The following is a 111,623-nucleotide window of genomic DNA, read 5'->3' on the forward strand; positions in this document are numbered from 1 at the left end:
CTGGTAGGACGCCGGTCCCTGGATGGCCCGGTCGCTGATTCCGCGCGGTTGGAAATTCATGTCCGTGATCCCTTCGATGACGACAAACTGGCATCCATTTGACGCGCGAGGGTGCCGATCACTAGCCATTCCCGGGAAAACTTGTCACACTTTACAGAAATCTGGTGTATAGCTGTAAGAATATTACAGACAGGGAAGACCCCGATGACGACCTCCACCGGCCGCTCCGTCTTCATGGGACCGCGACTGCGGCGGCTTCGGCGCGACCTGGGGCTGACCCAGGCGGACATGGCGGCCGATCTCGAGATTTCCGCCCCCTACGTCGCGCTTCTGGAGCGCAATCAGCGGCCGGTGACGGCGGATATGTTGCTGCGCCTCGCCCGCACCTACAAGATCGACCTGGCCGATGTCGCCGGCGACGGCGGCGCCGACCACACGGCGCGGATGCAGTCGGTGCTGAAGGATCCGATGTTTTCCGACATCGATATCCCGACGCTCGAGATCAACGACCTCGCCGTCAGCTATCCCGGAATGACCGAGGCGTTCCTTCGCCTCTACACCGCCTATCGCGAAGAACAGCTGGCGCTGGCGGAGCGCAGAGACCCAGCGATGGCGGGCGCCGCCTCATCGTCGGGTCCTGACAATTTCGATGCCAACGATCCCGTCGCAGACGTCAGGCGGTTTCTTGCCGCCCGCCGCAACAATTTTGCCAATCTCGACGACGCCGCCGAGCGCATCGCGCAGGACTCGTCCGGGACGGCCGGTTTCATCGAACGGCTTCGGACACGCCACAACCTTCAGGTCCGTTATCTGCCGCCCAATGTCATGCTCGGGTCGGTCAGGCGCCTCGACCTGCATCGCAGGCAACTTCTGCTCGAAGACTCGCTCGATACCGCAAGTCTCCATTTCGAGTTGGCCAAGCAACTCGCCTATCTCGAATTGGAAGGTGAGATCGCGGCAGCCCTCGAAGCCGGCAAGTTCACGTCCGAGAGCGCCCAGCTTTTGGCACGCCGCGCGCTCGGAGCGTATGCCGCCGCAGCGCTCATCATGCCGTACTCTGCGTTTGCCAAAGCCGTCGATGCGCGCCGCTACGATCTGGAGGCGCTGGCGCGACAGTTCGGCACCAGCTTTGAACAGACCGCCCATCGCGTCACGACCTTGCAGCGACCGGGTCTCGAGAAGATCCCGTTCTTCCTGATCCGCGTCGATCCCGCAGGCAATATTTCAAAACTGCTCGACGGCGCCGGATTCCCGTTCGCCAAGCACGGCGGCGCCTGTCCGCTGTGGTCGGTCCACGGCATCTTCAAGACGCCGCGCCAGATCGTCACGCAATGGCTGGAGCTACCTGACGGCAAGCGGTTCTTCTCGATCGCCCGCACCGTCACCGCCGGCGGCGGCTCCTTCGGCGCAATCCGCGTGGAGCGCGCCATCGCGATCGGCTGCGCCGCCGAACATGCGGGGCAGTTGATCTACACGCGCAATCAGAAGGAGCCCGATGCCGACGCGATCACGCCGATCGGCGTCGCTTGCCGCGTCTGCCATCGTCCCCGATGCACCGCACGCTCCGCGCCGCCGATCGGACGCGAGTTGCTTCCCGACGATTTCAGGACGCTGAGCGTGCCGTTCGGGTTCTCGGCGGATTGAGCGCGATCAACGATTTTCAGACTGACTTGAATACCATCAAATAGAATATCCCAATCATCGCTACCGTCGAAGGGAGGCCCAGGAAAGTCCAATTCTTGAATTGCGCATCATACTCCGCGGACAATTCCGAGTTCGTCTCAATAGCCTTCTTGGAAAGATCGACCATGCGGTGCTGCAACCAGACACCGAGGATCCAGCAAACAGCAGCTGTACAAAGCAGGATCAAGGCCCACCCAAGCCATCCGGTCAAAACCGGAAATCCCAAAAGCGATGCCAACCACAATCCAGTGATGATTTGAATGAGCGCGGACAATGTCGTCAGGTAAAACTCGACCCTGACAATATGAGGCCCGACTTCCGCGATTAGCCTTACCTTCTTGGAGCCAAAGACAATTGTGCCTAGCAAGGCAGCAAAAATGCCTCCACCAAATAGAATTGTAGCGCTCAGAACGTGGATCAATTTTAGGACTGGGTAAATCACTGTAAGTGTCTCAAAAGAATCTCATCAGGCCTTTAACTATACCGCTTTGAAAATATCGCTCTGGAGATTCTTTTGTGGCGTGTTCGAACACTTTGACCGCGGCTCAGTCTCGTCGCACATAGCGCCAGAGCGCATCGGCGATCTCGGCCCGCCGCTGCGCTTTCGCTCTTGGCGACGACATGTCCCAGGCAAATTGCGCCTCAAAAGTGTGACGGTTGGCGACCGAGAAGAAGCTCAGCGCGTTCAGCGTCATGTGCAACTCGATCGGATCGATGCCGGGCCGGATCACACCGCCGGCGACGCCGCGCTCCAGCAGCTTCGCGATCTGGCTGATGCTCGGCTGCGTCATCTCCTTGAGCCTCTGGCTGCTGCCGATATGCCGCCCGCGATGGATGTTCTCGATCGAGACGAGGCGGACGAATTCCGGATGGGCCTGGTGGAAATCGAAGGTGAATTCGGCAAGCCTGCGGATCGCGGCCTCGGGCACCAGCGCCTCGAGATGCAGGTCCTCCTCGGCGGCGCGCATCTTGGCATAGGCCATCTCGAGCACCGCGGTGAACAGCTCTTCCTTCGAGTTGAAATAGTAGAAGATCAGCCGCTTGGTGATGTTGGCGCGGGCGGCGATGGCGTCGGTATTGCCGCCGGACAGACCGTTCTCGGCGAATTCCTCGAAAGCGATGTCGAGAATCTCCTGCCGCGTTCGCTCGCGATCGCGCCGCTTGATCGGGACAGGCTTCGCCGCCCGCGCCGGCTGCTTCTTCACGCTTGGCATCTGGCAGTTCGATCCTTCGCATCGGCCGCCGAGCGGCTCGCCGCCCATCCATAGCTCATTCGGACGCTCTTGACATCAACTATCCCGTGGATTAATTAGCAATTAACCTATGGATTAATTAGGCAGGAGGAGACCGATGCATCCGACGCAGGCGAACTGCCTCACCTCGCTTCTCCTGACGTTGCCGGGCTCATGATCGAGCTCGGCCTTGCCCATCTCACCGCCTTGCAGCTTGCGCCAGCGGCGCTGATTGCCGAGGCTGCGCGGGCCGGGTTTGCCGCCGTCGGGCTGCGCTTCATCCCGGCAAGCAGCGATGGCCCCGCCTATCCGACACGGGTCGGCACCGAGGCCCATCGCGCGCTCAAGCGCGTGCTGATTGGCGAGGGCGTGCGGGTCAGCGATATCGAGCTGGTTCAGCTCAAGCCCACCATCGACCTGTCCTTGCTTGAGAGCTGTCTCGAAGCTGGCGCCGATCTCGGCGCGACGGCGGTCATCGCGTCGGGCGACGATCCGGATCTGGGCCGGCTCACCGCGCACTTCGCCGAACTCTGTCAGCTCGCCGCGTCCTTCGGCTTGCGCGTCGACCTCGAATTCATGCGCTGGCGCGTGATCGGCAGCCTGTCGCAGGCGACGGCAATCGTCCGTGACGCCGGCCAAGCGAACGGCGCCATTCTGGTCGACGCCTTGCACCTGACGCGCTCGGGCGGTGAGGCCGACGATCTGATCTCGCTTCCCGACCAGTGGCTGCGCGCCGCCCAACTCTGTGATGCCAGCGCAAAACCGCCGGCAACTGAAACCGCGGTCATTGCCGAGGCGCGCGAGGGTCGGCTGCCGCCAGGAGGCGGCGCCCTGCCGCTCGGCGCGCTCCTGGATGCGCTCCCCGCCGACACCAGCCTCAGCGTCGAAATGCCGATGCCGGCGCTTGATCCAAAGGAGCGGATCGCAACGGCATTCAACGCAACGAGGCACCTGCTCGAAGGCCGGCCGCGCGGCACCAGGCGCCGCGACTGTCGCGGCTGGGCCTGACCAACGGAATGGATGACATGACGAAAATCAGAATTGGTGTGATCGGTGCAGGGTTGATCGGGCGCAAGCATCTGCGCAAGCTCGCCGAACACAGCGACTACGAGCTCGTCGGCATCGCCGACGTCAATGCCGAGCAGGTCGCAGCCGAGCAACCCGGCGCGCGCGTCTTCGCGGATTGCCGAAAGCTGCTCGACGAGGCGCGGCCCGAAGCCGTGATCATCGCATCGCCCAATCAGCTCCACGCCGAGAACGGTATCGCCTGCGCGCGGGCCGGCATCCATATACTGATCGAAAAACCGGTCACAGATTCGCTGCAGAGCGCCGCCGACCTGATCGCGGAGATCCGCAAGGCGAGCATACGGACACTGGTCGGGCATCACCGCCGCCATCATACGCAAGTGAAGACATTGAAGGCGCTGCTCGCACAGGGGCGCATTGGCGATGTCGTCGGCGCCTCGGCGATCTGGGCGACGCACAAGCCGGCGGCGTATTTCGCGACCGCACCTTGGCGGTCGCAGGCCGGTGGCGGACCGATCTTGATCAACCTAATCCACGAGATCGATTTTCTGCGCTTTACTGTCGGCGAGATCGTCGCCGTGGAGGCCATCGCAACCAACCGCCAGCGCGGCTTTGCGGTCGAGGATACCGCCGTCGCGCTGCTGGAGTTCGAGAGCGGTGCGCTCGGCACGTTCTTTCTCAGCGACTGCGCGGTGACGCCCTGGACGATGGAGCAAGGGCTCGGCGAGGCGCCGGAGTTTCCGTTCAGCGGAGAGAGCAGCTATCGCATCATGGGCCGCCGCGGTGCGATCGAGTTTCCGAGCCTCGATCAATGGACGCAGGCAGGCGACGCGCAGGACTGGAACAGGCCGATCCAGGCTCAGGCCAACCATGCTGCGTCGATCGACCCCTATGTCGCTCAACTCGATCATTTCTGCGATGTCATCCGCGGCGTGGCGCCGTCGCTGCAACCGGTCGAGGACGGCGCACGGAGTCTGCTGGTGACGCTCGCGATCGCCGAAGCCGCCACTTCGGGACGGCGTATCGATCTGCGCGAGCGCTACGCGGCGCTCGCGCGCGGACAGGTCGAGCAGAGGACGACGTAGAAAAAGCTTTCGCCGTCGTCGGACGGACGGGACCGAGCCAAGCCCCGCCAAGAGGGTCGCCCGGAGGGAGGAACGAAGTGAACTACCAGTTCGATTTCGGACCCGTGCTCGAGGGTCTACCGGAGCTGCTCTGGGGCTGTGTCGGCACGCTTGGCCTCGCGCTGTCGGGCATGGCGCTGGCACTCATCATCGGCATCGGCGGCGTGCTGCTGCGCGATTCCCGCTCGGCCGCGCTGCGCTGGCTCGTCATTTCCTTTGTCGAGGCGATCCGCAACACGCCATTCCTCGGCCAGATCTACTTCATCTTCTTTGCGCTGCCCATGGTGGGCATCCGCCTCGATCCGACGCTGACTGCGATCATCGCCCTCGGCGTCAACGGAGGCGCCTATGCGATCGAGATCATCCGCGGCGGAGTGCAGTCGATCAACAAGGGACAGGTCGAAGCGGGGCTGGCGCTCGGTCTGAGCCGCCCCCTGATCTTCCGGCTGATCATCCTGAAGCCGGCGCTGCGCGCGATCTACCCCTCGCTGACCAGCCAGTTCATCATGCTGACGCTGACGACGAGCATCGCCTCGGCGATCTCGGCCTATGAGCTGACCTCGGTCGGGCAGGCGATCGAGACCAACACGTTCCGCAGCTTCGAGGTCTATGGCGTCGTCACGCTGCTCTATCTCGCGATGTCCTGGATGCTGATGCAGATGTTCGCGCGGATCAACGCGCGCTTCCTCAGCTATCCCCTGAAGTGAGGCGGCCATGGACAAGAACCAGATCCTGTTCCTGCTCGCCGGCCTCAAATGGACGGTCGCGCTGTCCGCGATCGGCTTTGCGGTCGGCTCGGTGGCCGGCCTCGGCGTCGCGCTGGCGCGCACGTCGGGTTGGCGCTGGCTCGAACGCGCCACGGCCGGCTGCATCGCGCTGTTCCAGGGCACCCCGCTCCTGATGCAGCTGTTCGTCGTCTATTACGGGCTCGCGCTCGCCGGACTGAAGCTCGATCCCTGGGTCTCCGTTTCGATCGGATTCACCCTGCATGCCGGCGCCTTCCTCGGCGAAATCTGGCGCGGCTCGATCGAGGCGGTGCCGCGCGGCCAGGTCGAGGCGGCCAAGGCGCTCAGCCTCAATTACTTCGACCGGATGAAAGATGTCGTCCTGCCACAGGCGATCCGCATCTCGCTGCCGGCGACGGTCGGATTCCTGGTGCAGTTGATCAAGGGCACCTCGCTTGCCGCGATCATCGGTTTCACCGAGCTGATGCGCGCCGGCACGATCGTCTCCAACCAGAACTTCAAGCCGCTGCTCGTGCTCGGCCTGGTCTGCGCGCTCTATTTCGCGCTGTGCTGGCCGCTTTCACTCTACGGCGCGTGGCTGGAGCGGCGGCTCGTCACCGCAGCACGTTGAGGAATTCAATACACCTGAGGAGGGAAACATGACCAAGAGCAGGACAACTGGGTTCAATCGCCGCCACATGCTGGCACTCGGAGCCGGCGCACTCGCCGCGCCATTCGTGCTGTCGCGGACCGCCTATGCGGTGACGCCGGCGGAGATCAAGGCGCGCGGCAAGGTGCTGATCGGAATCCAGGGCGACAATCCGCCCTGGGGCTTCGTCAATTCGTCGGGCAAGCAGGAGGGGCTCGATGCCGACCTCTCCGAGCTGTTCGCGAAGGAACTCGGCGTGCCCGCGGAGTTCACGCCCTTGGCCGTCGCCAATCGCATTCCGGCGCTGACCTCCGGGCGCGTCGACATCCTGTTCGCGACCATGGCGATGCTGCCGGAGCGCGCCAAGGCGGTGCAATTCTCAAAACCCTATGGCGCCAACATCATCACCTTCATCGCGCCGAAGGAGATCGAGATCAAGTCGCCGGCGGATATGGGCAAATATGTCATCGGTGTCGCGCGCGGCAGCGTGCAGGACACCGACGTGACCAAGGCGGCGCCTGCCGGCACCACCATCCGCCGCTTCGACGGCGATGCGCCGACCATGCAGGCGCTGCTCTCCGGTCAGGTCCAGGCGGTCGGCGGCAACATCTTCTACGTGCCGCGCCTCAACGAATCCAAACCCGGCACTTACGAGAACAAGCTCGAGTTCACAAAGCTCTACAACGGCGCCTGCACGCGGCTCGGCGAGAAGGAGATCAACGCCTTCGTCAATGGCTTCATCGACAGGATCATCGCCAGCGGCGAATGGGGAAAAATCTATCCGAAGTGGATGAACAACCCGCTGCCGGCTTTCCCCGACAGCATCCCCGGCATCCCCTTCACCGTCAGCTAACGGAGAGCGCCATGTCGGTCGCAGCCACCGCGGACCCGATGATCGCAATGCGCGGCGTCAACAAATGGTACGGCACGTACCAGGTGCTCACCGACGTCAATCTGGCGGTCCGTGCCAGCGAGAAGATCGTTCTCTGCGGGCCGTCCGGATCGGGCAAATCCACCCTGATCCGCTGCATCAATGCGCTGGAGACCTGTCAGGAGGGCGAGATCGTCGTCGATGGCGTCCATCTCGGCGGGCAAGGCAAGGCGATCGACGCGGTGCGCCGCGAGGTCGGCATGGTGTTCCAGCAGTTCAACCTGTTTCCGCACATGACGGTGCTGGAGAACTGCACGCTGGCGCCGATCCGATCCCGCGGAATACCACGCGCGGAGGCCGAGGAGACCGCGCGGCGGCTCCTCGACCGTGTGAAAATCCTCAATCAGGCGGACAAATATCCGGCGCAATTGTCGGGCGGCCAGCAGCAGCGCGCGGCGATCGCGCGTGCGCTCTGCATGGAGCCGAAGGTGATGCTGTTCGACGAGCCGACCTCGGCCCTCGACCCGGAAATGGTCAAGGAGGTGCTCGACACCATGATCGGTCTCGCAACCGACGGCATGACCATGGTCTGCGTCACCCACGAAATGGGATTCGCGCGACAGGTCGCCGACCGTGTGATCTTCATGGCGGACGGCCGGATTGTCGAGGAAGCGGAGCCGGAGACCTTTTTCAGGGCCCCGCAGCATGAGCGCACGAAAAAGTTCTTGGGCGAGATCCTGTCGCAGCACTGAGGCTGTTGTGGACGCAGCGGGGTACGTTCCGTCGGCCAAGGCGCCTACGGTCTCCTGCCATGCAGGGACTATCGAACCGGTGACATTTCACACACCTTGCGGCGACAGGCTACCGAATACTGTCTCGCAATCTCAAGCCCCTCTGGATCGTCCGGATCGTGGTGTACCTTCGCCTCGGGATCGAGATCGCCCCGCAGGACGCTTCTCGGCAGGTATCAGGTGCCCAAGCGGCAACTGCGAAGTTTGCTTCAGGCGGTCGAGAACAATAGACGAGCGCACATGCGCGACGCTGTCATGCGGCAGGAATACATCGTTGAGAAGCCGCGAGAGCGCCTTCAGGTCGGTGATCGACACCTTGATGAGGTAATCTGCTTCGCCGGTGAGCGCGTACGCCTCCTGCACCTCCTCCAGGCTCTCGATCAACTTGAAGAACCGCCTCGAATTATCCGGCGAGTGCGTTGCGAGCGTCACCTGCACGAAGCCCATGATGCCGAGTCCCAGCGCCTCCCCGTCGAGCTGAGCATGGTAGCTCGCGATCGTACCGGCGTCTTCGAGCGCCGCACGACGACGCGAACATTGAGATGCCGACAAACCAACGACATCGGCCAATTCAAAATTCGACAAGCGTCCATTGGATTGGAGCGCTTGCAGCAATTTTACGTCAAACTGGTCCATGCGTGATCCTTGCGCGAAAATGGCACCAGATGCATGTTTCACGCATAGCCAAGCTTTGTCGAGCAGATTTTGCAGAGATCGTGCAGCGGACTCGCAGTATTTTGATCTAAATCAAATACCCTTCCAGGAGCGCGACATTGGGTCCCTTCCCGCACGATGCCCCACCCGCCACGATTTCGGCAGCCAATCCGGCCGGCACCGACGGCTTCGAGTTTGTCGAGTTCGCCCATCCGGAGCCTCAGAAGCTCGCCAAGCTCTTCGAGCAAATGGGCTACACGGAGGTCGCCCGGCACAAGACCAAGGACATCTCCATTTGGCGTCAGGGAAAAATCAACTACGTCCTGAACCGGGATCCGAATTCCCATGCCGCCCGCTTCGTCGCCGAACACGGACCTTGCGCTCCGGCCATGGCCTGGCGCGTCGTCGATGCCAAACATGCCTTGAAGCGCATCCTCGATCTCGGCGGAACGGAATATACCGGCAACGACAAGTCACTCGACGTGCCGGCCGTTGTCGGGATCGGAGGATCTCTCCTGTACCTGGTCGAGACCTATGGCGCGAAGGGCTCACCCTATTCAGCCGAGTATGACTGGATCGGCGAAGTCGATCCGACACCGAAAGGTGTGGGGTTCTATTATCTCGATCACCTGACGCACAACGTCATGCGCGGCAACATGGACACCTGGTACAAGTTCTACAGCCAGACGTTCAATTTCCGCGAGATCCGCTACTTCGACATTTCCGGCAAGCTGACCGGCCTGACCTCGCGCGCACTCACGTCACCCTGCGGCAAGATTCGGATCCCCATCAACGAAAGCGCCGACGACAAGAGCCAGATCGAGGAATATCTGCGCCAGTACAAGGGTGAAGGCATCCAGCACATTGCCGTCGGCACCGACGATATCTATTTGGCAACCGATGCCATCGCCGCTCGCGGGCTCGAATTCATGCCGGGACCACCCTCGATCTACTACGACAAGTCGTGTGATCGCGTGAAGGGCCACAGCGAGCCACTCGACCGCATGGGCAAGCACGGAATCCTCATTGACGGCGAGGGTGTCGTCAATGGCGGAATGACCCGCATCCTGTTGCAGATATTTTCCAAGACCGTGATCGGCCCGATCTTCTTCGAATTCATTCAGAGGAAGGGAGATGACGGCTTCGGCGAGGGCAACTTCAAGGCTCTGTTCGAGAGCATCGAGGCCGATCAGATTCAGCGCGGCGTGCTCAAGGCATCTTGAGCCGCGCGCCGCAAGTCGGGATTGGACAACGGTTTCGAGAGCGAGGCGCTTGGCGGAGCGTTACCCGGTCGGCCGCAACAGCCCGCAGAAGTGTCCAGCAATTCCCCAGCCAGGCCGGTTTCGTGCGTGATTTCAGGCTGAGCGGGAGATCTGGCTGGGGCGGGAGGGTACTCAGCCACGCCTCCGCCAGAACTACGTACCTGAAATGCCTCGGAAAATCCGCACGACACCGGGTGATGTGTAGCAGCCCGGTGACGCAGTGACAATGATCGCGGTCGCTCCGGCACGACGGCCAGATCGAGCGCTGCTCGCGGTGCCGGGCCGGCCCCGTCAATGCACGACCTCGGTCACAGGCCGGTTGGATACGTAGCCGCGACGCCGCCTATCGGTCTCTAACGGGCCGTGCGGCAGAAGCCCGACAGACGCGGCCAACATGTGCGCGCTCGTCCCGCCGACGTCTACGTCCGCCCCACTCTCCTCAGTCTTGCTCTCGTTAGCTTTAGCCTTCTCGTCGGCGTAGAGGCGCACACTAGCGGGACCCCGCGCGCAACCCACCTCCTCGCCCCTGAAAAGCGTCTTCCGTTGGACGATGATCTCGGCGTCGGCGCACCAACACTGCCAGAACCGGGGTCGCAGGTTCGATCTGCAAAGGTTTTCCCCAGCTCCGTTGGGCGGGTCTCAGCGACCGGCGGACGGCCGCTGAGCTCAATAACGACGGGCCTTCATCGCGGGTCGGCCGGCCTGAAAGCGAGCGATGGGCGGCTCGTGCGGCGACGATCGGGAATTGACGAGCGCAGCGATCGTCAAGCAATTCATAGATGTCAGAGGTGAAACGCAGAACTTCTCGAAAACAGCAGTTGGACATCTGGTGATGCAATCCGCCGACAAGAAGCTCATCGACCGCCTTTCGCAGGACAAACGGAACGAGATGATCGCGATCGGCCGCGAGGCTCTGCGGCGCTTCGGCTACTCCTATCAGCATGTCTTCGACTTGCATCTTCCGCTCTTCGAGTTCCTCGCTGATGAGGGCGCCACCGCGACCATGATCGGCAAGATGCTGTCCGAGGTCGGCATCACGCGTGAGGACGGCAGCGCGTTGCCGCAGGGAACGGTTTCGAGCGCCATGTCCCGCGCCAGGGAGCGCCGCGCGGCGCAGCAGTCGAGGGACCCACGGCTCGCGCCTGCACAGGCCGGCACGGACATGCAGGTCGCCGCGGTTGGCGGCAACGCCCTGCACGCCCCTGCAGATCGCGGCACGGCGACGGGTGTGATCAAGGCCGATGTGGCGCCGCCGCCGTCCGCACCATCGCGCTCGGTCCCGCAGCTTTCCCAAATTCGGCCATCGCCGAAACCGTCGGCGCAGCTTCCGACGGCCACCAGCCGCGCCGCGGCACTTCTGGAACAGTTGAGGAGCGACCCTGATGAGCGAGAACACGATGATTAAGAAAGAGATGACGAAGGACACGCGCAGGCTTGCCGATGTCGTCGAGGTGGTCGCCGACGCCACGTCGGTCGGCAAGACCACGACCGCCCACCGGGTTTGCCACATTTACCGCGACGCCGGGCGGCCGGTGACCCTCGTTCAGATCGAAAGCGGCCGCCGCCGCGCGGCCGAGACCGGCGCCGCCGATCAAACGATTTTCATCGAGACCGAGGAGTTCGCCACGGCGGCGACGCGCACCGGCGGATTGAGCGGCGTGCTGACGCAGCTCTGGGACGTGCTCGTCAAACTCCCCGAGACCGGCGGCGCGGTCGTCGTCGACTGGGCGGGCGGCACCGCGTCGCACCGGCTCGACGTGGTCGCCGCTACCGCCTACGACACCACGCTCGCCTCACTCGGCATTTCTGGAACGTCCCTGGTTCTCGCGACGTGCGCGGCGGAGTCCATGCACCAGGCCAGCCGCTATCTGAAGACCCTAGCCCAGGTGGCGCCCGTGCTGCGCCGCTCACTCGTGCTCTCCGGGCGCGCGGGTGGCTTTGACTTCGCGAGCGGCTCCGAACAGGCAGAGGGCCTCGCCCGGCTGAAGGCCGTGGCGGGCAAGATCCCCGTGATCACGATCCCGCACGTCGCCGGGAGGGCGCTCGAGATCTGCGCCGATGCCGGTCTCGACGTGGCCACGGCCATGATGACCGACATTCAGCCGCTCGGCCGCCGGCTCGGGATCGACATCTTCCGCGCCGCCTCCTGCGCCTCGGAATTGGCGCTGTGGTGGAAGCGCTCTGGCGTCGCGCTGATCAAGGCGTTGGAGGTGCCGGATGACGGCAATCCCGCCGCGTAGGCTCGCACGGCGGGTCGCCGCCTTGCTACGCCAGCGCCGGCACCTTCGCGCACAGGCCCCCGCCTACGTTCTTCAATATTATCGCGACCACCGGCGGCTCCCGCCAGCATACGTCACGGTGCTGCTTCCCGCCTCGATCGTGCGCCGCATCCACCTGCGCGCCGAGATCGAGCATATCTTTGGAATCGCGCAGCTTTTGGCGCGGCTACGGAGAAATTCTTCATAGCTCGTTTTGAATCATGCATCAGACCAGTTTTGCATGATCTTGACTCCACGATGCTCCTTGACTAACATCAGTTATGCATAAGATGCATCCATGCTCGACCGCGACACCGGCATGGATCTTCAGTTCCTCCCGACCATCGAGGACGCGGTCGCTTTGGGCATGAGCCAGAACTCCGTGCGCAAGGCGCTGCGCGAGTTCACCCGTCGCTGCCGCAAGCACGGCGACGTGTTGCAGCCGTCGCTCTTCTAGGAGTTTCGATGCCGACCCGTGACCCCAAGACTGAACAGGACTACCGCGAGCGCACCCGGCGCATCGCCGAGACGGAGAATAAGAAAGCCGGCCGTAAGCTGACGCCGGTCGAACTCGTCAAGGCCGTGATGCAGCGCGATCTGCAGCCCACGAGCATCCGGCAAATCCGCGCGGCGATGATCTTCACCATGACCGAGGCGGCAGAGCGTCAGCCCGAGAACGCCGCAGACCTGAACGCCGCCATCGCCCTGCTCCGCACCTGGGTCTCGCAGAATGACACGCAGGGCGAGCCGCGGACCTCTCAGTGCAAGCAGAAAGTTGGCGTCGAGAACGATCTTTCACGCGTCTGCCACGCCGCGCTCGCCACGACGAGCGAGTACGCCAGGCCGCTGGTGGCGGCGCTCAATTCGGGCACGCTGACGGGCGTCCGTTTCGCCGAATGGCCGACCGCCGAATTCGGCCCCAGCGCCGCGCCGGGCTACGCCTGGGAACTGATCGTCGTTAACGGCAAGCACTCCAATGGCCGGGCGCACGGCGAGACGCGGGCGCTGCGGTGGGAGTTCCTTCCCCCTCACCTCGTTTCGCAGATGAAATTCTGGATCGCGGTCGCCAAGGCCGCGAAGGCGCAGGGACGCTACGACACGCTCAATGACACCTTGGAGTCGCTCATGCGCCGGGTGACGCAGGAACTGTTTCCACGCCGGCTCGTGCATCCGACCCTGTCGTCGGTGCGCCATGCCGCGACGGCGCGGTTCAAAGCAGCCTACGTGGCGACCGCCACCACCGAGGAGGAAAAGCAGCACGGGCTCGCCATGGTGGCGGCGCTGCTCGGCCACGCCTCGGATGCCACCGCAACGACTCACTATGCGCGTGCCGACGACCGCAAGAGCCGCTTCCCGGTGCCCGTCCCCGACCCGGCCGAAGTCGCTCGCATCCTCCAGCGCTTTGCCGCGCCCAAGCACCGCGATGACCCGGGCCCCGACGCCGACGGCGCGGACCAGGCGGGATAGTGACGTCGATGAAGTTCGTGGCGCATTCGCAACGTCAAACCTGTCGGCCGACCCTCGGTCCTCATTCGGGCTGCGTCGCGCTCGCCTCGACGTCGCCCGCGAGCACGCCAGCGGCCGGCTGCAACATGATGGAGCTCTTCGCGTGAAGGAACACCACGTCAATTTGCGCATGCCCTACCACCAGGTCTTCAAACGGCCAAGGTGCAGGAAGGAGCAGACCGTCGTCCTCACCGAAGCCGTGCCGATCCTCATTCGCGAGATCGACCCGAGCGAGGCGCCGATCGCATATCGCATCCACACCCAGGATGAGTATGTGAGCGAACGCTTGCACGAAGTGCGCTCGTACGAAAGCACGTTCTTGTGGCCTCTCATGGCACCCGATGGGCCGGTCAGCGTCACGAGTTTTGTCGAGCTTGCAGCCGAAGGCAGGCTCGGCTCGTTCATCGCGTTCTGCAGGTCGGAAAAATTCGGCCGGAAGGACGGCCGTACCTTCGTCGAGTTCGTTAACGAATTTCCCACGTACAAATACGGCGATTCTAACAAAGACGACCAGATCTTGAAGACCTTGAGGGGTTCAGCGAGGCTCGCGTTCTGCGACGGTTACGTCTTTGTGAGCGCTGGCGCGCCGATCTGGTACGTCGCCGAAAAGCCCACCCTCAACAGGGTTGATGTTTTGATCGGCCACGAAGCCCTCGATCGCAAGAAAACCTACGTCTGGACCGCCGGGCCCGATTGGCACATGCAGCACTATTGCTGTACGTACGGACACGCCTACGGACTGACCGAGATCGAGTCCGAGATTGAGCGCGTGGCGGGGCGCCACACGGAGGTCCGCTTCCGATCCCGTATCGAAATCCTTATGGATCTGCACCTCCCCGAAGGAGCGGCTCGCCTGTGCGCGCGTAGCCTCGTCGAAACGGTCTGGAGCTACGCCCAAAATGAGGCATTGCGCGCAGCCGTGCCACTCCTTGCCGGCGCTGTTTCCGTCAAGGACGTACCGAATGATCTCGACTCGTTCAGCCTGCTTACGCAGTATTCGCGCTTCGAAGACCGAACCTTGACCCGCAGCTATTTCAGCACGATCGCCGCCGCGCGCCAGATCGTCCGCCGGCTCGAGGCCTTCGGCTGCACCCCGCTCGCTCCGGAAGACGACGACGCGCTCGGGGCTCTCGGATCCTGAGCAGCGGTGAACATTTCCTCAACTTCCTAGAAATGGTGTCATGACCCGCCATCGCGAGATTGACGTTCGGCACCCACGCCTTGATGCAGCAGCAAGAGATCCACGGGGATGGTCTCGGGCTGCCGACCGGCCACCATAGCTCACGCTGACCAGTTGGCCGTCGCCGCCTGCTGCAATCTCGGTCACAGCGGAGACCACCTGAACCTTCGCCTTCACCTCGCGCACCATGGCGAGGCCTTTTGCGAAATAAGGCGAGGCGAGGAACGCGAAGGCGGGAGGCAGCGCGGCGAAGTAATTGCGGCGCTCCATGGTATCAAGGATGCGGTCGATGCGGCCACCGAGGCGCAGGATCTGCGCGGCCAGAAGCCAGAGCAGTGGCCCCTGCCCCGCAATCACGGTGCGGCCATCAGGCACCAGCGCCGACGATTTCGTCAAGGCCGGTCTGGTCCGCTCGATCTCCGAGGAATAGCCGGCCCGACGCTGGGAAACAAACCAAAAACGTGGTGAACCACGCCGACGCTCGGTCGGTCATCGCCGGCGAATAGACGTCGCCGCCGGCGATGGGGGCCCATGATGACGGAGATCTGCGGGATCACGCCCGAAGCGAGCACGTTGCGGCGGACACGCAGGATTAGCCGGCGAGCGCTGCGACGCCCTCCTGGATGCGCGCGCCACCCGCATCATAGAGGCCGATGATGGGCGCCCCGGTTCTTTCGTCGATATGCTCGAATCGACTGACCATCTATTCGAGGATCGGGAGAACGATACTCTTCAAGACCAAAATTTAGGTGTGGAGAAGTTCGCCGGTGGGAAGCTAACTCTCCTTAGCTTCCCGATCGCGTTTGAGGTGCGCAATATCGACACATATCGTCGAGGCCTAGTCCTCAGCGCCCCGTGCGCAGCCGGACGTAATGTACAACACGAAGCAGGAGAGATCAAATGTTGACCCGAGCGCTGGTCCAGACGGACATCAAGGAGTTTCTCGGACGTTTGTCCGATGCGATCGAACAGGATCAGATCTACGTCGATTCGTTGCCGCGAGATCGGTTTCCGAGCGTGTACGACGACGGCTTGTGGCGCAATTGGCGTCGCGGCCATCGCGCGTTCATTGACAAGTTGGTCGCGTCCACGGATGCCATGAGTCCTGCTCTCCTGCAGCGTTTGACCAAGGTCGCCTCGGGCTTCGAACCCTCGGTTGTCGGACACATCATGCTGGAGACTTTCGCGGAGATCGTGGGTGACTGTTCTGCGGCAAACTGCGAAACGGCGCAGCATTTTTTCGAGTGGGTGGCTGGCGAGGTCGTGCGGCAGGGCCGCGGTAAGTGCCTCAACCGGACCGCCCGGAAGGCGATGTTGAAGTGGTTTCCCGCGACCGATCCGCTTACCATCGCGCAAGATCCCGAGTGCGGTTATACGGTCCCTGGCCCGCGTGTTCGTTCTCGTCGGGGCACCCGCCGGCCGGCGGTCTAGGTGCCGGTCGGCGGTGCCGCCGCAAAGCCAAGTGTGTCGACGTCGTCGAGACGAAGGCTAGAGCTGCGTCACAGCCGTGGTCGGCGGGCCGCTGATGATCGTCGCCGGTTAGGTGTTCAAGGTGGTCCCCTGGTGGGAGTTACGGGCCTAGCAGCTCTAGTCAGGTTACCAGAAGGGCTGGCCATCGGGTCTCGGCGCCGTTGTGGTCGAGGTCGCGCGGCTGTCAATAACGGCATCGCGTCGCCTGCAGCTTGCGACCGAGATCGATGGCTTCCCGCTTTCGCGTAAGCACATTGGATCCCGCCCGGCCGTAAATATCGTCTTGTTACGGTGTTCGGCGGAGCAGGTTTCTCGGCCGCCGCGTGGTTCGACACCTTCTCCACGCGACCGGGCGGCTTACTGCTCTTGCGATTGAGGCCAAGTGATCGGGACGGACATCTTAAGAAGCTGCTCGGACCTTTGGAGCAGTTCAAATGACCGCTCCATCATTTCCTTCTCGCGCTCGGTATTGGCTTGAAATCGAGCCAGCCTTGCATTGATATCCTACACGCGCCATTCGACATCATCGAACATGAACGCCTCCGGAACGCTCCGGGGATATAACTCATGTTCTAGTTTCCGGTTCCAGACCTGGACCTCGATCCGAATTCTCTCGAGAGACGAGCCGAGGACGAGGAGGGCCGGCCTAGGAAGAGCTGAAGGATAAGCTCGCTACGCGGCGGGCATTATCAGAACGGTCTGCGAGAACTCCCTGGCCCTTTCCGGAGCGCTGCGGCCCAAGGCCGCCGCAACCGCATCGGTACCCCGCCGCCCGGAGGAGGGTCGTCGTCCTCGCCATCGAGCTTACGCACGCGGCCAGGATATCAGCGAGCCGCATGGTGTGGCCCATGCCGGGAATGTCGCGCAGCGCGGGGCAGGATTCGACGGCGAACAAGTCGGACGCCCATGACCAGAGGATGATCCTCTTTTCAGGCGCGGAAAGTTCGTTGTCGTTCAAAAAGTTCGTTGTCGTTCAAGTCGTCTTCCGGAGACGCATAGTAGGCAGCCGGGTGGAAGATAAGGTGAAGATTGCCCGTGTTCGTCTTGGCATTGGTCATCGATTGCCTCCCTTTACGCTCCTTTCCTCGGGACGGTTTTCCGTGGAGTCGGGCGGCGGAGACCGCCGCCCGTGATGGTCTTTACTGCGTGTTGATTGCGATACGCTTGACGCCCGCTCGCGGGTTCATGACTTCGGGAGCGAGATCGACAGGACGCCGTTTTTGAATGAGGCCAGAGCATTCAAGCGACGGCAATTCGTTGCACGTCATTCGAGCTGGCGGTTTGTTGTGGCTGCGCCAGCGATCCGGCCGTGCCTTCCTTAAGATGCTCCAGCACAGCTGCACTTGCCATGTGCTCCCAGTACTCTGCCTCGGCGAGCAGCTTCCAGCCTCTGTCAGGATGATACGCAGCACTCTGTCGGCAGAGCGAAGCCATTGCGCGCATGCGGCATACGGTTTCCATTCCAGCCTCCCGCATTTGTTTGTCGCTCGCACCGGGATGTTGCGTGCGCACAGGCGTTATGCTGCCGAACCTCCCCGCAAGAAGCGCGCGAAGAAGGCCAAGATCGCCAGATGAACAGGTCAAAGCTGCAACCGCGCCCGTGGCAGCGCAAGCGCTTGCACCACGTGGGGCGCGGAGGTTGATGCTCGCTTTCTCTGGCCACTAGGAGCTGGCACTGTCGGCACCGGCACTATCGGCTCTGGTCCTACGGGCTTTTGTGGTGCGAGAGGCCGTCTCGATCAACCCGCCCTTGATGTAGACCCGTGCAGGCGCTCGACCCAACTCACGACTGGGTGAGATTGGGGTTAGGATGACGCTGTGTAAGGCAGCCTCGTGACGCTTGACCCAACTCAAAGGTTGCCGCGCCTTCGCAAGAAGACAGTCGGCCTCGGACGAGCATCATCTGGCAGGGTCAAAATGTTGAATGAGGCAATCGATCATGCGTTGCGCGAGGTGCAGGCCGCGCGCCGAGCCCCTGTCCTAGCGTTGTCTTAGTTTGACTTTTTGGGCTCAAAGCGAGCAACCCGGCGCGGCCCGTCCCATAGTTCCACCGGGCTTGTCTCAACTAGTCGCTCCGCAAGTGCCAGGGCATTCTCCTCGCTGGCGCACACCAGATCGACCGACTGAATGACGTTCCCCTCAAAGGTCAGAATGTATGCCCGATAGGTTTTCATCGGGCGGCCTTACCAGTTTTTCCCGCCTCCGTCCCTTATTCCAGGTTATTGCCGTTCAGTCCGCAGGATGGGTATTATGTTCTGTCCTAGAAAGGACGGGCCTCGATGGAAGCACTCAGGCATTCAATCGAGCAACTAAGCGCTCCGATTTGCTCCCATTGCAACGTCGCGATGGCTTGGTCGCGGTCGGCTCTTCTCAAAGAAGAGAGGGCAATTGTGCACGAGTTTTTCTGCCCGCGCTGTAACGCGACCGCCGAAACAAAGACGCCAATTAGGGTCTCCAAAGAGTAAGGCCGCCCCCGTCAGCCTTTTTCGGTTGATCTATCGCAACGGCCGCGCCTTGCCCCCAGCCACGCTGGGCCATGATCGAGCCCGATAAACAGCGGGAAGTACAGGAGCCCAAGCCCTCCCGGCTGGAGGAGGCGCGCCGGCTCATTGAGGAATATGTGAAAGACCTGCGGGAGATCCTCAAGAAGATGCGCCGCAAGATGAACTAGGCCCACCGCCGTGAACCGGCGGGCCAATCAGCCGCCCTTGCCGGACCGCCCGACGCAGATCCAGAGGCCGTCGGGGCGGAGCGCTGAAATGGCGGAGCGAGGCAAGTTAGGAACTCTTTCATGGAACCGGCCGTTGATTTTGGCCGGCTCACCGCCGATTGCCGGTGGAGCGGCCTCGGCCTCAACTGCCCCCCATCCCGGGTCGGGGCCGGCTTCCCGGCGCGAGACCGTGGCCGTCTCGCGCGATCCCTCAGCCGAGCGCGACAAGATCATTGACTCAGCTCTTTGAGAAGGGACCACTTCGCTAGATCTCAAGGCACGGAATAGCGAAGTTTTCGCAGATCGAGGCAAAGACCCTTTTCGCCTCAGCATTCTCGAAGCAAAAGCGCGCTCCCTTCTCGCCCCGCTCGATCCACCAGTCCACTTTGTGGCTTCGTGAAATGCGGGATGCCTCATCGCGCAGTTGGTCCAATTGACGGCCATAGGCGCGGACGATTACGCAATCTGCCATCGAGACTCTCTACTCAGAAGGACCGCTTGTCTTGCGCGGACTGCTCAAGTTTCGCATTACGTGTTCGGCTTGCTCCATCGTGAGATTGGCCGCCAAATTGGTTCCGATTTGCGCCGGTCCCTTGCGTTCTCGATCATAAACCATCCAACCCTTGCCTCCCTTCCGAATAAAAAATCTTGCCTGCAAAGGCGTATTATCACTCAAATGATCGGCTCCCCTGAATGCCTGCCGCGGTTTCGCTATGTAGCGGGATCAACAATATGGCCGAGTGCATTCGCCTATGTGAATCTTGAGTCGCCTTTAACGCGGCTCAGTTCTGCGATCCGAGGCAAGTGGAAGGAAGCGTCGCGCGAGATCGATTTTTCCGAATCAAGCGAGGTAAGGAACAAGCGGCAATTGCCGGCATTATTTGTTCGCTCCGATGGGAGAACGCGACTACCGACGACGTATATTAGTATGGGGGCCCCATGCATGATCGCGAGCGGTTGCACGAGCGCATATCCTTTTTGCATCAACTTCTTGAGGAACTCGCTTCACGAGTTTCAGAACTGAAAACGCTCCAAGACAGAGTAGCGCGGCCGAAGGCAAAGTGTTCGGTGAGGTACGCAAAGCCAGGAAGGCGGTTTGTGAGGCAACGGGGAATGGCTGGCCAGCCACGCCCGGACCCTGAATCGGCGTAAGACCTGAGGATTTGAGTGCTTCCCGCCCCAATGGGGGGCAGGACTGTGAACGATTACCGAGAGCAATTTGAAAAAATGTCCATTGATGAGATGTGGGCTCTCCACACGGAAGTCGGCCAAATTCTCGCTGCAAGGCTGGTTGCCAAAAAGCAAAAATTGGAAAAGCGACTTCAACAGCTCGGCCAGCCAACGCGGTCGCGCGATTCCACAGAAGATTGAATGAAGTCCCATCACCGGCGGTGTCCGCACCGGCAAATTCCAGCGTGCGAAAAAGACAGATCAGGCAGAATTTCCTAAAGGCCTCGCGCGGGGCTGGCCGAGCTCCGCCACCGGCAGAAGACTGCTCCTCGACTAACGTCTGAGCTTCCGGTTCACAAATGTTGTGGTGTTGTGGCGGGAACACTCGGCACCGGGAAGGCTCGGCAATCCGGGGAGTGCCTACTTGTTCGAAAGCTTCGAAACCCCGGAAAGGGCCGCTGATCTCCAGGTCGCGGCCCTCTTGCGCATTCGGGTCGGCGTCGACATAGCTTTCAACGCGGGGCAGTTGGAGTTTTGCGTATGGCTTCGCCCTCGATCACGCCGTCCGATCGCCTCGATCGCGACATCTACCTTGTGCTGGAGGATTTCGGTGCCCAGGGCTCCGACCACCCGAGTGCCACGCCGGGTTTCAACGTAGGAACGAGCGTTGGTTCCGCGGGTTTATGCTGCAGGACGCAAATGCGTCCCGGACATGCCGCATGCAGCGCAATCGCCGAAAACAGACGAAGTCCCTGGAAGAGCGTCTCGCAGACGCCAAAATCGGTATTTGACCCATGCATGAGTGGAGCACTTCGGAGGCTCACATGGCAACGCTCTTTGGAGATACCAGCGGCACTCTTTTTGACAAGGAAAAAGGCGCAGCCCAAATCCTCGTAGGCACGAATGACCAAGACAACCTTCTTTATGGCGACGCGGGGGTGTCGCTCATTGACTCCGCCCGGGGTGGCGGCGACAAGCTGATCGGCGGCGATAACAGCGGCAGCGGCATTGTTTCCAACATCCTTTTTGGCGATGCGCAAGAAATGTTCAATTTCGCTCGGGGCGGCAACGACGAGCTGATCGGCGGCGATAACAGCGGCAGCCCGGAATTGTTTGTCAACTCGCTTATCGGCGACGCGGGAACGATGTTCGATTCCGCTCGAGGCGGCGACGACAAGCTGACGGGCGGCGACAACAACGGCAGCTTGGGCCTTTTTTTTAACGAACTTGTCGGCGATGCGTACGAAATGACCGGGTCCGCTCAGGGCGGCAACGACACCCTGACCGCCGGCGACAACAACAGCGGCAACTTCATTTCTGGAAACAGCCTTTACGGCGATGCCGCCTTTATGACCGGGTCCGCTCAGGGCGGCAACGACATCCTGTCTGGCGGCGACAACAGCGGCCACGGCGTTTTTGCAGATTCCCTTTACGGCGATGCCTACGAAATGACCGACTCCGCTCAGGGCGGCAACGACACCCTGACCGGCGGCGACAACAGCGGCAGCGGCGGCACTATCAGTGTGTACCTTTCCGGCGATGCCCAGGAAATGTCCGGGTCCGCTCAGGGCGGCAACGACACCCTGATCGGCGGCAACGACAGCGGCAGCGTCTTTGCGTTTGCAAACATTCTTTTGGGCGATGCCTCCGAAATGACCGGGTCCGCTCAGGGCGGCAACGACACCCTCACCGGCGGCGACATCAGCGGCAACGGCGGCAGTAACTCCCTTTTCGGCGATGCCTTCGAAATGAGCGAGTCCGCTCAGGGAGGCAACGACACCCTCACCGGCGGCACCAACAGCGGCAGCGGCTTTGTTGAAAACACCCTTCTCGGCGATGCCCGGGTAATGACTGGGTCCGCTCAGGGTGGCAATGACCGACTTATCAGTGGCATCAACACCACCGATCAGATGTGGGGTGATGCGGAATTCCTGTTGGACTCTGCCACCGGCGGCCACGATACCTTTGTGTTCGTGGGTGCGTTCGGGGACGATTTTGTGAACGACTTCCACCAGGGCGAGGACACATTAGAGTTCCGGGTGGCCGGCGTCGCGGACTTCGGCGACCTCGACATAGACGTCATTGGTTCCGACACCGTCATCAGCACCACGGTTTCCGCAACCGACACGGTCACCCTCGTCGGCTTCACCGGCACGCTAACGGATAGCGACTTTCTATTTTCTTGAGCCAGTTGGCTGTGGAAGCCATCCCGCAATGAAGGCGGCTAAGAGAATTTGCGGCGAAGGGCCCAACTTTGGTGGGGCCGCCGGCGGAGGTTTAAGAGCCGACGGCCCCGCGCCAGCCACTTCCAATTGCCCTGCCTCAACAGAAACGATGGCCGACGCGAACCAAGCCCCGCATGTCCGGGGCGGTTCCGTCCCGAGGCATGTGGTGGCTGCTGGGGCGCCCGGCGAAATTCGCAATTTCTGCGATAGCTGCCTATGTTCTGCGCATGCGCATGCCATACGAACTTTGCCTGGCGATTGCCGGCAAGCAGGTCCCATCAGGACCAGACTGGCTCCATGAAGTGAAGCACGACGGCTACCGGATGCTGGTCATCCGGCAGGACAAGCGCGTGTGCCTGCTTTCGCGCAATGGCAGCGATTGGACGAAGCGTTATCCGTGGATCGCCGAGGCTGCGCTGAAGAACCGGCAGAAGCATTCGTCATCGACGGTGAAGCCGTGATCCTCGGGGTCGACGGCGTGTCCGACTTCACGCCCTGCACTCGCGCAAACTCGATCACGAGGTGCAGCTCTATGCCTTCGACTGCCTAGCGCTCGACGGCGACGATGTGCGGCCGCTGCCGCTCGAAATGCGCAAAACCAATCTCGAGCGCCTGTTGCGCGGCCGAACGGACGGCATCTTCGTGGCGCCGTTCGAGCTGGGGAGATCGGCCCGGATCTGTCCGCGCCGCCTGCAAGATGGGGCTCGAGGGCATCGTCTCCAAGCGGCGCGACCGCGCCTATCGCGGCGGCCGGCAGCCGCACTGGGTCAAAGTGAAGAACAGAACGCACCCGGCAATTGCACGCGTCGTGGACAGCTTTAGTTGACCTCGACCGCGCGATTGACAATGACAAGAGATCACGCGGCGGGTCGATCCATGAACTCCGACACGTCTTGCCGGAGGACGATTGATCGCCCGATTCCTAGTTGGATAACGATGATTTCACCGGCAGCAATGTGCGCCTACCAAGGTGCATCGTGGACTCACGTTAGTCCCGACCTGGTCCGGCTTTCAACTTTACGACCTTGTCCAGATCGAACGAACCTGAGCGCCCGCTCCTCCGGTTCACCACTTGCTCGAGCTCAAGCGCCTCTATTGCGAGCTCGTCCGCCAGCCGTCCGAACAGTGCCCGCTTTTCTGCGTCTGCAGCTTGCCTGCTCATGAGAGCCAAATCTGAAGCGTCGGCTCGCAGCTTGTCCAATTTTGCCCTGAGGTCCTTCACGCTGTTCAGGTCCTTCGCGTCCTTACCGACTGGACAGTCAACGACGGGAACATGCTAGTCGTCCGTTCCTTAACCATTAGTTAGTGACGCGCCGGAGCAAGCCGAGTTCCGCACTCAGGACGTTTGTAACAAAGCGGAAACGCCGCTTGTTCTCCCAACGTCCTTAAAGATCGGGAACAAGTGGCAAGCCGTGTGGGTTAGCTATCCAAATCATTGAGCGGAGAAGGAGAGTTCGATGAACAATCTCATTTACTTGGTTGGATTGATTGTTGTGATTGCCGCCGTCCTTTCCTTCTTCGGCCTACGTTAAGCAGGCACAGCTTGCCTCGCGCACTTCAACGAGCTGGAGAAATGCAAAGGGACGCGCTTTTCGATGAATTGAGGCGAATCGAACGCGCGGTCGTGGACGGAGAACGGCAGCTCGCGCAGCAAGAGGCGCAGATTGTCGAACTGAAGCGGCAGCAGCTTGATCTGAATAAAGCTCAGGCCGAGCTTGAGAGGCTTCGCGCCAACCAGCGTCAACTCGAGCAGGACCGGCAACGTCTCCTTTCAATGCTCCAGCCATAGACCCCCTAACCTCGATCGACCCTGGCAAGTGGCCATAGAAAGCAATAGTAAGGCCGGAACACAACCCAAGACTTCGAGCCACAGTGCTAGCGCGCCATTACTTTCATGTGCGCTGTCCTTCGCAACACATACAAGTTCCAGCCATACAAGCTTTCGAACAACGGCTTGGTGTGTCTGTCTAGGAAGTCCATTGCCCGAGCCTGCGGCCCCTTCTCGACTATACGCTCAGCCAACCCCAGCGCATCGTTCTTGATGCCGACCTTTCGGGCCACCCGTCCGCCGCTTACTAAGGGAAGTTGCACGAGCGCCGCGGCCGTGTTGGCAAAAAAGCCGATCTGCATGTCGTGGTCGACAATCGAAAGCCCTGATCGTTCGATCAGTCGTTTCCATTGCCCCGGGCGAGTGCCACTGCAAATGCGGCTCGCCCGGCGGCAATTTTCGGCCGGCGGCACGTGCGATCATCAACTCAGTCCTGAAAGCGAGCTCGAAAAGCGTCCAGCCGTTGGGAACGGTCACGAACATCAAACCGCCGTCCTGCAGGTGTTTGGCGAGTTCCTGCAGCGCGGCCACGGGGTCCGCGAGATGCTCGAGCACGTCGAAAGCCGTAATCAGGGCATATTGGCTTTCGAGTTCGCTGAGAGCGGCGAAGAGATCGAGGTTTGCGACCAGCCGGTGCTTGCCATTGGCCGGCCAATCGTATTTGCGCTTGTATTCGTTCAGCGTCTCGGCGCTCACGTCGACTGACGTGACGCTAAAGCCTTTTTGGACTAGGTCAAAGCTTTCCCGAAGTGAACCAGCCCCAAAGTCCAACACTTCAGCACCGGCCGGCACGACGGCAAGATGTGTCGCGAAGATGTTCCAGCGATAGACGATCCCACGCGTGTCGCAGCCTTCCGGCTTGGATATGTCATCGGAACGATCGAAGGTGAGAGCGAGACTAGACATCGATTCCGCCTAATGCCTTGTAAAGCGGAATTGCTGCGTCCCGTGCTCGCGCGGATCGGCAGCGCGCTCGGTCACGCGATACCCCTCATGAGCTGCAACGAACGCGTTTCCGGAAATCCAATGTCTCGCATACCTGACAAGCTTGTCCTTACCTGCGGCCTCCAGGCCGGGCCCGTTATCACTGAGAAAGGACGTTTGGACTTCCGGTTCTACGATGCCGTCGGTGATCGGTACTCGATGCCATACCATCGTTGCAGGCCGCGCTGCGCAAAGCGCTTTGATCGTGTCTATCGCGACAGGAACGTATTGAATCGCTCCGTTCGAGTGCATTAACTCGATCTCACCCAACCAATCCGCCGCCTTCGCGATCTCATCGAAGAACATCAGCCGGTTGGTCGCCAATTCCCGCGCTCGCCGCACCATGGCGGACGTTTCCACCACAGCCCAGCGAATGTCCGGTGATTGCTTCCGGGCAATCTTGTAGTGGATGCCAGCGCCGCCTCCGAAGTCGAGCACCGTCTTGACGCCTGCGACGAGTGGCCACTCGCCTACGGGCACGTAACTCGCGGTCTTCCGAAAAATCGTCTCAACGAGTTCGGGGTTTTCGTAGCCTTCAATTACCTCGGTGGGCGGAAACAGCTTACGCCTTACCTTCTGTATGAAGTTCACTGACGGCTCCGCCGCTACTCTTTTTGCTTGTGCAACTCCCCTAACACAATCAGAAACATTTAGAAACAATTCCTTAGGCTTACGGCATTTCGTCTTGCCCATCGACCGACGGCGGCGTTTGATCCCTCCGGCGGCAGCCCCGGGGCTTGATCGATGGTCAACGCGCTCGTTGTTCACAAGGCTCAGTTGCCAAGAGCGCAGCTCGCGTCACGCGCTGCCCAATACGTCCGCATGTCGACCGAGCGGCAGCAGTACTCGATTGAAAATCAGGCCACTGTCATTGCGGCCTTTGCCCACGCCCACAACCTGACGATTGTCCGGACCTACCGCGACGAGGGCGAGAGCGGTCTTCATCTCAAGAACCGCGACGGATTGAAGCGGTTGCTCGAGCACGTCCAGAGCGGCGATACCGACTTCGGCCATATCCTGGTCTACGACGTAAGCCGCTGGGGCCGCTTCCAGGATATCGACGAAAGCGCACACCACGAGTTCGTTTGCAAGCAAGCCGGCATCAAGGTCGCCTACTGCGCCGAACAGTTTGAGAATGATGGCAGCATGCTGTCGAGCATCGTCAAGAACCTTAAGAGAGTAATGGCGGCCGAGTTTAGTCGCGAGCTATCGGCCAAAGTCCATGCCGGCGTTTGCAGGTTGGTTCGCAACGGCTATGCGCCCGGTGGCCGAAAAGGCTTCGGAATCGAACGCGAATTGGTTGACGAGAAATCTCAGTCTCGGGGCGTTTTAAAACCAGGCGAGCGCAAATTCATCGCCACCGATCATATAAGGCTAAGACCTGGCGACAGGGATGAAGTGGCAATAGTAAGGTGGATGTTCACTCGGTTCTTGGAAGTGAAGTCAGAAACTGTCATTGCCGACGAGCTAAACCGCAAGGCCATTCTAACCTCAGCGAGGAGGCGCTGGACTCGATACTCTGTCACTCGGGTTCTCAAGAATGAGAACTACATTGGGAATCTAGTTTACAATCGTCACTCAAAGAAGCTGAATAGCCGCTTAGTACCCAACCCACCAGAGCTGTGGGTTCGAACCAAAGGCTGCATCGAACCGATCATTGAACGCGAAACTTTCGTTGAGGCAAACAAGATCATCAGTGAGCGTCGAGTAGACCTCTTGACGGAGGACGAAATGTTGTCTCGGTTGCGTAAGACGCTGATGGAGGAAGGACGTCTCAGTCCAAGGATCATTGATCGAGCCGTAGGTCTTCCCTCTTACCCCACATACAGGGCACATTTCGGCAATCTGCGAAATGCCTACAGGTTGATTGGCTACACCTCAAATCGGAACACTGAATATCTTGATCACCGGCAAATGTGGGCTGAGGAAAAAGCCAAGCTCGCGGCCCAAGTCGCCGAGAAGCTCAAGGCGGCTGGGGTGCGCCTCCGATGCTCGACTGACTGCATCGAGTTGAAGAGAGGCTTGAGCATTTCTTTTCGAACTGCCCGATGGCGGGCCGGGGCAAAGGCGAACCATGCTTGCTATTGGATCATCCAACGCGGAGGAATGCCTGACGGATGGATCGCTGCCATCCGATTGACCGAGCAGAGCAGATCCGTGTTTGACTACGTGTTGTTGTCAACAGACGGGACGAGCGGTCGAACGGTCAAATTCTCGGAGAGAGCCCGCATACGGCGCCGGATGAGCCGCTACGAAACGCCTCAGGCGCTGGCTCGTGCAGTTATCCGACGTGTAACCATGCCAAGCCGTACTTCCCTACCCAAGCCAGCGCGGCCGAACAAGCGAACGAAACTAGACCGGCCCAAAGCCAAGAACGGCCACGCACGGCGCTGATTGAACGCAAATAAAGGAACGCGCCGAGGAACATTCCATAGTTTCTTCTGAAATCGCCGTTGAGCTTGGCGATCTTGGCGAGATCACAGGACTGTTCGACTTGTTCGGGCATGAGAGCTGGTTCCCCTTCGGTGAGTTGGACCAGCCCCTCATCTACACCCGATTTGCCCGGCGGCACAAGCGCAATTTCTGATTTTCAGCATAATGTGAAGGCGCGCCGGCGTGAACCGGCGGGGCCCAGGTCTTCACCGCATGCGTCGCGAACGGTTCCCAGCGAACGAGTGGAAATATACCCAACTACTCGCACGCTCGAATACCAGGAACGTCAACGTCCTGTGGCCTACGACAGATTCTCTATCGGGAAAAATTGGCATCGAACGCTTGGAAGTCTAGAATCCTTTTCAAATTCCTTATTCCCAATGAGTCGGGGTACTCACCCGTGGGTATTTACCTACTGTCTCTGGTAGCGTGCGTTGTTGGGATTTTGCTCTTCGTGGCATTCTGCCGATAGGTCCGACAACGAGCGCAACAGTTGCATTGAATCCTCAGCCGATGGCCGAAATTACGCGTTTCGGCTGCTTGTTTTTGACTGTGCACGGACCGGCGCGTTGAACTCCCAGACGGGAGGCGAAGACGTGACGTGGCTGCTTGTCGTGCTCATCGCTGCCAGCGCGGCGGTCTTGATCGCCCACGCGATCGACGCAATGCGCTCACGCTAGTTCGGCTCTTCTGCGCGAGCTCGGACTACCGTTGCGGCCGTTCCATAGCCGTCGGCGCAGATTGCCTGACGAATTAAGGCTTAGCGGCAGTTCGTTTGCTCGGCCTGCGGCAAGCGTGGTGCCGACGTGCGGCCGGACGTCCACTGGAATAAGCCGCCGGAGCCGGCAATGGGGTTTCGAAACACGCAATGATCGAAAGCGGCCGATGCGACGCTTAATCAGCGTACATGCGGTCCTCGACCAGTTCGAGGCGGAGGTTGCCCAAACCTCACGCGCGGGTTCACATCACAATAGGCATTCCAGCGACCGGACGCCGAAGCCAAGCATTGCTCCCTTGTTTGATAGGAGCAGTCGCCGGAGGCGCCGAACTGTTCGCCAAATACGCACCAAGGATAATCCCGCTCTGCGTGTGCGGCGTGCAGGCTCCCGAGGATGATCAATAAAGTTGCCAAACTCGTTCGCATCTCGGTGCTCCAAAAAGCGACCGCGGATGAATGAACCTGCGGCCGGAGTGCGCTTCGAGCTGAGACTCGGAACAGGGCTCGAAGCCTTAATCAATTTGCTTGAGATCGTGCTCGTTCCTAGGTCCGCTTAGATCACCCAGACTGTCGTTCTACTTTGAAGCCACCTCATAAACGTCCCCTGGCTTAAGGTTGAGCCGCCTGAACAGTTGACGATGCTCGTCGGTGATCGAACCCGCGTAGACTTCTGCGCTCGCTCCCTCCGGTGCCTGGGCAAGCACCAACGTACGGGCTTGCTTTGGCTTGGCCAACGCAATCCAGAGTTCTGCCGCAGAGCCATCGCCTGCGGTCACTTCGACGATTGTGTAATCTCCGCCGAATGACTCCGCCATCTGTGACAATCCGTCTGCCGCTCTGTGGTTTCACCGGAGGCAGGATGCTCGGGCGTCCGCAGATGGAATGGCAAAGGCTCGCGCGGGCGGCAGACATTTCGAGCCGTTTGCGACGGAAGGGCCACAGCCGGAAACTCGGCTGGGGGCGTACTTCCTAGACCAACGTCTTAGGTTCGGGACTTACAAATGTTGTGGCCGGAACGCGCCCCCGCCAGGAAAACTAGGCAACACGGGGAGGGCTAGACTTTTGATGTCCAAAGTTTTGAGAACCCCGGAGGCCGCTGACCATGACCTCCTATCAGCGGCCCTACCGAACCAATCTCACCGCCGACAGGCTCGAGGGTGCGCCGAAGTACGGCAATGACAACGATTGGAATTGGAACGACCCGGGACGGGCGCGAGCTGTGAACGACTACTATTCTGGGTTCTAACCGATGCCGGCGACCTAGGTCGCAGCGCACTCACATGCTGTTGCGGTTGCGGGGACCCGGAGTCCTAGGCGCTTCGGGTCCCGCTTCTAGGCTGCTCAGCGACCGGGCGGCCTCAGTGAGCTTTCCGTCCATCTCCGCACCGCGGGATCTTGGAGCGGATCGATCCCGTCGCCGTATGCGCAGAGGTACCGGTCGCGCCGCTGCCCGGCCTCGTCGGCAAGCCCAGATCGCCTCGATCGGCGCTCGCTCGGGGCGCCGGCATCGGTCCGGCGTCGCGCCGGCGACCTGCCGGCTCGCCAGACGACGACCTCCTGCTGAAGCTTCCGCGCCCATCTCTTCTCGAATGTCTCGACCACATGCCGCGGCAGGTTGAACTCCTCCATGGCGTCCTCCTATGCCGCAGCGCGGCGCTCGGTCGAGCGCAGCCGCATCGGCTTGCCGCCCGGCGGATTGCCCGGACCGCCGTCCAGAGCACAGAGCGCCTCGAGGATTTCGTCGATGGTCACTGGCGCCTTTAGGCCGTCGTGGGCCCGCAGCGCCGGACAGGACGCGATCGCCGAGGCGTCGGAAGCCCACGAGGCGAGAATGGCCCGCTTTTCCGAGATGGTGAGACCGGGATCCGAGACGACCTCCTGAGGATGATCGAAGACAGTGCCCGGGTGAAGCAATGCGTTGAAATCGAAAACGTTGTCAGTCGCGGTCGTCGGCCGCATGGTCAGCCTCCAATTTTTCGACGAGTTCGAGGTACGCCGCCGCGCCCGAACGGCGCGGCGGCCAAGCGATCATTGATTGCGCAGCGTTCAGGCCGCTTTCGCCTCGATCTGGTTCGCTGCAGCGCCGTTGATGGCGATGCGCCGCGGCTTCATGGCTTCCGGGATCTCGCGCATTAGGTCGACGATCAGAAGGCCATTTTCGAAGCGGGCGCCCTTCACTTCGACGTGGTCGGCGAGCGTGAACTGCCGCTTGAATGACCTGGCCGAAATCCCGCGATGCAAGAAGTGCCTGTCGTCCTTCTCGGCCCTGCGGCCTTCCAGCGCCAGCACGTTTTGCTCGACGGTCAGCGTCACATCGTCTGGAGCGAAGCCCGCCAGAGCCACCGAAATCTGGAACTGGTTCTCGCCGGTCCGCTCGATGTTGTAGGGGGGATAGGTCTCTTCGCTGGTCCGCTGGACCTCGTCGAGAACATCGAAAAGGCGGTCGAAACCGATGGTCGACCTCCAGAGGGGAGTCCAATCATACCTCATAGCCAAATCCTCCAAAGAGCAAGATGGGTACGAGCCGGCACCGGACATCTGACCGGCACCCGTCTCAATTCTCGGAGCCCGATAGGCGCTCCGGCCGCGCTTGGCGACGCCAAAAAAATCTAGAAGGCCGCCCGAAGTTTCAAGAGGTCGCGACAAAATTTTTTGGCTGCCGCCAAGGTCTCTCCGCTAACCATCGAGCCCCGCGCTGCTCTAGTCCCTCGCCCGCCGCAGGACCACTCCGAGCTTTTCCTTCTGCTTCTCCCAACGGGCATCCTCGGCCTGCGACCGTCGCTCCAGCGCCTCGCGTTCGGCCTCGATGGCGGCTACCCTCTGGTCGTGCTCCCGCCTGGCTTCATCGAACGCCTCTTTCGCCTTCGCGACCGCCTTCTGCCACCGCTCGCGCTCCTTCTCTCGAGCAGCCTCTTCCTCTCGGCGCTTGCTTTCTCCGCACCGATCGCGTCTTCCGCCGCACGTACCAGGCCATTACCGAGAGGACCAGCCAGGCAAACGAGGCGCCCATGAACGCAACTGCGATGCTGGCTTCCGCCGTCAACGAAAAGACGATCGCAAAGGCAAGCATGCCGAGCGCGCCGAGCGCGGCGCCGGCGGAGTCGACCGCGGCCGCCAGTTGTCCGCGGCGCTCGCCGCCGAGGCCCGCTTCCCGCTTGCGGCGGATCTCATGCTTCTCAATCAATGTGGCGCTGGCGCAGAAAATCGCCGGAAGGGCGAGGAAGAGCCCACCAACGAAGGCGCCATGGCGGCTGCTGATGAGACCCGTGAAAACGGTCGCGGCGCCGCCGAGTGCGAAGCGAATTGCGTATTCGTACCAGCGGCCTTCCTTGAGCGATGACGGCGAAAAACGGATCGGCGTCATGTCTGCCCCCCGGCAAGCGTCAGGGCGCCAAAGGCCACGATCAGCCAGACGACAAGAGATAGCACAGTGGCGGGCAATGCTCGCATCCTCGCGCGAACTAGGATCTGGCAGACAACGACGCTATAAACGGCGAGCGCGATCGCTCCGGCAATCATCGCCTGAGTTTGCAAAGTCGCGTAGTGGGCGCCGTGCTGGTACACCGCGATTCCGAGCGTGGCGAGCGCGACGGAGGGGGCGGCCGCGAACAGGCCGGCGAAGCTCTTAGGACGTAGAAGATCTCCCAGCATCGCGAAGGCCGACACGACGGCACCCCCGGCGAGGAAGCGGATGACATACTCGGTCATTTCACTTTCCTCCAAATTTTCGAGAGCGGCCCGCCGGTCCCGTAGACCGGATCCTTGCGCGGTACAGGCACCTTCGGGATGGTTTTAAGCGCGCGCGGACGATCCTCAACCGTCTTGCATTCGTCGTACGTCCCTGTCGGCGGGTAGGCGCCGATGACGAGGAAGTCGTCGTCTGCTCCCAGACATTGGTGCCCCGTGCCGGCGGGCAGAATGGCGAAGTCGCCAGCCTTCAACGTGAAGATCCTGCCCTTCTTACCGCCGAAACGAACGCGCCCCTTTCCGCGCGCAATGCCGAGCACCTCATGGATTTGGGAATGATAGTGAACGTAGTCGTAGATGCCGTTGCGCCAAGTATCACCCCACCCATTCGCCTCAAACAGGTCCTCGATTTCGGCCGCGGGGTCGTAGCGTTCATCGAGATTGACTGCCCGGCGATAAATGACCAGGGACCATCGCGGATGATTGGGGATGAGGCCGTCATCCTTAAAGCGTACAGTTTGCGGCTTTCGCGCTTGCGCGAAGTCCGTAGCTTTCCGTTTGCCGGGGCGCCGCAAACCGGTGGCGCGTTCCGCATATCCCTTTAGATCCTCAAGGGTCGGCATGATCGTTCTCCGTTGAAGCGTCGAGCGGGTAGCCGGTGCCCAGCCGCACGAACCGTTCAAGAATCGCTCCCAGCGCGAAACCTGCGACGACATCGCTCGCCCAGTGCGCCAAGATGACTATGCGCGTCAGCGAGATGCCGACCGCTACGGTGCGGATCGCCCGACGCGTGCCGGCCGGCAACGCGCCGGCCGCCGATGCCAAGCCGCCCATGTGCAGCGCGTGACCGGAGGGAAAGGCGTCCTCACGTTTCCCGGAAAATGGGACACCATGGAGGTGCCCGATCACCGTTCTGCGGTCCGGTCGGGTCTGATCGAACAGACGTTTCAAACCATGGGGCAGCAGCGACGCCGCGACCGTGACCAGCAGAGCATGGTTGCCGGCGCGCCGCAGCGGCTCGCCCTGCCCGCGCGACGCAAGCCAACCTGCCGCCGCCAGAACTAGAAGAACCTTCTCGTCGGCGCCCCAAGTCAGGGCGCGGGCTACCATCTCCGGAGCCGGCGCAGTGTTGCGGGCGATGAAGCGTGCGACCACGACATCCGCTTTGGTCGGCCGAACGGTGACCGGAAGGCTTGGCCCTCTAAGGCGACTTGCTGAAACTCTAGCTCGATTGAACATGACTCAAAGGATCGCAAAGGTAGAGCACCTTTTCCAACGCGCGACCGGTCATCGAGGTCCGTCGCGCGGCCGGCATCGCGCTCAGTGCTGATCTGATCAAACCAATGGCAGGGCTACTTGTGCGTGGCGAATGCACTCTGGGGTGCGCCATTTGTTCGGGCCCAACCGTCTCCGCCTCAACGATCGTTCCGGCGAATCCTTCGCCGCTTAGGAACTAACGCAGAAGGCTATCGTTCGGGACTGATATCCTCTCTCACTCCCGAGGCCCTCCATGTATCACCACGTCAAGAAGCTGATGTTCACCGTCCGCGTCGACGAACCAGACCCACGTTTTGGCAACATGCTTCTTGAACAATTCGGCGGCGCTAACGGTGAACTCGCGGCCGCCATGCAGTATTCGATACAGGGTTTGAACTGCGAAGATGCGGATCGCAAAGACCTGCTTATGGACATCGGCACCGAAGAACTCAGCCATCTCGAAGTCGTGGGTACCCTCGCCCGCATGCACCTCAAGCCGGCGAAGTTCGATCGCCAGGCGGCCGAAGCCGATCCCCTGATTGCGATTGCGGGCGGCGGCGGGGTGAACCTATTCAATTCCCAGGGCAACGCCTGGACTGCCGATTACCTGAAGATCACTGGCGAGCTCGATGTCGACCTTCGGAGCAATATCGCCGCCGAAGCGCGCGCCAAGATCGTCTATGAACGGCTGCTCAACTTCTGCGATGACGCGGGCACCAAGGACGCTCTCCAGTTCTTGATGACCCGCGAGATCACCCACATGAAAGCTTTCGCGCTGGCACTCGAGAGCATGGGCAAGCCGGCCCTCAGTATCGGCCGCATCGCACCGACCCCCGGCCTGGTCAATCAGTTCTTCAACGATTCCACGGGTACGGGCGATCATGGCGAGATCGACACCCGCGGACCATGGAACGACGGCAGCGATTGGGTCTTTACGGAATCGCCGGCCATCCAGGCCGGAGAAGCCGGCCCGCCGACAGCCCTCGTAACGGAAAGCTCGTCGCCGGTAGACGAGAACGGCTTAGGCGATTTGTTGCTCGACGAACTCCGCGACATCCTGCACGCGGAGAAACAACTGACGAAAGCCCTCCCCAAGATGGCGGAAGCGGCGCGTTTTGATCAATTGCGAGAGCTGTTCGAGCAGCATCTCGCAGAGACTGAAGCGCAGATCGAGCGCATTAACGAGTGTTTCGAGCTACTCGGAAAATCGACGCGCGCCAAACCGTGCAAGGGCATGATGGGCCTGGTCGAGGAAGGCCAGGAGATCATGACCGAGGGCGAGGAAAAGGAGGACGCCGCCGCCGACCTCGCCCTTATCGGCGCTGCGCAGCGCGTCGAGCACTACGAAATAGCTGGCTACACCACCGCGCGCAACCTTGCCCAACAGTTGCGCCACAGCGCAATCGTGAGTCTTTTGTCGAAGTCGTTGGCCGAGGAGGAAAATGCGGATCAGCTTCTCAACCAGGTCGCCCGATCGCTCATGTCCGTGGCAAAAATGCCGGCCGCAATCGAACAGGGAGAGTAGTATTGCCGACAAGGCCCCACCTCTGACCGTGAAGTTGTGGTCGTCAATCGCGCGAGGGACATTCGGGACAAGTGTCGCCGATACCGTCTAGCACCTCCTCCATCGCCGCGGCCGCAGCTTCGGGTGGAACGCCATCTGGCGGGTTCTGACGCGCGACATCGAAGGCGCGCTCGCGGGCATGCCGATCGGCTCGATCCTGCATCCAGCCATGCTCCTCACACTCGCGGATGGCACCGGCATCGTTCAGAACGGCGATCGCCCATCCCCGCAGTGTTCGAATCCGCGGTCGTCTCTCTTTTGTCATCGGCATCAAGAGAGCTCCTGCCGGGACGAATCCTTAGCGCCCCTCCTCGTTCCCGGCGGCTAGCACAGACTATAGATTCGAAATAACGACAGCTGCGTTTGTCCTAATTCCTCCTCCGCCGAGTGTGGCGCACCTAACAGACCGCTCCGACTTAGTATGTGCAAGCTGGCCTCATCCGGGATCTTGCTAGTTCCCTCTCGGGGACGCGCGACCTCTTTTGCCAAACGCTGTTCGTAGGTTTTCTGGTGCTTAATGCGAAGACGACGCCTTGCCATGCGCTGCTCCTTTTCAAAGAGGAAGGCGGGAGCGCTGTGATGGGGCGTTCCATCACCGATAAAAGCCACGATCCGTGATGGTATGAGGGCGCGCCCTATGTTGTCGCGGCGCGAGTCTTTTCTTCATCCTTCTGGAGGAACCGGTCAGGAATGGCTCAAGGATAGTAAGCGGCCCCGCGGTCCTCACCCATCAAATTAGTCAAGAGTCATTTGCAACAAGCAATGCGTGGCCGGATTAGCCAGCATGGCGGAGTCCTTTGGCACCGAGTTCACTATCGTGGAAGTGTCTGCAGGGGATGGGGCTGCCGGAGAGCTCTGGATCGCGCTAGCCAAGCCAGCCCAGGCGCTGACATTGGTGCTCGCCGCGGCACCGGGAGGTTGGAACGGCGAAGTTCTAGTGGCCCTCATCACCGCAGAGCAACAGAAACTATTCGAAGCGCTCAACCTGAAGCCAGGCGATGTCTACAGACTGACATCGCGCTAAAAAGTGAGTTCGCGTATCATCAGGAACAGTAGCAGCTCAGGCTGGTTTGCTCGCTGCTTCCGGTCCCCGGCAGATAGCACTGTTCGGAGCCTGACGACCTCGGCGCGTCCACCGCTGAGGCCGTTTCCTTGTGTCTGCCGGAGACGGCCCCGACCGGTTGCCCCCTTCCGATCTTCGCTCCGGATTGGACCCTCCATAGGAACCTGGGCTACTTGCCAGTCTTCATCCTGCATGCGTTTCAGACGCATGAGGCTATTGCATCCGTAGCCCGGCGCGTCACGTGCATGCGGGCGGCTCGCGATCCTACGAAGGCCGTGGTGAGAAACAATAGCTCATTTCGAATTCAACGACGGCAGCTGGCTTCGTGGAACCAGCGTTGCTGGCCGCACATTGATCCTTGCGAGCTCGCGACGTTCGCCGTCCGATAACTGCCAATTCTCGCACTGACTGCAAAGCTGCTGGAAAACCTCATGCAACTTGCTTCGAGCGACCTTGACGATTTCGGTGTCGTCAAATTCACGAGAGTTCAGGAAGATTGGCAAGGCAAAACTGGTCTGATGGCCTTCGAAATGAAACGTCAAACGAATGTCCTCGCCTCGTTCATTCGACGAAATCATCTCGATGCGTGCGACCCTTATCTTGAATTTGCCCATTGTCTCACCTCGCTGGATCGACTTTGGATCGATCTTTTCGTATGGAATATGGCTTGCCACATGCCGCTCAGACGTCACGGCAAGGCTCCATTCAGGAGCCTTTCGAAAAATTAGCGGCGACCAGATCATAGGAGCCTCTGCTGCCGCGGACGTACATCTTTGCGGCGGCGGCACATATCACATCACGATTTAAATCAAACGCATTCAGGAAATCCGATTCATTGTGGCAAGCTTCCGGTTGAAGTCGTCTCAACGCGTCTTCCTCTATGAAAAATGATGCTTCAATTGCGCTGTCGTACCCCCAAAAACGCACGGCATGCCGTGTTCTGTCATATGAACGGCTATGATTTGGAAATTCGATCATTGGGTGGTCCGATCAAGTGTAGCAAGCTGCCTGCTGTGCACGATGTGCATCGAGGAAAACTCGATGCTCCATCGTGATGCTGACGACGCACCACTCGGCGACCATCGCTGTCGAGATTTGGCGAGGCCAAAGCTTGGCGGAGCGAGGCAACACACTCCGGCGCGATCCGGCTGTGCTGAGCAGTAAGTGGCTACTCTACGGTCGGATTACAATCGGCTTGCGACAAATAAATTGCGACCGGCCTTCCTATTCGGTCGAGCTTCACCATATGTCCCCTTTCACCGCGCGTCCCCCTGGCTGTCATCGGTGACTGAGAGATTGTTGCGCTCCCGCCGTTCTGAAAGGCGGTCCGAAATGTCGAACATCGGTAGGTTTGGAGTTCGTGAGTGGCTCGTACCTCCGGTATTGCTGCCGATCTTTTTCGGGCTGTTGATCGTCGCGGCAATGGTAATTCAACGGACCAGACAGCCAATCGGCTCCGTAGAGATGACCAACGGCTGAGTGTCCGACCGGCCGCTTCTTGTGCAATACTTTCGCAAAGCGCGACGTCACGTGTACTGCGCTCCATCCAAAAGTGGCGTCCACCTTTCATCGCTTTTGCTTAGTCGCGCGAGCTACTTTGCCAAAGCGTCACAGCCGCAACGAGCTGCGTGTAATCGGCGTCTTTGAATACCTGATCCCAGCGCATCAGCTCGTGGGCGATCTTATGCGGAGTGTAGGCGCGGAAGTTGAAGCCATTCGCGAGGTGCCGCGCGGCGGTGAAATCCATTGTTTCCTTCGTGAGGTCCTTCATAACCTGAAACCGACCTGAAACCGGCTGCCGACCTGGATCAACTCAAGCTGCGCAAGGTGGTTCCTCAAAATCATGGCTGAAACGAGCCGCTGCAGTTTTCCGCGATGGCTGTCTAATTCGATTTGACTCGACTTCCGAACGGAAAGGGAATCTGCTGCTCCCATCACCGCCCGGACCGTGGCTTTCATCGGTGACTGAGAACGCCAGTTGCGCTCCCGCCCAAACCCACAGGGAGCACCATCATGCTGGTTCGACAACGCCCCGAACAATCATCGACATTTGGATATCGTTTAGCGCAAGAGGCAATCAATTTGCGCGAACAAGCTAAAGGCATGCCCCTTAGCATCCGTCGCGACGAGCTTTTGCGGAAGGCACGCCAAATAGATGCTGCCGTTGAGATCAATAAGTGGCTGACTTCGCCAGGACAGCGCGCTCCAACGTAGAAAGCAAAAGGCCGCCTGCAGCTTCCAGTGTCCCAATTCCCTTCCGCGAGTGAGCTTTCGCGCGGCTATCCAGACCAACCTATATCCGGGATTTTGTCAGTCCCTCTCGGGTATGGCCCAGCGCCGCTAGCGAACGTTTCAACGCTTGGCGGCGTTGCGTTGTCGGTTCGTCGTTCCTCTTCGCGAGCGCCCAACGAAACGGCCTTCAGTGCGAGAGCATCTGCGGCCGCTTCAAACCTTCCGCCGGGCATTGGGCAAAATGTTGACCGGTCGGGGCTTTAGCTTTCGGGGATCGTATCAGGGGAGATCGTGTCGCCGATTGCTGAGGACCAAGGACCTCGACGATGGTCGTTCCGTCCTATCGCGGCGATAACCGTGGGCCGCTTCTCGATGGGGTATTGAGCGCGCCCGAGAAACAGCGAGGCGGTGACGTGAACTGAACAAGTGCTTGCGAGGGGCGGTCGCCATTGTCGCCCGTCGAAACCATTGATCGGAACCGCCTCTGAGGTCTGCTCAGGGTCGATTGTGTTGAAAAAGTCATCTCCGACGTTGGGACTGATTTTCTAACAGCCGCTGGTGCGGTTTGCCTTTTGGGACGTGGGGGACCGCTTCGACTTGGGCGGATTCGTTCAGCGGCCTTCCCACATACTCTAAGAGGGCATCGCCAGACGAGGTCGGAGATCAGTTCGCTTTTGCGTGAATTTTGCTGAGGCAGCAATTTCAACTTTTTCAACACAATCGGTCAGAAGCGGAAATCCCATTCGCCCGTGGTCTACGTCCGCTGCTGATCCGATAGCGGCAGCCCGGCGGCCAATCTGTGATTTCGGCTTTGGGCCAAAATGCGAAGAACGCGGCCTCACCAAATCCTCGCAGGCTCGTCGAGAGGGGCGGCCGGTGCATCATGGAGAAAGGCCGCGCCGTTCTCGAGGTGACGGAGGCATGGCCGAGCAGCGCCATAGTCACGGAGCCACCTCTCGTCCGTGCGATCGCCCGGCACCTACAGCGACGCCGGGCCGACCGTGCGGCTCGAAGATCGGGTACGGAAGCGATGATGGAAACCGACACCCTGCTCCTGCGCCCGCACTGGGCGCCTGCCCGATGGCCGCGAACGTTCGTAATCCGGTTTCGCGCAGCCTCAGGTCCAATTCCGATGCCGTCGGCACCATTTATAGGGAAAGCGGGCGCCTGCGCCGTGTGGCAAGTGCAGAGGACGCCGCGATGATTTCGCGTTCTTACGCCCAGAACGATCCTTGATCCTCTGGAGGCTCGTTGAGCCATATCAGTGCCTCTCGCGGTCCTAGAAACAAGACACGCTCTTCCGTGGCCGATGATGGCTCACCGCTGGAGAGGTAAAGGATAAATCCTTTGCGATGGTCGTGCAGTAGCGCTTCTCTAGCCTGACTGATTGAGAGAGAGTGGGTATCGATGAAGGGAATAATCCTAGAAGAAATAAGCTGCATAAGTGGCTTATCTTATTGTGAAGGAGCAAGGGGTCTCGGTGCGTTCGCTTTGCTCTTTGTTTTTGCGGTGACAAAGTGAACGCCGACGCGTGTGCCATCAACCCAGATCAGTTCGCACCGTCGAAATGCCAGGCCGGTGGAGGATAGAACCAGGAAGAACTCCTGTGCCTTAAGCGGCTCGGTTGAGCCCTCTACCTCAAGCTGGGCGCCCGTTGTAGAAATGTCGAGCAGAAGGCCGCTTCGCTGCCATGTTCCATCAACACCCATGATGTTGACACTATGCTTGTGATCAAACCGAACACGGTCGGCTTTTCGCTTGTTTCCGATCATCTGCAATTCTCAAGTGACTAATTATCATTTTCAAATAGATGCGGTGCCTCCTTGCGCACAGCCTCAATAAGCTGCTGGATCCTCCCAGACTGAGCCATTAATGTCGTTCTGGCTGCCTCATCCATGTTGATCTGCCTGATGATCAATCGGATGGACGTATTCGCGAGATCTAGAATGAAGATGGCCTGGCGCAGGTCCTCTGTTGTTTGAATTTGTAGAGCTTCAACTTGCGCCACCAGAGCAACGACGGTCGTCAAAATGTCAGACGACATTGGGCGGGAGAGGCTTGATCTCCGCTGGTAAGGCGGCTGAAATTTTACAAGCGTAGACATTCTCGCTGTGCTCCAGCGCTTGCAATCACTGCCGTTACAGTTTCGCGTTTTCAAAAGCGAAAGATGAGAATGGAAAAGCAATAAGTACTCGACGGACCACACACGACGGCCGCTTTGCCCATGACAACAGGGGCTCCGCCAACCCGCTTTGGAACGACTAAGTTTAATGATTGGATTTCACGCTCAACTGATTAACAAAGACTTATGGAGTTGCGGCAGTTGGTATTGCGGTATTAGGATTGCATAAGAATACGCGATCGAAATTCGGCAAACTTTTGCGAGCCGTCGTTTCGTGGTCAAATGCTCAACCCGTGATATCCCGGGGTTTTCTAAATGAGAGCGATGTCAGGCCCCCTGACAGGGACAAACAGCGAAGCTCTCCCACGGCTGGCGCCAAAGATATATCGCTTTACCGATCTCGATCAGTATCGAACTGCCGTGCGAAATCTGGAGGTGGAATTTACACCTCTCGTGCGGAGGATTTCTGCTGAGCAAATTATCCTCAATCTCCCAGGATGCGACATCAATTTCGCCAAGTCCTTTCCACGTATCGCCGATGGTCGTCTTGCCCAAAATTGCACCGCGATCGGCTTCTCGATGGACGACGGCGTTCCAATCCGCTTCAACGGGGTGGAAAGGGACCATTCGGCGATCGCGATTGGAAGCAGCGGCGCCGCATACACCACGGTCGAACTCGCCGAGCGGCAATTTACGTCGATCATCTTTACGCAAGAGATACGGGATCGTGGCTGGCCGAAACCAGGTCCAAATTGGAACGTGTTTGAAACGAGCGCCACTGCGCAGCATCGCTTGCGGGAGCTAGTGCGGCAGGTCTTATCGGTTTCCCCCACGTTCGATGACCGCGAGGCGGCCGATATTTCTTTTGGGATCAGGGAGTCCTTGCTTGCTGGCGTCGATGCCGCATTGGCCCACTTGGTTGACGCAAGCTGGGCCTCTCGGGCGAACTCCGTTCGGCATTTCCAGATCTATCGGGATATTCAGGCCGTATTGTCTGGCAACATTGGGCGTCCGATCTACAGCGAAGAACTTGCGCGCCATATTGGTGTCTCCGTACGCAGCATGCACGCGGCGGTTCAGCGATACCAAGGCATGAGCCTGCATCGATATTTGCGCCTGAGGCGTCTTTGGCTCGTGCGGCAACGATTGTTGGCTGGAGCGGATAGCGTAAAAGCGAGTGCGCTCGCTTTTGGATTTTGGCACCTAAGTGATTTCGCCGGGAGCTATCGCCTTCACTTCGGCGAAACGCCGTCGGCCACTCTGGCAAAATCGCGCCAGCGGTGATCGATATTGCCGGTCGTCAACGTCCTCATTAGGCCCAACCGCCGCCACTAGGCGGCTTCGGAGACTCTTGTGGGCAGGCTTTACCGTCTCCCCTTCTCGGTTTGATGTCTCCCCGTACTAGGCCGCGCTATCCGGCAAGGAAAGTTCGCAAACTTAATCCTTTAGGCCGTGAACCCGCAAATCGGCCGAGCTGAGCGCGAGGGCCAGATTCGGAGCGCCTCAGCGCACAATCTTGTCGCTCTTGCGCCAGGTCCGCTTCGCTGCAAAGGCGGACACGTCGAATAGGGTGCCTTTTGACCCATAGCTGACATTTCGGTTGCCAATTCCTCTGGTCGACGGCGGCCGGTCGTGATCAGATGAGGTGTTTCGTCGAATATCCATTGAGAGCAATCGGATGAGACGACGCGAATTTCTTGCCGCTTGTTTTGCCTGTACGACCTGGCCTCCTCTCTCAGGCAACGCGCAGCAGCGCGAAAAGGCGACCATCGGTTTCCTCGGTTTTGGGGCTCTTGGTGACGTACGCGATGGCAACAACGCGGACGCTGTTCGGCGTGGCCTGGCAGAAATTGGCTACGTCGAAGGTCGAGACTACAACGTTCAATATCGTGCCGCTGAATATCAGGCTGATGCGTTGCCCGGGCTGGCTGCGGATCTGGTCAATCGCAAGGTGGACTTGATTGTGACGCTTGCGAGCCCTGCTCTTCGAGCTGCCCACGGTGCCACAAAAGCGATCAATATCGTGTTCCTGACGGGCTTCGATCCCGTTGCGAACGGGTTCGTCGAAAGTCTCAATCACCCTGGGGCGAATTTGACGGGCGTCTTCATCCTCACGGGACCACTTGGACCCAAACGCCTTGAGCTCGCGCGCGAAGTGACTCTGACAAGGTCGATCGGCGTTCTCTTGAGTTCGACGTCTTTTGGCTTTGCGAATGTCAGGGACGAATTTCTCACGGCGGGGAAGTCCCTCGGAGTTGACGTCGTCATGCAGCAGGCCGATGTACCCACGGAATTTGAGGCGGCCGTTGACGCCGTCCGCCGGGCCGGTTGCGGAGCCCTTGTGGTGGGTGGCGATGCCGTCTTCACCAACAATCGCAATGCTATCGTTGAGCTCGTCACCCGTTACAAAATTCCTGCCGTTTATGCCGAACGCGAATACGTGAAGGTTGGCGGTCTTGCGAACTACGGACCAAACTTCAGTGAGGTCTATCGCTTGCTCGGCACCTATGCGGGCCGGGTCCTGAAGGGCGAGAAGCCGGCCGATCTGCCCATCCAGCAAGTGAGCAGGGTTGAGCTTCTCCTTAATGCCAGGACGGCCCGGGACCTGAACATGTCACTTCCCCTTCCACTGCTCGCCCGGGCAGATGAGGTCGTTGAATAGGCCTATCGATGTCGCCTAATGGCCGATTTTGTTGCAAAAGTCGGTTGAGTAAGACCTCGAACGATGATTCCGTTGTGTTGACGCGATTCTCGGCGAGGTCGATCCATGATGGGCCGTCTGAAGAGTGACCAAGGTCAACTGTTCTACGAGTTTCGTCTTGGCGATGCGGTTCCCGAAGATCATTTGGTGCGGAAGATCGATGCTGCTCTCGATCTGTCGTCGCTTCGTAGCGAGCTTGCGCCCTATTATTCGTCCATGGGTCGTCCGTCGATCGACCCGGAACTGATGATCCGAATGCTGGTGGTTGGGTATGTCTTTGCGATCCGCTCGGAGCGATTGATCTGCCGCGAAGTACAGGTGAACCTCGCCTATCGCTGGTTCTGCAAGCTCGGTATCGAGGATGCCATCCCGGATCATTCGGCGTTGTCGCGTGCCCGCAATGAATGTGAGAGACCGCCGAAAAAAGCGTGGCGAGCAAGAATGATTTCAGATCTGGCGAGCTGACGACCATCGACCTAATGTACGCCTGCTTCAAGCGGCGGCAAGCAGGCCAAACCCGATGGGGCGCGTATGACAGACGGCGGCCATGGAGTTTTCCGCTGCGATTATCGTCCTGCGAAGCTGCCAAGCGGCACCATGTGCGCATGATCACGGACGATCCCTTGAACGCCTAGTATGACTCCGACATGCAGGGTCGAGCTTGCTCACCCGGATGTCACAAGGAGGCGTACATGGCTCAGATCTATTTCCATTGCACTAACGCTCGCGGCGTATTGATGGATCGTCGCGGCACATTCGTATCCGATCTGATCGAGGCGTGCGAGGAGGCCACCCGCAGGGTGCGATCGCTCGTGACAGGGACCAACCTGGAAGATTGGCGTCAATGGGTCTTGCATGTCAGCTATGAGGCCGGCGACGAGATTTTCGTTCTGCCGTTCGCATTCGTGCTGGGCAAGCCACACTGAGGATGTCATGCAGTCAGCGCAGCCTTCATTCTTGGTTCTTCGTCAGGGCTTGAACGCGATCGCATCGGCGGTCATTCGCCGCGCCTTCGCCGGAGCGATGCTCGCGCAGTCGGATTTCCGGCGCAACCCGCACGCCATTTCAAGAGCATCGCGCGGCTCCAAATGGCACATTCGGGAAAGACCACTTAAAGGTCTTGCCTCCCAGGGTCGTGCAATTCCTCTCTAGCGGACTTTGCGGATTAGACGGAGGAACCGGCGCATCGGCAGGCGCCGGCATTGCTATTGGCGCCGGCGTTGTAGCGGTCGTGGACAATGGCAAAGCGATCGTATCGTCGGCCGAGGCGAGCGTCAGTCCGAGCGGACTCGCTGTGTGAACCGGCGCTAAAGCCAGAACCATGGCAGCAATCATCCTGTGCATGTGGTGTCTCCCGTTTGACTGGCACGTAAGACTAGGAGAGGTGCGCGCAAACTCACGTGAAGTAAGTCACGCAGAACCCCTCCCAAGTGGCCTTTACGATCGCGGAAATCGAGAGGCGTGGTGGCGGCGAAATCGGCGTGAGGCCGGTCACATCTTATTTTGCAGGCCCAAGGCTTTCATCAACTTGTCGAGCGTCTGCTGCGATTGCGGCGAGGCGCCTTTGCGGACCTGCCGGTAGACGTCTGCGTCGGTCGATGGCGGATCACGATCGGCATCACCGTCTGCTGCGCCGGGTGCCGGCGGCGCATCCGGGCTTTTGCCGGCTTCGGCATCGGTCGGATCGCTGGCGCCAGGCTTTGATCGCTGGATGATCATCGCCGAGTTGCCGCCGCTGTGTTGCTCAATGCTGGTGTAACCCGGACCAGTCTTGACTTGCTTTTCGGTCTTGGATGGATCGCCGCTCTGGGTGATCGTGGCAGAATTGCTGCCATTGTTCACGGACGTCGTCTCGGCCCGCGTGGACGCGCTCGCCAGCGCAACCATCAACATGGCAGCAAGCACAACCGATTGTCGCTGAATAAGCTTCATGTGTAGCTCCTCGATGATGGCATGCGTTGGGCGAGGTTAGAACCCGCCCAATCGCCGTACCGCTGGCCCGATAGGCCAGCGGCGTTACCATTGATGGACTCGGACGCGGTTGCCATCGCCGACCTGCATGGCGCCGGCGCTGTTGCTACGGCCATGCTGGCTGGTTCCGGCAAAGTTGCCGTTCCCGAGCTGGAGCTGGCTCGAGCTGTTGCTCGTTCCGGACTGTCGTGCAGTCGCCGACATACCGCTGCCGGCCTGCACCTGGCCGTTCATATTGTACTGGCAGTTCTGGCTGGCACTGTCACTCGAGCCGTTGCCGATCTGAGTCCTCGCGTGCACGCAGGCGGTGATGCCGCCAGCGAATGCCGGAGCGGAGACCAGGGTCAGCGCGGCACTGGCAATCAACAGAAGCTTTCTCATGGAGCTTGTCCTTTCGGGGTTTGCTGGACGGAAAGGAGTGTGAGGGAGGTTCCCGGCACGACTCCTTTCCGCGCGATGTGAGATCGCTTAGTGGCGGCGCTGCCACACACCAGCATAGTTGCCGTCACCGTTCTGGCCGATCCCGGCGTTGTTGTTGCGGCCAACCTGGTGGACGCCGGCGCCGTTGCCGTTACCGAACTGAACGATCTGGCTGTCGTTGTTGCGACCGCGCTGGAAGGTCTCGGCACCGTTGCCGTTGCCGTTCTGCACGATGGAGGACGTGTTGCCAGCATACGCCGAAGACGCGAGCGAGAGCACGGCCGCCGAGACGAGGAGGATGGAGCGAAGCATAATATTTTCCCTTTGGATGAAGTCGAACTGCGTGACTGCCGTTCGATGATTTGACGATAGGCCTCGCCGGCTCATAACTCTGTGCCGCAAATCACGCATGGCGGCGGCGATCGCTTTGCATTCGCATCGCCCGCTGCATTCAACGCGCAGTACTCAAATGCGCGGGAACTCGCGCTTCAAGAACCGTGACGTGCACGCAATCGTTCAGAGCTGTATCGCGCGTACTTCTTCACGCCGCTATCGAAAGGGTGGACATGAATGCAATTGCTGAAATCGATGCGCCTCGAGGTCGGCTGTAGCAACCTGGCTTCGCTCACAAGTATCTCGCGTGAATATCGATAGTCGAACGCGTACCGACATGACAAAAATTCGCAGTCAGCCACTTATCGGCGCAGGAGCGACCTACATCGCGCAGATGGGTAAGGAAATTCCAGTCCGCGTTGTACTTGGAGGCGACTCCGAGGTCTTTCATGAACAATTCTGCCTCGATCGCATGAATCAGCATTGTCTTTACCTCGTCGCCCAGCGTACCTCTGTTGACGAGCTTATTGGCGAAGGCAATCGCCCGCATCTCTCGCATCAGCGACGAATTGAAGCTGATCTCGTTTAGTCGATTCAGTATGTCGCTGGCCGCGCGAGGAATCGCCTCACGCACGATCGGATTGATGTGGATGACTATGACGTCGGTGGACTGGCACTGATAAATGAGCGGGAAAATTGCCGGATTGCCCATGTAGCCGCCGTCCCAATAGGCCTCGCCATCGATTTCGATAGCCTGGAACAGGAACGGGAGGCACCCGGAAGCAAGAACGGCCGAAAGTGTCACTTCGTCGTTCTCGAAGATCTTCACTTTTCCGGTGCGGACATTCGTCGCACAAAGGAACAGCTTGACGACACTCTCTCTGCGAAGGCGTTCGAAATCGACAGTCTCCTCGAGCACGTCGCGCAGCGGGTTGTAGTTCAATGGGTTGAACTCATAAGGCGACAGAAGCCGCGTCATCATGTCGAAGAATATAAACGCAGGAGATCTTTCGATCGAACCATATCCCATAAGGCGATCGAACGGGGACGGCTGCAGCGGTCCCCAGGCTGCCGCTTCACTGATGCGCCTCCAAAAGTCCGCAAGACTAAGTTTGGCCCCCTCTCGACCGCCGATTGTCAGGCCATGTGCCATGACCGTAGCGTTCATGGCGCCGGCGCTGGTCGCGCAGATTCCCTCGAAGGACATCCGTTCTTCCTCGAGGAGGCGATCTAAAACGCCCCAGGTAAACGCGCCATGCGCGCCGCCGCCTTGTAGAGCAAGGTTGACCGTCTTGCTTGTCGTACTCATCAGCGCCCACCAACCACGCTGTTGCGCGACAAAAACTCCGAATGGACTTGCCCGTCAATCACGCCAACCTAATCTGGCTGCACGAAATCCCAAAGTGCAATCTGGTTGAAGTTGCCCGCCCACAATGCTGAGAGGTAAACGCATCACAACGCGCCGATCGCAATACGGCGGCGAAGATCGTTTTAGCTAGGAAACAGCGTGGTGGCCTTCCATACAGGAATTTTCGGATGCGGCGGTTCAGAAGCCGTATCGAAATCCCGCGTTCAACCCGAAACTGTTTGAGCCGTTGTTGGCGACAATTCCCTCGGCCGCGACGTTGACGCGTGCATTGGGTGTGAAGTTATACCCGAGGCCGCCTGACATTCGAACATAAACGTCCCTTATGGGACGCACCGGTGTGAAGATCGGCACATCGGGCGCCAGCGTGAACGCCGTTTGTAAGATGGGCATGGAATTGCGCAGGTTCTTCTCCACGGTCAGGTCAAAGAAGGTATCGGCCCTACCGAACGCGGCGAATTGCGGCTTTAAGCGCAAGCCGCCACTGACCACCGCCGACTGAAGAAACTGATCTGCGACCGTCTGAGTCAGGAATGGATCGCCGGCTTCGGAATAGCCCTTGACGTGAGTGTCAGTGTAGGTGAACCCGCCGATCGGGCCGAGCCGCACGGCGCCGAGATCAAACAAGTAACCGGCCTTGATTGCAGCAACCGTTGTATTCGCGTCGGTGTTTGGCGTGATCGGTCCGAAGAACCCGGTGCGAGAGATGTCGAACTGGTTCCAGCCATATGACGCGATCGCATGAACGAACAACGAGCTCGTGTCGTAGGCCAGGAAACCCCCGAGATGGAAGGAGTCGAGATCCGTCGAGCCCAGCCCTTGCTTGAGATCTGAAGCGATGTGCGTGTAGCCGAATGTCGGTCCCAACGTCAGATTCGGGGTCACATAGAACTTGCCACCCGCGAGGACGCCGGCCGAATCATAGCTGTATTTGGTCGACCCGAAGGCGTCGGCGTGGTCGCCGTGCCGATAATTGGCTTGCACGAACACTGAAGCTCGACAGGGGAGCGGCGGTGCTTTGACGGGCAGAGGCTGATCGACACAGGCCTCCCCACGGCCGGTATCGAGCTGGGACAACAAGTCGCGCGAGAATCCCTGAGCGCTGATTTGGGCCATGCTCGGCAGCGCCGCGGCGGTCTCCGGAGCGAACAGCAGGTTCGACGCAATCCGCTCGAGGTATCCGGTTCCGGCCGCAGTGATGGGGGATGCCGCGAGCTGAATGACGATCGCCGATGTTTTGTTACCGGTCTGCGCGACGGCGGAGGCGTTAGTCGGCCCAACCTGAATGACGTAGGCGTGGCTAAAATCGCCAACCTGGGTGATGTTTGCAGTGTTGGTGCCGTCGACCTGGATGATCGCGCTGCGGCTATAAAAGCCGTTCTGATTGACGGTCGCCGTCGGATTCGGCGCCAGCTGGACGATCCCGGCAATGTTCTGCCCGTCCCCGAACGCCTGGTTCAGCACGATCGGTCCGTTCAGCGGCACAAAGCCGAAGCCGGTCGTATCGACGAAGCCTGTTTGTGCGCGGGCCGACCCGTCGAACAAGACGACGGCCGCCCAGACCGCACATCCAAGCCCTGCTAGCTTGGCTAATTTGCCATTCATTGCCCACCCCTGACGAGGATTGCGCCCAGCATCCAGTTGTTCGCATATTACCTGATCCGAGGAGACTGGCTGTTGCTGCCAAGTGACAGCAGTGAAATCTTATGAACGCGCGAACGGCGTGCTGGTAACCAATTGCGGAATGCGCGGGGCACGCAAAGCCGAGGCAATCGCCTCAAGGTCCGCGTCCTGCTTTTCCGGTGAGGACGGCTGGAACCGTCACGCGCGCCTACTGCATGCGACGAGATTCTAGTAAGGCTGGCACTCACGCGACCACGACGCCGTGCCTGCAAGGCCACCTAGGCCGGTCACATCTTATTTTGCAGGCCCAAGGCTTTCATCAACTTGTCGAGCGTCTGCTGCGATTGCGGCGAGGCGCCTTTGCGGACCTGCCGGTAGACGTCTGCGTCGGTCGATGGCGGATCACGATCGGCATCACCGTCTGCTGCGCCGGGTGCCGGCGGCGCATCCGGGCTTTTGCCGGCTTCGGCATCGGTCGGATCGCTGGCGCCAGGCTTTGATCGCTGGATGATCATCGCCGAGTTGCCGCCGCTGTGTTGCTCAATGCTGGTGTAACCCGGACCAGTCTTGACTTGCTTTTCGGTCTTGGATGGATCGCCGCTCTGGGTGATCGTGGCAGAATTGCTGCCATTGTTCACGGACGTCGTCTCGGCCCGCGTGGACGCGCTCGCCAGCGCAACCATCAACATGGCAGCAAGCACAACCGATTGTCGCTGAATAAGCTTCATGTGTAGCTCCTCGATGATGGCATGCGTTGGGCGAGGTTAGAACCCGCCCAATCGCCGTACCGCTGGCCCGATAGGCCAGCGGCGTTACCATTGATGGACTCGGACGCGGTTGCCATCGCCGACCTGCATGGCGCCGGCGCTGTTGCTACGGCCATGCTGGCTGGTTCCGGCAAAGTTGCCGTTCCCGAGCTGGAGCTGGCTCGAGCTGTTGCTCGTTCCGGACTGTCGTGCAGTCGCCGACATACCGCTGCCGGCCTGCACCTGGCCGTTCATATTGTACTGGCAGTTCTGGCTGGCACTGTCACTCGAGCCGTTGCCGATCTGAGTCCTCGCGTGCACGCAGGCGGTGATGCCGCCAGCGAATGCCGGAGCGGAGACCAGGGTCAGCGCGGCACTGGCAATCAACAGAAGCTTTCTCATGGAGCTTGTCCTTTCGGGGTTTGCTGGACGGAAAGGAGTGTGAGGGAGGTTCCCGGCACGACTCCTTTCCGCGCGATGTGAGATCGCTTAGTGGCGGCGCTGCCACACACCAGCATAGTTGCCGTCACCGTTCTGGCCGATCCCGGCGTTGTTGTTGCGGCCAACCTGGTGGACGCCGGCGCCGTTGCCGTTACCGAACTGAACGATCTGGCTGTCGTTGTTGCGACCGCGCTGGAAGGTCTCGGCACCGTTGCCGTTGCCGTTCTGCACGATGGAGGACGTGTTGCCAGCATACGCCGAAGACGCGAGCGAGAGCACGGCCGCCGAGACGAGGAGGATGGAGCGAAGCATAATATTTTCCCTTTGGATGAAGTCGAACTGCGTGACTGCCGTTCGATGATTTGACGATAGGCCTCGCCGGCTCATAACTCTGTGCCGCAAATCACGCATGGCGGCGGCGATCGCTTTGCATTCGCATCGCCCGCTGCATTCAACGCGCAGTACTCAAATGCGCGGGAACTCGCGCTTCAAGAACCGTGACGTGCACGCAATCGTTCAGAGCTGTATCGCGCGTACTTCTTCACGCCGCTATCGAAAGGGTGGACATGAATGCAACTACTGAAAGACCAAACTGAACAACGGATCGCGGCGCTCCAAAGTCGCGTCTGATCAGCACACGCGATCAGGACTCAATGCACAGTCGACAATGATTTTTCTCGCGGACAATCGTCTTGCAACTTGTTTAGCGATTGCGGCCGACGCGATCAGACGTCTCGGTCTCGACGGCTTTCCCGATCAGGAGATTGATCGGAATGTCTTGTCCGCCGCGGCAGGTCAACAGCCCCGAGCCTGATGGTCCAGAAGCGACAATGCGGCATTCATCGTCGTCCATGATCAACGTGCCTTCCAGGCGCAGGGACGAAACTTTCAACTGCATGCGCGCCTGCTTCTGCTCGACACCATTGATGCTACACAGGCCTATGTGCCGCAGCGTGACCGTCCCTGAATAATCCACTGCGGAGCGCATTGCCGCTTTCGCCAAGCTTCCCGTGATCTCCCACTCCTGGAGATAGCCGATTTTACCACTCGCTGGGTAGGATTGCGCCCAAGCGGTCGGAGTAACGGCAGTCAACACGAGCAGCGCCGCAACGAACGTGCGCGTCATTCCCGCGCGCGGCATGATTACGGCAACTCCCGCACGACACGAAAGCCGTTGGCGTAATAGCGTACGTCAACGTCGTAGCGAAACCTCGCCGACGATCTGACGTCGCTGGCCCTGCTGAGGAAGCTGCCCCCGCGCAGTACCCGCAGGCGGCAGTCGCCCGACGTCCAGGGCGACGCATCCTTCGGCGCATTGCGATACGAGTCGTTCCAGCAATCCTCGACCCATTCCGCAGCATTACCTGATGTGTCGTAGAGCCCAAAGCCGTTTGGCCGGAACGAGCCCGCTGGCACGACCTGCTGCTTGATCGGACTACCGCAGCCGTCGCACTGCGCATGACGGTCGCCGATGTCCTTGCCCCACCAGAACGGCGTTCGGGTTCCCGCCCGCGCGGCATATTCCCATTCCGCTTCGCTGGGCAGACGATATCTTTGTCCGGTCCTCTGCGACAGCCAGGCGACAAACAGCTTGGCATCCTCCCAACTGACATTGATCACCGGGCGGTCGCCACGCCCCCAGCCGTGATCCTCGGGACGCACCCTGCACGCGCCAATGTCAGCGCACTGATCCCATTCCGCGAATGTCACCTCGCGCCGGCCAATGGCGAAGGGCTTGCGAATGCTGATCGTATGCTCGGGCTTCTCGTAGGGCGTGTCATTAGACCCCATCACGAAGTCCCCCGGCGGCACGACCACAAGCTCGGGACAATTGGTGCAATCGCGAAATAGCTCACCCGGATCCAGACTGGCGCTTTGCTGAGCTACCCTGGTGTCGGATGACGCGGATGGCGGGTCGGCAGATGGGCCGTTGCTAAGCCCTCGCTGCGCGCTCGCTGCAGTGCTCGCAAACTCAACGAGCGCCATGAGGAAAAACGCAGACAAAACGGCGGATTTCATATCGTGATCTCCGGTCGGCTCGAACGATCGGAAGTATGCACACGTCACATTCAATGTGACATAGCATGCTTCATTCGACCACACCCGGCAAGGCGACGCTCGCGCCGCCCGGATTTCAGTTTACATTGGGCGGCAAAGGAATATCGTTTCATTCCCCTCCGTTCTGCGCGGATGGGGATCGTCTTGACGCTTGCAATTATTTCAGATTCCCGCGGCTAGTGCGGTCCAGATTGTGGATCCATGTATTGGGAAGATTGCCGATGATGCAACGATTGCTGACATTGGTTCTGGTTCCATTTCTTGCTGGTTTGATGTATTTCCACGCGGTGCAGGCACAGGCGCAGACTGGCGGGCCGACACCGTCGCCAGCGGGAGCAGCCGTCTATTTCATCGGATTGAAAGACGGCGATACGTTGCCAACCAAGATTACTCTGCATTTCGGCCTGCGTGGCATGGGCGTCGCGCCGGCAGGTTCGGATCGCGCAAATAGCGGTCACCATCATCTGATAATTGACTCGCCAACGCCGCCACTGAATTCCGAGATTCCAAACGACTTCCAGCACCTGCATTTCGGCGCGGGACAAACTGAGGCAGAGATTTCGCTGACGCCCGGCGAGCACACCTTGCAGCTTGTGTTCGGCGACAAGAATCACGTTCCGCATTCCCCGCCGGTGACCTCCGAGAGGATCAAGGTCAAGGTTACTGACCAGACCGCTCCCGCGGTAGCTCAAGCCGCTCCTGCGGCGGTTCAACCCGCGGCCGGCGGACGTCGCCCCTCCCCGAAGGAGGCCAAGGTCTATTTCATCTATCCGAAGAACGGCTCTTACATTTCTCCGAACCCAGTTATCCGCTTCGGCCTGTTGAATATGGGCGTCGCACCGGCGGGCTACGATAAGCCCAACACCGGGCATCATCATTTACTTGTCGATGCCGAGCTGCCTCCGCTCGACCAGCCGATCCCGAACGACTTCAACCACCTGCACTTCGGCGCCGGCCAGACTGAAGCGAAGATCACGCTCCCGGTCGGCCAACACAAGCTGCGCCTACTGTTCGCCGACTTCGCCCACGTGCCACAGGATCCGGCGTTGTTCTCCGACGTCATCAACGTCACCGTGACGGAGAGTGGCCAGCCGCCGAGAAAGCGCTCGAAGTACCGCCATCGTTCCTGGCGGAGTTACGGATATTGATGCCGCGATGAAGCTGCGCCAACTCTTGATCTACTGCCTCTGCCTTGTCGTCGGCGCGATGTTCGCCGATGCGGCAGCAGCGGAGCGTCGGGTCGCGCTCATTGTCGGAAACTCTGCCTATAAGAACGCATCTACGTTGTCCAATACCATCAACGACTCCACGGCAATCGCGGCACTATTCAAATCGATCGGTTTCGAAGTCGTCATTTCGCGCAACGATCTTGGTGTCGTCGAGTTCAAGCGCACTGTGCGGGAATTTCTCATCACGGCAGAGAACGCTGATATGGCGGTGGTCTATTACGCCGGCCACGGCCTCGAGATCAGTGGCACTAATTATCTCATACCGGTGGATGCCCGGTTGAGCCGCGACTACGACGTCGACGATGAAGCTATCTCGCTCGACCGCATCATCTGGGCGTTGCAACCAGTACGCCGCCTGCGCTTGATCCTGCTCGACGCCTGCCGCGACAACCCCTTTGCAGCCAAGCTGCGCTCGGCAGGCCGCACACCGGCCAGGGGCGGGCTCGCGAAGCTTGATGAAGTCGGGGCTGATACGCTGGTGGCCTACGCCGCGAAGGCCGGCTCGATTTCCTATGACGGCGACGGCGTTAACAGTCCCTATGCAATCGCACTACTCAGACATCTTGCCGAGCCCGGCGTCGACATCCGGATCACGCTTGGCCGTGTTCGCGATGCAGTTATCGCCATGACCGGCGGACGGCAGGAGCCGTTCATCTATGGCTCCCTCGGCGGCGCAACCATCTCCTTGGTGCCGGATACAACAAGAGTTGCGCCGGCGCCGCCCGTCGCGGCCGCCACGGCGCCCCCGCCAGCTTCGGTACCCATCCCGCCGAAACCGGTGTTAGTCAGTCCAGCGCCGGCACCGCCAACCGTGAACGCAGCGGTCCCAAAGCCGCCGCTTCCGGCGCAGTCGGCGCCCCAGACCGTAGACCCCTGTGTCCGCGACGAAGCGAGGCTGGCGCGTCTTCGCGCCAACCCCGCGCCGGAAGAGATCATCAACTTCCAGCGCGAGGTCGCGTGCACTCGACTGCGCCCCCAAGTGCAGCGCCTATTCGAAAGCTTTGCTGGCGATACCGCTCTGCCTTCTGGCGGAAATCCGGCGCCGCAAACGGTTCCGAAACAGCAGGCGCAGAACGAGTCTGTTCGTTCCGAAGACACTTGTACCCGCGACACGGCGCGTCTGCTGAGTATGCGTGCTGAGCCTACGCTTGAGGCAATCACCAAGTTCGAAAAGGAATTGGGCTGCGAGCGGCTCCGGTCTCAGCTCCGCCGACTGCGCGAGAGCGTCACTCCTTGATTGGTCCAGGTACCTCGCGAGCAATCCGCCGGGTGCCAACGAGCAATGGCGACAAATGGGCGAGCCGCAACGTACGAGCTCGGGCTGTCGGCTTATGCCGGTTTTCATGCAAATCCGTTGCAGGTGGGTTTTGACAGTGGGCTCACGAAGGCCGATCAACCGATTTAGCGGATCTCAATCACTTAGTGATGATGCGAGGTTGTCGCGCGGTGCTCGCTGAGGAGCGCTAATGCTCCGGTCTTGCGTGCGGACCGCTGCAAGGAGGACCGTGCCCGAAGCGAACATTCCTCGGGCTCCGGTGTCCTATAGGCAGCCGGAGTGTTACGCCTGAGCGGCGCGGGCCCGATTACCTTGCCAAATATGTGCTTGATGAGATCGCGCGCTGGGAAGGTCCCATCAAGGCTACCGGTTTGCAGGCAGACTGATGCTGGCTTCTGCGCGTCTGCCCACACGCGGAATGGCAGCTCTGGGTCAAAATGCGAACTTTGAAGATGGTTGCTGACACGTCTGCTTCTGCCCGCGTACGGGGTCGTCGCTGAAGCGGGTAACGTGGATGAGGCCCAGTCTCTTGCGGAAATCGAGCAATACGACCTTGCGATCCTCGACGTCAATTTGCACGGCTTCAGCGTGCTGCCCGTTGCCGAGATAGTTAGCGAGCGGGGGCTGCCACTGTTTTTCCTGAGCGGCTACGGCTTGAAGGGTATCCCCGATCAATTTAAGGGAGTGCCGGTGCTCTCCAAGCCCTGCGAGCTGGAAACCCTTAAGCGCACGATCGACGCCGTTCTATCGAATGCGAGCCTCTGACAAGCCGAATGATAGGACCGGAGAAGCGTCGTAAGGCTTGAGATGGCTTTTGCGGCCATCACTGCTCACGCTTCTCAGCGTGCAGTATCAAACAAGCTCGGATTTGCCTCGACATACTCTGCCCAAAGCTCTCGCATCATCCTCTTCACGGTCTCCGGATCGTATCCGTCGCCAGGCCGAGGCTCGCATTCGAGTTGTCCCGCGCGAATGCTCCCGGAATGAGGATTGCGGATGTCAGGTACAAAAGAAGCGCCCGTTGGCTTGTGTGTGATGCCTTCGGGCGTGACATTGAATTGGTCTCGACTAACTAGGATGTTGGCCACTATCGCTGCCCCCTCGCGGCGGCCTGTAAGAACGACGGAGGCGTTCTAAGCTGGTGCTCAACGTCTCGCGGATCCCTATGTTCCCGTCGGACTTCCCTACCTTTCGCGGTACAAATTCGCAGCTCGCGGTCACAACGCGCCGTCAGGACGGCTCTCTTCTGTGCTGTCGAAATGTAAAGGCCCTCTCGCTGGTCTCCAGCATCGCCACTAACTATCAGGAACGAGCGAACGAGCCGTTAGTTGAACTTCCCGTCAAAGGAGGACTTCGCATGACTTATGAAAAACGTGAAACAGGAAGTTTGATCGGCAGCGACAAGGTCGAAGGTACGGCCGTCTATGGCGCTGACAAGGAGCGCATTGGTTCGGTCGAGCGTGTCATGATCGACAAGATCAGCGGCAAGGTCTCTTACGCAGTGCTAGGCTTTGGTGGTTTTCTCGGCATCGGCGACGACCATTATCCTCTGCCGTGGCAATCGCTCAAATACGACACCAGACTCGGCGGCTACGTCACCGGCATTACCAATCAGCAGCTAACCGGTGCGCCAAAGTACAGGAACGAGAGCAATTGGAATTGGTCAGACCCTTCAATGGCTAGATCGGTCGACGACTATTACCGCGGCATTCCAGCGCCGTAAGTTCGGTCGCATCGTGCTGCAAGATCGGCAACGATGCCCTCGCTGTGCCGCGTCACCCAAAACGCAACCAGCGCTCACTTGGGTGGCTGCAACCCCGGTGATGTCAGCCACTCATTTATGTGGGAAGCAGTTTCGATTTGACGGAGCTTGCGTTCCAGCAGTTCGCGCTGCGGTCCTGGTTTGATATTTGCGAACGCGACTTCAAGGCGGGCTTTCTCCGCGCTCAAATTCTCGTCGAATGTGTGGGGCTCTGAGCGTCGCTTCATGGCGCTCTCCTTTCCCTACATGGTCTGGGCGAGAGCGCGATGGTTGCCGTTCACATCACCGCTGCCAAGGAACTGATAAACATCAACAACGCTTACTGTCGTATGGTTGCTAAAGTTCCGGTAACTGGAACCATCGCAATTATCGTCGAGGCCGCCCCGTAAGGCCCGCCAAAGCACCTTGTGCTCGATGACGAAGCAGTATTGCTCGGCGTCGATGGCATCTCGGATTTCAATGCGCCGCACTCGCGCAAGCATGATCACGAGGTGCAGTTCTGCGCCTTCGACATCCTTGCCGAAGGCGGCGACGAACTGCGGAAGCTGCCGCTGCATCTCCGCAAGAGGCGCGGCAACGCGCCTCCTTCCACTCGCGAAGGGGAGCGCCGATCTCGGCGTGGGGCCTAATGGTACGATCATGATCCCGATGATGATGGACGGCACTGTTCTGGATTACAAAGTCGATACGCACCGAGGACCGGGTGCCAGCAGTGGTTTCGCAACGCAGCTTCAGTTCGCAATTTGCGCAGGGGCCAAAGCCGGCCAAGTTCTAACGTTGATCGTGCTGCACGTCTTTCGGCCGGAAGCTGCCCTTTCTCCGCGGTCAACTCGTGACGTTTCACCGCGCCCCCCGCTCACTAATTTTGAGCTAGGCTGGCGTACCTAGCGCTTTGAGAACCGTGGAGCGGAGGAGCCCATGGACATCGCGGCGTGGCTGCGTGGTCTGGGGCTGGGACAGTACGAGCGCGCGTTCCGCGAGAATGACGTCGACGCTGAGGTCCTTGCCGATCTCACGGCCGAGGACCTGATCGGACTCGGCGTCAGCTCGATTGGCCATCGCCGAAAGTTGCTCGCAGCGATCGCCCTCCTTCGCGCCGGCTCAGTTCCGGCGACGCCCCCTCCCACCACCGCACCCGTCGCGGTCCCCGGAACGGTCCTGCCGCTCTCCGAGGCCGAGCGGCGCCAGGTCACGGTGATGTTCGCCGACCTCGTCGGCTCGACCGCGCTATCGGCTCGTCTCGACCCAGAGGACCTGCGCGAGGTGATTGGCGCCTATCACCGCTGCGTCGCTGAGACGGTCGCCCGTTTCGACGGCTTCGTCGCCAAGTACATGGGCGACGGAGCATTACTCTATTTCGGCTACCCGCAGGCGCACGAGGACGATGCCGAGCGAGCGGTGCGCGCCGGTTTGGCGCTCATCGACGCCGTCGATCAATTGCAAACATTCGAGAGTCTTCGGGTCCGCATCGGCATCGACACCGGGCTGGTCGTGGTCGGTGACCTCGTTGGCTCTGGCGAGGCGCAAGAGCGCGGTGTGGTGGGTGAAACGCCCAATCTCGCGGCGCGCCTGCAAGCCCTTGGCGAGCCGAACACCGTTGTCATCGGCCCCACGACGCGCCACCTGCTGGGCAATCTCTTCGAGTACCGCGATCTCGGCACGGTTGCGGTGAAGGGCTTCCCGCAGCCGGTCCAAGTCTATCAGGTGCTCCGGTCGAGCGCCGTCGAGAGCCGGTTTGAAGCCTTCCATTCGGCCGGTTTGACCCCGCTGGTCGGCCGCGAGGAGGAGATTGAACTGCTGCGGCGTCGGTGGCAGCGAGCGACCTCTGGTGAGGGGCAGGTGGTACTGCTCTCAGCGGAGCCCGGGGTCGGGAAATCGCGGCTTGTGGCTGCCCTCCAGGAGAAACTCCAAGCCGAACCGTACGCGCGCCTGCGCTGCTTCTGCTCGCCGCACCACCAAGGTAGCGCGCTGTACCCCGTCATCAGGCGACTGGAGCGGGCGGCCGGGTTCACCAGGGACGATGCGCCGACGGTCAAGCTCGACAAACTCGAGGCGTTGTTGGCGGGCGCAGCGACCGCCGCCGAAGATATGCCGCTTTTGGCCGAGCTGCTGTCGTTGCCCTCCGACCGCTATGGCCCGGTATCGCTCAGTCCACAGGCGAAGAAGGAGCGCACGCTTCAGGCGCTGGTCGGGCAAATAGAGGACCTGTCTCGGCGCAATCCCGTGCTGATGGTCTTCGAAGACGCGCACTGGATCGACCCGACCTCGCTCGAGCTGCTGCAGCTGACGGTCGATCGCGTGCAGCAGCTGCCGGTGTTGCTGCTTCTCACCTTCCGACCAGAGTTCCCGCCGCCGTGGATCGGTGAGCCGCACGTCACGATGCTGGCGCTGGGTCGCTTGAACTGGCGCGACACCTCAGCCCTTGTGCAGCGGGTGGTCGGTGACAGGGTGCTGCCCAGCGCGATCGTCCACGAGATCGTCGACCGCACGGATGGCGTGCCGCTGTTTGTGGAGGAACTGACCAAGGCGGTGCTCGAAGCGGGAGCCGGTGAAGGGGATGCCAAGGCCGTGCTTTCGCGAACCTTGCCGGGCCCGCTCGCCGTCCCGGCCACCCTGCACGCCTCGCTCCTGGCCCGTCTCGACCGTCTCGGTCCGGAAGCCAAGGAAATCGCCCAGACCGGCGCGGCCATCGGCCGGGAATTCACCGACGATCTGATACGGACCGTGTCGCCGCTGCCGGAAACGCCCTTGCAATCGGCCCTCCAACAGCTCGCCACGTCACAGTTGATTTTCCGTCGTGGCACATCGGCTTACAGCTTCAAGCACGCCCTCGTTCAGGACACCGCCTACGGAACGCTGCTACGCAGCAAGCGGCAGCCACTGCACGCGCGCATCGCCCGGGCGCTCGAGGACAAATTCCCGGACATCGCGGCCACTCAGCCGGAGGTGCTCGCGCACCACTTCACCGAGGCCGACCTCGCGGAACACGCCGTTGCCTACTGGCGCAAGGCCGGCCAGCGCGCGGCGGAGCGCTCGGCCCACGCGGAGGCGATCGCCCATCTCCGCAAGGGGCTGATGCTCGTCGAGCGGGTCACCGATCCGGCGGAACGGGCCCGCCGCGAACTCGACCTGCAGCTCGTGCTTGCGCCGGTGCTGATCAGCACCAAGAGCTGGTCGGCACCGGAGGTGGAGCAAGCCTACCTGCGCGCCCGCGACCTGTGCCGGCAAGCCGGCGATATGGCACAGCTCTTTGCCGTGAGCTGGGGGTTGTGGCTCGTTTATCAGCAGCGCTGCGAGTTCAAAACAGCTCGCGATCTGTTGGACGAGCTATTCTCAATCGCTCGGCGGAGCGCCGATCCGGCCCTCCTCCTGCAGGCGCATCATGCCGCATGGACAACCCTTCTCAATCTTCCGGAGCTGACCGCGTGCCGGGCGCATCTCGAGGCGGGAGTAGCGCTCTATCGGCCGGACGCGCACCGCGCCCATAAGTTCCTCTACGGCAGCCACGACGCGGCTGTCTGCAACCGGTACACCGCGGCCGCCGTGCTGTGGCCACTTGGTTTCCCCGAGCAGGCGCTTGCCATGGTGCGCGAAGCGGTAAGCATGGCGCGGGAGCTCTCGCATCCCTTTAGCTTTGTTCTCGCTTTGGTGTTCGCGGCGATGATCTACCAGCATCGGCGGGAAGCGGAGCCGGCCCGGGAGCACGCGGAGGCCGCAATCGCGATGTGCGCCGAGCATCGCATCGCACCGCACCTGGCGGCGGCTGGAAGCATCTTGCGAGGTTGGGCGATCGCGGAACGCGGGCAGGCTGCGGAAGGGATCGCGGAGATTCGCGGCGGTCTCGCGGCTGTCCAGCCGACGGGCGTGCGCATCCGTTGGCCCTATTATCTCGCGCTGCTGGCTGAAGCTTCGGCGTGGGCCGGAGCAACCGAGCAAGGATTGACTGCGCTGGCCGAAGCTGCGGCCGCTGTCGAGGAGACCGGCGAGCGGCGATGGGAGGCGGAAATCTGTCGCTTGACTGGGGAGCTGACGGTGGCGAGGCACGGCGGCGACAGGGCCGAAGCGGCAGAGTGCTTTCGGCGTGCGATTAAGGTGGCCGGTCGCCAGGGCGCCAAGGCCCTGGAGCTGCGCTCCGCCAACAGCTTGTCCCGGCTCTGGCGTGATCAGGGGAAGCAGCAGCAGGCTTATGATCTCCTCGCGCCGCTCTATGGCTGGTTCACAGAAGGTTTCGACACGCCTGATCTGCGCGAGGCCAAAGCGCTGCTTGATGCGCTCCGGTGACATTCCTGTGATGTCAATCGGCGCCAAGGATTGAGCCTTGATCGGCTCGCTCCGGCATGTCGGCTTGGGGTCTTGGCCGTGTAAAAACGCCCTTCGCAGGGAAGTCGATGAGAAGCCAGGAACCGGGCCTGTCTCAGGCCGCGATCGCAGCGATCAGCGGCTTGGCTCCGACGATGTTCATGACCCGTGTCAGATTATAGGCGAGGACCGAGAGAGCCATCTCAACGGCCACTTTTGGAAGCGTTTTGGTGAGGAAGTGTGTCGCCCCCATGCGGGCTTTCATCGTGCCGAACGGATGCTCGACCGTCTCGCGACGCTGGCGCATGGCTTTTGGGTTTGCATCGAGGCGCTGCTGCACAGCGTCGAGCAAATGCTCGTGCTCTCACCGTGTAATTCGCCGCTCTGACCCTGTCGTGCACTGGGATTTGAGCGCACAATTTTGACAGGCAGTGGTCCAGTAGCGCCGCAGCATCTTGCCGTCTTCTTCGTTTGTATAGCGATACGGCAATCGCTCCCCAGCTGGACAGCGATAGGCGTCCTCCTCTGGCAAATACGCAAAGTCCTGCTTACCGAAGCGCCCCTCCGATTTGGCGCCCGACGTCTGCGGCTTGGGTAGAGTTACCGTGATGCCAGCCTCGTGGCACGCGAGGATCTCCGGGCTGCTGAAGTAGCCGCGATCGGCAACGGCCTCGAGCGTCTCAGTCTTAAGAACGTCCTTCGCCTGCTTGGCCATATTGGCAAGTTGTGCCCGATCTGAGCCGCTGTTCGCGACCTCATGCGCCACAATCAGATGGTGCTCGGTGTCTACGGCGACCTGCACGTTGTAGCCGACGACGCCGGAACCGCGGCCGCTCGTCGCCATCGAACGGCTGTCGGGATCGGTCAGTGAGATTTGCTGGTCAGGCGTCGCGCGCATCTGCTTCTCGTAAACGGCAAGCTTGCCCATCTCCTCCTTCAGTTTCGTCAACTTCTCGGTAAGCCTTGTTACCTTCGCGGTCAGCGCCTCCGTCGGCTCCTGTCGATCGGCCGTGTCAAGTTGGCTCAGATAGCGCGCGACGCTTTCCTCCAGCTGGGCACGCCGCCGTTCCACCTTCGCCCGTGTGAAGTTCTTGTCGCGGTTGTTCACAGCTTTGAACTTGCTGCCATCGATGGCGACGCTCGCCGTCGTGAGAAGACCCATCTGACGACAGAGTTCGACGAAGCGCGCACATACCTTGCGTAGTGCCAGGCCGTTATCCTTGCGGAAGTCCGCAATCGTCTTGTGATCGGGAGCGAGCCGACCCAGCAGCCACATCACCTCGACATTGCGCCCGGCCTCTCGTTCCAGCCACCGGCTGGACTGAACCCGGTTTAGATAGCCGCAAATGTAAAGCTTGAGGAGAATCGAGGGATGGTACGACGGCCGGCCGGTTGCCTCAGGATCGACCCCGCCAAACCCGAGTCCAGCCAGATCGAGGTCGTCGACGAGGACGTCGATGACGCGAACTGGATTATCCGCGTCGATCCAGTCCTCCACGCATTCAGGAAACAGCGTGCTCTGCCCACGATCCGCACCCTCACACCCTCAACGAAGCGCTTCATCCGAGCCCCCCGCAAATCGTGCGGGAATCATATCGCGCGAATCACCTCAAGCGCAGCGTTTTCACACAGCCAGGATCAAAAGCTGCGATCAGCAGGCCAATCGCGCGATGTTCGGTCTCCCTCCAACAACCGACAAGGAAACGGCTCGCACGTTGTGCAGCCAAGGGCCAGGGGCAGACTCATGCACCGCAACAAGCAGCGTCCTTGTTCGATTACCTCGTCGGTGAAAAGGACAAACGCTCAAGGCAGTCGGTCGAGGCCGGCTGCAGAATCCGTCGCCCGCAGAAGCCCTTTTGTCTCCAGACGATCTTTCGCCGAACGCCAAGGCGGCGCTCCGATCCCATGCTCCGCGTGCAATGCGGCGTAACATTCGGCGCGAGGCATCTTGGTTCGCCGATGTTCAGGGCCTTGTCTCCCGTGGTTTTGTCGGCTTCGATAGCGCGCGGCGCTCGTCGCGGCCTGAACATTTGGAGGGTGGTCGAATGAACCGATCCACGGCTCTCAATGCTACCAACGCGATAAGCACGTAAGCGCATGCTCGCTTTCCATGGTCCGGCTCAGCCGTCGCCTGCATTGGGCGATGCTATCAACGCTGGCTATGCTTATCTCGAATTGAAGTGCCTTGGCTGCGAGACGCATCAGACCGTCGCGCTTGATGTGGTGCGGCGGCCGAAGACGACGCCTATCCACAAGCTTGAGCGCTACATGCGCTGCAAGGATTGCTCGGCGGTGCGCGGCTATCAGTACAAACGGAGCCATCTGGATGCGCTCCGGCGCACTAAGATTTCGGTGAGTAATCCACCTTCGACGTGGTGGCCGGGAGAACGATGATCGCGCAGCCTCTTGCACCGAGCCCCCCTACACGATTTTCGCCTTCGAAGATACTGGAGTGCGAAATCAACATCGTAGTGGTGTAGCCTCAACACGACGATAGTAGCTCGTCGTACCGCTATCCCATTTGATCTTCATTTGGTCGCGCGTGATCTCGATCACGGTGCCAAGCTCGTTGCTGCTTGGTCGGGCCACGCGCTGACCGACCTTCCAAGTCGGGGCGCTCATTACTTCGACGGTCCTATTGTTTGCGCCCTTAGGGAGGTGTCTAGCGATCATGATCGTGTGTGTTCCGCACGGAAGTGTTCCGCACATTCGTGGAACGTGCGCCACTGTGCGTGTTTCGGGCGGACGTTGGCGGCGCAGATGCGACCCAACCGATTGATCGGAAGGTGTATTCCAACTCGGCTTGCGCCTTGGTAACGATGGCCCGCTTGCGCAAAAGGCGCGCGATCGGTCCGCGTTGCAGCGGCCTCTGCATAGTCGAACCTCGATATGTGCGGTGTGATGCTTTGGTGCTCAGTGCCTTCCACCAATCAACGTGGATTGTGCTCTCTTAGCTCGTGCGACGCTTCGAGCCAAATCCCTTAGTGTCGAGATCGGTCAAAAGGGGGACTAGCTGCTCATACGTTTTTGCGACGGCAGACGTCCACCGCCTCACGTCACGCTCCGGCGGATGAATAGCGCGCTCTGGCTCCAGAAAGAAGTAGCGATCCTGCTCGCAAACGAGTGCGCCGACCTCAACGAGCTTGTCGAGCTTCGGCCCGATCGTTGTGCGCGGCAGGTCGAGGAACGCCGCCACGCTGCTTTTGTTCATCGGGCGTTGTTCGGCGTGGCCGATCATCACGGCGGCCATGATGAGCAGCATAGTGCCGATGTCCGCGTCGGCGATGACTTCGCTGCCGTCGATTTGGATGATCTTGCGCGCCAACTGCGCCAGCGTGACGAACATGCGACACACAGCGAGCCGTTCTTTGGCAATTGCCAAGGGGCGCTGCGGTGTCGGCTTTCTTCTTGTCATTGGGACAAGCACGCCGCGCGATTTTGGAAAAAGTTAGTCGAGATCGCGAACGACGTAAGTCAATGCTTGGACACGACCATGGTTGCGGGGAACCGAGCGCATGCACGACATCATGAACTGTGTCTGAGCTTCGCTCACACCGCTCTTGACCTCGTGCCATTTTCGTCGTCCGACGAGAGTTCCGGCGCGAACGGCACACAATGGCTTTACTTCTGATGGCCCTCTCGGCCCAAAGGCCGTAGCCAAAACGGAGCGTTTCAGCCGTCTTGACGCGTCATACTTTGGGAACGCAGGTTGAACTTCCTCTGGAAAAAGCGGTAGTCGCCCGATGGTGACAGCATTCATACAGCCACGGTCCGGTGTGCGTCGTTCGAGTTGGCGGTTTGTTGTGGCTGTATCAGCTCATTCGAGCTGCCCATGCATTCTTTGAAATGCTCCAGCAGGGCTGCACTTTCCATGTGCTCCCAGTACTCTGCCTCGGCGAGCAACTCCCAACTTCTGTCAGGATGATACGCGGCATTCTGTCGGCAGAGCGACGCCATTGCGCGCATGCGGGATGCAGTCTCCATTCAAACCTCCCAGTTGTTCGCTCGCATCGGGATGTCGCGTGCACTCAGGCGTCATGAAGCCGAACTTCCCCGCAAGAAGCGCGCGAAATATCGAGGACCAAGCGCCCCCGCACCGCCAAGCTAAGCCCAAGTCGTGATGTTACTACTTGCGGAATGGGTGTATTTGTAATGTTCCCGAGGAGGAACGGGAGCCGCGCAAGAGGGATTTTCAGGCTCAACTGGAAAAGCTCCGGACCGACGCCGCGGAATGTGCGCTCATCCGCGATCTGGCCACCGATCCTAAAAAGCGTGATTTGTTTGGCAGATTAGCCGACCATTTGGCCGTCCTAGCATCGGAAGTGGAGCGCGCCATTGGCGACACCACAGGAAGTGACACCGCTCCTGATCTGCCGCCCAGGCCATGAGTTTCCCGGATGGACCCGCAGCGCATACGGGAACACCTGATCGAAGCGGAGCGCCACGTCGCGCTAAGCGACGAGCATATTGCCCGACAGATCGAGATCACTGACGCGCTAGAATGCGCCGGCCACCCGACGCGTCTGGCGTTCGACTTGCTGACTACCTTTTACGCTGCTCGGGCGCTTCACATCGCCCACCGAGATTTCATCCGCAACGAGTTGCGCGACTGTGGCGGGTAATCCGGGGTACCAACGAATGCGAAATAGGTCTCGATGCCGGGCACTGCATGCAGCTCATTACCGGGAGAACGCCAAAGGCTCGAAGCAGTCCGAGAACGCTCGCAAGGGTCGCGCTCAGCCAGAGCGCCACGCCCTCGTTCGATCGCCAACGCCTTGTGCGTCTCGAATCCCCAGATGATCTTGTCGATCTCGGCGCCATCCAGCGTGCGCTTGATGCGCATCAGCGTGGACAGCACCATCAGGAGATCGCCATAGGGCGTCAACAGGTCTCGCGCAGCAATGTCGCAGTGCGCCAAGAAGCTCTCGACGGCTTCATCGCTCTTGCAGAACAGCAGGGCCAGCTCGCGCGCCTGTCGGAGGTCGTCAGCCGGAACGGCAGGTTCACCGTCGAGCAGCATGCGCTCCGCCGCCCGGCCGGCAAGAAACTCGACGCACCTGACGCAGACGCTGGCGAAAATATCCGCCACAGGACGGCGATCTTCGCCCGCCTGGGGCATCTCCGAAGCAAGCGCCTCGCGAATGCTCGACGCGTCGCCGCGACCTTCCGCGAACGCCTCCGCATGGCCGATACCCCAGCATAAGCCCTCGTACCTACTGTCGCTGTCGGGATTCACGGTGACCCCGCCGACCTCATGCCCGAGCAAGCGCGCGGAAACGGCGTGCCCGGCTTCATGGACGAAGCGTCAGCCCTCGGGCACGCCCGCCATGTGCATCCCCTCAAGGGTGCGTTCGCGCCCGGCAAGGAAGATCGGATTGTTGCTCCAAGCATTCGTTTGACGAAAGCGGCGGATCGTAAAGCTTGGATCGAGTGCAAGTCCCGCTTGAACCGACGCCCGCGCCGCATCTAGCTCACCAAGCCACGCGAGAGCAGAGGCAAGATGGAAATGGAAGCATTGACCTAAAGGCTCGGTCGGATCACCGGCGAGTGATATGTGATTTAGATTACTTAGCCGGTGGTTGCAGAAGGTTAGGCTCATCACGCATTTTGAAGCAGGGAGGGCCGCATGCTCAGAGCATTTTGTTTTGTGCTGGCGCTGATATTCTGCAATTCCCCTTGGTCAACGGCTCACGCAGCCTCGCCCGCCAGAGAAGCTGTGAAGACCGTGAGGGCAATTGGCAAGGCTGCGGGAACCACCAGCAAGACTGTGGGACACGCCGCTTGGGCTGCTGCCGGTATTGAATTTAACTTGTGCTGGTGGTGGGGCAAATCATGTCCCAAGAAGCCGTTCTTGTTGTGGGACCCCAAGTCCGATAACAAGTGATCACCGGGCGCAAGAATCGCTCTCGCGATTGTGAATTTCTTCGCCCGCATTCAATACGCGCATGATTCGCCCAGACCTATTTCGCAAGGCTTATTTTGCATCTGGTTCGAAAGGACGCGCTCGCTCCGATGGTGCGGCGATGGCGGGCGCAGCGCAAGGTGGCGTTAAGCGCACCTAAGCGCAGCCAAGCGCACGCAGTGGCAAAGCTGTCGATTTCAGCGAGCTAGGCAGGGCTGCTGGTGCTCGTGTGCTCTGCCCAGTGTCAAGCTGCTGATTTTATCGCATCGGTGAGGCGCGCTGCGGCTCGCTGGCTAGATACGAACGGCCCCGCCGTCGACGAGGCCGCTTCGTATTTCAGTAATCCCCGGCTTCGATCAACCTGGGTAGGAGTTACATTCCTGGAGCCCCTGAATCCACCTGTTCGCGCAAACATTCCTGTAACCACAGTTCGCCCACTCTGCTTGTACTCTCGTAAGACATTGGTCTTTTGGGCTTGAACCGGGTGGCACGTATCGGCCTTGTAAGCAGAACGCCAGCCCCTGCGCCCGCCTATTTTCGCACTGACCGAAATTTTGATAATACGAGCCTACGCTGCAATTCGCGTAGTCTCGCTCAACAGCGTCAGAGCATTCCTCAATTGTGAATGCTTTGCTTCCAGAAGGGACGGCGCTAATTACCAGTACTGCGGTGAACGCGATCCTTTGTCTCAATCCGAGCATAATCAAATCTCCTCGTGCTAATTCCTTTCCGTTCCGCTTTCGAAGGTACGCTCCCCACACCAGTTGTTTGGTCCTCAACCTCAAGTTTTATAAGCACCTCTGTTGGCGGGGGGACTATGAACCAAGTCACAACGCGATTTATCCATGGGATAATTCGAGCGGCGCTGCGGCCCAGCTTGGGCGTCATGCCGCCGCGATGTTGAGATGACGGCGGGCGCGGATGATCTGCTCGGCTCGCCATGTGGCCCGCCCGGTGTCGTGACGTGGTGGGCGTTGAGAGCGAGCACGGCCTGCGTCGCGTTGAGATGCGCGTCTTGGCGATGTGATGGCGGACCTTCTCATAACGGGCCTTGGTGGCTTTGATCTTCGCTGCGTGGATGCGGCGTGGTCGCTAAGCTTGGTGCCTCGCGCCTTCGCCGCCTTCAGGGCGTCCTTGGTGCGCTGGCTGAGGCGATCAGAAGGCTCTGAAGAAGGAGCTGGGTAAGGCGCGTACGATGACGACCATTCGCAATCTGCAGAAGCCCGTGCGAAGGTCGATGCACTGATAAAGCACAAGCTGCTGTGCGAAAGCTGGAATGAGAGAATGTGGGCGGATGGCGAGCCGATCGATACCCGTCACCGACAGTCGATCAGGCGATCAACGGCGGCTGGCACCTCGACCGTAAGATCACGACGTTCAAACCTGATGAACAATGAACGGTGGCCGGTTGCGAAAGCACCCGGAGAAAACCGCACAGCGGTTGTGGAAGCGAATGGTGGGCCGCCGCGTCTCTAGCGCGCTTGCTGAAGGGTTCCAGCGCCGGAAACGGCGGCACAGACGGAAGCGCGGCTGACCCGGCTCGCGATGCCGCGGCAGATGCTGAGTACGGCGCCGTTCGCACGGATGCGCGGCCAGTTGATATCACCAACGTGGTTGCGACGATCGACAGGACGCTCTCGCCCGGAACCACGTTCCACACCAACATTGCAAACGACAGCATGAATAAACTGACGGACGGAACCTTACTGATTTTAGCGCTGTGCAACGAGTGCGCGGCCATGTCTCAGATATGGCGCAATCAGCCGCACAATCTGGTCATGGCAACAGAGCCAGATTGCTACGGGGGGTTCTTCGTCAACTAGATTGAGGCATTGGAAAATGCATCACAGGGATTTCTTCAAGCAAATCGTAACTTCGCTCAGGCGACACGTGATATTGAGGCCGTACAAGCTGGCCGCCAAGCCGCAACTCGCGGTCGTTCGGAAGACGTCATCCCCGCATATCAGGCACTTCGGCCTGAGGCCCCGGGAGCATTCCGAAGCGGATACGTCGATCCACTAATCGCACAGACGCAGGACGCCGCATTCGGCGTCAATAAGGCGCGTCCGTTTAGTGGGGATGCTTTCGCGGATGAAGCCGCCGCGATGGCGCCTGGCAACGACCTGATGCAGCGGCGTCTTGGCCGCAAAATGCGGATGTTTGAAACCCGCAACACGGCGCTGGGCGGATCAAAGACGGCCGACAATCTGGCCGATGCCGAGGCGCTCGGAATCGGCCCCTGAGTGGTCGGGCAAGTGCTCAGCGGCAACTATGGCGGCGCGGTCCGGTCATTGATCAGCGCGGGCTCTAATGCTGTGACCGGTAATACGACGCGCGTTCGGCACGCGATTGCGGGCATCCTGTTGCGAATGGAACGAACGCGAGCCCGGTTCAGCTCGAGCAGACGGTGGCCCTTGGCCTGGGCTGTTTCACCGGGCTGCGGCATTCCCGTCGGGTACCAGGGATTGACATAGCTCAACGAGAAGGCGACCCCGACCCTTTCAGTGGGGGCGTAGACGAGATCGGGGCCGCCACAGGCATCCTGGAAGAGCCGGCGGTGGTCAATGACTCGCGTGGGCGCTGGTTCCAGACTGCCGCAAGCAAAGCCATGCCGCCAGCCAGGAGATATTAAAGGGCCGCTTCATTTGCACCGTCTGTGGCAAGCACGGCGTCGAGGTGCGGCCGGACTTCAACTGGAATAAGCCAGTGGTCCGGGCTATGGGATACCGATGAAAAGAAGACCCGCCTCCGAGTCATTGGGAAGAACGAAGGGTCAAAGTATCCATGCCCAACGTACTTTGAGATGTCGTCCGAAGGCGGGGCTCTGAGGCTAAGTATTTCCACTTCAGCATTATCGAATGACAGTCCGTAAGCCCGCCATCCAATCCCATCAGGCTAGCATGGCACATCGGGAAAGTGTGGTAATAGGGTCTAGGCGCTCTTTGGACGCACCGGAACCAGGGGCTCGGATCGGCCTTTCGACGATCCGATCAAAGGTGGATGCCTAATTCGATTTTCTAGGTTCAAAGCGTTCGATCAGGCGCGGCCCATCCCAAAGCTCAACCGGATTGGTTTCCGCCAGCCGCTCGGCAAGCAACCGGGCATTTTCTTCGGTAGCGCAGACAAGATCGACCGATTGAATAACGTCGCCCTCGGAGGTGAGGACGAATGCCCGGTAGGTTTTTATCGGGCTGCATTACCAGTTTATCCCGGTCGAGAGCTAGGTCCGCCCTGGAATAAGACAACCGCAAATTTGGTAGTTCAAAAAAATGGCCCCGCCCGCGTGAACCGGCGGCACTGCTTGGAACGCCGGGACGCCCAGCAAATTGTTCGGTGATGCCACGTTATTATTTCGATCTGCGCCCAGCTTCCACGCGCGGTGAGGATGAGGACCGGCATGTGGCGGCCGTTAGCGCGCCAGCGTTTCAAGACCGCAAGCCCATCCATGCCCGGCAGCCCTAGATCGAGGATGACCGCTCCGAAATCCTCCGTGTCGCCGAGAAACCAGGCATCCTCGCCGTTGGCAACCGTGTCGACCACGTAACCGGATGCTTCGAGCGTGCGCGAGACATCAGACGCGATCCGCTGGTCGTCCTCGACAACAAGCACGCGCATCTCACTTCTCCCTGGTCCGCGCGACTTCGCCGCTACGGGCGTCCACATGGATCTCGAACAGCCGTCCCTTCTCGTCTATAATGCGCAGCTCGTACATCCAGGCACCGGCTTCCCGTTCGAGCTTCACGCCAACGACGTCGCCGGGAAGTTTGCCCTTCACCACCTTCAGAATCTCGGCAAGCGCACGTATCTCGCCGGCCTCTACGGCCCGCCGCGCGTCATCGTGGTCGCGAGCGAATGCCGCGCAGCTACCCGCGACCACGATGACGGCCGCGAGGATCAGAGCGCGGAGGCGATGCAGAGGCAGGTTCATGAGGCAACTCGTCATCCGGAGGATATGGATGCCAGAATATCACCTGACAAATCGCTGACTTGGCTCAACAGGCGTCGGTCAGGCCGCTTCTGGCAGGTTGCCCCACATCGCCGGCGCATGGTGCGGCCGGCAACCGTCAGGAGATACCTATGCGCAAGATCAAGATTGCCATTCTTACCGTCACCGCCGTGACCCTCGGGGCGGCCGCCGCACAGGCCGGCAGCCTCGGCAAGCCGTGCACGTCGGCCTCCGAGGGCCAGTGGCTGCCGATAACCCAGTTGCAGGCCAAGGTCGAGGCCCAGGGCTACAAGGTCCAGAAGGCCAAGCTCAAGAACGCCTGCGGCGAGCTCTACACGCTCGACAAGAACGGCAACCGGGTGGAGCTGTTCGTAGATCCGACCAACGGCCAGATCATCGGTCAGATGTGACGGTCCGCAAATGAGAACTGTGAGCAGCACGATCGGAGCCGGCGCGATGCCGCCGGCCACGATCAAGGTATGGGATCCGTTCGTCCGGATCTTCCACTGGTCGCTGGCGAGCCTGTTCGTTCTGGCCTACGCCACCGGCGACGAGATCGAGCGGGTCCACGTCGCGGCCGGCTACACCATCGCTGGGCTCCTCGCGATTCGCATCGTCTGGGGCTTCGTCGGCCCGCGGCATGCGCGCTTTTCTAGCTTCGTTCGTCCGCCGCGCGAGGTGCTCGCCCATCTCCGCGACGTCGCCCTGCTCAGAGCTCCCCGTTACATCGGGCACAACCCCGCGGGCGGTGCTATGATCGTTGCGCTCCTGGTCGCGTTGGCCGGCATGTGCGCGACGGGCTACATGATGACGACGGACGCCTACTGGGGCTCCAAGGCGGTCGAACACGTCCACGAATTCCTGGCCAACCTAACCGTCGGCTTGGTCGTTGCACATGTCGTCGGCGTGTTGATCGCGAGCTTCGAGCACCGCGAAAACCTGGTCGCTTCCATGATCTCCGGCCGCAAGAGGGCCGTCAATTGAGCGGTCCTCTTCGATCTCAACCCGTCAATCCTCTCCAACCAGGAGTATCCTGTGCCAGCCACCCCGCACGTCGAAAAGCACTTCACTGTGGGCTGCCTCGGAAGCGTGCGCCCTCAAAGATCGCCGCCGAGCGAGCGACGGCAGATGTCCACCGCCTGACGTCACGCTCCGGCGGATGAGTAGCGCGCTCTGGCTCCAGGAAGAAGTAGCGATCCTGCTCGCAAACGAGCGCGCCGACCGCAACGAGCTTGTCGAGCTTCGGCCCGATTGTTGTGCGCGGTAAGCCGAGGAACGCCGCCACGCTGCTTTTATTCATCGGGCGATGTTCGGCGTGGCCGATCATCGCGGCGGCCATGATGAGTAGCATAGTGCCGATGTCCGCGTCGCCGATAACTTCGCTGCCGTCGATCTGGATGATCTTGCGTGCCAACTGCGCCAGCGTGACGAACATGCGACACCCGCATAGTCCTCCGGATAATTTTGGAAGCCGCCGCCGGCATCGAATCGAGGAGTACGCGAACGATATCCGCGAGTTGGTCAAGAAGCTCAAGCAGCGGCTCTCGCATTGAGGACGCACCCGCAGCTCACCCAGACTGCTCTTGAAACTGCGCCCCGGCCGGACGGCGCGATCTGCCAATGCGCCGTCCGCTTCCGTGGTGGTGAGCATAATTTCTATGCCCGCATCGAGAATTTCGACCCGAGGGCGACCTTCGATCACTTGTTTTTTCGGAGGTCTCAATCACACGAAGCCGAGATTGCGGACCAGCGTATAGATCGCCACCGCAAATATGAGCGCCGCGAACACGGCGTTCAACGCACCTTTACGCCCGGCGAGCGAGCTGGCCGAGCGGGCGCCGAAGAGGCCGCCGAGAACTCCGCCGGAGACAAACAACGCGGCAAGATACCAATCCACGAGGCCGGACAGCGCGTAGTTGACCGCCGTAGTCAACCCAAAGGCGGTCACTGCGACAAGAGAGGAACCGACCGCATAGAGGATCGGCATGCCGGTGGCAGCGATGAGCGCCGGCACGATCAGGAAGCCGCCGCCGATCCCGAAGAAGCCGGACAACGCTCCCGTGACAAGCCCCAAGGCGAGGAGCTTCGGCAGGTTCTTTCGGTTGAGCCGGACCGATGGCTCGCCCGCGCCGGAGCGGCCCTTCAGCATCAACGTGCCCACCACCATCATGACAATGGCGAACAACGCCAGCAGCTTCTGGCCCTCGACGATCTTGCCGAGGGTGGAGCCGAGGAAGGCGCCAGCTACGCCTGCGAATGCGAATACGGAGGCGCAGCGCCACTTCACGTTGCCGGCGCGGGCGTGGTTGAAGAGGTTCGCGGCAGCGTTCGCCGCGACGGCGATGGCGCTGGTGCCGATCGCCACGTGCGGATCCGACACCCCGACCAGATAGACGAGGAGCGGCACGGCCAAAATCGAGCCGCCACCTCCAACCAGCCCCAGCGAAAAGCCGACCAACGAGCCAGAGGCGAGGCCGAACGCGCCTTGGGTCAACGACAGCATAATGGGCAGCTCCTGATTTCGTCCCCTCTCACGCGGCCCGTGTGGGCGAGCCGTAGACGCTGCGGTTCCAAGGCGCGCGCATGAGAATGCGGGCCATGCCGCAAAAGCCAGTGAGGCCGGCCGTGAGCAGCCCGGCGCCGACGAAGGCCGGCACCGCGAAGAACCACGGCGACACAATGAGGCCGAGCAGCGTGCCCACAACGGCAAGACTACCGGCCCCGATCTGCACCTGGCGCTGAAGCTCCGGCGGTTGACGCCGGTCGTTAACGACCGGCAGGCCCGCCTTGCGCCAGGCGTCGAGCCCGCCTTCGACGATGAAGGCTTCGCAGGATTCGCCAAGCTTCGCGGCAAGCCGGGGCGCGTTGGCCTGAGTGCGGACGCCGCTTTTGCAGTGAAAGATGACCGACTTGCCCTGATGCACGGCGAGGTCGATCTCGTCGAGCTTCGACAGCGGCAGGTGCCGCGCGCCGGGAATCTTCTCGCGGGCGTGCTCATCGTCTTCGCGGATGTCGACCAGGACGGCGCCATTGTCGAGAAGGCGGCGCGCCTCGGCTGGCTTGATCGTGGGTAGTGACATGATTGGCTCCTCTACTTTCCTGATCAGTTCTTCGCCTTGGTGGGCTTGCAAAACAGCCTATGCAGCGTGGCAAAGAGTTGCTCGATGCGTGGATCGGCGATGCGATACCAGAGCGTCTGGCTTTCGCGCCGAAAGGTGACGAGGCCCTCCTCGCGCATCCTCGCGAGGTGCTGCGACAGCGCCGATTGCGACAGCCCCACGGCTTCCGCGAGCGCATTCACGTTGCTCTCGCCGCATTCGACGAGGTTGCATAGGATCATCAGCCGACGCTCGTTGGCGAGCGCGCGCAGAATGTTGGCGACCTCAACCGCCTGCTTTTCGAAAGTCTCTGGATCGAAGGTCCGGGGGCTCATTGGCTATCCATTACTTTAGCTATTGCTTATTTAGCTATTACTAATATATTTGTCAAGACCAAACGAACTGGTGACATCAGGAGGTTCAAACCATGTCAGGACAACCCATTATCCGCGCGTTCTTCGACGAGCCGACCAACACGGTGAGCTATCTGGTCGCCGATCCGGCGACCAAGGAGGCCGCTATCATCGACCCCGTATTTGACTACGACCACAACTCGGGCGAGGTGGACACGCGTTCGGTCGAGACGATGTCGAAGGCCGCAGAAGAGGCGGGCTACACGATCGAATGGGTCCTCGAGACGCATGCCCATGCCGACCACCTCTCGGGCGCCCCTTTCATCAAGGCGAAGACCGGCGCCAAAATCGGCATTGGCGAGCACATCAAGGACGTGCAGCGCATCTTCCGGCCAGTATTCAACGCCACCGACCTGAAGACGGACGGCAGTGACTTCGACCATCTCTTCCGGGACGGCGAGCGCTTCAAGATCGGCGGACTCGATGTGGAGGTGATTTACACGCCCGGGCACACGCCCGCCGACGTCTCTTACAAGATCGAAGAAACCGTGTTCGTCGGCGACACCCTGTTCATGCCGGACTACGGCACGGCGCGCGCAGACTTCCCCGGCGGCGATGCGCACAAGCTCTACCGGTCAATCAAGCGGCTCCTGGCGCTGCCACCGGAGACGCGGCTGTTCATGTGTCACGACTATAAGGCTCCCGGCCGCGACACCTACGCCTGGGAGACGACGGTTCGCGAGGAGCGCGAAAAGAATGTCCGGGTCAAGGAGGACGTCACGGAGGATGAGTTCGTGGCCATGCGCCAAGCGCGCGACGCCAAGCTCTCGGCGCCGAGGTTGCTGCTGCCCTCCATTCAGGTCAACATCCGCGCCGGCAAATTCCCCCCGGCCCAAGCCAACGGAGTACGCTATCTCGCTATTCCGGTGACGCTGAAGGGAGGAGCGGAGACCTGCGTTTAAGCGCAGGCCAGCTGCTATGGTGCAACGTCGTTTCGGACGCTGCAAAGAGCGCTGGCATCCCGCCCTTCGGCACCAAGCTTCCTGGAGATCATCAAGCGGCCATCGTAGTCCGCCGGCGAGACGCCGGCAATTCCTGGCCTCAAGCCACCGCCGACTCGGACCTAACCAGGCAATGCCAAATCCGAGGATGACGGAGTACCAGATCGAAGCAATTGTAGCATGCCTGCAAACGCTGCGAGCGGACGGTCTCGGTGAGGCACCCGCATCGCCGGCGCACCACGACCGCCCCGTGCTGGAGGACAGGTTGCCGGTTGATCTGTCGCAAATCGGACTCCCCGGCGAGCCCTATTCTAGCTTTGCTGCGACAAAGAAGTCTCCATTGATGAACGCTATTCCGCCCGGCCACGCCCAGCTCAAATCCCGCCGGGTCAATCTCGACACCGGCCGGGAGAATGTCGTTGTGATCTCCCGCCGGTCCACGGCGCTGCGGCCGGACCTGTTTCGAGGCTTTTCCAGGGTTGAGCTGCGCAGCGGCTCGAAGACGCAACTGGCGACAGTGCTTCTCACCGATGACGACAGCCTGGTCGGGCCCAACGAACTTGGCATGGCGGAGCCCGCGTTCCGGCGCTTTGGGCAGCCGGCGGGCAGCTACATTGCGGTGACCCCTGCCCCCTCCCCGCCAAGTCTGGACGCGGTTCGCGCCAAGATTCAGGGCAAGACGCTGGAGCCTCCCGAGATCGGCGCAATTGTCGACGATCTCGCGCATTATCGCTATTCGGATATGGAAATCGCCGCGTTTCTCGTCAGCTCCGCCAATTTCATGACATCTGGCGAGCTAATCGCTCTTACGGAGGCCATGGCCAGAGCCGGAACGCAGCTCAGATGGAATGCCAGGACCGTCGTCGACAAGCATTGTATTGGAGGCATTCCCGGCAATCGCACATCGATGATCGTGGTCCCGATTGTGGCCGCGCATGGACTGACAATCCCGAAGACGTCGTCTCGCGCGATCACGTCTCCCGCTGGAACGGCCGACACCATGGAGGTGCTGGCCCGGGTCGACCTCAGTGTCGAAGCGATGAAGGAGGTCGTCGCGTCATGCAATGGCTGCCTCGCATGGGGCGGGCATGTCAATCTCTCGCCGGCAGACGACATCCTGATCAGCGTCGAGCGACCGCTGGCGCTGGATACGCACGAGCAGATGGTTGCATCAATTGTGTCGAAGAAGCTGGCCGCGGGCTCGACGCATCTTCTCATCGACCTTCCGGTGGGACCCAATGCCAAGCTCACGACTGCATCGCAGGCTATGCGACTTCGCAAGCTGTTTCAGTTCGTTGGCGATCGTTTTGGCCTCGAAGTGGAGGTCGTGACCACCGATGGACGGCAGCCCATCGGCAGCGGTATCGGCCCGGCGCTTGAGGCACATGACGTGATGGCAGTGCTCGCTAATGAGCCCCGGGCCCCGCGCGATCTCCGCGAGAAGTCGCTACGCCTTGCCGCCCACCTTCTGGAACACGACCCTGACTTGCGCGGAGGAGCTGGCTATGCACGTGCAAGCGAGCTGCTGGAGAGCGGGGCAGCGCTTCGACAGATGGTGAAGATCATCGAGGCCCAGGGCCCTGCGCTTTCCGCGAGCGAAATCGGTAGCCTTACCATCGACATTCACGCCGCAAGAGATGGTGTCGTCTCAGCGATCGATTGCTTGCGTCTTAACCGGCTGGCGCGCACGGCAGGCGCCCCGCTCGACAAGGGCGCAGGTATCAACTTGTTCAAGAAGATCGGCAATCGGGTCGAGCAAGGAGAGCCGCTCTATCGCATTCACGCGTTCGAGCCCTCGGGGTTTGACCTTGCTGTCGGCATGGCTCAGCTGGACTCTGCTTACCAGATCGAACCGCAAGCCGGGGCAGCACCATGATCCGGAGTGCAGTTCAATGGCTGCCCACTTCCACCCATTTCGGGCCTCGGCTTGCTGAAACTCTGGGTATTGTCGGCCATGAAATCATCCTACATCGATTTCCCGATGGGGAGCTGCGGGCAACCGTCGGCCCGGCGGCGATCACCACGATAGTCTGTTGCTCACTCAATCAACCCAATGAAAAGCTTATTGCGCTGCTGTTCGCTGCGGAGGCCTTGCGGCGCAACGGCGCCAAGCGGCTCGTGCTCGTTTCGCCTTATCTCGGTTACATGCGCCAGGACGCAGCGTTCCATCCGGGTGAGGCGATCAGTCAGCACGCAATCGGTGCTCTCCTCGCAAGTACCTTCGATCGCGTCATCACGGTTGACGCACATCTCCATCGCACGCCCAGCCTCGCCAGCGTTTTCCCTGGAATTGAAGCGGACAATCTGTCGGCTGCCCCTGCGATCGAGGCTTTTCTTCGTACCGAAACAGTCGCTCCGACGGCGGTCGTGGTTGGCCCCGATGAAGAGTCACGCACCTGGGTGGCCGAAATTGCCGGCCGTCTCGGACTTTCGTACAGCGTGGCGCGAAAAGTACGACGGAGTGATCAATCGGTGCAGATCGCATTCACAGATGCGACGCTGTTCGCCGGCCGTCCGGTGTTCTTCATCGACGACATCGTGTCGTCCGGCGGGACGCTTACCGCCTGTGCGGAAGCTCTTGCCGCGTCAGGACCCTCTTCTGTCGAAGCCATCATCGTCCACGCACTATTTCCGCCGACGCTTATGACAGAGTTCGGTCGCGCCGGCATCCGTTCCATCCGATCCACCAACAGCGCGCCACATCCAACCAACGCCATCAGCCTCGACGATCTTCTCGCTCGCGCATTGCGGCGGGAGGTGGTTGGCATACCGGAGAGTGGGAGCCCCCCGTGAACGTTACTGTCCAGTTTTGTGGCGCCGCCCGCACCGTTACCGGCTCCTGCTATCTCTTCAATACGCCCACAGGACGACTCCTGGTGGATTGCGGGCTGTTCCAGGGACAAAAAACGTTGAAAGCGCTGAATTATAGCGCGTTCCCGTTTCGCCCGGCGGACATCGATGCCGTATTGCTGACACACGCCCACATCGACCACAGCGGGCTCTTGCCGAAGCTGAAGCGCGAAGGCTTTTCAGGCCCGATCCTGGCAACGCGCGGCACTATCGAGCTCTGCTCCTATATGCTTCCCGATGCGGGCAACATCCAGGAAACGGAGGTTGCCGCCCTGAACCGCCGGAACGCAGCCCGAGGACGGGCCGCCGTCACGCCCATCTACACGCAGGCCGATGCGATTGCGACGCTCGATGCCTTGCGGCCGATCGAGTACCAGGCATGGTACACGGTGATACCGGGCGTGCGCGCCCGCTACTGGAATGCCGGCCATTTGCTTGGCTCGGCTTCGATCGAGTTGGAATTCGCCGATCAAGGCAGAAACGGAGGGCCGTTGCGTGTCTTGATGTCGGGTGACATCGGCCCAGATGCCAAACTGCTGGAGCCGGATCCGGAGGGCCCGACCAACCTCGATTACGTGTTCTGCGAGTCGACCTATGGCGATAGCGACCGCCCGTCCACAACGCACGCACTGCGTCGCTCGCACCTCGCCCAGGAGGTGCGCGATGCCGCCAGCGGACGCGGCGCGCTGCTGATCCCTGCTTTTGCGGTAGAACGGACCCAAGAGCTGATCGTCGATTTGGCCGACTTGATGACCCGTGGTGAGATTCCGACCGCACCGATCTTCCTCGATTCGCCTTTGGCGATCCGTGCGACGGAAGTCTTCCGGAATAACGCGGCCAGCCTTGACCCAACCGTGGATCTGGACCGGCTTCTGACTTCCAGTCAGTTGCACTTCACGGAAACCGTCGACGAGAGCAAGTCGATCGCCAGGCTCACCGGCTTTCACATCATCATTGCCGCAAGCGGAATGTGCGACGCCGGCCGCATCCGCCATCATCTGAAGCGCTGGTTGTGGCGCAGGGAGGGCACGGTCCTGCTCGCGGGATTCCAGGCTCAAGGCACCCTGGGCCGCTTCCTGCACGATGGCGCAAAGGCGGTGAGGATCCAAGGCGAGGAGATCAAGGTCGCCGCGAGAATTCGATATATCGACGAATACTCCGGGCACGCCGACGGTCCGGAACTCGCGCGCTGGATTGCCGCGCGGCGCCCCATTCATCGTGGTCTGTTCATTGTGCACGGGGAAGAACACGCGCTCGGAGGCCTTCTGAACCGGATCGCCGAGCGAACCGTTCCAACCGCGCAGATTTTCACGCCGATGCTGGACGACGTCTACGACCTATCGACTGCTGCGCCGACACCGATCGACGTTGCTTGCCGCCGCAGGCTCACTCTCGATGCGGTCGTCAACCTTGATTGGCACAACGATATGTCCAAACTGCTCCTCGATATCAATGACCAGATCGAGGCCGCAGCAGACGATCGAGCGCGCGGCGTCATCGTCCGGAAGCTGCGAAGAGCGCTCGCAGGGCCATAAGTGGTGCGCGCTGATCCCCACTGGACTGCCTATTCCCTCAAGACTTGCCCAGGCTCCCTAAGACAGCTCTCTAGCGCTGTGAGCATTTGCATCCGACCAACGATGCCCACGACCTTTCTCTTGCGGAGCACCGGCACCTGCGAGACCTGGTAGACATCCATTTCCTTGACGACAGCATCGATCGTGGCATTCTCGTCGACGCAAACGGGATGACGGCTCATGACTGCTTCGACCCGCAGTCCCCTCGTTCGCTCACGAGCGAGTTCGCCTTCCTGCTTTCCCAAGAGCCATTCGAGCCAACACCCCTCAGGATAGGTGACGCCCAACTCGCGACGATGGAGGAAGTCGCCTTCGGCAATGATGTCGACCAAGGCCCCTTCATTATCGAGGACCGGCAGGCCGCGTTGATTGGTCTCAAGCAGCAGGTGGAGGGCCTCCAGCAGCGGCGCTTCCGGCTTCACAGTTGCGAACGAAGTCCGCATGATATCTGACGCCCGCATTGCTTCTCTTCCATCGGAACCGTGCCTCGATCCTCACAATTGCGGCACTGAGTAGCCATCAATCGAGCTGAATAGAAGGGCGTTGCGGCCTAGTGGGCCATCAGCAAGCAGACTCGCGCCTGTTGCAGCAAGCTTTGCGTCATGCCACCAAATATCCATTCGCCCAACCTGCTATGTCCATAACCTCCGGTAACGATGAGGTCGGCGCCGACGTCCGTAGCCAGGCGAATGAGATAGCCAGCATCCAGCTCCGCTGTATGCACGCGGACCTCGTGCTCGCAGCTCACACCGTGCTTTTCGAGATAGTTGGCCACATCCCGTACCCGGCGATGTGCCGCATCTTGTTCGTCCGATGTGCAGATTTCGGCGATTGTGACCTTCGATGCCCGCGTTAAAAACGGCAGCGCTTCGCGAACGGCGAGACGCGCTTCCCGAGTATCCTTCCAACCGATCACGATGCGATCGCCAGCCAGTTCGGTCACACCGTCCGGCACCGAAAGCGTGGGACGGCCCATCCGCAGCATGGTGCCGGCGGAATCGAGATACCGGGAGTAATTGGCCTTGAGCTGCCTGCGCTTGACGACGATAAGGTCAGCAGCCCTGGCCTGCTCAACCAGAAACTCGGTCGGAAATGCGATTGCCGAGCGCCATTCCACCTTCTCACTCGGCAGGCGGACAATCCGCCTGAACCACGCCTCTTTGGCCGAGAGCTGCGCCCGTATGCGATCGAGGTCCTCTGGCGTTGTCTCCTCTATGATGACGCCCTCGGCCACGAACGGGGGCTCTGTTGCGACCGCCGAGATACCGACAATGGACGCCCCAAATCCGCGCGCGATACCTTCTGCTGCTCTGGATCGACGTAGACCATGAGGCTGGCAAAAGACATGTCCGTGCTCCGATAGCTGACGCAATAGCCCTTTATCCTGCATCCGGCCATTTCCGGGCTTGATGCACATCAAGCGAGTATGACTGCCTGCCAGGCTTCGCTGTCATCGGAAGCGCCCCACGCGGACTTCTCGCACGCGAGCGACCTGCCCTATTCGTCCCGCAGATGCTTTTCGATGTCGCCGACCGGGTGCCTGGTAAGGTCCTTGGCAAGCTCCGCCACGATCCGGCGCTTCACATCAGGATGGAAATCCGACCGCAGCGCCGCCAGCGTTCGCGGCGGTGCGACGATGATCAGTGCGGTCGAAGGCTCGCCGCGTACAATGCGTTCCACGGCAGCCGCCACCTGCTTCACAAAGCGGAGCTCCTCGAGCTCATGCCAATCGGTCATCTCCACGGCGCTTCTCTGCCCGCTATGCCAGGCTTTGCTCACCCGGCCGGGCCGATCGCTTCCCTGGTCGTGAGCCGGCGGGTTCTGATCCTCGAAGGCGGATTCCACCTTCAAATTCGGGAACTTCTCGTCGCCTTCGTTCCGGAAGAATAGCGCCTTTCGCCCGTCGCCGACGAACACTACGGCACGATGCGGTATCTTGGTCATTCGGACTTCCTCCCTCGGAGGTCGATCATTCTGACCGTTCGGCAGGTGCTGTCGCTTGATCTCAATCAATCTCGACCGCTCCCAATCCGGCAAGATGCCGACTGAACGATTGATACGGAGGTCGTCATGCAGGCAAGAGATGTGATGGTTTCCCCCGTTTTGACCGTCGGCGCCAACGCCACCGTCCGCGAGGTCGCGCAGTTGCTGCTTGCCCGACGCATCAGCGCGTTGCCCGTCGTCGATGCCGACAACAAGATCCTCGGGATTGTGACCGAAGGCGATCTGCTCCATCGAGCCGAAGCCGGCACCGAACGTCCCTACTCCTGGTGGCTTCGTCTTTTGACCGGCGATGCTCAACTGGCTACCGACTATGTCAAATCGCACGCGGTCAAGGTCAACGACATCATGACGCGCAACGTCGTAACCGCCGCGCCGGAGACGCCGCTGCACGAGATTGCAACGCTGCTCGAAGACAATCAGATCAAACGTGTGCCAATCGTCAACCAGGACGGCCAACTCGTCGGAATCGTCAGCCGGGCCAATCTGCTTCAGGCGATCGCAAGCGCCCGGCCGGAGCTCGAGATCTCGGTTCCTGATTCAACGATCAGAAGGAAGCTCCTTGAAGAGCTCAAGAAGCAGTCTTGGGCGCATACGTTCAACCTGAACGCAACGGTACGGAACGGGGTCGTCGATCTCTGGGGTTTCGCACCATCCGCGGCCGAACGCACAGCCATCCGCGTGGCGGCCGAAGCTATTCCTGGTGTCGTGACAGTGAATGATCACCTGCTTGAGACACCGACCTTCGTCTACTGACGCGAAGCAGAAACTCCAGATTTGCGTAAGGACGTTGTCATTCGCTTTATCAAGGATGTAGTCGGCAGCCTTGCGAGGCGTGCCAACGCACGATCGACGTCGATGCGCGGGGCGAGACGGAAGCGGCTTGGCTGGCGAAGCAGACATTCTGCGATGGGCGCGCGATTCGGGACTGGTCACTGCACGCCGATCGAATCGACGTGGAGCCAGCCGACTTTCCTCCTTAAGTGCGATTTGCGGGACGGCCTCATCGCGCCGATCAGTCCTCTGCATCGCAGCCAGACAGAAGGGCGACCTCCCCGCGCGAGTTCCTATTGCCGGGGCGCGGACTTCTCGTCAACCGACGCGGCACGCTTGCGAAACAGTATGGCGGTGTCTGCGAAACTCGCAACGCATTGGTGACCGCAGGCGAAATTACGCAGCCGACCGAGCGCGGCATCGTTCAATCCGAACAGGCATCATCCTGGATCATCCTTGCGCCGGTCGGAATCATTTAGCTGACCTGCTGGAGACTTTGCGATGTTTATTTCCCGACAAACCGACTCCCATTCCACCGTAGCAAGCTGCTGTTACCGTTTGCATCAACGACTTCAAGGACGGCCTGATCGTGAAAGGACGATAACCGAACGTCATGAGCATGAACGGCAAGCACACGGCGATACCGGCCGGTGGTCGAGACGTAGACTTCGTGCAGGCATCCAGCGGTACCGCAATAAACCGTCCTATTGCGGCAGCGAAAATCGTCGAAATGGAGAGCTAAGAACTGCGCGCTCGGAACCGTGAGGTAAAGAGCAAACCGCTGGGCCGCGGCTACTGAGCCTCCGCACTTGGCATCCCATTTTCGCACGTCCGCTCGAATTTCGGGAGGCAGCATTTGAAGGTGCGCGGGATTCCAAGGGTCCTGCGCTGTCCCGCTATGGGAGAGCGCCGGCAGCCGAAGCCCGAACAAAGCAACAAGAGCGCATGCAACTACCGAGGCGATTTTGATTGGCTTCACTGCCCACAACTCCTCGAGACGTTTGGGGAAACTTAGCCCCTAACGCGGCGAACGGATTGAGCGAGATCAAGCGAGAGCTGTTGGCGACCAGGAAGGCTGTTCAACACGCGACGGCATCCCCATTGCTGGACGGTAAGTGGATCGTGCTCAGTTGATGCAAATCAACCCACCAAGGCTCTGAGGGAGTAAGCAAAATCTGCAATCACGGGGCGCTCCGGCCGCCCTGCGACAGAGGACATGCGTCATGCAGCTCCGGCAGGCAACTTTCCGTCCGAGCCCCTTTCGGAGCGGGGCCCGCGCTCTTCTTGCGCTCGCGCTCAGTTTTCTGCCTTCAGTGTCAGTGGCGGAAGACGAGGTGAAGCTAAGCGCGGCGCAGGCTCAGAATCTCGGAGTTCGGGTGACGCATCCGGTATCGAGCCGTACCGACCAGACATTGCCCTATCCGGCCCAGATCGTGATTCCAACGCCGCAATTGTGGGTCGTCAGCGCGCCGGTTGCAGGGATGGTCTCCAATCTGGCTGTCGCTCGCGGAGATCGCGTCAACGCCGGCCAGCCACTCGTTACGCTGGAAAGCCCAAGCTTCGTTTCGCAGCAACGCGAGTATCTGCAAGCGGTCGCGCAAGAAGTTCTCGCCGCTCAGCAACTCAAGCGCAACGCCGACCTGTTTGAAGGCAAGGCAGTGCCGCAACGTGTGCTGGAGGCGAGCCAGACCGAAGCGCGGCAGGCCAGCATCGCGGTCGCGGAGCGGCGCCAAATGCTGCGTCTGAGCGGACTGTCCGACGAGGCGATTTCGCGGCTGACCAATGAAGCGGCGATCAGCGCGACGCTGACCGTCATAGCACCGCGGGCCGCCTCCGTAGTTGATATCTCGGTTTCGCCAGGCCAGCGGCTCGAGCAGTCCGCACCGCTCGTCAAGCTCGCGCAGCTATCGTCACTCTGGGCAGAAATCGCAATTCCAGCGGCCAACATCCGGGCGATCCGCACCGGTGCGAAAATTGAAATCGAGGGCTACGCCATACCGGGCAAGGTCGTGCTGGTCTCCGAGACCACGGACGCGGCAACCCAGACCATTTTGGTGCGCGCGGAAATCCCCAACAACGGGGAGCTGCATCCTGGCCAGACGGCCGCAGCACGCATCGGCTTCCTCTCCGCTGGCGAAAGCGCCTGGGAGATTCCTTATAGCGGGCTGGTCCGCCGCGGCGAACTGACTTCGGTCTTCGTGGCCATCGACGGCGGCTTCCGCCTCGTTCCGGTCACTCTGCTCGCGGAAGACCAGGACCACGTCGTGGTATCCGGCCCCCTCACGGACAAGAACGAGATCGCTATCGGCGGCATATCGGCGCTTCGCGGTATTCTCTCCGGATTAGGGCAATAGATGCTCCAACGCCTCGTCGCATTCGCACTTTCGCAGCGGCTGTTCGTCGTCCTGAGCGTGCTGCTGTTGATCGGTGCAGGCGCCGTGTTTCTGCCAAGCCTGCCGATCGACGCCTTTCCGGACGTATCGCCGGTTCAGGTGAAGGTAATCATGAAGGCTCCGGGCCTCACTCCCGAGGAGGTCGAACAGCGCATCACTGTTCCCGTTGAGCTGGAGCTACTCGGGCTCCCCAACAAGAAGATTCTGCGCTCGACCACCAAATATGCGCTGGCCGACATTACCGTCGACTTCGAGGACGGCACCGACATTTACTGGGCGCGCAACCAGGTTTCGGAACGCCTGTCAAACATCTCGCGCGATTTCCCGGACGGCGCGAACGGCGGGCTTGCGCCGATCACGAGCCCGTTGGGCGAGATGTTCATGTTCACCATCGACAGCGCCGAGCTCTCGCTCGCGGAGCGGAGGACCCTGCTCGACTGGGTGATCCGCCCGGCCTTGCGCACCGTTCCCGGCGTTGCTGATGTCAATGCGCTCGGCGGCCATGTCCGTGCCTTCGAGATCGTTCCGCGGAGCGACGCGCTCGCCGCCCGCGGCATCTCCTACGACCTGTTCCGCCGGGCCATCGAGGCCAACAGCCGGAATGACGGCGCGGGTCGCGTCAACCAAGGCGAAGACAGCGCACTGGTTCGCATCGAAGGCAGCATCCGCGGTGTCGACGATATCCGTTCCATCATCGTTGATACCCGCGACGGCATCCCGATCCGGGTCAGCGACGTGGCCCACGTCAGGATCGGCGCGCTAACCCGCTACGGGGCGGTCACCGCCGACGGCCGCGGCGAGACGGTCGAAGGGCTGGTGCTCGGCCTGCGTGGCGCCAATGCGAGCCAGCTCGTCCGCGACGTCCGGGCGCGGATTGCGGAGCTACAGCCGTCGCTGCCCAAAAGCGTCTCGATCAACGTGTTCTACGATCGGAGCCATCTGGTCAACCGTGCCGTCGGCACCGTGGTACGGGCGCTCGGCGAAGCCACCGTGCTCGTGATCGTTCTTCTGCTGCTGTTCCTAGGCAACTGGCGTGCCTCGTTCGTGATTGCGCTCAGCCTGCCTCTCGCCATCGTCATCGCACTGATCGTGATGCGGGCGGTCGGGATGTCGGCCAATCTGATGAGCCTCGGCGGCCTTGCAATCGCGATTGGAATGTTGATCGATGCACTTGTGGTCGTGGTCGAGAACATCGTCGGCAATCTCAGCACGCACGATCCCAGCAGAGCCACGCCGCTGATCCACATCGTGTTCCGCTCGGTCTGCGAGGTCCTGCAACCCGTCGCCTCCGGCGTTCTGATCATTATCATCGTGTTCGTGCCGCTTCTGACCCTGCAGGGACTGGAGGGAAAGCTTTTTGTTCCCGTGGCGCTCGCAATCATTTTCGCCCTCGCCGGTTCGCTCCTGCTTGCGCTCACCGTCGTTCCAGTCGCGACCTCCTTCATGCTCAAGTCCGCCTCGCATGGCGACCCCCTCCTGATCCGGGCCGCACAGCGCGCCTACGCGCCTGCGCTGGGTTGGGCGTTGAACAATGAGCGCAAGGTCATCGCAGCAGCGCTGATCGGCCTGATCGCCGCCGGCTTTGCCTACACGAGACTCGGCAAGACCTTCATGCCGACCATGGACGAGGGCGACGTCATTGTCAGCGTGGAGACGCTTCCTTCCGTTAACCTGGACGAATCGCTGGCCATCAATGCCAGGCTGCAATCCGCGCTGTTGAAGGTGCCGGACGTTGCCGGCATCATCGCCCGGACCGGCTCGGACGAACTTGGCCTCGACCCCATGGGTCCCAATCAAACCGATACGTTTCTCGTGCTCAAGCCGGCGGCAGAGCGGCAGACTACGGACAGGGAGGCCCTGTTGCAGAAACTTCGCGGGGTTCTGGCCGGCTTTCCCGGCATCTCGCTCAGCTTCACCCAGCCGATCGATATGCGCGTGCAGGAGATGATCAGCGGCGTACGCGGCGACGTCGCGGTCAAGATCTTCGGCCCGGACATTGTCAAGCTCAATGAAATCGCGGCGAAACTGACGTCCATCCTATCTGGCATCGATGGTGCCGAAGACGTCTACACCACGCTCAACGAAGGCGCCCAATACTACACTGTAGCCGTGAACCGGATGGAGGCCGGCCGCCTCGGCCTGACGGTCGACTCCATCGCCAACTCGCTGCGCACGCAGATCGAGGGCCGTACCATCGGGACGGCGCTCGAGGAGGGACGCCGCACGCCCATCCTGGTCCGCGGCAGCGAGACGACTCGGGAGGCGCCGACTCTGCTCGCCAGCCTGCCATTGACGCTCTCGTCCGGGCAGCACGTTGCGCTGTCGCAGGTCGCCCGCATCCAGCGCGTCGATGGCCCCGTGAAGATCGACCGTGAAAACGGCAATCGGATGAGCGTGGTTCGCGCCAATGTCCGCGGCCGCGACATGGTCGGATTCGTCCAGGCAGCTCAGCAGACGGTTTCCGCCGAGCTTCCGCTGCCAGACGGCTATCGGCTGACCTGGGGCGGCCAGTTCGAGAACCAGCAGCGCGCCGCCGCGCGGCTCTCCGTCGTGGTGCCGGTCGCCATCGGCCTGATCTTCGTGCTGCTATTCACCACATTTGGCTCGGTGCGCCATGCCCTCCTGGTGCTGGTCAACATCCCCTTCGCCCTGATCGGCGGCGTGTTCGCGCTGGTCTCGAGCGGCGAATATCTGTCCGTTCCGGCGTCGGTCGGATTCATCGCACTGCTCGGCATAGCCGTACTGAACGGCGTCGTGCTGGTCTCCTATTTCAACCAGCTCCGCGCTCACGGCCTGAGCGAGGGGCGCATCGTCGTCGAAGGCGCGATGCGAAGACTGCGGCCCGTTCTAATGACGGCCAGTATCACGGCGCTCGGATTGATCCCGCTGTTGTTCGCCTCCGGTCCTGGATCCGAAGTGCAGCGACCGCTGGCCATCGTCGTTATCGGGGGCTTGGTCTCGTCCACACTGCTGACGCTGATCCTGCTGCCTATCCTATACCGCCGTTACGGCGGCGCTGCGAAGGGGGCCAAATGACGAGCGGCTCCGTCTGCCTCACACTGATCCTGCCGCGCCAACTTCGCGATGAGCTGTTCGACTATCTCGGCGAACAAACGGATCTTGTGAGGGGTTTCACGGCCTCCGATGCGGCCGGACATGGCACAGGCGTGCGGCTCCAAAGCATGGACGAGCGCGTGAAAGGACACGCCGATCAGGTCATCGTATGGATTATACTACCACGGAGCGATGCCGAGCGCCTGCTCGACCGGGTTCGGACTTCGTTTACCGCCACCAATCTTGTCTATTGGATTTTGCCCGTGGCAGAATTCGGCACGATCGACTAGGCCGTGAACCCATGTAATTTGTCGGGGCGGACGGCTTGCCCGGAAGAGGCATGACCTCATGGAGTACGGCCTGTTGAAGTTCTTCCATCTGCTCGGCGCCGTTCTCATGGGCAGCGGGCTCATTGGCGTCTGGATGACCGATTTACGCTCGCGCCAGTTGCGTGAGCTAACGCCCTTCTCCGAAGCCATTCGCAATATCGCTGTCTTTTATGACGGGCTTGTCGTGCCGGGCGCATTGTTGCTGCTTGTCTCCGGTACTTGGCTGATCGTGCAATTCTACGACGGCTGGAATTTCCTGTGGACCCCGTGGCTTGCAGGAATGGTTGGGTTGTTCGCCTTCGAGTTCATCGAGGGCAATACGGTGACGCGCCTCTATTTCATGCGTATGCGCCGGCTCACGCGGACCGCCCTTACGGCGGGGCGCATCACACCTGGGCTTGCGCGTGCGCGCGGCGAGGTCGTGCCGACATTTACGCATTTCCTCGACCTACCGATCCTGTTCGTGATCATCGCGCTTGGCGCGATGCAGCCCGCAACGTGGACCTTCTTTATAGTTGGTTCGCTTACTGCGATCGCCATTGCAACGGTTATGACCGTACTCATTCCCCGACTTTATCCGTGGGGTTCGGAGCCAGCGCCGACCTAGGTTGAGTTCCGGTCTGGGTCATTCGCGATCGGGTCAAGCCAGTAGCAAGTCCCGCCAAGTCGGCTATACCGCCGAAAGTGGAAGTAGATCAGGCCGGGGGCGTTGCGGATTGATGCTGCTGCCGGAGACGTGATTGGCTGTGTGCTAATGAGTCCGCGCCCTAACCAACAAGGCCTTGTTGCTCGGCGCTCAGGCTGCGTAAAGCTCGCCAAGCTGCTCACTGCGCGGCCACGGCTTCGTAAATATCCTCCTCTTGAGCAGTATGCATACGCACAAGCGTTTCGATCGCCTCGATCACACGCTGGGCGTCTCGGATAAGATAACGGTCGACCTTTTCTGACGGTAGGTCCGCCGTGATCCGCGCGAGCAGCCGCGCAAGGTGCAGGATCTCTCGGTGCGCGCGGCTCATGGCCGAAAGGCCGTGGCGGTCTCGCAGCACCTCTGCAATCTTCGGATAGACGGTGCCCTCGTCCTCGCGCTCGTGCGTCACGACGCTGCCCTGAACCAGGCGATGAGCCTCTTCGATCAAGGCCGCCGCGGTGTCTGGGGTCGCATCGTCAATCGCATCGACGATCTTGCGCAGCCGGTCGAGATCCCTGAACAGCGCCTGGTGCTCGTGATGCAGTGCCAGCCCCTGCTCTGCGGATATCCGGCGACCGGCGATCCCATGGGCTGGAGTGAGCGCCCGCAGCGCGTTCAGGATGACGGCAATATCAATCACTTCCTGCACGATCGCCGCCGGCACGGGATCCAGCCAGCCAACGGTGGCGGCCACCATGGCCGCTATCGACAATCCCATACCAATAATGATGCTTTGGAGGGCGATAAGCCGTGCTCGCTGCGCAATTATGATCGCTTCGCCCACCCGATCAAGCCGATCGGTCAGGATGACCACGTCTGCCGCCTCGGACGAGGCGCTCGCGCCGCGCGCGCCGAGCGCAACTCCGATATCGGCCACGGCCAGTGCCGGCGCATCATTGATGCCATCGCCGACCATGATGGTCGGATGCAGCCGCTGTTCTGTGCGCACGGCGTCGACCTTGTCGGAGGGAACGCGGTCGGCCAGCACGGCATCGAGGTCGAGCGCTGCTCCGACTGCCTGCGCCGCTGCAGCGCGATCGCCCGTGACCATCACCATTCGCGCGATGCCCGCATCGCGCAGCAACCGGATCGCTCGCGGCGTATCAGCCCGGAGTTCGTCGGCGAGCAGCAGTGCACCGATCGGACGGCCGTCCACGGCAACAAAGACGATCAGCGCCGAGCGCCAAGATGCGCGCCGGATTGCCCGCAACTCCCACGGCGACAGCTCGGCACGTGAGCGAAGCAGCTCTCGCGAGCCAGCGGTTACCTGGTGGCCGTCGATCAGGCCGGACAAGCCGGTGCCCATGGTCTCTTTGACCTGTTCTGGCGCTTTGAGCTTGAGGCCGCGATCGACGGCCGCAGCGACGACAGTCTTGGCGAGGACGTGATGTGAGGCCTGCTCAAGGGATGCCCCGAGGGTGAGGACCTCGTCCGGGTTTTCCCCCGGAGCGACTTCAACCGAGAGCAATCGCGCACCTCCCACCGTCAAGGTACCGGTTTTGTCGAACAAAACGGTGTGCGCGCGAGCCAGCCCCTCCAGCGCCCCTCCGCCCTTGGCCAAGATTCCACGGCGGGCCGCTTGCGCCACGCCGGCGATGAAGGCGACCGGTGCGGCCAGAATCAGGGGACAAGGTGTCGCCGCCACCAGCACGGCGAGGCTACGGGTCAGATCGCCGGAAATACGCCACGCCAGGAAGGAGATGACGAGCGTCACCGGCAGAAAGATCAGCGCATAGCGGTCGGCCAAGCGCACAAAAGGAGCCTTCGCCGTTTGCGCCGCCGTCACCATGCGCACAATACCAGCGTAGGTGCTCTCGCCAGCCGGCGCGGTAACGGTCAACTCGAACGTCTCACCCGCATTCAGCGAACCAGAAAGAACAGCACTGCCCCGCGTCTTCTCGACCGGAATCGGCTCTCCCGTAACGGCGGACTCGTCGATGGTCGCCACGGTCGAACGGACGATGCCGTCGACCGGCACGATCTCGCCGGCGCGTACCAGGAGCTCTTCGCCGACGGAGACTCCCTCGATCGGCACCTCCTCGATCCGCTCACCAGTCTTCCGATGTGCCCGGCGCGGTGCACGATCGACCAGTGACCGCAGGTCGAGCTCAGCCCGCGCGATCGCGATATCCTCGAGCACGTTGCCGCCGGAATACATCAGCGCCACCACGGCGCCGGCAAGCGGTTGGCCGAGCGCCAATGCCGCGCTCATCGACAGGAGTGCGATCGCGTCTACTCCCAGGCGCCCGCTCAGCAAGTCCCTGACGATCGAGAACGCCAGTCCTCCTATCACAGGGGCCGTGCCGATTGCCCATGCGAGATCGGCCAAATCAGGCCGCCCCGCGGCTCGCGCAAGAATACCAGCGGTCAATCCCGCGATTGCGATTGCAACCAGGGTCCATCGCAGGACTCGCTCGAATGACATAACTTGGTTCCGCAGTTGCACATCAGACCACTCTCTTCCAAAACCAGCTTCGTTGTTTGAGCACAATCAATCGAGTTGGGAACGCTGCCGCCCTTGAGACGACTCGCCTTCATCGCTGCGGAGATTGTTTCAGCTTGGGTGTTTCCTGAATTGACTTCATGTAGTTTAGGACTGCCTCGGCATCGTCCCTGTTGAAGCGAAAGGTCGGCATTACAGGATGAATGCTGCTATAGCCATCCTGTAGTCGTTGCAGAAAGTCGCTGTCGTAGAGCTTGGTTTCATTGAAGCTGCGAAAGGGCGGCGCTTGCCTGTTGGGACTCGCGCCTGTCCTGCCAACTGAGTGGCAGTGGGCGCACATTTTTTGCAGCAGCTCTTTGCCATGCTGCTGCTCCTCGTCGAGCGCATGGGCGCAGGTGCTCGACCAGAGACCTATTGTCGAAACTATCAGCAAGCATCGCATCATCGCAGTCGTTCCCGCGAAACAGTTCACCAGCGCGAGGTTGCCTTGCCGAAGACATAGAGCGCAACCAACCCGACGGTTACCGTCGTCGAGAAGATCAAGATATTCCGATCCCCATCGATTCGTTCCTTCTCGGCTCTTCTGAAAGTCAGAGCCGTGAATAGGGCTTTCATGGCAAATCGGCGCATCGAAGCAGCCCTCCCAGTCCACACGATGCCACCGCCGTTCAAGAGCCAGGTTGATGCAGCTCAAAAGGAGGAGCTCGGTTGATGATGGGTCCAGCCATAGCCACTAGCATGGACCGCCAAAATCGCACCGCACCCTCCGAGCGATTGGTGCAATTGCCCTCAGGCGGATGGGCAGGCCGACTGCGCTCAGGTTTGACGGCCGGCCGATACTTGACCTACCTCAAAAGGCGCACGCTACTTCGGGGCTAGACTGACCAAATCGGAGGCGACCAATGGATGAAACGTTCAGGCGGAGAATCCTTCGGCTTCTAGATCAGCACCGGACAACGAGGATCGCGACGTTACGATCCGACGGCTGGCCCCAGGTGACCACTGTCGGTTACGCCAATGACGGGCTCGTCATCTATTTCCTTTGCGGAGCAGACAGCCAGAAGGCAGCTAATCTGGCGAGGGACGATCGCGTCTCGCTAACGGTGGATGACGATCCCGCGCAAGTGATGGACATCGCTGGCCTATCGATGGCGGCACGCGCGAAGCTCGTAACGGATCCCGCCGAATTCGAAAGAGCCTTGCGGCTCCTGATCTCGCGATATCCGAACCAGAAGGGCCTTGATCTCCCCATGCCGAAAACTTCGGATGTCTGCGTCTTCCGCCTGACACCCACGATCGTCTCCCTGCTCGACTACTCAAAGGGATTTGGACATACCGACCTGATCGCGTGCTAAAGGGCCGCACCTTCCGTTGAGGCGCGGTTGCGCTCGGTCATTCTGCTTTCCTTCGCCAGAACGGTTGATCGGCAGCCGGTTTTGGCGATGAGGTGCCCGTGGGTGCTCGCGCGGTTGCTGTGAGTGCCCAACCGCGAGTTGAGACGGAACATGTTGCGCAGCATACGAGTCAACATCAGCCTCGCGATCCTGATCGCGCTAATAGCGTTGTTTCTCGTCCGCGTGCAAAATGCCGGCGGATCTAAACTTACTGCAGACGGCCCGTTGGAAGGACGCCGCCTCGCGGAAGCATGGTGCAAGCCGTGTCATGCAATCGAACCACACATGGCGGGAATGTCGGATCAGGCACCGGGCTTCGCGGCGATCGCAAACAGGCATGGAACGACGGCGCTTTCGCTGAAAGTGTTCCTGAAGACCAGCCACCAGAACATGCCGAACCTGGTCATCGCGCCCGATCAGGCCGACGCTCTCGCGAATTACATCCTTAGCCTAAAGACTCAGGACTAGAACGCTGATCGGCGCGACCGTGACCGTAAGCTGGGGTCTTTAGCGAGCCCGGTCGGCTTGCAAGGTCTCGAAGAACGCCACGATCGCGTCAATCTGGTATTCGACGAGCTTTGGCTTGAGCATTGCCTGGCTCGGGCCTACGCGACGGTGATTTGAGGTCAATAGCTGTCGGAGATCGTTGGCTGAAAAGGATGGCCGGCTGGCAATTTCGCTGAAGCTTGGCGCAGGGAAACGAAAGGCTGGTGTCTCCCTTGAAGAATCCGAGATGACGTGACAGAGGCCGCAGGTCCCGTGAGCGAGCGCGCGACCCTGCGCGATCTGATCCGCGAACAGCTGATCGCTGAACGGCGAGTTGGCCGGCACCTGGATGGTGATCCAACCGAATCCGCTGGCGCGGTGGCAGGCATTGCATCCGTTCGTGAAATCCGAGTAAGCCTTGGCGAACGCTGCACCATCCTTCAGTTGGATCGCGCGATCCAGAGCTTGCAGCCGTTCGGTAATTTGGGACGATCGCAAGCTTTCGGAGGGAGACGGCATCGCCTTCCGCAAGTTGGTCTCGATCTGTCGAAGCTCATAATTCGCCAAGCTCCAGTTGCTGAGTTTTCCGGCGAACCATAATTTGATGTGCTGGAATTGGAGCGCGATCATAAGGTCGGATAGTTGGGTTGACGTGCTGCCAGCCGGCAAGTTCACCTCTGCTCCGGCATTGAATAGCGGGAGCATGGCAACAATTGCGGCGGTCATCAGCGTCCCGAACTTCATGCCAGCGCTCGAAATCATGAGGCACGATGGCATCAACGTCAAGCTCAGCGTTGACTCCGATCAACTCCTCTGCGCACGTTGCCAGAGCGAGGTCCAGATGCATCAACCAAGAACATCGAACGATTTCCCTGTCGATCGGCGCAGGCGTGATTGATCAGACAAGCAGGTTCGTAAAGAATGGTTCGGTGATCTTGGCGGCTGACGGCTCCGTCCCGTTAGAAGCGAAGGCGGTGACAAATTCGCTCTGACAGTTCCAGCAGCGCCAGAGCTCTTGGGCCTCCTGAGCGTTGACGCGTTCATGCCACTCGAGGTGTACTAACCCGGAACCACAGCGAGAGCATTTTTCGTTACGTGGTTTTGAGACCGGTGCCATATGGAACCTCCCTCGTTTACGGTGCGCAGCATGCGATTTATGGCAGTATAGCGAAATGATTTAGATCAACGATTTGCTCGCTTTCCCGATAGCTGACGCGGAGGCGACCTTTGAGTTGAGGCCTCGGCAAAATTGCGGATGATCATACAGCCCCCTTACGGCGATTGGAGCATCGCGACACCCGTTGTTGAGCTGGGTCAATGCGGACCCGAGGAATTGGGGTTAAACTTATCAACCTCCTCTTCGGAAGCCCGGAGCTGATTTGCTTTCCGCTCCGTGGAGAGCCCAACGATGTCCAGCAACATTCACGCCGACGATCTGACTGCGGTCGTGCGCTACGCGCTCGAAACCACCCGTGCCACGATTGTCTGTCCTTTCCACGATCAGGTTATCATCCGCGTCGGCGACGATGCCGCCGAGAGCCATGCCTTTGAGCGGGCGAAAAGAATCATCAAGAGCGATGGCGGGTTCTGGGCATCGGATGTCCTCAGGGAAGAATTCGGCCGTCAACTCGGCGCCGCCACGGATGGCCGATGCCCGCAGTGCGATCGGCGCGATCCCGGCACCTGAAGCTACGGCTCGGACTTGACCCGCGTTTTCACTCACGACGGTGCCCCGACGATCCAACCGACCTGTTCGCGCTTCGTGCAAATCCCATCTGCTCGCCTGTGCTGCCCATCCAAGCGAACGATGAAGTGGGATAGGCGACCGCGTGCGAGTCACCGACTCGGACCCTTGCGCCGACAAACGGACATCCGCCTCTACCCTAGACGTCGCATTGGGCCTTGATCATGCCCCAGTCGGATTTCGCGTGCGATCCGCAAGCGGCCGCTGGGATGACGACAATGCCGTATCGGCGCCGCCGGCCACCGCCCATTTTCTTGCAGGTTGCGGGCTTGGGTAGCGGGCTTTGACCGCCGGAGTGCGACGTCAGCTTTGCGCCAGAAGCTGCCCTCGCCGCAAGTCGCGGTTTCATGCTCAACAGCCGTCGTCCGCTCAGGTCGCGCGACAAACCTTGGCTGCACTTCTAACGCCGTTCGGCTTCGGACTCTTGCTCCATCTGCAAGATGCGCGCTCGTAGCGCGTCGAAGGTTTCTTCGGCGGCCTCGCTAAACAGCGGATCCTCATGATTCGTTGAGGCCGAAGCGATCTCAGTCCAATCTGAAGGCTTTAGAACCTTGAGGGCGGCGGGAAAGAAATCGCGGTCTTCGATCATGATGTGACGCCGCTCGCTCTCTATGAAATCGCGAACGATGTTGTCCACATTTTGCCGAAGAACCTCTCGATCCGCCAGAACACTGTCGATCGCCTGGGCGACGCGTCGCAAACGCTGGGTTCCTTTTTGGTGCTCAAGCGTCAGATCGCCGACCTTTGCCGCCGCAGCTGGATCTCGAAGCTTTAGCTTGGCAAAGACCAATTCTTCTTGGGGATGATGATACATCTCCGGATAGAGCTCGAAGTAGCTGATAATCGCGCGAATGACCTCATAGTCGGGGTGGTCCCCGCGATCGAAAATCTCAAGCTCGCGCTCAAGCACGGCGAGCAGCGTCTCTATATTGCGGTGTTCTCGGGATAGACGCTCAATGATCATTGCGACCTCCAATGAACCATTGAATAATGGAAGCTATCCTGAAAGCGATCCCAGTTTCTTGCGCTAGATCAAACACGGAGGACCGGCCGTCGCGTCGTCGGAGCCGACATACTTGCCTCTTCGAAGGCCGAGCTGGCCGCGGACCGCGGCAAGAACGAATGTGCCCGGTGGGCACACGGGGTCTCGACCTCTACTCGCGCTCGTTTATCGCGAAGCACCTGACCTGAACAACCCGCTTGCGCACCTCTCCCATCAGCGGATTTCTTTGCTCATGGGGCATTCTGCGGCCGGCTCTGGCTGTCCTCGATAGCACTAAATCATCCCAGTAAGTCTGCTGTGCCAACGAGGAAAATCAATGCGTCAGCCCAGCTTTCCTTCTCGTCACCAGAACCGCTTGGATGACCATTACAGATTCTTCGCGAACTTGGCCCCGACGAAAGTCCGCTTTGCGTCAAGAGCCGCCCTTCCCGGCAAGTCGCATTCTGCCGAAGCGGCCCTACACGCGTCGCAGTGTGTGCGGGGTACGTAGGCGAAAGCCGGGATCAGAGGATCAATATCACTCATGCCGAATTTAATGAGACAGGCTACATGTTTCGGAGGAGGTTCGAAATGTACACGCGCGTTTTAGGACTCACAATAACTGCTCTTATCGTGACGTACGGCGTGGTCGGTGCGATTGCACAGGACCGAATGACACCCCAGCTAGATCAGCAGCAAATGCAGTCCCATCCCGCGGGCCAAGCGGGCGCGAGCCCAATGGGACAAGGCGGCGGCATGATGGGGCACGGAATGATGGAGGGACGTGTGATGGGGCGCGGCATGATGGGCGGGAGCGCGATGGGACCACCTTTTATGATGCGTATGATGTTTGCGCTGATGGACGCCGATGGCGATGGGACCATCTCACTCCAGGAGTTCCAGGCAGCCCACGAACGGATTTTCAAGGCAATGGATAGCAACAAGGATGGCAAGCTGACACTGGAGGAGATGCAGGCGTTCATGCACGGGACAAGGTGATTGACTCCGCGCGGATGGCGCGTCGTCGCATACGTCGTCCGCGCGAAGAAATGAGCCTTCCTTTAGGAACGTGATCTGGATAATCGATAGCACATTCCCATCGTCGTACGCTTGTACCTTCGTGTCCTCTTTGCAGGTCCAGACAAAATTCTTCTTGCCATAAAGGTCTTTCCCTCCTGCTCAAGCCGAAGCTCCCCTTCGGTGATATGGCAAATCATGGCATTCATCATCGGGCGTCCATAGTCTTCGACGCGGCTGCATAATCATATCGCGCATACAATCTGGGATCAGGGATGGTGTCTCGCTTTCATAGTCACGCACCACGACACCTGCCCAAGGCATCGTACGCTTGTGGCCTTGGTTTGAGCGGCGGTGGCTTGATCATGGCCGCCGAAGCCGACCTCGCTCATCGCTTCTCTCCCGACATTACCGAACGAGGAGCCGCGCCAAAGCAGCGCGTAAAGTGGTGAACGGTGGTGCGAAACCGAAAAAAGAACGGTCTCTAAGAGAGCGTGCCTGCCGATAGCACCAGTAACTGCTCGTTTGCCCCGGACCGTGATTTCGGCACGTCCCGCTTCAAGGACGTATCCGACAGATGGTCTCGCACAAAGATGCAGTCCCCAGGCGGTGTAGCTCCTCGGGAATGTTCGAGGTTGGGCGACGTGCAGTCCCTTCGAACGGCCGCTTTGCGCCAGAAGCAGCCGCTTCGAAGGTCTGAGGGACCTCTACTCAAGGTACGCCTCGCTGCGCAATCCTGCTTCCGTCGGCAATTCGGTCACTTGGATGGACGACGACGCGATCTCCTGCAGTCAGTCCAGAGGCCACTTCGGCGGACCGGTTATTACGGTGCCCAATCTGAACTGGCTTGGCCCGGGCGCGGCCGTTCTCATCGGCGAAAACGGCCCATTGGTTACCTTTCCGAAACAATGTGCTCACCGGTACGCTCAGGGCATCCTGAGCGCTCCAAATGGTCACATGGACAACGACGCGATAGTCGTGGCCAAGCGAGGCCCAAGTCTCCGGCGGGTCCACAAAGTCGATGGTCACCCGGACGCGCTGCTCCTCGATTCCAAGAGCCGAAACCTTCAGGAAACCGGCCGGGTCCACGCGGACAACCTTGCCCCTGACGGGCTGCCCGCCCCAGCCGTCGATCCGGACGGGCGCGCCCACCTTGATCTGGACGGCATCGGTCGAGAGCAGGTCAGCCACGACCTCCAGATCGAGAGGGTTGCCGATGTCGACCAGCGGTGTTCCAGGCAAAACCGTCGCCTCGCTGTCCTGGATGATCTTCAACACTCGCCCGCTCGCCGGCGCGAGCACCCGGACACAGCAGGTCGGCTCTGCCGACGGAGCGGCGTTGGCCGGGTCCATCAAACGGGCCGCCAGGCTGGTGCGCACCGCGCGACGCATGTCGACCTGGGCCTTCGCGCTCGCCAAGGCGGCCTCGTTGGTGGCCACCTCGAACTTCGCCTTGTCGAAGGCCTGGGCGGAAATGGTTTGCGTGCGTGAGAGCGCCTGGGCCCGCTGGAATTCGGTCCGGGCGAAGTCCAGCGTGGCTTCGATCCGCTGCACCTCGGCTTCCTGCTGCTTAATGGCTGCGTCCGCCGCCAGGACCTCGGCCTCAAGCTGGTCGCGCGAGCGAACGTCGATGAAGCCTGGCAGCGTCGGCTGCATCAGGGCGATCACGGTTCGGTCCGCGACGACCTCGTCGCCGACGTGAAGCGACGGGCCCTGCTCGCCGAGCGGGTGCGAAATCCTCAGCACCTTTCCGGCGATGGGCGCCGAGACGGTGTAGACGTGGCGAACGTGGGTCTTGCCGTCGTCATCGGCCGTAACTTCAATCGGGCCTTCAGCGCGTAAAGGTTCTCGACTGGTGGCAAGCCGTCGATCGCGCGAAGCCCACCGGCAGGAAGCCTGCGATCGTCACGAGTGTTCCGGACAGCATCGCTCGAACGCTCGACGCGTCACGTCAATCTCACCATGACCGGCCGCGACTTCCTGCCGAAGGTGCGTCGTCTCATCGACGAGTTCGAGACCTCGGTGCTCGCCATCCATGATATCGGCGCGCGAAGTTCAGGCCTGGTCTCGGTGGCTGCGGTGCCGACAGCGGTGTTTTATTTCCTGCCGCGTGCGATCGGCCGTTTTGCCGATGCGTATCCGCGCATTCGCATCCGGATTCTGGACATCGGGGCCAACGAGGGATTGGAAGCGGTCGCGCGCGGAGAAGCCGACTTCGGCATCAATTTCATCGGTGCTTCGCATGCCGAAATCGAATTCGAGAAACTCGTCGAGGATCCTTTCGTCCTGGCCTGCCGCCACGACCATCCGTTGGCATCGCACAAACAGGTAAGCTGGTCGGAGATCGTGTCGCACCGGGTTATTACCGTCGGTCGCAACAGTGGCAACCGCGCGTTGATCGACAATGCGCTGGCGCGACACGGCCTGCAACTGAACTGGTCCTATGAAGTTGCTCACCTCTCGGGTTCGCTCGGTCTCGTCGAAGCGGGACTTGGCATCGCCGTGCTGCCGAGGCTCGCGACGCCGGCCGCCGGCCATCCGATCATTCAAACCGTCAGGTTGACCGAGCCGGAGGTGTCGCGGACGATCGGAATCGTGCGCAGGCACGGGTCAACCCTATCCCCTCATGCCAGCCAATTTCTCAAGATGCTCCTCGAGGCGTGGCGCTCTCCTTCACGGGCGACCAGTCGAGACAGGCCGCGGCGCCGATCCTAAAACCGCCGTTCGTCCGAAACCGATCGCCGGCTAAATAGTCTGCGAGTAGGTACAGATCGGGGAGGCAACCACCGTTTATTCTCACATAATCAAACCGACACGATATCCCCAGTTTCCGCTGCGCGTTTAACCGCGTCGATCACTCTGAGGGTCTTCAGTCTTCGCGCCCGCTCACCACAGGTTCGGTCGTACCGCGGATAATCCCACAGAAGTTTGCGATCTGCAGGCCAAGCGGGTCTGCTTTCTCATACTTCAGCCGCTCGCGCTCAATCGGCGCCCACCAGCTGGCCTTGCTCGGATGACGCCAAAGATCGAGTTGCGGAATTGCGAGCGATGCTCTGGTACCGCCGATCTGGTAACAGGCCTCCTGCGTGTGACTGTAGGCCGGGTTCTCACCGGCCGTGAATTCCCAGCTCCAGGGCGACTGGATGGTATCGGAGACATTGACCGTTCCCATAGCGCCCGAGGCGAAGTGCAGGAGGATCACCGCTGTCTCTTCAACCGCGTTGCCACGCAGCCGATTGGATTGAGCAGCCTGCACTGCGACGATATCCCCACACAGGTACCGCAGCAGGTCGACGTCGTGGATGAGGTTCAGGAAAACGGGCCCCGCCCCTTTTTCGCGGCGCCAGGCCACGTCGAAATAATCGTCCGGCTTGATCAGCCAGAACATGCCATGCACCGACACGATCTGGCCCAGCCGGCCGCTGTCGATCTCTGCCTTAGCGCGCCGGATCATCGGGTTGTGGCGACGATGATGGCCCGTGATCAGCGGCACGCCCGCGCGCTCGGAAGCCTCGACCAGGGCTTGTGCAGCGGCGACGTCATCCGCTAACGGTTTTTCGATCAGCGCTGGGATCCCCGCTGCGATACAATCCATTCCGTTGGCCACGTGCAGCTGGTTGGGGGTGGCGACAACCACCCCGTCCGGCCGATTTCCGGAGAGCATGTCCTGGAAGGACGAATACCAGTCCACCTTCAGCGAAACCGCCAACTCTCGGGCTGCCGGCGCCGGATCGACGATCGACGACAGCATCGCCTCCGGCCGCGCGAGAACGTGCTCGATGTGTCGCTTGCCGATGAGACCTGCTCCCATCACCGGGTCCTCAGCGCCGCTGTCCTCTACTTGCTTCCGGAAGACATCAAGGTCGCACGCAGCGCGAGCAGCGTGACGGCCGGTCTCCCTCCCAAAATTCATCCTCCGAACCCATAGCCAAGACTTACGGTTTGGGCCGCGATCAGGCGCACCATCGCGGACTGACCGCGACAGCCTTTATCGCGTTGCTCGTCGTTTTTGCTGTCGATTCAAGCAATGGGACAGAGATGAGAGGCGCGCGGTGGCGGAAGAGCCATCCTCCTAACCCACCGCGAAAAACTAACAGCTTTCGCGAAGAATTGGCACAACATCGCGGAGTTCTTCGGTGAGGGAAATCGCAAGGAGCGGTCCGACCCGCCCTGATTGGGACTAGCGCTGGCGCCTTTTACCTCGGCGGCGCCATCCATCTAATCTGTGGAGACTAATTACTTTCGCTCTCCCAAGCAGCTGGTGCGCCAGCATCAGGGGGATCGGCTTTTCGCGGCTTGTATAATTTTTCCATATGGTCTATTTTATAGTGAGAGGTCCGCCAGAGACTTCGAGTAGGGCAACTTTTAGGGAGGGTGACGGCATGATCGCCAGAGGAGTGATCGTGGCGACGGCGATGCTCGCCGCCACAATTTCAGTTCGTGCAGAGGATCGGCCGCTCAAGATCGGCTGGCTCATGAGCTATACCGGTCCAGGCGCCGCCGCCGGTGCCGCATCCGATGCGGCAATCGACGTGTTCTTCAAGACATTCGGTAAGTCGGTCGCAGGCCGCAAGATCGAGATCATCAAGCGCGACACCACGGGGCCGGCGCCCGACGTCGCGCGGCGGCTCGCCCAGGAACTGATCGTAGGCGAAAAAGTCGATTTCCTCGCAGGCATGGACTATACGCCCAACACGATGGCGGTAGCGCCGCTGTCAACATCCGCCAAAGTCCCCCTCCTCATCGTCAATTCCGCGACATCGGGGATCCTCGCCAAACATCCCTTTGCCGTCCGGTTCGGCTTCACGACAGCCGAGATGGCGCAGCAGCTCGCGGCGTATGCCAGCAAGCAGAAGTTCAAGTCCGTCTATACGTTCGTGCACGAGTACGAACCGGGCCTCGACGCAGAAGCGATGTTCATTCGCGAGTTCAAGTCCGCTGGCGGCGCCGTCGCCGGCTCGGTGCGCGCGCCGCTTAAGGCAACGGACTTTTCCGCCTACATTCAGCGGATCAAGGACGCTAATCCGGACGCCGTTTTCGTCTTCATGGCCGCCGGCGAGCTGCCGCCCATCTTCCTTCGCCAGTTCAAGGAGGCCGGGCTCGATCCGGCCAAGATCATTGGCATTGGCGATATCACGGACGAAGCCTCGTTGCCTGTGGCGGGGGATGCGGCGCTCGGCGTGGTCACCGCCTTCCATTACACGCAAACGCACGACTCAGAGGCCAACAAGGAGTTCGCGCGCGCGTTCAAGTCGGTTGCGCCGGATCGTCCGCTGAACTTCCTGCCTGTCGTCGCCTACGACGTCCTCAGGGCGATCCGTCAAGTGGTCGAAGCCCAGGAGGGCGAGCTCAATCCCGATCGGACGATGGAGCTTCTCAAGCAGATCAAATTCGAAAGCCCGCGCGGTCCGATCTCGATTGATCCTGCAACCCGCGAAATCGTCCAGACCGTCTATTTCCGCAAGGTCGAGAAGCGCGACGGACAAATCGTCAATGTCGAATTCGCATCGACACCCGACGTCAAGGATCCAGGTTCGGCGCGCTAGGTGGCACGATGCTCGGCTTCGTCAATATCCTCCTCGGCGGTATCGCCTACGGGTTCGTGCTGTTCCTGATGGCCGGAGGGCTCTCGATCACGCTTGGCCTCATGGGCTTCGCCAACATGGCCCATGCGGCACTGGCAATGGTCGGCGGCTACACCGCCGCACTACTGATCGGCAAGGCCGGCTGGCCGTTCTTCGCGGCCGTCGTCATGGCGGGGTTAACTGCGGCGGCGACGGGCGCGATCCTGGAGCGCCTCCTGTTCCGGCGGCTCTATCAGGCATCCGAGCTCGAGCAGGTCCTGCTCACGATTGGCGTCGTTTACGTCGCCATCGCAGCGGCGACCTATCTCGCCGGTCCCGAGCAGATGGCCATCGGCGTGCCCGCCTGGTTGGACGGCAATCTCAGCCTTGGGCCGGTCGACCTCAACCGCTATCGTCTGTTCCTGATCGTGTCCGGCCTCGTGCTGCTCCTCTCGCTCGTCCGTCTCATCGAGCACACGACGTTCGGCGCCAAGATCAGGGCCGCGGTCTTCAACCGCCGGATGACGGCATCATGCGGCATCGATGTCGACAAGCTCTATGCCCTCGCCTTTGCCCTTGGGTCGGCGCTTGCCGGGATCGGGGGAGCGCTCAGTGTCAACCTGCTTGGGCTGGACCCCAACTTCCCGATCAAATTCCTGACCGAGCTGTTGATCGTCGTCAGCGTCGGCGGGCTGGGCTCGCTGCGCGGAACCTTCCTCGCCGCCATGCTGTTCGGGGTCATCGACGTCGTCGGCAAATATCTGCTGCCCGAGATCGGAGCCTTCATAATTTACGCCACGGCGCTCGCGCTCCTGACGATGCGGCCGCAGGGCCTCGTTGGTCGTCCGCGATGAGCGACATCACGCTCGATTTGGCACGGATGATGGTCGTCCGCCGCGCGCGGTGGACCCCCCTGGAAATCGCGTTCTGGCTCGCGGCTGCCGCCGGTTATTTTCTATTTCCGGCCAAGCTCGTCCTGTTGACGCAGATGCTGATCGGCGGGCTCTTTGCCATGTCGCTGGATCTGCTGCTGGGCTATGGCGGCATCCCCTCGTTCGGCCATGCCGCCTTCTTCGGACTGGGCGCCTATGCAGCGGGACTGCTCGCCGTCCATGGCTGGGGCGAACCGCTCTCAGGCGTTCTCTTCGGTGGGCTCGCCGCCGGCGGACTCGGGCTTGCGTTCAGCTCGGTCATCGCCAAAGTGCGTGGCGCGGCGGTGCTGATGGTGACGCTGTGCATCGGGCTGCTGCTGTTTGAGGCAGCAAGCCGCATGCCGTGGCTGACCGGCGGCGATACCGGTCTGCAAGGCATTGACATGTGGCCATTACTCGGCCAATTCGAATTCGATCTCTATGGCCGGACCGCGTTTTGGTACGCCTACGTTGTCGCTTTCCTGCTCTATCTTGCGTCCCGGCGCTACATCCATTCGCCCGAGGGTCTGGCGCTGAAGGGCATGCGCGAGAACCACGATCGCATTCCGATGCTTGGCGTATCGACCGCCCGCCGCAAGATGATCGCCTTCACGATCTCAGCGACTATCGCCGGCATGGCTGGCGCGTTGCTGGCGCAGACCACCCAAATCGTCGCGCTGGAGACGTTGAGCTTCGAGCGATCGGTCGCGGCGCTGATCATGCTGATCGTGGGCGGGATTGGCACGCTGATCGGCGGCTTCATTGGCGCGGCGGCCTTCATCTGGGCACGCGACGTGCTGTCCGCGCTCAACCCGGTGTACTGGATGTTCTGGCTCGGGCTCATCCTCATCGCGCTGGTGCTGACGGCGCGAGGCGGCCTGGTAGGCGCCTTGGCAGTGGTCGCGGACCATCTGGCGCGGAGGGGGCCTCCGCGATGACGGTGCCGGCGCTCGAAACAAGAGTCCTATGCAAGCAGTTCGGCGCCCTGAAGGTGACCAACGAGGTCAGCCTTCGGCTGAAAGCCGGAGGCCGCCACGCCTTGATCGGGCCGAACGGCGCGGGCAAGAGCACGCTGATCAACCTGCTCACCGGCGTGCTGGCGCCAACGAGCGGCAGCATTCTGCTCGAGGGCGCGCCGATCAATCGGCTGACCACAGATCAGCGTGTTGCCTTGGGGCTCGGCAGGACGTTCCAGATCAATGCTCTGTTTCCGCATCTGTCGCCGCTGGAGTCGATCATGCTGGCGGTGGCAAGGCGGAACGGCCGCCTGGGCCGCCCTCTGCAAGCGCTACATCGGGAGACGGATGTTACCGACGAAGCTTTTGCATTGGCCTGCTCGGTCGGCCTTGGCCGCGATTGCCTTCGTCCGACGACGGAGCTCGCGTATGGGCGCCAGCGCCTTTTGGAGATCGCGCTTGCCCTCGCCGGCCGGCCGCGCGTCCTGCTGCTAGACGAGCCGGCGGCCGGCGTCCCCGCCAGCGAGAGTTTTGAGCTCATGCAGGCGATCGAGGCACTGCCGCACGATGTCGCCATCCTCTTCATCGAACACGACATGGACCTGGTCTTCCGATTTGCCCACACCATCACGGTGCTCGTTGCCGGATCCGTGTTGTGCGAGGGCCCGCCCGGCCAGATCGCTAGAGATCCCGAGGTGCGCCGTGTCTACTTGGGGGTCGCCGGTGACTGAGTCCCTGCTCGAGATCGAAAGCCTAGACGTCGGCTACGGCGAAGGCGTGGTGGTCCATGATCTTTCGCTGAATATCGATGTTGGTGGATCGCTCGCGCTATTGGGGCGCAACGGGGCGGGTAAATCGACCTTGATGCTCGCGATCGCCGGCCATCTCGCTCCCCGGAAAGGTCGGCTTCGTTTTGGCGGCAAGGAGATCACGACCATGCCGCCGCACTTGCGGAGCCGCATGGGCGTCGGCTGGGTCCCGCAGGGTCGCGAAGTGTTCGCGCCGCTGACCGTCCAGGAGAACCTGCGGATCGCAGAAACGCCAGGGGCCTGGACGATCGACCGCGTATACGAATTGTTCCCGAAATTGAAGGAGCGCCGCGCCAACTTCGGCAATCAGCTGTCCGGAGGCGAGCAGCAGATGCTGGCGATCGGGCGTGCTTTGGTCACCAATCCGCGTCTTCTGCTCCTGGACGAGCCGCTCGAAGGCCTTGCGCCTGTCGTTGCCCAAGACGTCGCCCGCTGTATCACAGAGATCACGCAGGGCGAGAACATGGCGGTGATCCTGATCGAGCAGCACGCCGGGTTTGCGCTCCGCCTAGCGCAGCACGCCATCATCCTCGAACGGGGCGTCGCGGTTCGATCCGGACCGAGCATGACCGTCGCACAGGACCGTGACGCGCTCGAGCAATTCGTCGGCATCCGGAAACCGGTCCGCGCCGCGTGACGCGACTCCCGCGGCGTGGCTGGCAGCTTGCCTACTAACTTTTCCATATGGTATATTTAATGAAAGAAGACGATGAGGACCGGGAGGACTGCATGGGCTTTCGCTTCGACCCCGAAGACCGCGACTTCGTCAACGACCCCTATCCCACTTACAAGATCCTGCGCGACGATCATCCAGTCTACCGGCACAAGCCGAGCGGCTATTATGTGATCACGCGCAACGAGGACGTCGCCCGCATCCTCAATGATTTCGAGACCTTCTCCTCGTCGCGCGGCAATACCCTGGTCGATTCGCCACTGCGTATCGGCAAGACGCTCGGCACGACAGATCCACCGCGCCACGATGAGCTGCGGCGCGTCGTGATGAAGGGATTCACGCCTGCCCGGATCCAGTCGATGCAGCCCGCCATCGAGCGCGACGTGCAACGTCTCCTGCACGATTTCGGTGACCGCCGCGAATGCGACTTCATGGCCGACATCAGCCGCCCCATTCTGTACGCCGCGCTCGGCCGCATGCTCGGTCTCGATGGGCACGCCGCCGTCCGCGCGGCCGAACTGTCGCGGGATCTCTTTCATGCCGCCCCGAACGCGATGGGGGCCGTGTCGAAGCCGGGGGTGATGGAAGACGTCTTCGCCGTGCTCGGTGAGCAACTCGAGCGCCGGCGCAAGGACCGAAGCGACGACCTGTTCTCGTTCCTGCTCGAAGCTCAGGAGGCCGGCGCGCCGCTCTCAGACGCGGAAATTCTCGGCAACATGTCGACTGTCCTGTTGGCGGGCAACGCATCCATTGGCCATTACTTCTCGAACCTAATTCATGCGCTCTGGCAGAATTCCGGCGAGCGCCGGAAATTGTTGATGGATCCCACAAAGCTCGACGCGGCCGTCAACGAAGGCGTGCGCTGGGACACCTCGACTCAGTCCTTTGCACGCCAGACCACAAAGGAAATCTCCCTGCACGGAGTCACGATACCGGCCGACAGCCGCCTGGTGGTCTGCTACGGCGCGGCCAATCGCGATGAACGGGTAATTCCCGATCCGGACACTTATGACATCGATCGTGGCAAGACGCGCCATTTCGGCTTCGGCTCCGGTCCACACATTTGCCTCGGCGCGCCCACGGCCCGCGCGATGATGCGGACCATCATGACGCCGCTGTTGCCAGCACTCGGCGAATACGAGCTCGACATCGCCAATGCCGAGCGGGTCGCTCACATGATGGCGCGCGGCTTCTACAAGCTCCGGATTCGCTGGTAGGTGACCATGGCCTCGTTCGATCTCGCCAGCGATGCTTTCTTCGACGATCCTTATCCGACCTATCGACAGATGCGGGCGGAACAGCCGGCCTATCAATGCCCGAAGACCAATCTCTGGTTCGTCAGCCGGCACCGCGACGTCGCGGACGCGCTGGCAAAGCCCGATCTGTTCTCGTCCTCGGCCGGCAACGCGCTCAGCGATTCCCCGCTTCGCGTCGGCAAGACGCTGGGCTCGATCGATCCGCCCCGGCATGACGAGCTACGGCGCATCATCATCCGCGGTGTCACACCGGCACGCATCGAGCTGGTTCTGCCCTGGATCCGCGCCGAGCTCGCGCGGCGGCTGGACGTGCTGAGCCCGCACCGTCAATGCGACTTCGTCGCCGATATCAGCCGTCCCCTGCTGTTCGGCGCGCTCGGCCGCATGCTTGGTCTTGGCCCCGGTTCAGCACGGAAGGCCAGCGATCTTTCGGAGCGCTTGTTTCGCGGACAGGCTGGTCCCGCCGGTCCCGCACTCGCGGATGAGGATCGGGCCGAGGTCGTTGTGCTGTTGACGGAGGAGCTGGCGCGGCGCCGCTTGGAGCGCGACGATGACCTGTTCTCGGTCCTGATCGCGGCACAAGCGGCAGGCGCGCCGCTCGGCGACGCCGAAATCGTCGCGAACATGATGACCGTACTGCTCGCCGGCAACGCCTCGATCGGACATTTCCTGCCGAACCTGATGCACGCGCTCTGGCGCCATCCCGGCCAACGCTTGCGCGTGATGGCTGATCTATCATTAGTCGATGCCGCCATCGAAGAAGCCGTCCGCTGGGACACCTCGACGCAATGCTTCGCCCGCACCACGTCGGCGCCAGCCGAAATTGCGGGAGTCGACATTCCCCCGGGCGCGCGGGTCGCCCTGCTCTATGCGTCGGCCAATCGCGACGAGACCGCCATTGGCTATGCCGAGCGCTTCGACCTCACACGCGGCAAGGTTCGCCATTTCGGCTTCGGGTTTGGACCACATATTTGCCTCGGCGCAAGCGCAACTCGTGCCATTCTGCGCACCATCCTGCCAAGCCTCCTCGCGGCACTGAGGGAGTTCGACATCGACATCGCCAGGGCCGAGCGGGTTCGTCACCTAATGGTGCGCGGCTTCAGGAGCCTTCCGATTATTTGGTGAGGCGTCTACTCTTGCGAGGTGCCGCAACGCGTGCCGGGCGGGCGCTCTCGGCCGGTTCGCGGAAGAACAAGGCGCAGCAGGTCCGGACGTGCTCGTCGACAAACTTCTTCGAAAAAGGCGAGCGGCCCATCACCTGTTGGACCTCTGCGCTGAGCATGAAGATACGCGTGACGGCGCCGATGAACAGATATTGCAGATGATAGGGATCGCCCTCGACGTAGCGGCCCTGCTTCTGGGCGGTCCGGATCAGCTTGGCCATGACGTCGAAGTAGTTGCGCACCCGCTCCTCGACAAGCCAGGTCAGCCGATCGCTGTCCCGCTTGCCTTCATGCGACATCAACCAGTGGAAGTTCGGGTTGGCGGCCGCAAACCGAACAAACTGCTCCTGGAGCAGCCGCAACCGCGCAACCTCGTCCTTCTCCGTCATCCCGGCAAGGTGATCCTGGAAATGCTGGCCGAAGTTGAAGCTCGTGGTCGTGACGACTGCCCGCCAGAGCCCCTCCTTGTTTTTGAAGTGATAGGTCACAAGCGGATGCTGGACCCCGGCCTTCGCGGCGACGTTCCGCGTCGAGGCGCCCTCGAAGCCGCGCTCGGCGAATTCCTCGAAGGCTGCCTGGAGTATCCGTTCCCGCGTGTCGAGTGATCGCTGTTGGCGTCGGCGCTGATTGACGACCTCGTCGAGCGTTTCCTTGGTGAGATCCGATGTCAAAGCGTCCCCGCGAGGCAGGCCATATCCGGTCAAAGGCTATCCTCCCGGTCACCGGATTTGTCAACCGCGCGGCGGTGCAGGACCCTCAGCCCGCCGGCTTGGATTGCAGGGCGTGATAGCGCAAGCGCTCGCGCGCCTTGTCCAGACGCTCGCCGGCGACGACCGCGTCCCTAATCTTGGCCTCCGTAGCGGCGATCTGGCGGGCCGTGGCGCAAATCTCCTCTAGCCGGGACGCAGGCAACGAAACAATTCCGTCTCCGTCGCCAACCAGCCAATCGCCCGGGGCGATCCGGACGCCGGCAATTTGGACCGTCACATTGACCGCATCGGCGGTCACGCGGTCCTTCCCGGTCCGCATGGCGTTTCCGCGCGCAAAGATCGGATAGCCGAGCTCAAGGCTGCGATCGATATCGCGGCAAACGCCATCAATCACGGTGCCGCCGATGCCGCGGCGCGAGGCCACCATGGTGAGGATATCGCCCCAAACGGTTGCATCGAGCCGCCCGTCATTGTCGATCGCCACGATCTGACCGGGGGCGACATCATCGATGTAGTCTCCGACCGAACCGCCATGGATCCCGACAGGCAGCATTCGGATGGTGAAGGCAGGTCCGGCGAGCCGCATCTGATGATCGAACGGCTTGATGCCCAGACATTGCCCTTCGATGCCGAGGCGATCGAGCGCGTCGGACAATGTAGTGGTGCCGATCTCCTTCAGTTCGCTGGCGATGTCAGACATTCACGCCTCCTGCCATTTCAGCATGTCTTCATAATCGCCGCTCAGGACCTCGCCGACCGCCTTACCTGCGTCGATGGCCTCCGCCATGCGCTGCTCGCGCGCGCAGATGTCTTCGGCGGTCGATATGATCTCCTCGGCACGTATCACATCGACGAAGACGATGCCGCTGCCGTCGGCGATCACGAGATCTCCCGGTTTCACGGCGACGGTGGCGAACGTGATCGGCTCCTGGCAGGAATGCTCGGCGATGCGTCCGCGCGCGGTCACCGGAACCGCAGCCCGCGCGAAGACAGGTAGACCCAGCGTGCGGCTCTCGTCGATGTCCCGGCAGGCGCCATCCACCAGCACGGCTGCGACACCGGACCGAACGGCAGCCCGGCTGAGCAGGCCCCCCCATCCGGAGACGTCGGAGCGGCCACGATGCTCGACGACGATGACATCGCCCGGATTCGAGGCCATGATCGCACCGGCGCCGAGATGCCGTTTCGGCAAACCAGGTAGGGGCGCCCCGAGTTTGGTGGTGACCGCGCGTCCTGCAATTTTGGCCGGGCCGGTCAGCGCAGTGACGCCGGTCACGGCGCCGGCAAGCCCGAGCTTGTCGAGAGCGTCCGACACCGCGCAACTGTCGAGGGCGGCGAGCCGCGCAACCAGACCATCCATCGCGCAACCTCAGACGCCGTCAAGAACGGCCATGGCATCGCATTGCACGAGCATGTTGGCCGGCAGATGATCGTTCTGGAAGGTGTGACGCGCCGGCCGGGACGCCGCATCGGGGAACGCGGCGAGCCATTGGGTGTTCACGGCGCCGCGCGCCTCAGGCACCTTCACATAGACCGTCATTTTGACGATCTGGTCGAGGCTCGCGCCGCCCGCCTCCATGATCCGCTTCAGATTCGCGAACATCAGTTCGGTCTGCCGGCCGACGTCGTCGGGAATCTTTCCGCTTGCCGGATCGAGCCCATACACCCCCCCGGTCATGATGATGTTGCCGACCCGGGACGCTGCGGGAATGGGCTGCCCACCGTGGGCGAACCCTTCTACTTCGATGCTTCGCCGCGCAGCCATGCTGATCTCCCCTCCTGCTCAGGCGTCGAGACGGGTGAAGAATTTGCGCGCGTTGCTCTCGAAGATTGCCTTCTTGTCGGCCGACGTCAGTTCGGTGATCGATTCGATCACCGGCTTGAGGTCGTCGAAAGGCCGGCCCGTCTCCGGATCGGTGCCGCCGCCGCTGCCCGGACGCTCGGTGCCGAACATGCATCGATCGGTGCCGACCACGTCGAACAGCAGTTCCAGGGATTTCTTGTTGTGGACCACGGTGTCGAACCAGAAGCGCTTGAGGCTCGCATCGAAGCTCTCGGTATCCTTCGGCAGGCGGCCGGCGGCAATCGCCATCTGCCGATTGGACCGCCAGCGCCCCACCTGGAACGGAACCGATCCGCCGCCATGACTGACCATGAGCTTCAGCGTCGGATAGCGCTTGAAGACATCCGAGCGAGTGATCGTGGTGATGGCGAGGCTCTCCTCGGTGATGAAATGCTCGTCGTAGGTTTCCCGACCGCAGCAGGCGCAACTATGGATGTGCGCGGGAACGTCGTGCTTGCAGAGAAATTCATAGAGCGGATACCAATATGGATCGGCCAGAGTCGGGCTCTTCCCCAAGCCCTCAGATGGATCGGGGTTGAGCAGGACGCCGATGAAGCCAAGCTGCTCGATGCAGCGCTTGATCTCGTCGAACATGGTCTCAACCGGCGCGCCGACGGCCTGCGGCAATCCGCCGACGCCACGAAAGCGCCTGGGGTGCATCTTCACGGTGCGGGCGATGATGTCGTTGTTGTCCTCGGCCCAGGTGACGACGTCATCCCAGCGATTTTCGCCGTGGACCATCATGAAGGGTCGCGGCGAGATCACCTGCAGATCGGTGCCGACGCCATCCATGATCGCGACATTCTGAGCTGCGGATTTCTCGAGCTCGGCATCGGAAATGGCGGCGGGATATTTGCCGTACTGACCGCGCGCAACGACCAGGTTGCTGCGATGGGCGTAGAGCGACGCGGGCGCGACGAGATGGGCATGAGCGTCGATGATCATGGGCGCGATCTCTCCCTGGCCGTGGGCCTGATTATTAATTAGTCCACCTGGTATATATAAGATCGACAAACTTGCAAGCGGATTTTCACCACCTACCCTCGTCGGTTTCGATTTG

114 protein-coding genes and 10 pseudogenes (1 of these 124 running past the window's edge) are annotated in these 111,623 nt (G+C 60.9%); 62 read left to right on the plus strand and 62 right to left on the minus strand.

What is annotated here, in order from left to right:
* Positions 1-60, minus strand: partial view of an isocitrate lyase gene (locus KUF59_RS31210; RefSeq protein WP_258767307.1) — the 5' portion only. Its footprint begins 1,578 nt before the window's first position; 60 of the gene's 1,638 nt are visible here — the first part of the coding sequence; the start codon lies at positions 58-60; its stop codon lies off the left edge, out of view.
* 144 nt (positions 61-204) lie between these two features.
* On the opposite strand from KUF59_RS31210, the gene KUF59_RS31215 reads away from it, so the two are divergent.
* The gene (locus tag KUF59_RS31215) at positions 205-1,644 is read left to right on the plus strand and encodes a helix-turn-helix domain-containing protein (protein ID WP_212462690.1); all 1,440 of its coding nucleotides are present in this window, start codon (positions 205-207) and stop codon (positions 1,642-1,644) included.
* 16 nt (positions 1,645-1,660) lie between these two features.
* Here the strand turns inward: KUF59_RS31215 and KUF59_RS31220 are convergent, their stop codons facing one another.
* Positions 1,661-2,125: a DUF2269 family protein gene (locus tag KUF59_RS31220; RefSeq protein ID WP_212462682.1), complete on the minus strand. Its 465-nt coding sequence runs from the start codon at positions 2,123-2,125 to the stop codon at positions 1,661-1,663.
* Between the two features lie 103 nt (positions 2,126-2,228).
* Entirely contained in the window at positions 2,229-2,897 is a 669-nt protein-coding gene (locus KUF59_RS31225) for a TetR/AcrR family transcriptional regulator (protein WP_212462681.1), read from the minus strand.
* A 192-nt stretch (positions 2,898-3,089) separates the two neighbouring features.
* On the opposite strand from KUF59_RS31225, the gene KUF59_RS31230 reads away from it, so the two are divergent.
* The 6 genes from KUF59_RS31230 to KUF59_RS31255 all read left to right on the plus strand — a co-directional run bounded on the left by KUF59_RS31230 (position 3,090) and on the right by KUF59_RS31255 (position 8,062).
* Entirely contained in the window at positions 3,090-3,923 is an 834-nt protein-coding gene (locus tag KUF59_RS31230) for a sugar phosphate isomerase/epimerase family protein (protein WP_212462680.1), read from the plus strand.
* A gap of 17 nt (positions 3,924-3,940) precedes the next feature.
* Positions 3,941-5,026, plus strand: coding sequence for a Gfo/Idh/MocA family protein (locus tag KUF59_RS31235; protein WP_212462679.1), 1,086 nt, complete (start codon positions 3,941-3,943; stop codon positions 5,024-5,026).
* A gap of 77 nt (positions 5,027-5,103) precedes the next feature.
* On the plus strand, positions 5,104-5,772 hold the full coding sequence (locus KUF59_RS31240; RefSeq protein WP_212462678.1) for an amino acid ABC transporter permease: 669 nt from the start codon (positions 5,104-5,106) through the stop codon (positions 5,770-5,772).
* Between the two features lie 7 nt (positions 5,773-5,779).
* Positions 5,780-6,421, plus strand: a complete 642-nt coding sequence (locus tag KUF59_RS31245; protein WP_212462677.1) for an amino acid ABC transporter permease — start codon at positions 5,780-5,782, stop codon at positions 6,419-6,421.
* Between the two features lie 28 nt (positions 6,422-6,449).
* On the plus strand, positions 6,450-7,292 hold the full coding sequence (locus KUF59_RS31250) for a transporter substrate-binding domain-containing protein (protein ID WP_212462676.1): 843 nt from the start codon (positions 6,450-6,452) through the stop codon (positions 7,290-7,292).
* Positions 7,293-7,303: 11 nt separating this feature from the next.
* Positions 7,304-8,062 carry an amino acid ABC transporter ATP-binding protein gene (locus tag KUF59_RS31255; RefSeq protein ID WP_283844360.1) on the plus strand — a complete coding sequence of 253 codons (759 nt, stop codon included), beginning with the start codon at positions 7,304-7,306 and terminating at the stop codon, positions 8,060-8,062.
* A 132-nt stretch (positions 8,063-8,194) separates the two neighbouring features.
* Here KUF59_RS31255 and KUF59_RS31260 read toward each other — a convergent pair whose 3' ends face one another.
* Positions 8,195-8,737 carry an Lrp/AsnC family transcriptional regulator gene (locus tag KUF59_RS31260; RefSeq protein ID WP_212462675.1) on the minus strand — a complete coding sequence of 181 codons (543 nt, stop codon included), beginning with the start codon at positions 8,735-8,737 and terminating at the stop codon, positions 8,195-8,197.
* 137 nt (positions 8,738-8,874) lie between these two features.
* Between KUF59_RS31260 and hppD the strand changes: the two genes are divergently transcribed.
* The 6 genes from hppD to KUF59_RS31290 all read left to right on the plus strand — a co-directional run bounded on the left by hppD (position 8,875) and on the right by KUF59_RS31290 (position 14,922).
* Positions 8,875-9,978 carry a 4-hydroxyphenylpyruvate dioxygenase gene (gene hppD, locus KUF59_RS31265; protein ID WP_212462674.1) on the plus strand — a complete coding sequence of 368 codons (1,104 nt, stop codon included), beginning with the start codon at positions 8,875-8,877 and terminating at the stop codon, positions 9,976-9,978.
* 928 nt (positions 9,979-10,906) lie between these two features.
* Complete coding sequence (locus KUF59_RS31270) at positions 10,907-11,422, plus strand: hypothetical protein (protein WP_258767308.1); 516 nt, start codon at positions 10,907-10,909, stop codon at positions 11,420-11,422.
* Positions 11,400-12,257, plus strand: coding sequence for a hypothetical protein (locus tag KUF59_RS31275; RefSeq protein WP_258767309.1), 858 nt, complete (start codon positions 11,400-11,402; stop codon positions 12,255-12,257). Before KUF59_RS31270 ends, KUF59_RS31275 begins: the two co-directional genes overlap by 23 nt.
* A 316-nt stretch (positions 12,258-12,573) precedes the next feature.
* On the plus strand, positions 12,574-12,732 hold the full coding sequence (locus tag KUF59_RS31280) for a hypothetical protein (RefSeq protein WP_212462670.1): 159 nt from the start codon (positions 12,574-12,576) through the stop codon (positions 12,730-12,732).
* An 8-nt stretch (positions 12,733-12,740) separates the two neighbouring features.
* On the plus strand, positions 12,741-13,742 hold the full coding sequence (locus tag KUF59_RS31285; RefSeq protein WP_258767310.1) for a hypothetical protein: 1,002 nt from the start codon (positions 12,741-12,743) through the stop codon (positions 13,740-13,742).
* Positions 13,699-14,922, plus strand: coding sequence for a hypothetical protein (locus tag KUF59_RS31290; protein ID WP_258767311.1), 1,224 nt, complete (start codon positions 13,699-13,701; stop codon positions 14,920-14,922). The genes KUF59_RS31285 and KUF59_RS31290 overlap by 44 nt, the downstream gene beginning before the upstream one ends.
* Here the strand turns inward: KUF59_RS31290 and KUF59_RS31295 are convergent.
* Together KUF59_RS31295 and KUF59_RS31300 are read right to left on the minus strand one after the other, a co-directional pair.
* A pseudogene (locus tag KUF59_RS31295) lies at positions 14,921-15,357 on the minus strand (FAD/NAD(P)-binding oxidoreductase); the annotation flags it as partial. The gene KUF59_RS31290 and the pseudogene KUF59_RS31295 overlap by 2 nt on opposite strands.
* 88 nt (positions 15,358-15,445) lie before the next feature.
* A pseudogene (locus tag KUF59_RS31300) lies at positions 15,446-15,625 on the minus strand (carboxyl transferase domain-containing protein); the annotation flags it as partial.
* Between the two features lie 236 nt (positions 15,626-15,861).
* On the opposite strand from KUF59_RS31300, the gene KUF59_RS31305 reads away from it, so the two are divergent.
* On the plus strand, positions 15,862-16,392 hold the full coding sequence (locus tag KUF59_RS31305; protein WP_258767312.1) for a hypothetical protein: 531 nt from the start codon (positions 15,862-15,864) through the stop codon (positions 16,390-16,392).
* Between the two features lie 187 nt (positions 16,393-16,579).
* A pseudogene (locus KUF59_RS31310) lies at positions 16,580-16,663 on the plus strand (damage-inducible protein); the annotation flags it as partial.
* A 697-nt stretch (positions 16,664-17,360) separates the two neighbouring features.
* Here the strand turns inward: KUF59_RS31310 and KUF59_RS44110 are convergent.
* The gene (locus tag KUF59_RS44110) at positions 17,361-17,489 is read right to left on the minus strand and encodes a hypothetical protein (protein ID WP_309500878.1); all 129 of its coding nucleotides are present in this window, start codon (positions 17,487-17,489) and stop codon (positions 17,361-17,363) included.
* 181 nt (positions 17,490-17,670) lie between these two features.
* Positions 17,671-17,892, minus strand: a complete 222-nt coding sequence (locus KUF59_RS31320) for a hypothetical protein (RefSeq protein WP_258767313.1) — start codon at positions 17,890-17,892, stop codon at positions 17,671-17,673.
* A gap of 1,075 nt (positions 17,893-18,967) precedes the next feature.
* Between KUF59_RS31320 and KUF59_RS31325 the strand changes: the two genes are divergently transcribed.
* The 4 genes from KUF59_RS31325 to KUF59_RS31340 all read left to right on the plus strand — a co-directional run bounded on the left by KUF59_RS31325 (position 18,968) and on the right by KUF59_RS31340 (position 22,997).
* Positions 18,968-19,102, plus strand: coding sequence for a hypothetical protein (locus KUF59_RS31325; RefSeq protein ID WP_258767314.1), 135 nt, complete (start codon positions 18,968-18,970; stop codon positions 19,100-19,102).
* 1,236 nt (positions 19,103-20,338) lie between these two features.
* Positions 20,339-20,512, plus strand: a complete 174-nt coding sequence (locus tag KUF59_RS31330) for a hypothetical protein (protein WP_258767315.1) — start codon at positions 20,339-20,341, stop codon at positions 20,510-20,512.
* 623 nt (positions 20,513-21,135) lie between these two features.
* Entirely contained in the window at positions 21,136-22,497 is a 1,362-nt protein-coding gene (locus tag KUF59_RS31335; protein ID WP_258767316.1) for a calcium-binding protein, read from the plus strand.
* A gap of 272 nt (positions 22,498-22,769) precedes the next feature.
* Positions 22,770-22,997, plus strand: coding sequence for an ATP-dependent DNA ligase (locus KUF59_RS31340; RefSeq protein WP_258767317.1), 228 nt, complete (start codon positions 22,770-22,772; stop codon positions 22,995-22,997).
* An 85-nt stretch (positions 22,998-23,082) separates the two neighbouring features.
* Here the strand turns inward: KUF59_RS31340 and KUF59_RS31345 are convergent, their stop codons facing one another.
* From KUF59_RS31345 to KUF59_RS31360, 4 genes are all read right to left on the minus strand, one after another.
* Positions 23,083-23,232, minus strand: coding sequence for a hypothetical protein (locus KUF59_RS31345; protein WP_258767318.1), 150 nt, complete (start codon positions 23,230-23,232; stop codon positions 23,083-23,085).
* A gap of 832 nt (positions 23,233-24,064) precedes the next feature.
* Positions 24,065-24,298, minus strand: coding sequence for a hypothetical protein (locus KUF59_RS31350; protein ID WP_258767319.1), 234 nt, complete (start codon positions 24,296-24,298; stop codon positions 24,065-24,067).
* A 252-nt stretch (positions 24,299-24,550) separates the two neighbouring features.
* On the minus strand, positions 24,551-25,270 hold the full coding sequence (locus KUF59_RS31355) for a class I SAM-dependent methyltransferase (RefSeq protein WP_258767320.1): 720 nt from the start codon (positions 25,268-25,270) through the stop codon (positions 24,551-24,553).
* A 9-nt stretch (positions 25,271-25,279) separates the two neighbouring features.
* On the minus strand, positions 25,280-25,939 hold the full coding sequence (locus KUF59_RS31360; RefSeq protein WP_258767321.1) for a class I SAM-dependent methyltransferase: 660 nt from the start codon (positions 25,937-25,939) through the stop codon (positions 25,280-25,282).
* Positions 25,940-26,092: 153 nt separating this feature from the next.
* Here KUF59_RS31360 and KUF59_RS31365 point away from each other — a divergent pair, with 153 nt between their 5' ends.
* On the plus strand, positions 26,093-27,742 hold the full coding sequence (locus tag KUF59_RS31365; RefSeq protein ID WP_258767322.1) for a recombinase family protein: 1,650 nt from the start codon (positions 26,093-26,095) through the stop codon (positions 27,740-27,742).
* 937 nt (positions 27,743-28,679) lie between these two features.
* Here KUF59_RS31365 and KUF59_RS31370 read toward each other — a convergent pair.
* Together KUF59_RS31370 and KUF59_RS31375 are read right to left on the minus strand one after the other, a co-directional pair.
* A complete protein-coding gene (locus KUF59_RS31370; protein WP_258767323.1) occupies positions 28,680-28,925 on the minus strand; it encodes a DUF3551 domain-containing protein in 246 nt (81 codons plus the stop codon).
* A 149-nt stretch (positions 28,926-29,074) separates the two neighbouring features.
* Complete coding sequence (locus KUF59_RS31375) at positions 29,075-29,314, minus strand: hypothetical protein (protein ID WP_258767324.1); 240 nt, start codon at positions 29,312-29,314, stop codon at positions 29,075-29,077.
* Positions 29,315-29,601: 287 nt separating this feature from the next.
* On the opposite strand from KUF59_RS31375, the gene KUF59_RS31380 reads away from it, so the two are divergent.
* A complete protein-coding gene (locus KUF59_RS31380; RefSeq protein ID WP_258767325.1) occupies positions 29,602-29,745 on the plus strand; it encodes a hypothetical protein in 144 nt (47 codons plus the stop codon).
* A 392-nt stretch (positions 29,746-30,137) separates the two neighbouring features.
* Here the strand turns inward: KUF59_RS31380 and KUF59_RS31385 are convergent, their stop codons facing one another.
* From KUF59_RS31385 to KUF59_RS31410, 6 genes are all read right to left on the minus strand, one after another.
* Complete coding sequence (locus KUF59_RS31385) at positions 30,138-30,458, minus strand: hypothetical protein (protein WP_258767326.1); 321 nt, start codon at positions 30,456-30,458, stop codon at positions 30,138-30,140.
* An 87-nt stretch (positions 30,459-30,545) separates the two neighbouring features.
* Positions 30,546-30,989 (minus strand): Hsp20 family protein, encoded by a 444-nt coding sequence (locus KUF59_RS31390; RefSeq protein WP_258770041.1) that lies wholly within the window; start codon positions 30,987-30,989, stop codon positions 30,546-30,548.
* A gap of 352 nt (positions 30,990-31,341) precedes the next feature.
* On the minus strand, positions 31,342-31,863 hold the full coding sequence (locus tag KUF59_RS31395) for a hypothetical protein (RefSeq protein ID WP_258767327.1): 522 nt from the start codon (positions 31,861-31,863) through the stop codon (positions 31,342-31,344).
* On the minus strand, positions 31,860-32,207 hold the full coding sequence (locus KUF59_RS31400; protein ID WP_212407778.1) for a DUF3147 family protein: 348 nt from the start codon (positions 32,205-32,207) through the stop codon (positions 31,860-31,862). Before KUF59_RS31400 ends, KUF59_RS31395 begins: the two co-directional genes overlap by 4 nt.
* Positions 32,204-32,809, minus strand: coding sequence for a cupin domain-containing protein (locus KUF59_RS31405; RefSeq protein ID WP_258767328.1), 606 nt, complete (start codon positions 32,807-32,809; stop codon positions 32,204-32,206). The genes KUF59_RS31400 and KUF59_RS31405 overlap by 4 nt, the downstream gene beginning before the upstream one ends.
* A complete protein-coding gene (locus KUF59_RS31410; RefSeq protein ID WP_258767329.1) occupies positions 32,796-33,425 on the minus strand; it encodes a phosphatase PAP2 family protein in 630 nt (209 codons plus the stop codon). Before KUF59_RS31410 ends, KUF59_RS31405 begins: the two co-directional genes overlap by 14 nt.
* Before the next feature lie 271 nt (positions 33,426-33,696).
* Between KUF59_RS31410 and KUF59_RS31415 the strand changes: the two genes are divergently transcribed.
* Complete coding sequence (locus KUF59_RS31415) at positions 33,697-34,968, plus strand: DUF892 family protein (protein WP_258767330.1); 1,272 nt, start codon at positions 33,697-33,699, stop codon at positions 34,966-34,968.
* 43 nt (positions 34,969-35,011) lie between these two features.
* Here KUF59_RS31415 and KUF59_RS31420 read toward each other — a convergent pair whose 3' ends face one another.
* Positions 35,012-35,278 carry a hypothetical protein gene (locus tag KUF59_RS31420; protein ID WP_212407781.1) on the minus strand — a complete coding sequence of 89 codons (267 nt, stop codon included), beginning with the start codon at positions 35,276-35,278 and terminating at the stop codon, positions 35,012-35,014.
* 513 nt (positions 35,279-35,791) lie between these two features.
* On the opposite strand from KUF59_RS31420, the gene KUF59_RS31425 reads away from it, so the two are divergent.
* Complete coding sequence (locus tag KUF59_RS31425; protein ID WP_258767331.1) at positions 35,792-36,031, plus strand: hypothetical protein; 240 nt, start codon at positions 35,792-35,794, stop codon at positions 36,029-36,031.
* 332 nt (positions 36,032-36,363) lie between these two features.
* Here KUF59_RS31425 and KUF59_RS31430 read toward each other — a convergent pair whose 3' ends face one another.
* The 5 genes from KUF59_RS31430 to KUF59_RS31450 form a co-directional block, all read right to left on the minus strand.
* Positions 36,364-36,762 (minus strand): hypothetical protein, encoded by a 399-nt coding sequence (locus KUF59_RS31430; protein WP_258767332.1) that lies wholly within the window; start codon positions 36,760-36,762, stop codon positions 36,364-36,366.
* Positions 36,763-36,775: 13 nt separating this feature from the next.
* Complete coding sequence (locus KUF59_RS31435; RefSeq protein WP_258767333.1) at positions 36,776-37,048, minus strand: DUF1488 family protein; 273 nt, start codon at positions 37,046-37,048, stop codon at positions 36,776-36,778.
* Positions 37,049-37,649: 601 nt separating this feature from the next.
* On the minus strand, positions 37,650-37,817 hold the full coding sequence (locus KUF59_RS31440; RefSeq protein WP_258767334.1) for a hypothetical protein: 168 nt from the start codon (positions 37,815-37,817) through the stop codon (positions 37,650-37,652).
* 1,939 nt (positions 37,818-39,756) lie between these two features.
* Positions 39,757-40,074: a PilZ domain-containing protein gene (locus tag KUF59_RS31445; RefSeq protein WP_258767335.1), complete on the minus strand. Its 318-nt coding sequence runs from the start codon at positions 40,072-40,074 to the stop codon at positions 39,757-39,759.
* 17 nt (positions 40,075-40,091) lie between these two features.
* A complete protein-coding gene (locus tag KUF59_RS31450; RefSeq protein WP_258767336.1) occupies positions 40,092-40,406 on the minus strand; it encodes a hypothetical protein in 315 nt (104 codons plus the stop codon).
* A gap of 342 nt (positions 40,407-40,748) precedes the next feature.
* On the opposite strand from KUF59_RS31450, the gene KUF59_RS31455 reads away from it, so the two are divergent.
* The 4 genes and pseudogenes from KUF59_RS31455 (at position 40,749) to KUF59_RS31470 (ending at position 44,051) form a co-directional block, all read left to right on the plus strand.
* Entirely contained in the window at positions 40,749-41,708 is a 960-nt protein-coding gene (locus KUF59_RS31455; protein ID WP_258767337.1) for a helix-turn-helix domain-containing protein, read from the plus strand.
* 394 nt (positions 41,709-42,102) lie between these two features.
* Positions 42,103-43,086 (plus strand): ABC transporter substrate-binding protein, encoded by a 984-nt coding sequence (locus tag KUF59_RS31460; protein WP_258767338.1) that lies wholly within the window; start codon positions 42,103-42,105, stop codon positions 43,084-43,086.
* A gap of 105 nt (positions 43,087-43,191) precedes the next feature.
* A pseudogene (locus KUF59_RS31465) lies at positions 43,192-43,527 on the plus strand (transposase); the annotation flags it as partial.
* 290 nt (positions 43,528-43,817) lie between these two features.
* Complete coding sequence (locus KUF59_RS31470) at positions 43,818-44,051, plus strand: DUF6894 family protein (protein ID WP_258767339.1); 234 nt, start codon at positions 43,818-43,820, stop codon at positions 44,049-44,051.
* A 565-nt stretch (positions 44,052-44,616) separates the two neighbouring features.
* On the opposite strand, the gene KUF59_RS31475 is transcribed toward KUF59_RS31470, so the two are convergent.
* From KUF59_RS31475 to KUF59_RS31520, 10 genes are all read right to left on the minus strand, one after another.
* The gene (locus tag KUF59_RS31475; RefSeq protein ID WP_258767340.1) at positions 44,617-45,057 is read right to left on the minus strand and encodes a hypothetical protein; all 441 of its coding nucleotides are present in this window, start codon (positions 45,055-45,057) and stop codon (positions 44,617-44,619) included.
* 84 nt (positions 45,058-45,141) lie between these two features.
* Positions 45,142-45,477, minus strand: a complete 336-nt coding sequence (locus tag KUF59_RS31480; RefSeq protein WP_258767341.1) for a hypothetical protein — start codon at positions 45,475-45,477, stop codon at positions 45,142-45,144.
* An 87-nt stretch (positions 45,478-45,564) separates the two neighbouring features.
* Positions 45,565-45,828, minus strand: a complete 264-nt coding sequence (locus tag KUF59_RS31485) for a hypothetical protein (RefSeq protein ID WP_258767342.1) — start codon at positions 45,826-45,828, stop codon at positions 45,565-45,567.
* Between the two features lie 313 nt (positions 45,829-46,141).
* Entirely contained in the window at positions 46,142-47,158 is a 1,017-nt protein-coding gene (locus KUF59_RS31490) for a patatin-like phospholipase family protein (protein WP_258767343.1), read from the minus strand.
* Between the two features lie 237 nt (positions 47,159-47,395).
* Positions 47,396-48,820, minus strand: a complete 1,425-nt coding sequence (locus tag KUF59_RS31495) for an autotransporter domain-containing protein (protein ID WP_258767344.1) — start codon at positions 48,818-48,820, stop codon at positions 47,396-47,398.
* A 305-nt stretch (positions 48,821-49,125) separates the two neighbouring features.
* The gene (locus tag KUF59_RS31500; protein ID WP_258767340.1) at positions 49,126-49,566 is read right to left on the minus strand and encodes a hypothetical protein; all 441 of its coding nucleotides are present in this window, start codon (positions 49,564-49,566) and stop codon (positions 49,126-49,128) included.
* A gap of 84 nt (positions 49,567-49,650) precedes the next feature.
* A complete protein-coding gene (locus KUF59_RS31505) occupies positions 49,651-49,986 on the minus strand; it encodes a hypothetical protein (RefSeq protein ID WP_258767341.1) in 336 nt (111 codons plus the stop codon).
* An 87-nt stretch (positions 49,987-50,073) separates the two neighbouring features.
* Positions 50,074-50,337 (minus strand): hypothetical protein, encoded by a 264-nt coding sequence (locus tag KUF59_RS31510; RefSeq protein WP_258767342.1) that lies wholly within the window; start codon positions 50,335-50,337, stop codon positions 50,074-50,076.
* Positions 50,338-50,728: 391 nt separating this feature from the next.
* Positions 50,729-51,166, minus strand: coding sequence for a hypothetical protein (locus KUF59_RS31515; protein WP_258767345.1), 438 nt, complete (start codon positions 51,164-51,166; stop codon positions 50,729-50,731).
* A gap of 2 nt (positions 51,167-51,168) precedes the next feature.
* The gene (locus KUF59_RS31520; RefSeq protein ID WP_258767346.1) at positions 51,169-52,044 is read right to left on the minus strand and encodes a formylglycine-generating enzyme family protein; all 876 of its coding nucleotides are present in this window, start codon (positions 52,042-52,044) and stop codon (positions 51,169-51,171) included.
* Positions 52,045-52,304: 260 nt separating this feature from the next.
* Between KUF59_RS31520 and KUF59_RS31525 the strand changes: the two genes are divergently transcribed.
* From KUF59_RS31525 to KUF59_RS31540, 4 genes are all read left to right on the plus strand, one after another.
* Positions 52,305-53,231: a DUF4399 domain-containing protein gene (locus tag KUF59_RS31525; RefSeq protein WP_258767347.1), complete on the plus strand. Its 927-nt coding sequence runs from the start codon at positions 52,305-52,307 to the stop codon at positions 53,229-53,231.
* Between the two features lie 7 nt (positions 53,232-53,238).
* Positions 53,239-54,549 (plus strand): caspase family protein, encoded by a 1,311-nt coding sequence (locus KUF59_RS31530; protein ID WP_258767348.1) that lies wholly within the window; start codon positions 53,239-53,241, stop codon positions 54,547-54,549.
* A gap of 495 nt (positions 54,550-55,044) precedes the next feature.
* Positions 55,045-55,353: a response regulator gene (locus tag KUF59_RS31535; protein WP_258767349.1), complete on the plus strand. Its 309-nt coding sequence runs from the start codon at positions 55,045-55,047 to the stop codon at positions 55,351-55,353.
* 592 nt (positions 55,354-55,945) lie between these two features.
* On the plus strand, positions 55,946-56,311 hold the full coding sequence (locus tag KUF59_RS31540; RefSeq protein ID WP_258767350.1) for a PRC-barrel domain-containing protein: 366 nt from the start codon (positions 55,946-55,948) through the stop codon (positions 56,309-56,311).
* A 74-nt stretch (positions 56,312-56,385) separates the two neighbouring features.
* Here the strand turns inward: KUF59_RS31540 and KUF59_RS31545 are convergent, their stop codons facing one another.
* Positions 56,386-56,577, minus strand: coding sequence for a hypothetical protein (locus KUF59_RS31545; protein WP_258767351.1), 192 nt, complete (start codon positions 56,575-56,577; stop codon positions 56,386-56,388).
* 171 nt (positions 56,578-56,748) lie between these two features.
* Here KUF59_RS31545 and KUF59_RS31550 point away from each other — a divergent pair.
* Both KUF59_RS31550 and KUF59_RS31555 read left to right on the plus strand, forming a co-directional pair.
* Positions 56,749-56,916: pseudogene (locus KUF59_RS31550) on the plus strand (ATP-dependent DNA ligase); the annotation flags it as partial.
* A 352-nt stretch (positions 56,917-57,268) separates the two neighbouring features.
* Entirely contained in the window at positions 57,269-60,631 is a 3,363-nt protein-coding gene (locus tag KUF59_RS31555; RefSeq protein WP_258767352.1) for an AAA family ATPase, read from the plus strand.
* A 133-nt stretch (positions 60,632-60,764) separates the two neighbouring features.
* On the opposite strand, the pseudogene KUF59_RS31560 reads toward KUF59_RS31555, so the two are convergent.
* Positions 60,765-62,162, minus strand: a pseudogene (locus tag KUF59_RS31560) (IS1182 family transposase).
* A gap of 578 nt (positions 62,163-62,740) precedes the next feature.
* Between KUF59_RS31560 and KUF59_RS31565 the strand changes: the two are divergent.
* Positions 62,741-63,043: pseudogene (locus KUF59_RS31565) on the plus strand (hypothetical protein); the annotation flags it as partial.
* A gap of 556 nt (positions 63,044-63,599) precedes the next feature.
* On the opposite strand, the gene KUF59_RS31570 reads toward KUF59_RS31565, so the two are convergent.
* Positions 63,600-63,995 carry a hypothetical protein gene (locus tag KUF59_RS31570; protein WP_258767353.1) on the minus strand — a complete coding sequence of 132 codons (396 nt, stop codon included), beginning with the start codon at positions 63,993-63,995 and terminating at the stop codon, positions 63,600-63,602.
* A 410-nt stretch (positions 63,996-64,405) separates the two neighbouring features.
* The gene (locus tag KUF59_RS31575) at positions 64,406-64,633 is read right to left on the minus strand and encodes a hypothetical protein (RefSeq protein WP_258767354.1); all 228 of its coding nucleotides are present in this window, start codon (positions 64,631-64,633) and stop codon (positions 64,406-64,408) included.
* A 218-nt stretch (positions 64,634-64,851) separates the two neighbouring features.
* Between KUF59_RS31575 and KUF59_RS31580 the strand changes: the two genes are divergently transcribed.
* On the plus strand, positions 64,852-65,037 hold the full coding sequence (locus tag KUF59_RS31580; RefSeq protein ID WP_258770042.1) for a hypothetical protein: 186 nt from the start codon (positions 64,852-64,854) through the stop codon (positions 65,035-65,037).
* A gap of 179 nt (positions 65,038-65,216) precedes the next feature.
* On the opposite strand, the gene KUF59_RS31585 is transcribed toward KUF59_RS31580, so the two are convergent.
* On the minus strand, positions 65,217-65,885 hold the full coding sequence (locus KUF59_RS31585; protein WP_258767355.1) for a hypothetical protein: 669 nt from the start codon (positions 65,883-65,885) through the stop codon (positions 65,217-65,219).
* 69 nt (positions 65,886-65,954) lie between these two features.
* On the minus strand, positions 65,955-66,248 hold the full coding sequence (locus KUF59_RS31590; protein ID WP_258767356.1) for a hypothetical protein: 294 nt from the start codon (positions 66,246-66,248) through the stop codon (positions 65,955-65,957).
* A 27-nt stretch (positions 66,249-66,275) separates the two neighbouring features.
* Here KUF59_RS31590 and KUF59_RS31595 point away from each other — a divergent pair, with 27 nt between their 5' ends.
* From KUF59_RS31595 to KUF59_RS31610, 4 genes and pseudogenes are all read left to right on the plus strand, one after another.
* Entirely contained in the window at positions 66,276-66,533 is a 258-nt protein-coding gene (locus KUF59_RS31595; protein ID WP_258767357.1) for a hypothetical protein, read from the plus strand.
* 1,183 nt (positions 66,534-67,716) lie between these two features.
* Positions 67,717-67,903, plus strand: a pseudogene (locus tag KUF59_RS31600) (hypothetical protein); the annotation flags it as partial.
* Positions 67,904-68,032: 129 nt separating this feature from the next.
* Positions 68,033-68,374, plus strand: coding sequence for a hypothetical protein (locus tag KUF59_RS31605; RefSeq protein ID WP_258767358.1), 342 nt, complete (start codon positions 68,033-68,035; stop codon positions 68,372-68,374).
* Positions 68,375-68,383: 9 nt separating this feature from the next.
* Entirely contained in the window at positions 68,384-68,794 is a 411-nt protein-coding gene (locus tag KUF59_RS31610) for a hypothetical protein (RefSeq protein WP_258767359.1), read from the plus strand.
* A gap of 1,114 nt (positions 68,795-69,908) precedes the next feature.
* Here the strand turns inward: KUF59_RS31610 and KUF59_RS31615 are convergent.
* Positions 69,909-70,166: pseudogene (locus tag KUF59_RS31615) on the minus strand (response regulator); the annotation flags it as partial.
* A 1-nt stretch (position 70,167) separates the two neighbouring features.
* Entirely contained in the window at positions 70,168-70,479 is a 312-nt protein-coding gene (locus KUF59_RS31620) for a PepSY domain-containing protein (RefSeq protein ID WP_258767360.1), read from the minus strand.
* Positions 70,480-70,628: 149 nt separating this feature from the next.
* On the opposite strand from KUF59_RS31620, the gene KUF59_RS31625 reads away from it, so the two are divergent.
* Complete coding sequence (locus tag KUF59_RS31625; protein ID WP_258767361.1) at positions 70,629-70,907, plus strand: PepSY domain-containing protein; 279 nt, start codon at positions 70,629-70,631, stop codon at positions 70,905-70,907.
* A gap of 10 nt (positions 70,908-70,917) precedes the next feature.
* Positions 70,918-71,481, plus strand: coding sequence for a cytochrome b/b6 domain-containing protein (locus KUF59_RS31630; protein ID WP_258767362.1), 564 nt, complete (start codon positions 70,918-70,920; stop codon positions 71,479-71,481).
* A gap of 82 nt (positions 71,482-71,563) precedes the next feature.
* On the opposite strand, the gene KUF59_RS31635 is transcribed toward KUF59_RS31630, so the two are convergent.
* The 4 genes from KUF59_RS31635 to KUF59_RS31650 all read right to left on the minus strand — a co-directional run bounded on the left by KUF59_RS31635 (position 71,564) and on the right by KUF59_RS31650 (position 73,930).
* The gene (locus tag KUF59_RS31635) at positions 71,564-71,932 is read right to left on the minus strand and encodes a hypothetical protein (RefSeq protein WP_258767363.1); all 369 of its coding nucleotides are present in this window, start codon (positions 71,930-71,932) and stop codon (positions 71,564-71,566) included.
* Positions 71,933-72,220: 288 nt separating this feature from the next.
* Positions 72,221-73,000, minus strand: a complete 780-nt coding sequence (locus KUF59_RS31640) for a sulfite exporter TauE/SafE family protein (protein WP_258767364.1) — start codon at positions 72,998-73,000, stop codon at positions 72,221-72,223.
* 28 nt (positions 73,001-73,028) lie between these two features.
* Entirely contained in the window at positions 73,029-73,577 is a 549-nt protein-coding gene (locus KUF59_RS31645) for a rhodanese family protein (protein ID WP_258767365.1), read from the minus strand.
* 23 nt (positions 73,578-73,600) lie between these two features.
* The gene (locus KUF59_RS31650; protein WP_212458647.1) at positions 73,601-73,930 is read right to left on the minus strand and encodes an ArsR/SmtB family transcription factor; all 330 of its coding nucleotides are present in this window, start codon (positions 73,928-73,930) and stop codon (positions 73,601-73,603) included.
* A 92-nt stretch (positions 73,931-74,022) separates the two neighbouring features.
* On the opposite strand from KUF59_RS31650, the gene KUF59_RS31655 reads away from it, so the two are divergent.
* The 4 genes from KUF59_RS31655 (at position 74,023) to KUF59_RS31670 (ending at position 79,334) form a co-directional block, all read left to right on the plus strand.
* Complete coding sequence (locus tag KUF59_RS31655) at positions 74,023-74,910, plus strand: MBL fold metallo-hydrolase (protein WP_258767366.1); 888 nt, start codon at positions 74,023-74,025, stop codon at positions 74,908-74,910.
* A gap of 382 nt (positions 74,911-75,292) precedes the next feature.
* Entirely contained in the window at positions 75,293-76,825 is a 1,533-nt protein-coding gene (locus KUF59_RS31660) for a thymidine phosphorylase family protein (RefSeq protein WP_258770044.1), read from the plus strand.
* The gene (locus tag KUF59_RS31665) at positions 76,822-77,742 is read left to right on the plus strand and encodes a ribose-phosphate pyrophosphokinase (protein ID WP_258767367.1); all 921 of its coding nucleotides are present in this window, start codon (positions 76,822-76,824) and stop codon (positions 77,740-77,742) included. Before KUF59_RS31660 ends, KUF59_RS31665 begins: the two co-directional genes overlap by 4 nt.
* Entirely contained in the window at positions 77,739-79,334 is a 1,596-nt protein-coding gene (locus KUF59_RS31670) for an MBL fold metallo-hydrolase (protein ID WP_258767368.1), read from the plus strand. Before KUF59_RS31665 ends, KUF59_RS31670 begins: the two co-directional genes overlap by 4 nt.
* 29 nt (positions 79,335-79,363) lie before the next feature.
* On the opposite strand, the gene KUF59_RS31675 is transcribed toward KUF59_RS31670, so the two are convergent.
* The 3 genes from KUF59_RS31675 to KUF59_RS31685 all read right to left on the minus strand — a co-directional run bounded on the left by KUF59_RS31675 (position 79,364) and on the right by KUF59_RS31685 (position 81,317).
* The gene (locus KUF59_RS31675) at positions 79,364-79,816 is read right to left on the minus strand and encodes a CBS domain-containing protein (protein ID WP_258767369.1); all 453 of its coding nucleotides are present in this window, start codon (positions 79,814-79,816) and stop codon (positions 79,364-79,366) included.
* Positions 79,817-79,923: 107 nt separating this feature from the next.
* Entirely contained in the window at positions 79,924-80,607 is a 684-nt protein-coding gene (locus tag KUF59_RS31680) for a universal stress protein (RefSeq protein WP_258767370.1), read from the minus strand.
* 263 nt (positions 80,608-80,870) lie between these two features.
* A complete protein-coding gene (locus tag KUF59_RS31685) occupies positions 80,871-81,317 on the minus strand; it encodes a baeRF12 domain-containing protein (protein ID WP_212458934.1) in 447 nt (148 codons plus the stop codon).
* Positions 81,318-81,443: 126 nt separating this feature from the next.
* On the opposite strand from KUF59_RS31685, the gene KUF59_RS31690 reads away from it, so the two are divergent.
* From KUF59_RS31690 to KUF59_RS31710, 5 genes are all read left to right on the plus strand, one after another.
* A complete protein-coding gene (locus tag KUF59_RS31690; protein WP_212458651.1) occupies positions 81,444-82,130 on the plus strand; it encodes a CBS domain-containing protein in 687 nt (228 codons plus the stop codon).
* Between the two features lie 1,241 nt (positions 82,131-83,371).
* Positions 83,372-84,502 carry an efflux RND transporter periplasmic adaptor subunit gene (locus tag KUF59_RS31695; protein ID WP_212458652.1) on the plus strand — a complete coding sequence of 377 codons (1,131 nt, stop codon included), beginning with the start codon at positions 83,372-83,374 and terminating at the stop codon, positions 84,500-84,502.
* The gene (locus tag KUF59_RS31700) at positions 84,503-87,577 is read left to right on the plus strand and encodes an efflux RND transporter permease subunit (RefSeq protein ID WP_258767372.1); all 3,075 of its coding nucleotides are present in this window, start codon (positions 84,503-84,505) and stop codon (positions 87,575-87,577) included.
* Entirely contained in the window at positions 87,574-87,885 is a 312-nt protein-coding gene (locus KUF59_RS31705) for a DUF3240 family protein (RefSeq protein ID WP_212458654.1), read from the plus strand. Before KUF59_RS31700 ends, KUF59_RS31705 begins: the two co-directional genes overlap by 4 nt.
* Positions 87,886-87,943: 58 nt before the next feature.
* Positions 87,944-88,531 (plus strand): DUF2269 domain-containing protein, encoded by a 588-nt coding sequence (locus KUF59_RS31710; RefSeq protein ID WP_258767374.1) that lies wholly within the window; start codon positions 87,944-87,946, stop codon positions 88,529-88,531.
* Positions 88,532-88,748: 217 nt separating this feature from the next.
* On the opposite strand, the gene KUF59_RS31715 is transcribed toward KUF59_RS31710, so the two are convergent.
* Entirely contained in the window at positions 88,749-91,037 is a 2,289-nt protein-coding gene (locus tag KUF59_RS31715) for a heavy metal translocating P-type ATPase (protein ID WP_258767376.1), read from the minus strand.
* A gap of 109 nt (positions 91,038-91,146) precedes the next feature.
* A complete protein-coding gene (locus tag KUF59_RS31720; protein WP_212458935.1) occupies positions 91,147-91,500 on the minus strand; it encodes a c-type cytochrome in 354 nt (117 codons plus the stop codon).
* Positions 91,501-91,957: 457 nt separating this feature from the next.
* Here KUF59_RS31720 and KUF59_RS31725 point away from each other — a divergent pair, with 457 nt between their 5' ends.
* Together KUF59_RS31725 and KUF59_RS31730 are read left to right on the plus strand one after the other, a co-directional pair.
* Positions 91,958-92,410, plus strand: a complete 453-nt coding sequence (locus KUF59_RS31725; protein ID WP_212458657.1) for a pyridoxamine 5'-phosphate oxidase family protein — start codon at positions 91,958-91,960, stop codon at positions 92,408-92,410.
* A 150-nt stretch (positions 92,411-92,560) separates the two neighbouring features.
* Complete coding sequence (locus KUF59_RS31730) at positions 92,561-92,917, plus strand: c-type cytochrome (RefSeq protein ID WP_212458658.1); 357 nt, start codon at positions 92,561-92,563, stop codon at positions 92,915-92,917.
* A gap of 39 nt (positions 92,918-92,956) precedes the next feature.
* Here the strand turns inward: KUF59_RS31730 and KUF59_RS31735 are convergent, their stop codons facing one another.
* On the minus strand, positions 92,957-93,679 hold the full coding sequence (locus KUF59_RS31735) for a hypothetical protein (RefSeq protein WP_258767378.1): 723 nt from the start codon (positions 93,677-93,679) through the stop codon (positions 92,957-92,959).
* A gap of 664 nt (positions 93,680-94,343) precedes the next feature.
* Between KUF59_RS31735 and KUF59_RS31740 the strand changes: the two genes are divergently transcribed.
* Entirely contained in the window at positions 94,344-94,622 is a 279-nt protein-coding gene (locus KUF59_RS31740; protein ID WP_212458660.1) for a hypothetical protein, read from the plus strand.
* A 457-nt stretch (positions 94,623-95,079) separates the two neighbouring features.
* Here the strand turns inward: KUF59_RS31740 and KUF59_RS31745 are convergent, their stop codons facing one another.
* Positions 95,080-95,643, minus strand: coding sequence for a hemerythrin domain-containing protein (locus KUF59_RS31745; protein WP_258767379.1), 564 nt, complete (start codon positions 95,641-95,643; stop codon positions 95,080-95,082).
* Positions 95,644-96,252: 609 nt separating this feature from the next.
* On the opposite strand from KUF59_RS31745, the gene KUF59_RS31750 reads away from it, so the two are divergent.
* Positions 96,253-96,660 carry an EF-hand domain-containing protein gene (locus tag KUF59_RS31750; RefSeq protein ID WP_258767381.1) on the plus strand — a complete coding sequence of 136 codons (408 nt, stop codon included), beginning with the start codon at positions 96,253-96,255 and terminating at the stop codon, positions 96,658-96,660.
* A gap of 729 nt (positions 96,661-97,389) precedes the next feature.
* On the opposite strand, the gene KUF59_RS31755 is transcribed toward KUF59_RS31750, so the two are convergent.
* Complete coding sequence (locus KUF59_RS31755; RefSeq protein ID WP_258767382.1) at positions 97,390-98,346, minus strand: efflux RND transporter periplasmic adaptor subunit; 957 nt, start codon at positions 98,344-98,346, stop codon at positions 97,390-97,392.
* A 294-nt stretch (positions 98,347-98,640) separates the two neighbouring features.
* On the opposite strand from KUF59_RS31755, the gene KUF59_RS31760 reads away from it, so the two are divergent.
* The gene (locus KUF59_RS31760) at positions 98,641-99,393 is read left to right on the plus strand and encodes a LysR substrate-binding domain-containing protein (protein WP_258767383.1); all 753 of its coding nucleotides are present in this window, start codon (positions 98,641-98,643) and stop codon (positions 99,391-99,393) included.
* 89 nt (positions 99,394-99,482) lie between these two features.
* Here KUF59_RS31760 and KUF59_RS31765 read toward each other — a convergent pair.
* Positions 99,483-100,489 (minus strand): annotated as a pseudogene (locus tag KUF59_RS31765) (Gfo/Idh/MocA family protein).
* Between the two features lie 571 nt (positions 100,490-101,060).
* Here KUF59_RS31765 and KUF59_RS31770 point away from each other — a divergent pair.
* From KUF59_RS31770 to KUF59_RS31800, 7 genes are all read left to right on the plus strand, one after another.
* Positions 101,061-102,224 carry an ABC transporter substrate-binding protein gene (locus KUF59_RS31770; RefSeq protein WP_212458663.1) on the plus strand — a complete coding sequence of 388 codons (1,164 nt, stop codon included), beginning with the start codon at positions 101,061-101,063 and terminating at the stop codon, positions 102,222-102,224.
* 8 nt (positions 102,225-102,232) lie between these two features.
* Entirely contained in the window at positions 102,233-103,096 is an 864-nt protein-coding gene (locus KUF59_RS31775; protein ID WP_212458664.1) for a branched-chain amino acid ABC transporter permease, read from the plus strand.
* The gene (locus KUF59_RS31780; RefSeq protein WP_249140355.1) at positions 103,093-104,091 is read left to right on the plus strand and encodes a branched-chain amino acid ABC transporter permease; all 999 of its coding nucleotides are present in this window, start codon (positions 103,093-103,095) and stop codon (positions 104,089-104,091) included. Before KUF59_RS31775 ends, KUF59_RS31780 begins: the two co-directional genes overlap by 4 nt.
* Positions 104,088-104,840 (plus strand): ABC transporter ATP-binding protein, encoded by a 753-nt coding sequence (locus tag KUF59_RS31785; protein ID WP_212458665.1) that lies wholly within the window; start codon positions 104,088-104,090, stop codon positions 104,838-104,840. The genes KUF59_RS31780 and KUF59_RS31785 overlap by 4 nt, the downstream gene beginning before the upstream one ends.
* On the plus strand, positions 104,833-105,555 hold the full coding sequence (locus tag KUF59_RS31790; protein WP_212458666.1) for an ABC transporter ATP-binding protein: 723 nt from the start codon (positions 104,833-104,835) through the stop codon (positions 105,553-105,555). The genes KUF59_RS31785 and KUF59_RS31790 overlap by 8 nt, the downstream gene beginning before the upstream one ends.
* A gap of 92 nt (positions 105,556-105,647) precedes the next feature.
* Positions 105,648-106,808: a cytochrome P450 gene (locus KUF59_RS31795; protein WP_258767384.1), complete on the plus strand. Its 1,161-nt coding sequence runs from the start codon at positions 105,648-105,650 to the stop codon at positions 106,806-106,808.
* Between the two features lie 6 nt (positions 106,809-106,814).
* Positions 106,815-107,972: a cytochrome P450 gene (locus tag KUF59_RS31800; protein ID WP_212458668.1), complete on the plus strand. Its 1,158-nt coding sequence runs from the start codon at positions 106,815-106,817 to the stop codon at positions 107,970-107,972.
* On the opposite strand, the gene KUF59_RS31805 is transcribed toward KUF59_RS31800, so the two are convergent.
* From KUF59_RS31805 to KUF59_RS31825, 5 genes are all read right to left on the minus strand, one after another.
* Complete coding sequence (locus tag KUF59_RS31805; protein ID WP_212458669.1) at positions 107,962-108,681, minus strand: TetR/AcrR family transcriptional regulator; 720 nt, start codon at positions 108,679-108,681, stop codon at positions 107,962-107,964. The two genes, KUF59_RS31800 and KUF59_RS31805, sit on opposite strands and share 11 nt — an antisense overlap.
* Positions 108,682-108,766: 85 nt before the next feature.
* Complete coding sequence (locus tag KUF59_RS31810) at positions 108,767-109,420, minus strand: RraA family protein (protein ID WP_212458670.1); 654 nt, start codon at positions 109,418-109,420, stop codon at positions 108,767-108,769.
* The gene (locus tag KUF59_RS31815; RefSeq protein ID WP_212458671.1) at positions 109,421-110,080 is read right to left on the minus strand and encodes an RraA family protein; all 660 of its coding nucleotides are present in this window, start codon (positions 110,078-110,080) and stop codon (positions 109,421-109,423) included.
* Positions 110,081-110,089: 9 nt separating this feature from the next.
* A complete protein-coding gene (locus tag KUF59_RS31820; RefSeq protein WP_212458672.1) occupies positions 110,090-110,485 on the minus strand; it encodes a RidA family protein in 396 nt (131 codons plus the stop codon).
* A gap of 18 nt (positions 110,486-110,503) precedes the next feature.
* A complete protein-coding gene (locus tag KUF59_RS31825) occupies positions 110,504-111,508 on the minus strand; it encodes an amidohydrolase family protein (RefSeq protein WP_212458673.1) in 1,005 nt (334 codons plus the stop codon).
* Between the last annotated feature and the right edge of the window lie 115 nt (positions 111,509-111,623).

The sequence above is a fragment of the Bradyrhizobium arachidis genome, from assembly GCF_024758505.1.
Classification (GTDB): domain Bacteria; phylum Pseudomonadota; class Alphaproteobacteria; order Rhizobiales; family Xanthobacteraceae; genus Bradyrhizobium; species Bradyrhizobium manausense_C.

Excerpts from the sequence above, each read along its gene's own strand:
- KUF59_RS31655 (WP_258767366.1), top strand. The coding sequence starts at position 74,023 with ATGTCAGGACAACCCATTATCCGCGCGTTCTTCGACGAGCCGACCAAC.
- KUF59_RS31645 (WP_258767365.1), bottom strand. The coding sequence starts at position 73,577 with ATGTCACTACCCACGATCAAGCCAGCCGAGGCGCGCCGCCTTCTCGAC.
- KUF59_RS31505 (WP_258767341.1), bottom strand. The coding sequence starts at position 49,986 with ATGAGAAAGCTTCTGTTGATTGCCAGTGCCGCGCTGACCCTGGTCTCC.
- KUF59_RS31395 (WP_258767327.1), bottom strand. The coding sequence starts at position 31,863 with ATGACGCCGATCCGTTTTTCGCCGTCATCGCTCAAGGAAGGCCGCTGG.
- KUF59_RS31460 (WP_258767338.1), top strand. The coding sequence starts at position 42,103 with ATGAGACGACGCGAATTTCTTGCCGCTTGTTTTGCCTGTACGACCTGG.
- KUF59_RS31745 (WP_258767379.1), bottom strand. The coding sequence starts at position 95,643 with ATGATCATTGAGCGTCTATCCCGAGAACACCGCAATATAGAGACGCTG.
- KUF59_RS31390 (WP_258770041.1), bottom strand. The coding sequence starts at position 30,989 with ATGAGGTATGATTGGACTCCCCTCTGGAGGTCGACCATCGGTTTCGAC.
- KUF59_RS31450 (WP_258767336.1), bottom strand. The coding sequence starts at position 40,406 with ATGTCTACGCTTGTAAAATTTCAGCCGCCTTACCAGCGGAGATCAAGC.
- KUF59_RS31380 (WP_258767325.1), top strand. The coding sequence starts at position 29,602 with ATGACCTCCTATCAGCGGCCCTACCGAACCAATCTCACCGCCGACAGG.
- KUF59_RS31625 (WP_258767361.1), top strand. The coding sequence starts at position 70,629 with ATGCGCAAGATCAAGATTGCCATTCTTACCGTCACCGCCGTGACCCTC.
- KUF59_RS31515 (WP_258767345.1), bottom strand. The coding sequence starts at position 51,166 with ATGCCGCGCGCGGGAATGACGCGCACGTTCGTTGCGGCGCTGCTCGTG.
- KUF59_RS31260 (WP_212462675.1), bottom strand. The coding sequence starts at position 8,737 with ATGGACCAGTTTGACGTAAAATTGCTGCAAGCGCTCCAATCCAATGGA.
- KUF59_RS31250 (WP_212462676.1), top strand. The coding sequence starts at position 6,450 with ATGACCAAGAGCAGGACAACTGGGTTCAATCGCCGCCACATGCTGGCA.
- KUF59_RS31495 (WP_258767344.1), bottom strand. The coding sequence starts at position 48,820 with ATGAATGGCAAATTAGCCAAGCTAGCAGGGCTTGGATGTGCGGTCTGG.
- KUF59_RS31800 (WP_212458668.1), top strand. The coding sequence starts at position 106,815 with ATGGCCTCGTTCGATCTCGCCAGCGATGCTTTCTTCGACGATCCTTAT.
- KUF59_RS31340 (WP_258767317.1), top strand. The coding sequence starts at position 22,770 with ATGCCATACGAACTTTGCCTGGCGATTGCCGGCAAGCAGGTCCCATCA.
- KUF59_RS31520 (WP_258767346.1), bottom strand. The coding sequence starts at position 52,044 with ATGAAATCCGCCGTTTTGTCTGCGTTTTTCCTCATGGCGCTCGTTGAG.
- KUF59_RS31375 (WP_258767324.1), bottom strand. The coding sequence starts at position 29,314 with ATGGCGGAGTCATTCGGCGGAGATTACACAATCGTCGAAGTGACCGCA.
- KUF59_RS31370 (WP_258767323.1), bottom strand. The coding sequence starts at position 28,925 with ATGCGAACGAGTTTGGCAACTTTATTGATCATCCTCGGGAGCCTGCAC.
- KUF59_RS31720 (WP_212458935.1), bottom strand. The coding sequence starts at position 91,500 with ATGATGCGATGCTTGCTGATAGTTTCGACAATAGGTCTCTGGTCGAGC.
- KUF59_RS31285 (WP_258767310.1), top strand. The coding sequence starts at position 12,741 with ATGCCGACCCGTGACCCCAAGACTGAACAGGACTACCGCGAGCGCACC.
- KUF59_RS31275 (WP_258767309.1), top strand. The coding sequence starts at position 11,400 with ATGAGCGAGAACACGATGATTAAGAAAGAGATGACGAAGGACACGCGC.
- KUF59_RS31690 (WP_212458651.1), top strand. The coding sequence starts at position 81,444 with ATGCAGGCAAGAGATGTGATGGTTTCCCCCGTTTTGACCGTCGGCGCC.
- KUF59_RS31245 (WP_212462677.1), top strand. The coding sequence starts at position 5,780 with ATGGACAAGAACCAGATCCTGTTCCTGCTCGCCGGCCTCAAATGGACG.
- KUF59_RS31365 (WP_258767322.1), top strand. The coding sequence starts at position 26,093 with ATGGTCAACGCGCTCGTTGTTCACAAGGCTCAGTTGCCAAGAGCGCAG.
- KUF59_RS31400 (WP_212407778.1), bottom strand. The coding sequence starts at position 32,207 with ATGACCGAGTATGTCATCCGCTTCCTCGCCGGGGGTGCCGTCGTGTCG.
- KUF59_RS31705 (WP_212458654.1), top strand. The coding sequence starts at position 87,574 with ATGACGAGCGGCTCCGTCTGCCTCACACTGATCCTGCCGCGCCAACTT.
- KUF59_RS31225 (WP_212462681.1), bottom strand. The coding sequence starts at position 2,897 with ATGCCAAGCGTGAAGAAGCAGCCGGCGCGGGCGGCGAAGCCTGTCCCG.
- KUF59_RS31695 (WP_212458652.1), top strand. The coding sequence starts at position 83,372 with ATGCAGCTCCGGCAGGCAACTTTCCGTCCGAGCCCCTTTCGGAGCGGG.
- KUF59_RS31700 (WP_258767372.1), top strand. The coding sequence starts at position 84,503 with ATGCTCCAACGCCTCGTCGCATTCGCACTTTCGCAGCGGCTGTTCGTC.
- KUF59_RS31715 (WP_258767376.1), bottom strand. The coding sequence starts at position 91,037 with ATGTCATTCGAGCGAGTCCTGCGATGGACCCTGGTTGCAATCGCAATC.
- KUF59_RS31735 (WP_258767378.1), bottom strand. The coding sequence starts at position 93,679 with ATGAAGTTCGGGACGCTGATGACCGCCGCAATTGTTGCCATGCTCCCG.
- KUF59_RS31770 (WP_212458663.1), top strand. The coding sequence starts at position 101,061 with ATGATCGCCAGAGGAGTGATCGTGGCGACGGCGATGCTCGCCGCCACA.
- KUF59_RS31815 (WP_212458671.1), bottom strand. The coding sequence starts at position 110,080 with ATGGATGGTCTGGTTGCGCGGCTCGCCGCCCTCGACAGTTGCGCGGTG.
- KUF59_RS31305 (WP_258767312.1), top strand. The coding sequence starts at position 15,862 with ATGTTGACCCGAGCGCTGGTCCAGACGGACATCAAGGAGTTTCTCGGA.
- KUF59_RS31415 (WP_258767330.1), top strand. The coding sequence starts at position 33,697 with ATGTATCACCACGTCAAGAAGCTGATGTTCACCGTCCGCGTCGACGAA.
- KUF59_RS31325 (WP_258767314.1), top strand. The coding sequence starts at position 18,968 with ATGATCGAGCCCGATAAACAGCGGGAAGTACAGGAGCCCAAGCCCTCC.
- KUF59_RS31635 (WP_258767363.1), bottom strand. The coding sequence starts at position 71,932 with ATGTTCGTCACGCTGGCGCAGTTGGCACGCAAGATCATCCAGATCGAC.
- KUF59_RS31795 (WP_258767384.1), top strand. The coding sequence starts at position 105,648 with ATGGGCTTTCGCTTCGACCCCGAAGACCGCGACTTCGTCAACGACCCC.
- KUF59_RS31640 (WP_258767364.1), bottom strand. The coding sequence starts at position 73,000 with ATGCTGTCGTTGACCCAAGGCGCGTTCGGCCTCGCCTCTGGCTCGTTG.
- KUF59_RS31760 (WP_258767383.1), top strand. The coding sequence starts at position 98,641 with ATGACCGGCCGCGACTTCCTGCCGAAGGTGCGTCGTCTCATCGACGAG.
- KUF59_RS31530 (WP_258767348.1), top strand. The coding sequence starts at position 53,239 with ATGAAGCTGCGCCAACTCTTGATCTACTGCCTCTGCCTTGTCGTCGGC.
- KUF59_RS31270 (WP_258767308.1), top strand. The coding sequence starts at position 10,907 with ATGATCGCGATCGGCCGCGAGGCTCTGCGGCGCTTCGGCTACTCCTAT.
- KUF59_RS31335 (WP_258767316.1), top strand. The coding sequence starts at position 21,136 with ATGGCAACGCTCTTTGGAGATACCAGCGGCACTCTTTTTGACAAGGAA.
- KUF59_RS31630 (WP_258767362.1), top strand. The coding sequence starts at position 70,918 with ATGAGAACTGTGAGCAGCACGATCGGAGCCGGCGCGATGCCGCCGGCC.
- KUF59_RS31215 (WP_212462690.1), top strand. The coding sequence starts at position 205 with ATGACGACCTCCACCGGCCGCTCCGTCTTCATGGGACCGCGACTGCGG.
- KUF59_RS31280 (WP_212462670.1), top strand. The coding sequence starts at position 12,574 with ATGCTCGACCGCGACACCGGCATGGATCTTCAGTTCCTCCCGACCATC.
- KUF59_RS31780 (WP_249140355.1), top strand. The coding sequence starts at position 103,093 with ATGAGCGACATCACGCTCGATTTGGCACGGATGATGGTCGTCCGCCGC.
- KUF59_RS31575 (WP_258767354.1), bottom strand. The coding sequence starts at position 64,633 with ATGGAGACTGCATCCCGCATGCGCGCAATGGCGTCGCTCTGCCGACAG.
- KUF59_RS31320 (WP_258767313.1), bottom strand. The coding sequence starts at position 17,892 with ATGGAAACCGTATGCCGCATGCGCGCAATGGCTTCGCTCTGCCGACAG.
- KUF59_RS31750 (WP_258767381.1), top strand. The coding sequence starts at position 96,253 with ATGTACACGCGCGTTTTAGGACTCACAATAACTGCTCTTATCGTGACG.
- KUF59_RS31475 (WP_258767340.1), bottom strand. The coding sequence starts at position 45,057 with ATGAAGCTTATTCAGCGACAATCGGTTGTGCTTGCTGCCATGTTGATG.
- KUF59_RS31440 (WP_258767334.1), bottom strand. The coding sequence starts at position 37,817 with ATGGATTTCACCGCCGCGCGGCACCTCGCGAATGGCTTCAACTTCCGC.
- KUF59_RS31420 (WP_212407781.1), bottom strand. The coding sequence starts at position 35,278 with ATGCCGATGACAAAAGAGAGACGACCGCGGATTCGAACACTGCGGGGA.
- KUF59_RS31825 (WP_212458673.1), bottom strand. The coding sequence starts at position 111,508 with ATGATCATCGACGCTCATGCCCATCTCGTCGCGCCCGCGTCGCTCTAC.
- KUF59_RS31435 (WP_258767333.1), bottom strand. The coding sequence starts at position 37,048 with ATGATCGAATTTCCAAATCATAGCCGTTCATATGACAGAACACGGCAT.
- KUF59_RS31660 (WP_258770044.1), top strand. The coding sequence starts at position 75,293 with ATGAACGCTATTCCGCCCGGCCACGCCCAGCTCAAATCCCGCCGGGTC.
- KUF59_RS31235 (WP_212462679.1), top strand. The coding sequence starts at position 3,941 with ATGACGAAAATCAGAATTGGTGTGATCGGTGCAGGGTTGATCGGGCGC.
- KUF59_RS31405 (WP_258767328.1), bottom strand. The coding sequence starts at position 32,809 with ATGCCGACCCTTGAGGATCTAAAGGGATATGCGGAACGCGCCACCGGT.
- KUF59_RS31525 (WP_258767347.1), top strand. The coding sequence starts at position 52,305 with ATGATGCAACGATTGCTGACATTGGTTCTGGTTCCATTTCTTGCTGGT.
- KUF59_RS31820 (WP_212458672.1), bottom strand. The coding sequence starts at position 110,485 with ATGGCTGCGCGGCGAAGCATCGAAGTAGAAGGGTTCGCCCACGGTGGG.
- KUF59_RS31540 (WP_258767350.1), top strand. The coding sequence starts at position 55,946 with ATGACTTATGAAAAACGTGAAACAGGAAGTTTGATCGGCAGCGACAAG.
- KUF59_RS31595 (WP_258767357.1), top strand. The coding sequence starts at position 66,276 with ATGCTCAGAGCATTTTGTTTTGTGCTGGCGCTGATATTCTGCAATTCC.
- KUF59_RS31425 (WP_258767331.1), top strand. The coding sequence starts at position 35,792 with ATGGCGGAGTCCTTTGGCACCGAGTTCACTATCGTGGAAGTGTCTGCA.
- KUF59_RS31510 (WP_258767342.1), bottom strand. The coding sequence starts at position 50,337 with ATGCTTCGCTCCATCCTCCTCGTCTCGGCGGCCGTGCTCTCGCTCGCG.
- KUF59_RS31290 (WP_258767311.1), top strand. The coding sequence starts at position 13,699 with ATGACCCGGGCCCCGACGCCGACGGCGCGGACCAGGCGGGATAGTGAC.
- KUF59_RS31500 (WP_258767340.1), bottom strand. The coding sequence starts at position 49,566 with ATGAAGCTTATTCAGCGACAATCGGTTGTGCTTGCTGCCATGTTGATG.
- KUF59_RS31410 (WP_258767329.1), bottom strand. The coding sequence starts at position 33,425 with ATGTTCAATCGAGCTAGAGTTTCAGCAAGTCGCCTTAGAGGGCCAAGC.
- KUF59_RS31785 (WP_212458665.1), top strand. The coding sequence starts at position 104,088 with ATGACGGTGCCGGCGCTCGAAACAAGAGTCCTATGCAAGCAGTTCGGC.
- KUF59_RS31570 (WP_258767353.1), bottom strand. The coding sequence starts at position 63,995 with ATGTTCGTCACGCTGGCGCAGTTGGCGCGCAAGATCATCCAAATCGAC.
- KUF59_RS31490 (WP_258767343.1), bottom strand. The coding sequence starts at position 47,158 with ATGAGTACGACAAGCAAGACGGTCAACCTTGCTCTACAAGGCGGCGGC.
- KUF59_RS31455 (WP_258767337.1), top strand. The coding sequence starts at position 40,749 with ATGTCAGGCCCCCTGACAGGGACAAACAGCGAAGCTCTCCCACGGCTG.
- KUF59_RS31470 (WP_258767339.1), top strand. The coding sequence starts at position 43,818 with ATGGCTCAGATCTATTTCCATTGCACTAACGCTCGCGGCGTATTGATG.
- KUF59_RS31620 (WP_258767360.1), bottom strand. The coding sequence starts at position 70,479 with ATGAACCTGCCTCTGCATCGCCTCCGCGCTCTGATCCTCGCGGCCGTC.
- KUF59_RS31255 (WP_283844360.1), top strand. The coding sequence starts at position 7,304 with ATGTCGGTCGCAGCCACCGCGGACCCGATGATCGCAATGCGCGGCGTC.
- KUF59_RS31480 (WP_258767341.1), bottom strand. The coding sequence starts at position 45,477 with ATGAGAAAGCTTCTGTTGATTGCCAGTGCCGCGCTGACCCTGGTCTCC.
- KUF59_RS31810 (WP_212458670.1), bottom strand. The coding sequence starts at position 109,420 with ATGTCTGACATCGCCAGCGAACTGAAGGAGATCGGCACCACTACATTG.
- KUF59_RS31775 (WP_212458664.1), top strand. The coding sequence starts at position 102,233 with ATGCTCGGCTTCGTCAATATCCTCCTCGGCGGTATCGCCTACGGGTTC.
- KUF59_RS31590 (WP_258767356.1), bottom strand. The coding sequence starts at position 66,248 with ATGAGCCTAACCTTCTGCAACCACCGGCTAAGTAATCTAAATCACATA.
- KUF59_RS31545 (WP_258767351.1), bottom strand. The coding sequence starts at position 56,577 with ATGAAGCGACGCTCAGAGCCCCACACATTCGACGAGAATTTGAGCGCG.
- KUF59_RS31385 (WP_258767326.1), bottom strand. The coding sequence starts at position 30,458 with ATGCGGCCGACGACCGCGACTGACAACGTTTTCGATTTCAACGCATTG.
- KUF59_RS31230 (WP_212462680.1), top strand. The coding sequence starts at position 3,090 with ATGATCGAGCTCGGCCTTGCCCATCTCACCGCCTTGCAGCTTGCGCCA.
- KUF59_RS31740 (WP_212458660.1), top strand. The coding sequence starts at position 94,344 with ATGTCCAGCAACATTCACGCCGACGATCTGACTGCGGTCGTGCGCTAC.
- KUF59_RS31710 (WP_258767374.1), top strand. The coding sequence starts at position 87,944 with ATGGAGTACGGCCTGTTGAAGTTCTTCCATCTGCTCGGCGCCGTTCTC.
- KUF59_RS31355 (WP_258767320.1), bottom strand. The coding sequence starts at position 25,270 with ATGTCTAGTCTCGCTCTCACCTTCGATCGTTCCGATGACATATCCAAG.
- KUF59_RS31685 (WP_212458934.1), bottom strand. The coding sequence starts at position 81,317 with ATGACCAAGATACCGCATCGTGCCGTAGTGTTCGTCGGCGACGGGCGA.
- KUF59_RS44110 (WP_309500878.1), bottom strand. The coding sequence starts at position 17,489 with ATGACCAATGCCAAGACGAACACGGGCAATCTTCACCTTATCTTCCAC.
- KUF59_RS31485 (WP_258767342.1), bottom strand. The coding sequence starts at position 45,828 with ATGCTTCGCTCCATCCTCCTCGTCTCGGCGGCCGTGCTCTCGCTCGCG.
- KUF59_RS31675 (WP_258767369.1), bottom strand. The coding sequence starts at position 79,816 with ATGCGGACTTCGTTCGCAACTGTGAAGCCGGAAGCGCCGCTGCTGGAG.
- KUF59_RS31730 (WP_212458658.1), top strand. The coding sequence starts at position 92,561 with ATGTTGCGCAGCATACGAGTCAACATCAGCCTCGCGATCCTGATCGCG.
- KUF59_RS31445 (WP_258767335.1), bottom strand. The coding sequence starts at position 40,074 with ATGATCGGAAACAAGCGAAAAGCCGACCGTGTTCGGTTTGATCACAAG.
- KUF59_RS31650 (WP_212458647.1), bottom strand. The coding sequence starts at position 73,930 with ATGAGCCCCCGGACCTTCGATCCAGAGACTTTCGAAAAGCAGGCGGTT.
- KUF59_RS31725 (WP_212458657.1), top strand. The coding sequence starts at position 91,958 with ATGGATGAAACGTTCAGGCGGAGAATCCTTCGGCTTCTAGATCAGCAC.
- KUF59_RS31665 (WP_258767367.1), top strand. The coding sequence starts at position 76,822 with ATGATCCGGAGTGCAGTTCAATGGCTGCCCACTTCCACCCATTTCGGG.
- KUF59_RS31555 (WP_258767352.1), top strand. The coding sequence starts at position 57,269 with ATGGACATCGCGGCGTGGCTGCGTGGTCTGGGGCTGGGACAGTACGAG.